Here is a 115,343-nt window from a genome sequence, read left to right as displayed (position 1 = left end):
TTTTACATGAAAGAATAACTTAAATCAACCTAGGTCAATGACTCGGGTTGGTCAAATTGCAAGAATTTTTCTTATCTTTAAAAAATAATTTCAATACGATAAGAGGAAGTATAACTGAATCCACAAGTATAAGAACTATTTATTAAATATTTTAATATATTTTAAAGGCAAAATATTAAAAATATAAAAAATTTTCTGTATTGACTGATAAAACAATCGAAGGATATACTTGGATTATTAAATGAATCGGGTCAATGACTTGGTTCGGAAAAATCATCTTGATCAGCGGCATTGGCTTTTATCTAGTAATCTTTCGAGAAAAAGGAAAGGAGAAATGTATGGGAAAGACAGTTGTTGAAAAAATTTTATCAAATAATCTTAGAAGATCAGTCAATGCAGGTGATGAAGCCCTATTTTCACCTGATATCATCACCGCCTATGATTATCCAGGATACATCGACAAATATGAAGAACAATTAAGAGAATTAGGGATTAATAGGGTTACCAACAAAGAAAAATATATTTTTTTCATTGATCATTTTGTTCCAGCCTCTACAGCAAAAGAACAGGAATTACATCAAGGAACAAGGCGGTTTGCAAGAGAAAATGGAATCAGACTTGTTGAAGGTAGAGGAATTGGTCATCAAGTTATTATGGAAATGGGGTATGCCCGCCCAAATCAGTTCGTGGTTCATTTTGATGGCCATATCAGCACCGTTGGGGCTCTAGGTTGTCTTGGGATTGGCATTAGAAATAGTATGATTGAAGCAATAGCTACCGAACAAGTATCTTTAGTTGTACCGGGTACAGTCCGTATTGAACTGGAAGGAAGTCTGCAGCCTGGAGTTACTGCTAGAGATGTCTTTCATACAATTGTTCAACGGATCGGACCGGCGGGTGCAAGAGCCTGTATGATTGAATATGGTGGTAAGGGTTTAAGGTCTCTTGATATGGATGAACGAATGACTCTATGTAATCAAGCGATGTTTCTAGGCGGAATTTCCTCCATTATGGAAACGGATGAAAGGGTTTACAATTACTTTCATGAACGAGGTTTACCTGGATACCAAGAAGTAGTTCCAGATCGAGATGCCCAATATGAAAAAATAGTCCAAATTAATTTAACAGACATAGAACCTGTAATTGTAGTTCCACCATCTTCTGCAAATACTGTTCCTATCACCGATGTATTGGGTATTCCAATCCACTCAGGTTATATTGGTTCATGTGCAAGCGGAAGAGTCAAAGATTTCGAACAAGCTGTTTCCATTCTAAAAGGAAGGAAAGTAGTGGACGGTTTTCGTTTAAATGCTGTACCTACTTCAACGGAAATACAGGCGGAGATTTCGAAGATGGGAATAACTGCACATTTAATTGAGGCGGGAGCTCTAGTTAGTTTTCCAAGCTGTGATTTTTGTGTGGGGCGATTAGGTGCTTTAGCAGACGGAGAAAATGCGCTATCAACGGGTACCTTAAATATTCCTGGCAGAATGGGGAGTACGAAAGCAAATATTTATACTGCAAGCCCCTATACCATTGCAGCGTCAGCAATCTATGGAAAAATTACTGACCCAAGGGAATTTTTCTAAAAACATGGAAGGAGGAACATTATGCTTCCGGTCATAAAAGGTAGAGCAGCATGGATATTCACCGAACCTAATTTTGATATCGATTTAATTGTAGGTGTATCTAATATTAAAATAAAAGATATAGAAATCTTAAAATCTGTTTGTATGAAAGATTATGATTCTGAATTTGCAAATAAAGTGAAACCAGGTGATCTCATTATAGGCGGTGAAAATTTTGGTTATGGTCACCCTCACTATCCTGCATTTATAGCCTTGAGAGCTTTGGGAATTAGTGGAGTCATTGCAGAATCATTTGCACCTGGTTTCTATCGTGGGGAGACTACCAACGGGTTTCCTTTGATTGAATGTCCTTCAATCTTAAGGAATGTGTCAAGATGGGATACACTCACTTTGGATTGGGATCATGAAGTAATCAAAAATGAAAATAGTGGAGTATCCATAAAATGCTTGCCCATTCCTCAAAAGACTAAGGAAATGGTTAAGCATGGAGGAATTATCAAATACTTACGCTCCAATAGGTTATCCTCAAATGTCATCAAAAATGGTTAATTTGTAAACATCCTTTCATTAATAATAGGGGGTAATACCATGATAAGAAAATCAACAAAGTATTTATTTTATATCTGCTTTTTGTTCATCTTTTTAGTTGGCTGTGCAGATAGAAATACGGGCAGTTCTTCCACATCAGCGACATCAAGTAAGGAGTCAGGGTCAGATAAAAAACCTATCGTCATTGGGGCTTCTCTTCCTTTATCAGGTACATTGGGGTACATGGGGAAAGATGTAGCAGATGGGATACAAGCTGTTGTCAACAACGCAAATGATGAAGGTGGAATAAATGGTCGGCCAATTAAGTTTATTCCAATGGATGATGCGTATGATCCAGCCAAACATCTAGCTAATACAAGGTATTTGGTTGATAACGAAAAGGCTGTTGCTATTGTAGGTAGTTTAGGGACGGAAGGATTAAAATCCGCCGCAAAATATCTGAATCCTAAGAATTTTCCGGTTATTGGTGCATTAAGCATCTCTGATGCGATCTCCAACCCTCCGCAAAAATCATTATTTGCTTTACCTGCACCACAATCTGTGGAAGGACCAACATTGGTAGAATATGCAGTGAAAAAGCTCAAGGCCAAAAGAATTGCGTTCGTTTATCAAAACGACAGCTGGGGTGAGCCTGCGTTTAAATTTTCTCAAGAAAAGATGAAGTCATTAGGATTAGAGTTTGTTGCTGTCGAAACATTTGAACCAAAAGCGAGTGAGATGTCTACACAGCTTCACAGAATCAAAGAAGCAAAACCGGATGCCGTTATCTTATATGCATTAGGAAGCCAGGCGGCATCATTTGTGAATTCAGCTGCGGATGAGAATTTCAAACCTGCACTCTTAGGTCCATCTGGGTTAAATAGTCCAGAGTGGATTAAGTTAGTGGGTAAAAACGGAGAGGGTATTATCAGCTGCAGCAGTTATTATCCTATTACTGCTGATAACATGAAATGGGTACGTGACTTACATGAAAAATATAAATTATCGAATCCATCTAGCAATTCGTTAATGGGTACTTCCGCAGCCTTAGTGTTCATCGAAGCTGCTAAAAAGGTTGGTAATGACTTTACACCAGAAGCCCTTCTTAAGGCGACAGAGAAAATCAAGAGTTTTGATCAGAAAATAGGAGATCCCATTTCGTTTGGAAAATTAGATGAAGGTGAAAAAGCACGACGTGGGCAAACGACCGAATCTATTATTATTCTAAAAAATGGTTTATTCGAGCCAGAAGAAAATTAAAAAAAAGAAGGAGAGTTAAAATGGCAGCTACGGGACAGGAATTAAGAAGGAGACTAAGCGAAAGTTCAATTTTTACAACCATTGGGGCTGGGGATGCTCTAATGGCGAAAATTGCTGATCAAACGGAGCAAATTGATGGCATTTTAACAAGTGGATTTGCCATCTCTGCTCATCAATTAGGTCTGCCTGATGTGGAGCTTTATACTAGATCAGATAATGTATATGTGGTGCACAATGCTTGTGCCGTAGTAAACAAACCGGTCATTGCCGACATCGATACAGGCTACGGTAATGCGGTAAGCATTATTAGATCGGTACAAGAATTTGAGCGGGCTGGTGCTGCTGGTGTTATTATTGAAGACCAGATCAGTCCGAAAAGATGCCCAATCTGTGTAGATGATACTAACAGTATCTTACCAATTGAAGAAGCGGTAGGAAAGATAAGAGCAGCTGCTGAAGGCAGGTTGAATCAAGATACGGTAATCATCGCAAGAACAGATGCAACAAATCCTGAGGAAGCAATTAGAAGGGCTAAATTGTATCGTGAGGCTGGAGCCGATCTTGTCCAGCCCATTTCAAAAGCCTTTAAGACAAAAGAACAATTAAGGGAATTTGTAAAAAGTGTTGATTGTCCAGTATCACTTGTAATTGTAGGATGGTTGGAGCAATTGACATTTGAAGAAATCGAATTTATCGGTCCAAAGATTGCTCATTTTGCTTTAGCAACAGTGAATGCAGCACATGCAGCAGCAACTAGAGCAGTGAAACATATTGCAGAAACCAAAACCATGAGAAACATGCCAGTAGAACAAACGCATCATACAAGCTTAGTTCAATTCCTTGGAATGCCAATCATTAGCGAGTTGGAGGCCAAGTACCTTCCTGATGAAAAGAAAGTGTTTGGACGCTAGTGGAAATAGCCCCAGTTGGTAAAACATCTGGGGCTAACATATATATAAGGAGGTATGATAAACAAATGTTACAGCTAATTATAGATGGTCTTATATACGGTTCCATTTATGCCTTGATTGGTTTTGCGATTAGCACATTATTTATGACAACTGGTGTAGTTAATTTTGCAATTGGGGAGACAATCACTTTTTCCATGTACGTCGGGATCATTACAATGGAATGGTTTCACACCTCTTACTTGCTTACCGCGATTGAAATTATTTTGCTTACAGTACTATTCACCGTTCTTATCACGAGAATCTTAGTATTACCGTTATTAAAACATGGTTCCATTATCTCTACGATTGGAACGGCTTCTATGTATATCATTTTTCCTATATTAACAGTAGGTTTAAGTACACAAGACCATCCATTTCCAAAAGCTCCAATTCCACAAATGAATTTAGGAATCATAAGTTCCTGGGATGCAGTAATCTTTGTAATTACAGCATTCGTTGCCATTTTGCTGCATCTTTTTGTCATGAAGTCCTCTTGGGGAGTCGGGATACGGGCCATTAAAAGTAATCAATCCCATGCTTTATCAATCGGAATCTCGGTTGGCAAGATTGTAATGATTACAGCTATTTTGTCTGGATTTATTGGGGGTATCACTGGTTTAATTGCGGCTCCCAAATTGCTTTTAACCCATAACTTAATGGGCACCCCGTTTATGGTTGCACTAATTGGTGCCGTACTTGGGGGACTTAATAATCCAAAAGGGATCTATTTCGGATGTTTATTATTGGGAGTTGTACAAAGCATTACGGGTGGCTTGTTCGGGAGCATATCACGAGAAATAATTCCAATCTTAATCGTTATTATTGTGCTTGTGATTAAACCAGAAGGATTATTCTCATCCATTCGTGAAAAACGGGTTTAAAGGAGGAACTTAATTTTTATGTCAATTAAGATGCAAGTAATTACATGGGGTAGTTTACTGGTTTTGGGAATCCTTGCTTCATTTTTTCTCCCTCCTTATTTCTGTTATTTACTGGGGTTAATGGCTGTCTATTCTCTGGCCTCGATTGGAATGAATTTTCTAACAGGATATACGGAGCAGATATCATTAGGAAATGCCGCCTTTTTCGGTATTGGAGCCTATGTCTTTGGAATATTGCAAAGTTTGGAAGTTAATAGTGTTTTATCCATTATTGCTGGTGCCGCCCTATCTGGAATCATTGCCTTTATAGTTGGTTTTTTAACCATCAGGGTCAAAGATATTTATTTAGCAGTTGGCACCCTAGCCTTACCCCTATTATTACTTCAAGTTACAAAAGGTATGGAGATTACAGGGGGTACAGGAGGATTGTCCGTATTACCTTTAGTGGAGCAAGAAAATGCCAGCAGTGTTGAGGTTGCAATTATTATCGTTATCGCATCTATCATTGGTTTTGTTTCCACTTTAATTGCAAATTCCTTTATAGGGCGGGCTTTTCACGCAACTAGATTGTCTGAACATGGAGCAGTAGCACGGGGGATTAATGTTGTAAAATATAAAGTTCTTGCGTTTGTACTTAGTGCCATTTTAACTTCCATATCTGGCAGCCTGTATGGTGTAGTGGTTGGATATATCACACCTGAACTATTTCAAGTAATGGTTAGTGTGAATTTTCTAATCATGGCAATTGTAGGTGGCAGAGGAAGCATTGCAGGTTCTCTTTTAGGGGCGGCTTTCTTAGTGCTAGTTCCAGCATTATTTAATGTATTTGGACTTGCTCAATGGCAGCAACTTGGATTAGGGATTGGTATGGGTGTAACGTTATTACTGTTTCCTTCAGGTCTTATTGGGCTTATTTCAATAGTAATGAAAAGGAGGAGGGTACCAGTAAATGAAAGCAAACCAGTTGCAAGTTAACAAAATCCACTTAAATATTGGTGGAGTCTCAATCTTAAATGATATCTCATTTTCATTATCTGAGGGAGAGCGAATAGGATTAGTCGGACCAAATGGGGCAGGGAAAACTTCTGTCATTAATTGCATTACTCAGTTTGAGAAACGGTATAAAGGAGAAATTACCTTTGCAAATAAGTTATTGAATAAAGAAAATCCACAGGATTTACCTAAATACAAAATTATCAGGACATTTCAGAATCTGGGATTATTTAACGAATTAACGGTTTTGGATAACTTTTATATTGCGGCTCATCAGTCATTTGAAACCAATTTGAAAAACCTATTCACATTAGAAAAGAACATAAAAAAAGAAGCACAAAAACTACTTGAAAATGAAACAATAGATTTAAACGACATGATTAGTGATTTGTCTTATGGACAACAGAAAATTGTCGAATTTTTATGTGCACTAATACAACGGCCAAGTGTGTTAATTTTGGATGAACCGGCAGCTGGATTAAACGATTTTGAGAAAAGTAGAATGATAGAAATGATTCTCATGAAACAACAGGAATTAAATTTTAGTTTATTAGTTGTTGAGCATGATGTGAATTTTGTATCCACTCTTTGTCAGAATGTAGTTGTTTTACAAAGTGGGGAGCTTTTGTGTACCGGTTGTCCTGAAGAGGTTTTTCAAAAAAAGGAAGTAATCCAAGCATGGATAGGTGAAAGCAATGTATAAAACTCAAACCATAGAAAAAGTTGATCATTTACTGGAAGTTAGCGAACTATCTGTTTTTTATGGAAAACTTCAAGCTGTAAATAATGTGTCCTTTCAGATTCCTAAAGGTAAAGTGTTTGCCATCGTTGGAGCAAATGGCGCTGGAAAGACTTCCTTATTAAGAGGAATCTATGGGACTTCACAATATACAGGATCACTAAAATTCAACAACGTAGCATTTACTGCAAAGACAAACAGATTTAAATCCGGAATCGCACATGTTCCTCAAGGAAGGGCTATTTTTGGGGATTTAACCGTTAAAGAAAACCTAAGTATCGGGGTTCTTGGCATTAAGAAAAAAACGAATGAGTTAGAATATTTATTAAACCTATTTCCAATTCTTGAAACGAGAATGAATAAGCAAGCAGGAATGCTCAGCGGGGGGGAACAACAAATGCTGGCCATAGCTAGAGCCATGATGAGCAGACCCTCATTATTGCTATTGGACGAACCGGGGATGGGCTTATCTCCTAAATTACGAATGGAAGTTTACGAAAGCATTAGGAGATTATTAGATCAAGCTGATCATGATATGGGAATTTTACTTTGTGATCAAGAGATTGGATATGCTTTAAGAATTGCTGATCAAATGAGTGTCATGCAAAAAGGCCAATTTATTTGGACTGGAGAAGCTAATTCAGTTTCCGTTGATGAGTTAAGCACGAAGTATATGGGATTAAAAGCTTAAAATCCTTTTATTTTTTGCTGGGGGTGGAAAATAAAGTTTCATATTGGAACAAAAATTTAGCAGAAGAATTTCAAGTTGTTAGAGATAAAAATCAAATTCCAGTTTTTAAAAATCGATCAACTAGTGTTGCCGAAATGTTTTGGAAAACGGTTAAAAAGTTCCCCAACCGATTGGCTTTAGTATATGAGGAAAGTCGTCTCACATATGGTGAACTGGGAGATAGAGTCAATCGAGTTGCGTTTAATTTGGCAAATCGCTATGGAATTAAAGCTGGTGATAGAGTTGCATTATTACTGAGTAATGGACTTGGGTTCCCTATTTGCTTTTTTGCCATTGCACAAATCGGTGCAATTTCAGTTCCATTAAACACTAGATTAACGGGCTACGAAATTATCCATGAAGTGGATAATTCGAAGTCAAAGCTTTTAATAATGGATGATGAATTCTGGCCGCAAATGAACGAAATTAAGGATCACATACCATCCATCCAATCTATTTTTGTTTTAGGTGAGGCTCCTAGTAGCCCGGGGGTATTAAGTTTCGATACTCTTCTCAAACAATACGATGCTGAACTGGTAAATCTTTCTGTGGCCGAAACCCAGGCCTGTTCGATTTTATACACATCGGGTACAACCGGAACCCCAAAAGGTGCCATTTTGACACATCGTGGTTTAATTAGTACAGGGATGAATTTTGCATGCACCTTTCAACTCCAAGAAGATGATAGCACATTATTAGCCGTCCCGATTTTCCACATTACTGGTATGCTGCAATTTTTAGGTTCTATTTATCGGGGAATTCCGGTATTCATAATGAAAACTTTTAAAACAGCTAAAGCGATTGATTTGATAAAACAACATAAACCAACTGTATTGGTCGGGGTACCAACCATGTATTGGTTTATTCTAACTTCTCCTGAATTTGCCCCAGATGATTTTAAGCAAGTTCGGGCCTTACTTTATGGAGGTGCACCAGCCCCTGTATCATTAATCAAGTTACTTAGAGAAAAAATCCCGCAAGCGAAAATTCACAATGGGTATGGACTAACAGAAGGTCATGGATTAGATACTTTGCTTCCTGATGAGGACGCCTTAAGAAAACCAGAATCGATTGGTCTGCCGGTACCATTAGTAGACTGTAAAATCATTGATGAAAATGGAAATCCAAAAGGACCAAATCAAATCGGTGAACTTGCAGTAAGAGGACCAAAAGTGATGATGGGATATTGGGAAAACCAGAAGGCAACAACTGAGGCCATTGTCGATGGATGGCTAAGGACCGGGGATTTAGCAAAAATGGATGACGAAGGTTACGTCTATATTCTTGATCGGAAAAAGGACATGATCAATCGCGGGGGAGAAAAAATTTACAGTATTGAAGTGGAAAATGTGTTGTATTCATTCCCCAAAGTACTAGAAGCAACCGTATTTGGTGTAGAAGATGAGAAATACGGGGAACAGGTAATGGCTGCCATTGTATTGAAGCCAGGCGAATCAGCAACTGAGGGTGAGATAAAAGAATTTTGCAGTGCAAAACTTGCAAAATTTAAAATTCCTAAATATATCGAGTTTCTGGAACAGTTGCCTCGGAATGCAGGGGGAAAAGTCCTAAAACAAGCACTAAGAATCTCGCACCATATTATTAAACAATAATAATACAACTTTTGGGGAGTAGGAAAAAATGAAACTAGTATCATTTGCTAATAATGGCCGGAAAAGTATTGGGGCAATAGATGGGGAAGTTGTCATTGATCTTCAAACCGCTTATAAAGCCAAAATAGAAAATGAAGGGAAGCTTTTTAGCAACCAATTAGCAGAGGTATGTCTCCCCGATAATATGGTTGAATTCCTTCAAGGTGGGAAGGAGAGTATGGATGCTGCAAAAGAGGCGGTTCAATTTGCTCTTAAAAATAATCCACATGATATCCCGTTAACCCTAAATAAATCGGATATAAAAATTTGTGCCCCAATCCTAAACCCTGGGAAAATAATAGGTGTTGGTCATAATTATCGCGATCACATAGTTGAAATGGGCCGTGATTTACCAACATACCCAGTTTTATTTGCTAAATTTGCAAATACGGTGATAGGACCTGAAGAGGATATTCCTTTTTATCCAATTTCTGAACAACTTGATTATGAAGCGGAATTGGCATTTGTCATCGGAAAACGGGCCAGAAATGTTCCTCAAGAAACTGCGCTAGATTACGTAGCAGGTTATACCATCTGTAATGATGTTACATACCGCGATATTCAACGCCGTACAACTCAATTCTTTCAAGGAAAATCGATAGACGGGACAGCTCCAATGGGTCCCTGGATTGTAACATCGGACGAAATTAAAGATCCTTCTAGATTAGAAATTTCCTTATCAGTAAATGGTGAAGAAAGACAAAGGTCCAACACTTCCAATCTTATTTTTACTGTTCAAAGTCTAATAGAGTACTTGTCTGAATTGATGACCCTAGATCCAGGAGATGTGATTTTAACAGGTACTCCTGGAGGCGTTGGAGTAGCAAGAAATCCTCAAGCATTTTTGAAAGATGGCGACGTTGTTCGAATTGAGATAGAAAAAATTGGAGTTTTGCAAAATAAAGTAAAAAAGGTGGCCACCATTTAATCCTAATAAAGGAATTTCGTAGTCACCAATTGAGAGGCTGAAAGTAATTAAACTTGCTGGTAATTTGAAAGACATAATACTGCAGTACATCTGTATGCCCCTTAGTAACCTCTTCTGATGAGATATGGCTCTGTAATATTATTAATCAGAAGCAATTATATTAGCTATTCAATTAAAAGCGAAGGCGATTAAACCAATCCGCCTTCGCTTTTTTTCACTATACAGTTTGTACTCATTCTTTGTGTGTTCGATTTTTTTAATTCATTTATGAACTCAACCCGTTCACAAATTTCCTTTACAATTTCACTTTTCTTCCCGCTTAAAGTCATTCCATTCTTCCAAATAAATAAATAAATAAATCCCATATGTCATCAGTCGAAAAACTTTGTTTATGGATGTTCCAAAAATATAAATTGTTACCATCCTCATTCTTAGGACTGTATGACTAGAGTGATTCCCAGAATGAGATAAATTCATCGAAACTGGCAGCATCTTGAATTTTTAAAATGGGGTACATAATATCACCTTATTTCGCTTTTATTAGATAGCCATATTTATCAAGTACCGGCAGGGGATTTAACGGCTTTACAGCGCCTCTTAATTATTTATTGATGATAAATGTCTTTCGTGTGCTCTTTAGTATGTTTACTCATGTGTAAGGGGACTGTTAGATTGACAATCCCTTTTTTGCTATTTGTCTTTATAAAGAGTAATGAAGGGATTTGGAAATTTATGCAGAAAAACTAGTAATATAGTAATGATGGGAATTAGGGAGGAATACAGGTTGTAAGAACCAAAAGGAGATATTGTGATGTTGAAATTTATTGAGGAACTAATGTCATATTATTCAGATCAAGGAGTATTTAATCCATGGAAAGATTATTCCACACAATTAGACATTGGACCTGATGCACCTAAGTTAAGGATAAATAATCTTCAACGCTTTTTAGAACCAAGGATATCAAACGCTCGCTATATTTTTGTTGCTGAAGCATTAGGTTTTCAAGGTGGACACTTTTCAGGAATCCCAATGACTTCAGAAATAATGATCACAGGAAACCATTCAGAAGTAGATTATCATCATGTTTTTCATGGTAGAGTTGGAAGAAGGACTAGCAATCCTAATTCAAAGTACCCAGGATTTAAGATTACTTGGAAAAAAAGGGGTGCAAGTGAACCGACTGCAACAATTGTTTGGAAAACTATCCTAGAGAATAATGTTGATCCCTTTGAAATTATTTTATGGAATATCTTTCCCTTCCATCCTTATGATCCGGCAGTAGGATTATTAAGTAATCGTACCCCAGAACCTAATGAGCTAAAATTAGGGGTTTATTATTTAAAAAGACTTTTAAATCTATGTCCCCAAAATATTAAAGTAATAGCTATCGGAAACCATTCTACAAATACCCTAAATCAACATGAAATTGAAAATATTCCTATTAGGCATCCCGCAAACGGTGGTGCCCCAGCGTTTAAAGAAGGATGTAAAAGAATTTTTACAGTTAATGATGTTAATAATTTTCTTAACTAAATAAACTTAAGTATGAACTCTGTTCCTGAAGGTGTGCCAAAAATGGTACACCTTTTTCAGCATTATTGAAGTATTGAGGGAAGAGAAAGTTAATAAAACGTATGTTCTTGGCGTAGAGTTATCATAACATTCTGATATAATTATAGTAAATTAAGCGAACATATCCAAAAATTGATGTTACGAGGCGTTTTTCAACAAAAAAATGGATGAAAGAGATGAGAAATTTTTGGCAGGTTTTAATTTAAAAATAATTGAATAAAGAATAAGGTGAAATAAGTAATAACAGGTGGTTTATATATGAAAATATTAATAGCGGAACGGGATGAGCTTGAAAGAAAAGGATTGAAGTGGCTGCTTTTAACCAATCAAGTGCCAATTGATGAATTAAAAGAAGCCAGCAATGAAGAGGAATGCATGGCATTGCTGATGGAATGGAAACCAGATATATTTGTAATGGAACTCGAGATGTTTCAGCCAAATCAGCGGGAACATTTATTCCGAATGGTCAGGAATTTGAGGATTCAAACGGTCATGCACACAAGCCATAAAACGTTTCAAGCAGCTGAACAAGCGGTAAAAATGAAAGCAGAAGCATTATTTGTGAAACCATATGTTGCGGAAGAATGGCTGAAGGCATTGAAACAAATGATCCGAAACCATAGAAATATTCCGAAAAAGGAAGGAGAAACCTCTTTATATCACGGTTGGGCTTATGATCTTCTATTTGGAAGAGTCATCAATGAAGCATTTATGAACGAACAGGTTCAAAATTGGGGATACGATCAAGTGCCCAGCATAGTGGCAGTATTGGCTTTGGACCAACAAAATAAAAAGGAATTTGAACCAATTACATTGATTCATTTGATTCATGATGAACTGCAGGAGTATCGGCCCTTTGTATTGTCAGTCGATGAACAGATCATCCTTCTGGTTAGTGAGGAATATCTTCCAAAAGGGAACCATCCCATCCATTCCCTGTGGCAGATTTTGAAGGTATTTTGTGAACGGATGAAACAAAGAAATAATCTTTCCATTTCGGCCGGAATTGGAAATCAATATGATACTCCAAAACTTCTTTATAAATCCTATTTTGAAGCAAGACAAGCCTTGCTGCGCCGCTTTTATTTTGGCGGAAACCAGGTGTTCCCCCCCATGACAAAAAATTTGAATGAACAATATGATCCTTTTTTGACGCCAACGGAGAATGATGAATTACTAAATTACTTAATAGAAAAAAACAGGGATGGGATCAAAACATGGTTTTATAAGCTTTTTGGCGGTTTTCCCGATGAAAATGGCAGCTATCCACATTCCGATTTAGTCCGGACCAAATTGACGAACGCTGTTGCCCCTATCCGCAGATTTATGAGAGAAAAACCATATTTGTTAAGGAATGACCAGGAATATCAGGAAATCTTTCAGGAAATTTTATACGGCGAGGTTTTATTCGATATTATCCAAAAGATGATTCGTCTTTGCTCTTTACTATTTGACCAAGTTGAAAAAGAGGAATCCCTATACAGCTCCCAAATAATGGCTAAAGCAATTCAATACATCGAACAAAACTACCATAAACCCCTTTCATTAGAAGAGGTATCTGGATGGGCAGGCAGAAGCGGTCAATATTTCAGTTCTTTATTTAAACAACAAATGGGCTGTACTTTTACGGAATATCTTCAAGCAAAAAGGATTGAAAAGGCAAAAGCATATTTAAAATCAACGGCCATGACTGTTTCTGAAGTGGCGGAATCTGTCGGTTATGTGGATCCCAATTATTTTAGCCGTGTTTTTAAAACGGTTACCGGGGCCTCTCCGAGGACATGGAAAACGGAAAATTGTGCAGATGTCTTAAAATAATCCAGTTTTTACGAAAAAGGGATACGAAACATTTTAAGAAAACAATAAATATCACTAAAATTCGGAATATTCTCTATGGATATTCCTTTCTTTTTTCATTACCATAAAAACTAATAAAATAATTAAATTTAATAACGATTTAGGGGGTGATTACCTCATCAGCAGCACTAACAGAAATTCACAAGCAGTACCTAATTATGGAAAAATGCTTTTCCTTGAGTGTCGTTGCAATAATTAACAAACTCAGTTGCTGAGAAAAAAACATTTGGGAGGAATTCACTTGCATTATTCACCAAAGAAAGGTCAGCATCATGGCTTACCATATGACCCCTTTAAAAGTAGTACGATACCACGCCCTATCGGATGGCTTTCAACCAGGTCTAAAGATGGAGTAGATAACCTTGCGCCTTACAGCCAATATCAAAATCTTACCTGGGATCCACCTATGGTAATGTTTGCAGCAAATCAATCAGTATTAGGAGGAAGAAAGGATACGGTTCGAAACGCTGAGGAAACTGGTTGGTTTGTATGGAACATGGCTACTTGGGATTTGCGCGAAGCAGTAAATATTTCCGCAAAGGCGTCTACGGCAGACGTTGATGAATTTGTGGCTGCGGGTGTAACGAAGAAAAGCTGCATTGAGGCTCCTGTATCACGTGTTGCTGAGTCACCGGTTCAATTCGAATGTGAGTATATTCAGACAATTAGAATACCAACTGGTAATGAGGTTTCAACAGTTGATATTGTTATCGGACGAGTAGCTCATGTGCATATCGCTGATGACATCATTCTTCCTAGTGGGAAACTTGATATATTGAAAATAAAACCCATTGCCCGCCTTGGATATTATGATTATACAGTTATCAACAATATATTTGAAATGAAGGCACCAGCTGCTACAAAAGAAGAGTTGGCTGGCCTTGAGGGACGAAATGTTTAATGACACAAAGGAAGCTATTTGAAGATTAAATAACAAGTTAGTCATAGAATACTCTTGAAAGGTTGCAAATGAATGATGAGGCTAATTTTGGCACTCGGATTAAATCGGACATTTCCTAGTCTTTTCTCTCTATGTTCACCTTTTGTCAAGTAGCATATAGGTTTCGATTTATTTTTAAACACTATTTATGCTTAATGGAGGAGATTATACTATTATGCCGAATCCACAATCTACTAATGTAGAAACAAGTTCTGAAATTCAGAGACAAAAAGTGTACAGTTTTTCAAATGTTTTGAAGTTCTTATTTTTTAGTTCAATTGGTATTTTTGTATTTTTTATTCCAATTACGTTAAATGGCACGTCCTCTATCCCGCTTGATCATATTGTTACATGGCTAAATACTACTTTCCCTTCCGTTACACCTATCTACGCGTTGCTTGTCATTTTAGGGGGAGCAATCTATCCATTTGTAACAAAAACATGGAACATAAACACTTTTAATATTGTATTCTCAATTCTTAAAGTTTTAGGATTTGTCGTTGGATTAATCATCTACTTAAAAGTAGGTCCAAGCTGGCTGATGAATCCAAATATTGGCCCTTTTCTCTTTGACTTGCTAGTTGTTCCAGTTGGGATAATGGTTCCTTTAGGCGGGGTATTTTTGGCTTTATTAGTAGGGTATGGTCTTCTCGATTTTATGGGAGTAATATGTCAAAAAATTATGAGACCAATTTGGAAAACTCCAGGTCGTTCCGCCGTCGACGCATTGGCATCATTCGTTGCCAGTTTTGCAGTAGGATTATTAATTACGAATCGAGAATTCAAAAAAGGAAATTACACCATAAAAGAGGCTGCAATTATTGCTACAGGATTTTCTACTGTCACTGTATCGTTTATGATTGTGGTTGCTAAGACACTGGGGCTTATGGGGATGTGGAATTTTTATTTTTGGGTAACATTGCTGGTTACATTTGCTATTACTGCAATATCTGTAAGAATAAGACCAATCAGTAAGATGAGTGATGATTATTATAATGGCCAAAAGGGCAATCCAGAAGAGACTGTAAAGGGAAACTATATACAAAAAGCTTGGGAAAATGCAATGAATGCAGCAGAAAATGCACCGAGTTTTGGGAAAAATATTTGGGATAACTTACGTGATGGAATGGATTATCTAGTCATATTAATCAAGATATAGTCAAAAATAACAGTATTAAAAAAATGGAAGCATAATGGACATCACATATATCATTTCGTTTTTGTGTTCAGCGAAATCAAATAAGACTGTTTGTTTGTAAAATTTATGGCTCTCTTATTATTCATTGTTGATTTTCAGTTTGGTATGAGAATTCATAAGCGAAGAATTTCCGGCTAATGTACGTAGAGGAAGCTTAAGACGCAGATATAAGCGTAAATATTCGATTAACTGCACTAAATAAGACAAAATCCAAAGATTTTGATCATATAAACGGAAAAACTTCCTTTATTTTTAAGGAAATATGGGTATTTCCCAATTTAAGCGGAATTTTTCCGGTTATTTTTCAAACACAGTGAAACCAACATTCAGTGATAACAGCCTAATTTATAAAAAATTGGAATGGGAGGGGAAAAAGTGGGCAGGGAGGCTTGGAAAAAGGTTTTGGGTTCCATCCCGGATGGAGAATTAGTTGATTTAATTGATATTTGGAAGATCCAAGTAAAGGGTTTCCGGCAAATAACTAAAGATAACATTCAAACAGTCAGGTCTATGGCCATTTTAGAAGCTTTAAAACCGAAAAACCTAAACATGATCAAACATTTTTATGATACATTCCATCATAAAGAAAATCCTGATGGCAAAGATATTAACCTTCGAGAGGAATCGGTAGAAAGTCTTAAACAGCTCTACGAGGAGTGTTCTGTAGACCTCCATATTATTTTGGGTGTCCTTTATTCTAGTGAAGAAAAGCTACACCATCTGAAAGCAAGGAAATTAGAGGATAGTTTACTCGAAGAGCATGAAGCAAAATCAATTTCTGAGCTAACTATGACCAATAAAAAGGCATCTAGTGAGCAGGTCCAGCTTACCTTAGAACCCGACGAGGAATTGGAGTGGGAAAAGAAAAAGAGAAAGTCAGAGGAGAAAAATGAAAAGCTTCAAAAAACCATCGATAAATGGGAGAAACAGTATACGGAATTAAAAAACAAGTATAAAGAAGAGAAACAGCAATGGGCGAAGGAAAGAGCACAGCTCCAACAAGATTTGGGCAGGGAAAAATCGAATGTATCGGGTGCAAATGAAAAACTTGCATTAGCCGAGGCAGAAACAGGGCGTTTAAAAGAAACAATACAGACATTAAAAGCAGAGATATCTCATTTAAATGCGTTATTACTTAGCTCTAATACAAAGATGGATGAGGAGCAAGCAAAAGATCAAGGTGGGAAAAATCCATCTCATATTGCCTTAGTAGGCGACCCTAGAAATAAATTAACGGAAGAATCTGAGGACCCTATTTTTCATGTATTCGGACCAAAAGACATAAATGAGGCATTAGAGAAGAACGTCTTTCAAGATTTTGATGAAGTTTGGATTATGTGTTACCTAGTCCCGCCGCAGATGAAAAAGAAAATAAAAAAAATACATAACCAAAAAATTGTTGAATTTATGGATTTTCCATCGATGAAAAGTTACATCAAAAAGGGGAGATAAACATGAGTACAAAAATCTGGGACAGTGATTTAGTTGGAGTTTTAGATGAGCCAGATCAGTTTGACTTACCTTATAGAGATACCATATTTATCAATAAAAACAATAGTCTTCAATTTACAGTCCGGATTATTTCGCAACCGGCAGAAAGCTTTCCTAACGTGAAAACGGTAACTTGTTTTTACTCAGATCTTGAAAGATGGGGGTTTGAAGACGATTTTCTGGAAACCGAAGAAATCAGAAAAAATAGACTGCGTGAATGGTTAAGGGATCGTTTATTTGTTTTTAAAGTAGAGAGGCGGATCAGATATAACCATGAAGAGGTATATAATGCGTTGGATGTCCGTGTCATGCCAAAGCTGCCAAGCTTCCATGAAGGATTACGGTTAATCCCTGCACCGATATTTAGTAAAGAAGTCCATGGTATGAAAAATATAGATGAATTTGTACTCCGCCTCTCTAATAAAAAATTTGTTGGAAGGATCGATAACATCTCCCATGAGAGTGATGATACACCATCCTTTGTGGTTTGGCGGGAGTTGGACGAAGAGGAAGAAGAACAATTTTCTATCTTTGGAGAATTTTTAAGGCACCAGTACGCGCATGGTGGTTTCAGTTTCGATGTGAGTGACGATCTTAAAATGATCTCCTTTCAGGATAAATGGTTGGAGGAGTGTTATTTCAGCGATGCGATCGGGAATCTCGTTTTTATACCGATTGAAACGTATCAAGAAATTACCAATGCTATTGAAAACGTAACGCCTATTCCACCCGTTACAGAAAGCGAATTGGAAATAAAATCACCTGCTCCATCAGCAGTACATACAACACCTAATGTATTAACGGCTAAAGAGGAACCGAAAGTAGCCCAAACACAGAAACCAGATTTGGAATCGGATATGTCTGAAGGAGGTAACGCTACCGTTACTGTCCCAATGACTGATCAAAAAGAATTAGATTTTTTAAAGTTGCTATATACCAATACACAGGATGCGGGCTTGGTGTATCAGAGAGAGGATCTCATTAACTTTCATACATCGATGAAATCTTCATCATTAGTGATCCTTTCCGGTATGAGCGGAACGGGGAAAACGAAACTGGTGGAAGTTTACAGTCACTCACTTGGACTTAAGGGGGAACAATTTACCGTTATTCCTGTCAGCCCCTCATGGACATCCGATTCCGACCTGATCGGTTACGCAGATACCATGCACATGGTTTACCGGCCAGGAGATTCAGGACTTATTAACGCATTACGAAAAGCAGAGGACGAACCAAATAAAATATTTGTTATTTGCTTCGATGAGATGAACTTGGCACGAGTGGAACATTACTTCTCGCAATTTTTATCGATTCTCGAGATGGACCCGGGGAAAAGAGTGTTAAGGCTTTATAACGATGACTTAGAAAGCCGGCTCTATAATTCCGCCCAATATCCGCCGACAATCGTGATCAGAGATAACGTGTTTTTCGTAGGGACAGTGAATATGGATGAATCAACTTATCATTTCTCAGATAAGGTACTCGATAGAGCCAATGTGATCACGTTAACGGTGATGCCTTTTGAAAACATGAAAGAAATGCCTGAAAAGAAAAAAGGAGTAACAGCACGCAGTGAGGAGCTAGATTTTGAAACGTATAAATCATTTATCCGTGAAAATCGAACGGTTTCGCTTTCAGAGCAGGAGTTAGCACTCCTTTGGGACGTTCATAATGTGATGCAGGAAGCAAATAGACAAGTGGGAGTAGGGCCGCGGATCGTCAAACAAATCGACGTGTTCCTTGAGAATCTTCCGTCACAGGAATATGTGAATCGTGAAATAGCATTTGATTTTCAGTTTGTCCAGCGTGTTTTAACCAAGGTCAGGGGATCAGAGGATCAATTGAATGATTTAATTGGAAAATATGAAAGGGATTCTGGAGAAGCTGTCACTGGCAAGTTCATGGATATCTTTAACGAATACCCAATGGTCTCCGATTTCAGAATGAGCAGAGAGGTAATCAAACAAAAAGCGAAAGAGCTGAGGTTTAATGGTTACACCATGTAGGACGGATGATTTTACGGTTTCATTTATTCATGTTTATGGAAATGGTTCACAAGAAGAAAAAACCTTATCCTGCTTTGTTGAAAACCTTGAAGACTGGGATGAAAAGGTACATGGCTACCTGGAAATACGGGAATTTGTTGAATTAGAATTGATGTTTCAGTGTGAACATGATGATGCGAGATTGTATATGGATGGATTAGAGGTCCTAACTGGGGAAGCCCTGCCCAGAGATGAAATCACTGGGGAACCTTACATCGAGGCTGGCCAAAGGGTTACTTTATATAAGAGTCCCGGTTATTATCCTTATATCCCAGGTATTTATTGTATCAAGGTAGTCTTTTCGAATAAAACCTATCTTTCACTTGTCAAGGTGATTACGAACCGTTTAACAGATGAGCAGCTCAATGTCATGCGCTTAGAAGTGGAAGGCTTCCTAAAAGGGCTTGCACATGACGTCGTCCGCAAACAGAAGGCCTTTTATCATTTGGATGATGATATACTTGATCCCACATTGCTTCAACAATTCAAAGTATTGGACCATCATTTTGCGGAAATATCAGCCATTCTGGCGGATTTATCCCAAAGGGTAAGATTCTCTCTTATTAAGGAATATACTCTTCAGCCTGTTGACCGCCCGGCTCAGGTAGATGATATATCCATTAGATATAGATTAAGGCATCCTGAATCAACCAATTACGTGAAATCACCAAAGAAAAGGGTGAACTATAATCTGCCAGAAAACCGTATCCTTAAAACCATTATTGAAAAATGGCTGCGGTTGCTAAGGAATTTCATTGAAGCAGTAGACCGTAATCTTGAACGTTTAACGAGGGGGAACACAAAAGCGTTTTCCTCCTATATTCCATATGAAAAGAGACTTCAATATGTGGAAGAATTAAGAGGTTATCGGAACCGAGCCGCACAAATGAAAGGCGCCTTCACCATTTTAAAGACAAGCAGATGGTATCAGGAACTTTCCGGCGGAAGGGTGCAAATGATCCCAACCATGATGTATGTGGATGTGCGTTATCGGTTTATCTGGCAAATGGACAGGATTTTGTTTTCGGAAGAAACGGACATCACTCTGCATCCAGACTGGAGGTATCATTGGAAAAGAACGGACCATCTATATGAAATTTGGAGTTATCTTAAAGTGCTGCAAACATTAGAGTCAAGCCGTTATGGTTTTACATACTCTTCTGGTTGGCTTTTTGACCATAAAGATTTAGCGGGAGCCGACTATTTTGTGATTCCTACCATTCCTAAAGGGACAACCGTCGAGCTGCAAAAGGATGATTTGAGGTTATCTGTCATATACGATGCGATTATCCCATCGAACCAAGCCGATACAAATCAGCTGGATAGGCCCATTTACACAACGGCAGAAAATAATAACCCCGACATTCGGATTGATGTTTACATCCAAAATATCTTTATCGGGACGATATTATTGGAATCAAAATACAGGAGCAAAAACGCCATTTTAGGAAGCGAAGTGATGCGGCAATTAACTAGCTATGCCGATAATATTCGCTCACCCTATATTTTTAATAAAAAAAGACGTTGGGAAAAATTCCGGCCCGTTCATCAGGTTCTCGTCCTCTTCCCGGAAAAATGGGGCGACACAGATGTGGAAGCGAAAGAGGGGAGGAGTATCAGTCTAATCCCTCTAACACCTGCAACGGACTTAGATGTTTTTAACCAAACCATTGAGCACCTCATAGAAGATTTGATTTTGGAAGCTGAAGATGAAGGGATTGTTACTGAAACAGTGTTGTTAAAGCAGTAGGTGTGGGTACGATATTATAATTGAGGCTAACAAAAATCGAGTAACTAAAGTAGGAAAGTAAAAATAGGTTTACCATTTTTGGTAGGCCTAATTTTTTTGGCAATGTTATACTTTAAATTGAAAATAAAACTTTTACAGCTTTGTTAATAAAGGGATATACTAACAAATTATTAGTCAAAAGGATGGGTTTTAATGAAACTGGAATTAGACTTACAAAAATTTAATTTACAGGCGTTTCTTGAGGAAGCAGAGAAAAACGGTGAAGGAATCATGACTCCCACCGTTCAAGTAATTGAAAATTTGGATGACTGTTGGTCTGATGATATTGACGTTTATGAATTTGAATATTACTTAGAAAATCTCGTAAATGAACAAAATTATTTGTATGTAAATTTCTCTGAACCCGGTTTGGAAAGAGAGATTCAATGTATAAATGGTGAGACCTATTATCTTATCGATAGTGACGATTATGAAGTAGAAAAGGAAGAGGGAGATAGTGAAATTCCGGAGGATGTAGTGCCTGTAAAAAATCTGTATCTAAATGAAACTTGTTCTCTTGGATATTTATTGAAATATAAGAACGGCACTCTTACCATACAATCAGCTATTTATTATATTCATGGGAAACATTTTATTGGTCCTGGTGGATTCGGTTCCACCACAGAGATTGAAGTTGAAGAAGATGTTGAAATATTTGAACAGCCAATGATTGAATATATAAAGCAGTATAAGAAGGAATAAATTTTTGAAAAAAGTCAGTTATAAAAATAAAGTGGACAACTGACTTTTTTAGAATTCAAGGGTCAGTCCCTCGGTGAGTTAAAACTTTAGTGGGCTGGGGGACTGATTATTCATACGATCGGTACCTCCATTGAGTTCATTAATGATACAGAAATATTAGAAGTACCAATGAGAACTTATCTGCACCCATTTATTCACTCAAAAAATGATTAATAGCACCAGGAGGATTAGAAATGGAAGCGAAAATCCAAGCTTATTTTGAAAAAGTGAACATGCCGACTCATAAGAATCTGGAAGATTTTGACTCTTGTTTATACGAGAATCATCCTAAAAGAACGGTTGATCGCATCCTAAAAATGATGGAAAATCGAATGGATGAAGGGGGCAATATTTACGCAAATATTTATCGTAGAAAAAATGAATATCTTAGATTGAGTTTAGATGTATCCAGTTATTCTGCGGATCAGTATCAAAAGTTTTTTGAATGGATGATGACGTTTCAGGAATTGAATCCAAAGCGTATACTTGATATTGGCTGTGACAATGGGTTTGCATCCTGTTTTTATGCAACATTATTTCCGGATTCAGAAGTTGTTGCGATCGATGTAAATGATAAAGCACTGGACTGCGCGAAAGAGTTAGCGACACAGTTGGAGCTGCAAAATATTGAGTTTCGACAGTTGGATTTTGTCGAAGCAGCAAATCATTTTTCCGCAAAAACGTTTGACCTGATTGTATCTCTTTCATCCATACATGAAATTGCCAAACCGTCCTTATTGCCGCGGTCTTGGAGTTTAGAAGATGGTGTAAAACTGGCAACAGAAAGCGGCAAAGAGGAAGAAACCTTTACACAGCTGGAATCACTGTTAGTTGATAATGGGATGATTTTATCGATGGAACGGCTGCCGAATGTAGATTATATTGCGGCAAGAGCGGTCGATCTTGAACGGTCCGGCCTATTTGTTAACTGGGAAAAGTCGAAAAAAATAACCTACGATGAGTCAGGAGAACCACAGTCAATGCCTGCTTTCTATATTTCTAAACAACGTACAGATAGGGAAATAGTAGAAGGGGCTTTGAATCTGTACCTAAACAGGGCTTTGCTATCAACCTCCTTCGGAACCCATCTGATAGATGTAGAGGCTGAGGTACAGTTTGATGAGATAGACAATAAGGAATTCGTAACCGGAATGCAAATTATGTTTTTAAACGGATCAGGAACCCTAAGACTAGAGGTTTGGAAGTTAGGAGCAAGGTTGCTTGCTTACCGTTATAGTAATGTGGGATACAGGGACTTGAAGATTGTCCCTAAAGGGTCGCTTTCAACTATTAAGAAAGAATTCAAAAAGATGGCGGAAGAGTATGAAGCATTTGCAGGAGTTGCGTTTTATAAAAACATTGAGGAACGGAATCAGTTGGAAGTTATTTAACTGAACAGGTTTACTGATAAATTTCTAATTTAAAGGAAAAGAGAGTAATTCTCAGATTTTTGGCTAGAAGTAAATAGAGTAAAGCATAGAATTTATTGATCATTTACTATGAGACACTAAGCGTATACAAAGCAATAAAACCCACATATAGATTGGGTTTTATTGCTTTAATATTCTTAAAGGTATTCCGTTGTTCCTATTCGATTGGATCGAACCCCATTCCATCAAATAAGTCGTATCCCTCTGCACGAATCTCCGACAATGTCTTGTTTTTTTCTTTTACAACCGCATAATCATATCCATTGACCTTACCGCTTGGTGCAAATTGTTTCGCCCAGGCATTTAAAGAAATGATTTTTCCATTAAATTCGACATTATTACCGCTTTGGATCTTTCCGAGGGACTCGCTCTCCTTGTTTTTGAAGAAAATCTCATCGCCTTCCGACACAAGCCCCACTTCCAGCATGTGGTTGAGTTTTGGGAAACTTTTTCGTGTCCAGCTGGATTGTCTTCGGGCTGTAGGCCGCTTGTTTTCGTTCGTCAATATTTCAGAGAAATAATCGTCATCGGATCCAAGCGGAAGCAACTTCTTGATTTCAAGGAGGTACGCATCACCATTTTCCCCTTCAATCAATTGAGGTGCAATTTCAAAGCAAGAAATATCGAGTCCTTTTGTTAATAACCAGGCGGAGGCGGATAAGACACTTGGGTCAAAACTCGAGGCGACTAATATGATACGTTGATCGGCATTAAAGTTATCAAATGCCTCGTGATCATTTAAAAACCCAACAATGTTCTCAATGCCAACTTCAACAGCTTCTTCTTCCTTGACTTTTTCATGATGGACCAAATAATCGGCATACACTTTTTCCACAATTTCTTGGACGCTAGTGATTTTGGCAAAAGAGGCGGCATAGCGAATGGCTTGGGATTCGAAGTTATCTCTTCGAGTCCTCATATCATCTTCATCCCGTTTGATTTCAATCACGACCACGTTTCCATTACTGTCGATTCCGACCAAGTCCGTCCGCTTATTCGCATTGTTTCGAACCTGTTTACCGATAATCTTGAGTTCGTAATCTTCTTCTTGGGTTAATACGTCAATATTTTCCTGAAGAAACTCCTCTAAGGCACTTTCAACAAGTCCCAGACTCTTATATGTAATTTTTGATATCTCGTGAGTGTTTTTCTTCAGTTTCTTTTTGTTGGGCGTACTTCCGTCAATTTGAACCTTGACCAACATCATAACTCCTCCAATTTCCGTTCATCTTTTTAATTATACCTCTTTTTAATTTACAAAAGTCATCCGCGGGGAACCGAATCTTGAGATAGGGTTCTATGGGATTCAAACTGACCCTTTCAGTTTGACAGTTTACTATAAACTTTACTCAATAAGAATGTAATGATGCCGATTGAACATTTGTTTTTGTTTACGGAACCTTAAGAAAACATGAAAGAAATATTTGCTTGTGCTGGGGGAATGACCCCATTTTCAGGCTATTGATAGGATATATAATGAGCCGTGTTTGTCTTAACATGACCCCTACATGAACCAAGTCTGCATCATGGGTGGAACCATCCCGAACCAAGCAATACCAGAGATTAACACATAGATTACTTCAGAGAATACAACAGAGAAAAATATATATTTGTCCCGCAAATACGAATTCGCAAATAAAACCCGCTTATCCGCAAGTAAAAATATCCTATCCACAAATAAAAATAAAACTCACAAAAAAATTATTAATCTACCCTGTCCTTTTTAAGTCTTAATCGCTATATAGAAGGTGAAGCGTATGAGCCGATGCATCGGTCAGCCCTTCAAGCATGACGAACCAGTCCATTGGCGATTAAAAAAGAGGAGGGGAATAAGGTGAGTAAATTATTGATCAACGAAAACCCGGTGATGATCATCCCATCACTGGCAGTCAAAATTGGCTTGAACGAAGCCGTCATCCTGCAGCAAATCCATTATTGGGTTCATGGCAGCAAACATGTCATTGAAGGCAGGAAGTGGATATTCAACACGTATAAGGATTGGCAGGAACAGCTTCCGTTCTGGTCTGAAAGCACGATCAAACGGACCATTCACTCGCTTGAAAAACAAGGATTGCTGCTATCCGGCAACTGGAACAGGTCGAAAATGGATAAGACCAAGTGGTATACCATCGACTATCAACAACTGGAGGAACTGACTGAAGCCCAGCCAATGACTCCTTCAGAGGAACGTCAACCGGCCGATCATGAGACTACCGCAACAGAAACCGATCCAAACCACATGCAAGTCGACTTATATGAATTGTTGGATGACAACGGTGACGAATCCATGCCACTGCAAGCAACACCAACACCTGCAGCAGTGAAAATACCGGTTACCGATGTCATCCACTATCTGAATGAAAAAACAAATGCAGCCTATAAGCCAAGAAGTCCGAAAACAAAGGAACTGATTCGGGCGAGGGCAAGAGAAGGCTTCACGCTGGAAGATTTCAAAGCAGTGATTGATTTAAAAGCTGCGGAATGGCTGGAGGACCCGGTCATGTGCAAATATCTCCGGCCGGAAACGTTATTTGGCTCGAAATTTGAGGCCTATCGCAACCAAAAGTCTTGGAAAAAAGAGCTAACTGAGGAGGATTTTGATTTAGATGAATAAGCGGGAAACGTTCGCCCTATTGAAAATGATTTCGGTGTTTTATGAACAGTTTAGTTTTGACCAAGAGAAAGTGAACCTTTGGCACGATGCGCTGAAAGACCTTCCGTTTGTTGACGTGGAGGAGAATCTATTAAAACACGTGCGTCAATCGCCGTTTCCGCCTAAAGTGTCCGAGCTTTACATAAAGTCCAGTGTTCCAGGGATTATTCCAGATCCCGATGAAACAAAGGTCATCCTTTCCCGTCATTATGTGCCGGCAAATAGCGAAGTAGTGCAAAAGGAACTGGCCAATATCAGAAAGCTATTGGGCATTGAAAGGGAGTAGCAGGATGAGACCATTTGAACCTTATAATCAAGAAGCAGAAGAAGCATTTGTCGGGTCCTTTTTCCTCGACAGTGAGTTAGTAAAAGAGTGTGCTATTCTCCCGGAACAGCTATACTTTCCAGAGCTTCGACTACTCTATACAGGCATTCGCAGCCTAGTTGAAAAAGGAATGCCAGTAGATTTGGTGACGATACTGAATGAACTCGGGATCGAGGGGATTAAAAATGCTGGTGGAATGAGCTACATCGCCCAATTGATAGGTAGTGTGCCAAGTATTGCTAATTTTCATACCTATGAAAAACTGGTCAAGGAGTACGACAAAAAACGAAAGCTGATCGCAGCAGGCGAAAAAATAATGGTCCAAGCTACCAGTGAGGATAGTGACACAACAGTAAGGGAAGGAATCGATGAACTGATTAGTATTGAAGAAGATCAGACGGACGATGACACGGGCGAGATCACCTCATCATTGGTGGAGTTATTTGTAGAGTGCGAGCAGGATCAGGGCGAAATGGTAGGAATCCCTTCCGGTTTTCATGACTTGGACAGGCTGACAGGCGGATTTCAAGCCTCGGATTTGGTGATTATCGGGGCACGGCCAAGTATGGGGAAGACGGCATTCGCACTAAGTTTGGCTCTTCAAGGGGCAGAAGAGGATGTAAGCCTGATTTTCTCACTGGAAATGTCCAAGAAACAGCTGATCAAGCGAATGACCGGATGCACAGGGCGAATCGACAGCCTCAAATTGCGGAATCCCCAACAGTCGTTCCAAGACGAGGATTGGGAACAATTCGCCAATGGAATCGGAAGGCTGTCACAACTAAAGCTGCATATCTTTGACCGGGCTGGAATGGATGTGGCCTAAATCAGGTCAAAGGTCCGCAAAGCGCGCAGGGCCTGTGGTGAGCAAAGGCGGATGCTCGTAGTGATTGACTATTTGCAGCTCCTTGAGGGCAATCGAAAAAACTATCAAAACCGCCAGGCAGAAATCAGCGAAATCAGCCGGGCACTCAAGACTATGGCGAGGGAACTGAATGTCACCGTCATTGCCCTTTCGCAGCTAAGCCGGGGAGTCGAAACCAGACATGACAAACACCCGATTCTCTCGGATCTTCGCGAAAGCGGGCAAATTGAGCAGGATGCCGACCTGATCACGTTTCTGTACCGAGACGATTACTATAATAGCGATTCACCGAAGAAAAACAGGATGGAAATTATCCTGGCAAAACACCGCAATGGACCGACCGGGACCATTGAGCTTGGGTTTAACAAGCAATATGGGGCGTTCGTTAACCTCTAATCATAAGTTGGAGCGAGCCAAAGCGGCCGGAAGGTTTTTAAAAAATAATGAAAAGGGAAGTGTTAAAGATGGGAAATCGTAGAGGAATCAATGTTGAAATTTGGGATCATCCCATTATTAAAAAGATGAGTGTAGAAGAGAGGACTTTTTATATCTACCTGCTAACAAATAGTCATACTACTAGTATCGGAATCTATCCAATTTCAAAAATACTAATCGCTCTTGAACTGGGTGTTTCGATTGAGAGTGCACAAGCATTACTAGACCGATTCAGCTTGGAGTACGAGTTGATTCGATACAATCGTGAAACAAGAGAGGTCGCCATAAAGGACTGGGGCAAATTCGTGCTGCTAAATGGTGGAAAACGGGTTATGCTTTCTGAGTTAAAAGAAGTAGGGGACCACTCGTTGATTCCATTTGTTTCAGAATCCATTGCTAAACCGAAAATTCGCAGCTTATATGATTTATTTTGTACACAAGAGCAAGGAACCTCATGCCGAGATGGGAAGGATGATATGTAATAGAATACGAGGGTGTGGAATCAGGGGGGCCAGATTATGCGAAAGCAACTAGCCGGCACGGCCCTCCTGACAGCAGCTGCCATGTTCATGGTAAACCTTCCAGAGACGGAACAGAATAATCCGAGTGTCAACCATCAGCAGAAGAAAGGGGACAGTCAATCAGAAGTGGGATTGTTGCCAGATGGCCAAGTCCCCGTTAACTTAGTGGAAACAATCGATGGCGATACCATCAAAGTAAGAGTAATGGAAAAAATTGAAACGGTCCGCTATTTGTTAATCGACACACCAGAATCGAAAAAGCCGGGCATGTGTGTCCAGCCCTATGCCAAGGAAGCATTCTTACGGAATAATGAGCTGGTCAAGAACGGCTCACTCACATTGGAACTGGAGCAGGGAAATACGAGAGATGGCTACGGGCGGTTGCTGGCCTATGTCTTTGTCGACGGGAAATCGATACAGGAAACAATGTTACAAGAAGGCCTCGCACGTGTGGGATATATCATGAATCCTCCCTATAAATATCTGAAGCTATATAAAGACGATGAAAGTCAGGAAAAAAGAAACAAGGAAAACATCTGGAGCCGCCCTGGGTTTGTAACGAAGTGGGGATTTAATGGCTGCTCGCCCTGAAACGAGTAGTCGGGGTTAAGTTCTACTTTTTTGAAATCACATGTAGCAAATACCCCTATATTAGGCACCTGTCATTTCTTTGCCTAAACTGTGCCCGTTGAAAAACTAGTTCACCATGCATCTGAATAATTTTGTGCTAGCCCATGTTATTATGTAAGGGACTTCATATCTTTGAAGTCCCGCAATTTCAGCCGAATCAGATGGCCAAATCAGATTCAATTTCGGGGCTTAAATTAAATGCTATTTTACCATTTGCAATATGATCCAAATGCCACCACCATTCAATTAGTGGTTCTTCTGATAAAGAAAAATCATATACTTCTCCAATATGTTCTGACATTCTATTGGCATTTCTAATTAATTGCATATCGAAGCTAAGCAATTTAATTCTTTCATCATTTGTAAGTTCATGAATCACCCGCTCTATTCTGCTTCGTCTGTGCAGCATATCAACAGATTCAAAGGGACTTACCTCAAAATCATCTACACATTTTCCATAAATCTCAATACTTTTACTGTGCATTGTCATTATCTAAGCACCTCCTTAATTTTACCTAAATATTCATATCCCTTTTTATTTGAAAGATACTCAAAATAATCACCATCAATTGGGAAGGAAGTCTCCATTATTGCATCCTCTCCAATAATAACAACCCATTTACCATCACCAAAAACAAAATAATCCTTTTTGAATCCTTTAAGATAGTAAAGGAACACTTCACTTTCTTTACCACTAACTATTTCCATTATAACATTTTCGTAATCTTTCATAGAAAATGGAAGGTGCCTGGCACTAGTTTTCGATACAATCAGCTATTTATTATATTCACGGAAAACATTTTGTTGGTCCCGGCGGATTCGGTTCGACCACGGAAATTGAGGTTAAAGAAGATGTAGAGATATTTGAACAGCCGATGATTGAATATATAAAGAAGTATATGAAGGAATAACTTTGCAAAAAAGTAAGTTATTACAGAAAAACGAGATTACCATTTTGGGTAGCTCGTTTTTTGTTTACAAATAAGTTGATGGTACCTGAATAATAATGTCTAGGATCAAGAAACCTGATTCATAGTCCCATTCAAATCAAAAAAGAACAAATTATAAGGTGGCTATGTTGTTTTTTATAATTAATAGCTGCTAATTCTAATTTGCAAATATAATTTAAAATAGTTCTAACGGCATAATTATGAACAGAAGGAAAAAAATTATAGCATGAAAATAGGTCAATATTTACAGATATAAAACATTTATTTACACTTTTATATTAGAATAGAAGATATTATAAGTTTAGAATGGGTGATTAACTTTGTTTTCAATATTTGAAAAAACGTTTGCTCGAGCGAATGAAATAGGAGTTAACAAGTTTACTAGTTATTTTTTATTATTTCAATTACTTCTTTTTTTAGTGTTAATAACAATTCAAGCTATTAGGATCTATAAAGAAATTCTTACAATGAAAAAGGTTCAATCTGAACTTATACAAATTCAAAAAACTCCATCAACGGAAGCATCGGAAATTGACCGTCAGATTAACGATTTATTTTCTAAAATAAAGAGATCAAGATATAAGATGCTTTGGGAACGTTATTATAACAGGGTTTCTGAAAAGAAAGAGGATGAACGAATTAACGTTGAACCTTTTTTTGGTTTTGATATTATGCATTACCATATGGGATATCGCTCCTTAATGGATGTTGGGGCTGGAATTAGCGTCAGTATGGGAGTTTTAGGAACTTTTATTGGATTATCAATGGGTTTATCGGATTTACATGTTGATAATACCGAAGCTTTGAGAACGGGTATTGGCGGATTATTAGATGGTATGAAAGTTGCATTCTATACATCTGTATGGGGCGTTACTTTATCACTAATATGGACTTTAATTGACCGGTCGATTAGCGGCCATTTAGACCGTAATATTGATTGGCATTCGGAAAAAATGGACTACTTGTTAAGTACGGATGACGAAGAATTGTTCTTAAACCGTTTGGAGAAAATCACAAGAAGTCAATCAGATCACCTTAAGACTTTGCTAACGGATGCACTAGAAAGGGCCATGCAGCCAATCGTTATGAGTATAAAAGAGTCAAATGGAAATGTAAGTAATGCATTTTCACAATTAAATGACCAGTTTACGAAGTTACAAACAGGTGTAGAAAATCAATCAAAATTATTAGAGAACCAGCTTGAGATAACCAAGAATAATAGTCATGATATATCAGATAGGTTAGTAGAACAGATTACTGGAGGTACCCAAGAATCAATCTCCGGATTCAGTTCCCTTATTAAGGATTCTCAACTGTTACAAACCCAAATGGTTCAGACAATCAATCAGGTTGTTGAGAACTTTGCTTCCACGCAAACGAGCCAGTCGACAACTCTTGAGAGAACGGAACGGCTTTTCGAAACGTTTGAACAAATGACGATGGAAATGAATCAAATGAGAAGCAGTTATGCCGAAGCCTCAAATTTTATGGGGGATTTATCTGCGTCATTCCAAAATATTCAACAATTAACACAACAACAGCTACCAGTCCAGCAGCAAGTTATGCAAAGCAATCAGTCACTTGCTGAAAAATATGATGGTTTAACAGAGAGATTGAAAGAATTCAACACAAATATTGAAAGAAAATATGAAGGTTTATTGGAAGAAGTATTAACAGTTTCAAAAGGACTAACCAATACATTCCAACAAATGACAACGAGATTTTCAGAATCACTTCATATCCAGTCAAATATGATGAAGGAGTCTGATGTATTACTTCAAAACGTAAAAAGTGTGGTGGAGCATATTACACCAATTGCTCCTGATTTAAGAGAGGTAGTTGGTAATATTACTAGTCTTAAAGAGCAACTTGTTACAATGCAGCGTCTACAAAGTGAATTACTGCCTGAACTCGTTCAGATGAAAGAACAAACCAATGAGGTTGTCGAGGATGCTTTAAAAACGACAAAAGGTTATTTGAGTGATATGAAAGACCAACTAGAGGTAATGAAATCGAACTGGGCAACTACTAGAGAACAATTTGAACAAACAAGAGATACCCTCCAGGTTTCAGTGAAGGATTTCTCTGAAAATATTGATAATGGTCTTTCAAAAACTTATCAGCATTTTGATGAAACGTTAACAAATGCCGTGAAACAAGTAAGTCAACTCGTTTACCAATTTAGTGATTTACAAAAGGAATTTGTTGATACGTTGGAAGATATAACTGAGGAAATGAACAGAAAGAAAGCAGTGAATGCTAAATGAGGACTAGAAAAAGAGAAGAAGTAAACTACTGGATGTCTTATGCCGATTTAATGAGTGCGATGCTTATGGTATTCGCACTCCTTTTAACGTTAGTTATTCTCGATTATAAAGAGCTGCTTGATAAAAAGGAAAAAGAAATCAAACAAGTTGTATCAGTGAAAACAGAAATTATCAAAGCTCTAACGGAACAGTTTAAGGAATCAAATTTAGCTATCGAAATCGACCAACAGACTGGTGCCATTCGTTTTCCAGGAAGCGTCCTTTTTTCCACAAATTCATCCGAAATTTCACCAGAAGGGAAACAGTTCTTAAACGAGTTTGTTCCTAAATATCTGGACATTTTGCTCCAAGAAAGGTTCAGAAATGAAATATCATCTATTATTATAGAAGGTCATACAGATAACCAAGGAACCTATAATTATAATATGAAGTTATCTCAAGATAGAGCCTTTTCTGTATTGAGCTATATTTATAGTGATGAATTCCCGACTTTTACGGTGAAGGAATTATCTCAAAGTTATATTACCGCTAACGGCCGGGGCTTTAACCAACCTTTGAAAAAAGCAAATGGTGAGTATGACCCAGATAGTTCCCGCCGGGTGGAATTTTTATTCCGCTTAAAGGATGATGAAGCAATAAAAGCGATTCAAGAGTTGGTGGAGGAATGAAATACGAATATCAACCTACAATGTTAAAAACATGGCTCCGCGACAATAAGGATATGAAAATAAACTTGTCCATTGAAGATATAAATGTTGAGTATAAAGGTGAATTGGAACAGTTAAAGGAGAATTTTAAAGTTGTCAAACACTTTCCAATTGAGAGCTTTTCCAATTGGGCAAACAATCTATCACGCCGCCAAAGATTACTTTTGCCCAACCTTTACAGTCCAGAATTAAAACCAGAAATAAAAGGTAAACTGCTTGAAGTCGTTCGTGAAAATGCCAAAAGTGAAAAGAGGCTGTTTAGGGTTTTAGTGGACTCACTCTATCAAACTTGTGACCTTAATGAATTGTGGAAAATAGTGAAGCTCTCATTTGAACTTCATCAAGAAAGGCTAAACAAGAGATTTACTGAGGACCAGGCAATGAAATGGAAAGAATTTTTACACAGTGCCAATCCTGTTCATCATTTGGCAGTTCAATCCTATAAAAGCGAGAAAAACTTTCTGGAAGAGTTAGAAAGTTATTATTTAACGGATAATTTTCCCCTTTATAAGCTTGTTTTAATGGATGTGTTCACGTTTGCAGATGAAAACTTTTTTATCCAGGAAAAGGGTTTATATAAGAAGTATTTCAAGTCAGCCACAAATGAAGAGCAGCAGAAGATGGCAGAAGGATTAATTAAGAATTGCAAACTTCACAATGTCAAAGATTTAGGGAAAATGATCTACGAACGGTTAAAAACGTATCGGCGGAAGCCGATGTTATGGAATAAAGTGGGGGAAGATGAGAAAAAGCGTTTTGCAAATTGGATCTTAAAAATGGAGATCAAAGATTTCTTTGGCAATGTAAATACGAACCATGAACGCTATCAATATTGGAAGAAGTTTATCGTAAATTTGGAAGATGTAATTGTTACAGATAATCGCTCCACACTGATTATGTATTTTAGCGATGTTGTGGTGATGGAAGTCTTGGGTACTGGTGCTGTTTACGTATATACCTCTTCAGACTTTAATCGTTATTTCCAAAAAAAGATCGATAACATGTTGGCTGATAGAGAAAAGTATCAGAATTCCTATTATGTTCCTAAAGAGGTTCGGCGTCCTGAACTCATGGATAAATATCTAACTGTTCCTGGAGGATGGCTAACCCATACCGGAGGCTGGCAGGATAAGTTTGATTATTGGCTCTATTCGCATCTAGGCTGGGAGGTAGATGAAAGTGCTCTTCTTCAAAAAGAAGCAGAAAGAGATAAAGATTTCTTTGACTCCTAGTGAACAGGGAGTTGAAATTAATTTGCATTTACTTGAAGGGAAAGTAACATCACCACTTTCCCTTCCTTTAAATAAGTCACAAATTGAAGAATTGTATAAAGTACCGGGTTTTCCTTATTATGTTGCTTGGGAGGAACTCTATGAAAGCGGATTAATGGAGGATGGAGTGCTAAAATACGAAGATTATTATAAGATCCTCGAAGACGAAAGCGGAGAAGATATCCTTCGCCAACTGGGCCTGCCTGTTGAATATATGAATGTCAATGGTGAGCTCATGCTGAAATCCATGCCGCAAGAAGGCGAGCTGAAATTAGAGTTACGAACGCCAGATGGAAAATTATTGGACCGTATCGGCAATCAACAAGGTGCACTATTTCAATGGAATAATGAGTGGTTATTACTTCCGAAGTCAATCTTTTCACTCAAACAAGCATTACATACCGAGTATGAAAATGGTTACCAAAAAGTCGGGGTAACCCAGAAGTTGGCAAAAGAAGCTGGCATTCAACTGGAAAATTTCCTTGAAAATGAATCGTTTCATGTACTGGATCAGTATGATCTTGATATAAAAGTCCATAGCCATGATCATATTGAATTGTTAGCCAAAGGGAAAGATCCGGCTGAAACTGACCAGTTAAATCAACTTTCGACGGTAAATAGTTTAAAAAACGGATTGAAAAGAGAACGGTATATAAAAACAAATGATGTTTTGGAGGATTTACAAAATTTATTTTCCAAACGGCATATTACCGGTGAAGAAGTCCCTATTTTCCTTGAAAACCCTTCGGCCGTCCTTCCGGAACATGATTATATGATAGATCTTGATGCCTTTTCAGAAAGAGTAAGAGGACTTATTCCTATTGAGAAGGTTCGTCCTTCTTTTGGAGATGGAACAGGCATTACCTGGTTTTCAGATGATGCCAGTCCTTACGGTGGGTATAATCGAGAGTTTTTAAGAGGACTAATGGAGAAATATCCAAATAAACAATATGTGGAGCATGATGGGAAATGGATATATCTTGATCCAACGCTCAGGAAGAAATTATTAGATTTACCTGTTGATGAGGAAAATAAGATTAAGCAGCATTTTGCGCTTGATATTAAAGATAATGAAGATGAATTAGATTATGTGATTGATAGTAATAAAGAAAAGAATATTAACGTATACCCGATTCCTGCAACCTTACAAGCCGAATTATTTGATCATCAAGTAGAAGGGTTCCAATGGTTATGTCATTTAGAGGAACAAGGCATAGGTGGATTGTTAGCTGATGACATGGGGCTAGGTAAAACCATTCAGGTCATCACATTCCTATTACATCAAAAGCAAAAACAAAAACTGAAACCTAGTCTAGTCGTATTACCGATAGCACTCATTGAAAACTGGGAAGAAGAAATTCATAAGTTTGCACCGGATTTAGCAGGAAGTTTATACATTCATAAAGGAGGAGGCAGGTTAAAATCATCCGACCTGATTTCACAATATGACCTTGTCTTTACAAGTTATGACACTTTAAAAATTGATCAGCTATTGTTAGGAAAAATTAAATTCCAGTCCATTATTTGTGATGAAGCCCAAAATGCTAAATCACACAGCAGTCAGCGTTCGCGGGCGCTACGAGCCATGCAATCAGAGTTTCGCTTAGCGATGACAGGAACACCAGTTGAAAATAGTTTAGAAGAATTATGGTCCATCATGGATTTCGTGCAGCCGGGAGAACTTGGATCATTAAGAGAATTCAGAAGAACCTATATTCAGACAAATGATTTTGATGCCTTGTTGGAAAAAATTCATCCGTTCTATTTAAGAAGAACGAAAAAAGAGGTCTTAGACGACCGTTTGCCTGTAAAACATGCTGATCAAATAGTAAAGGTGGAAGTGTCACCGACTCAAAGGTCCATTGCTGCTTCTATGCTGCAGACAAAGGAGACCGGACAAATAGCCATCCTAAACATGTTAATGAGATTAAGACAGCTATACGGTCACCCAGGTGTCATCATTCCACAATATGAAACGCTGCCAGCAAGCGAAGTACCAAAGCTTGAAAAGCTAATTGAGATTATCGATGAAGTGAAACGTAAGAATGAGAAGATCCTGATCTTTACTGAATTTAGAAAACTGCATTCGATTCTAAAACGCATTTTTATGCAAAGATATGGAATTCCTGTTCCGGTTATTGATGGTGAAACCAATAACCGCCAATCGGTAGTGAAAATGTTCAATCATACATCAGGCTTTGGCATCATGATTCTATCTCAAAAAGCAGCTGGAGTAGGACTAACGATTACAAGTGCAAACCATGTGGTTCATTATACTAGATGGTGGAATCCTGCGGTAGAAAATCAAGCCACTGACCGGGCCTATCGGATTGGGCAGGAAAAAGGCGTCCATGTATACCAAATTATCACGACGGATCAAACAAATTTTCCGCAAGGTACGGTAGAGGAACTGATGCATGAGTTACTGGAACAAAAAAGAGCGCTAGCCGAAAACGTAGTTGTACCTTTTAATATGAGTGAATTGCAGAAAGAACTTGTGGAAAGATTATCAGCACAGAATATTGTCCATTAATGTTATCAAAAAATGAATTTGGGCCTTATATTGAAAAGAAATAAACATTATCCATTAAGACATCTATCATTAAGGTTACCCATGGCATGATTACCGTTGGAAAAGCAAGATTGTAATCATCCGGCGTGAAAATAGTTCATAGTTTCTGTTTGATTTTTAAAAATTGTACCTTAGGCCCGGATGATGAAAAAGAAGCTTACTTTCAAATATTACGACTCTCAAACCGCACAAACGATTTAATCTTACATTTATTAATGCTAAAGGTCTTTTGATGTTTGTCCATACTGCTAAAGAAATCTTATCTATTATTCATTTTACTTCGCTATGGAAGATGGATATGAATGAGACCTGGATGAATATCTCATTTATTTTAGTTTATTTATCTTTTAAACTAGATGCTATCTGTTATGGGTATGTTTGGATTATTACAAGAGAAAATAGGAATATTAAAAGAATAGATACAAATTGTAGATTTGAGATTGCACCATATACATCAAAAGGAGAGAATGGTGTACTCCAGGTTGTCCGTGAAATAGCAGAGGATCTTACAGCTTTGTTATTATTGAAACAAAATGGTTTACAAGAATTGGAGTAGAACTGCATTTTGCTGTGCAGTTCTTGTTGCTCTAAAATATAATGTTAACAGCTTTTTGGGTATCAGAATTAGCTAATAAAGTAAGAGAAGATTTTAATGATGTGTTTATTGATTTTGTAATGGAAAAACATCTTTTGTCATACCCAAAATGAAATTTACCAAATATAATTAGGTGGAGACGTAATATTGATGTTAAAGGCTGATAAATATAGGTACTAAAAAACTGGTAAATAAAGAATATTTTAGAACGATGGTGGTTGGGACAAACTGCCCGGACTGTGTCGAAATGATTTTTATTTTATGGGAACTTGTCAAAGGGCAAAAATCCCTAGGGGTGGGTTGTCTGATTTGATAACAGTAGGTTGGGTGAGTGATTTGTTGACAAAATTATAGGAGGATACTTCATGGATAATGAAAAAAATACAGAGCTAAGTCAGAATGTAAATAACGACGAGCTTCAAGAGCATATGAATGATACCATTGGTATTGAATTTTTCGTTAATGAGTTGTTGCCTGCAGATTTAGAAAGTCAAGGATATAGAAAAATACCCCTAGACGAGGTTAAGAATGTGGAGCCATTACTTCAACTCGCACCACAACTTTTAGTAGATAAAATATATAAAGGTGCAGTTGAGAAGGCCTTTAAAGCAGCGACAGAAAACTCTTATAAATGCCTTTTAGATCCATCAATGCATCTGGCGACAATAAAAGGGACAACAGATGTGTTTATTGGAACTGGCCTCGATAATGCTACAAACAAGGTGAAAGGACAAGCACGATGGTTAAAAAATGATGCGTTTTTAAATATCTCTAATACAGCGCAGGCTGTCTCTAATGCATTTAATGCTTTATCAACTGTGACTGGACAGTATTTTATGGCACAGGTCAATGCGAATCTTTTAGATATCAAAGGTGGAATCGATGACATAAAACAGTATATTGATGCTGTTAATCAAAGTGAACTAGAGACAGCACTTCAAGAGTTATATGAGATTATTGTGCATATACGCTTCATAATGGATGACTCAGAAAGAGTCCGTACAACACTTATTCAAATAAATGGTATACGAACCGTTGCTAAAAATAACATCAATTTATACAAAAACCAGATTGAAAGAATAATAGAGCGAAAATCAGAATCTTTTAAATCTGACAAGGAAAAAGTGATAACAGATAACATAGAAAAACTGAGAAAAAATATGGTTCAATATTGTTACGCTGTTTACCTATATAATTTAGCCCAGATTCTAAAAATATACTTAACCAATATTATAGATATTGAAGAATTGAGCCTTTACCGTAACGAGATTAGCGATATAGTAAATCAGTATAAAAGCGTATATAATAATGTAACTATATGGGCTAAGAATTATATTGATGAAACAAACTTACTTAACAAGGTCAGTAAGAAACAGATATCTCTTAAATACGTATTTGGATTTGCTGGTGATGTTCTTGGCCGTAAAATGGGTAATTACGAATTAGGTGGACAGACAGAAGCACTGGCAAATAAATGGTTCGATAATAAAAGGAAGAAGAAAAAAGAAGCCTATATTCTTAGTAATAATGAGTTTCAAAATCAAATGAATGGTATGGAATTGATTGATTCATCAATTTCCGTAATGGATAGATATATTGATATGACTCGTAAAAAGGCAGAAATTGTTTCTATTGAGGGTGAATACTATATCAAATATTTTGAAAAGGAATAAAGCTGTACATATAGAAAATTTGGGAAGCCGTTATTCGGCGTTAATATGCTACTAATAAATCTGACAGGAGACCATGTATCTGCGATCACCACTCATCTCATGTCTAGCTGCTTTTAGAAAAGGGCTTTGAAAGCCTGGAGGAACAGGTTGTTTTCCAATCATTGAGTATCTTCGAAGTAGGGGATAAAACCAATACAACAATTGTATTAAATATAAGGGGATTCAGTCGTTATACTGAATCCTTTTGTGATTTGTAATGGCTTATTTTTTAGACTTTTTAAATGCTGATACTACGGCTAAATTTGTAATTGGTTTATCGGATACAATAAATGCCTTTTTATAAGCAGGGTATTTATTTACTATATCTTCATAAGTCCCCGTATCTTTAATGAACTCTGGTTTGTATATAAAACATTTTACATGCTGTATTTGCGTAAACATGGTGTCAGTGTGAACCAAATCCTTTCTTTTGAAAGGCTTTTTACAGACTTCACAATGTGGTTGCATTTTTTCAGTGACCATAATTCACCCCCTTCCCTTATAGAATATACACTCCGGAAGAATGAAAAAGTTGATAAATTCGAAACATTCATTAATCGTTCACATATGAATTCTGACTGCAGTGGAAATGTATGTTGTGAAATTTTTCACTTAGACTAACGGGGCAGTTTAATGGAATAAGGAATTTTACCATAACTAGGGATTTAAATTTAATTAATTTATTCGTTTTTTGAAGTATTTTAGCAGTATATTAGTATTGGTATTTCTAAAAAAGGGGACAATTTATGAAGAAATTAACCTACTTATTTATGGCATTTTTATTAGTTTTCCTTGCAGCTTGTTCATCAAATGAAATAAATAGCCAAGAGGAAAAAAACAAAACAAATAAAACTCAAGAAGTAAGCAAAACAAACGCAGCCACTGATGATAGCAAAAACAGTACAACTGACGATTTAACTGAAAAAACGACTAGCGAAAGCGGTGATAGTCCAAGCGTTCCTGCCACTAGTACACCGACGATAACAAGTGTTAATGGTGACTTTGACTACAGTAAATATACGCTAATCGAAGTAGATGGCGGAGATATGTCAGGATATAGGAAGCCGAATGTCAGAGTAGATATCGGTTTTGGCGACAGGGAATACTGGGCTTTTACAAATGAATATGGACAGCTAATTCGTGTCGAAGCAAAAAGTGTAACACTCCAAAATCCGAATACTGAACATGTTTCATCGTCTGGGAGATACTATTCTGATGAAGCAAAGGTTCCCGGAACAGAGAATCCAACACTAGACGAAGGTCATGTGATTGCTGATTCACTAGGGGGAGTATCCAACGCATATAATATTACACCTCAAGACAGCACTCTCAATAGGCACGGCGATCAAGCATATATGGAAAAAGTGATTCGAGATGCAGGAGGCTGTACAGATTTCGTCGCAGTAATTTCATACCCAAATACTGACACGCAAATTCCTAACCATTATAAATACACATACAAAATTCAAGGCAGGACCATTACTGATGAGTTTGACAATTTGAACCCGGATGAAGTGAACAAAGACTTAGGGATAACGACAGGTGCGAGCAATACGCCACCGAAAACAAACACTGTACCGGCAAACGAGACGGTAAGCAGTAATGAAGATGTAAGTAAGGTAGATACCAATCATAATGGACAAGTTACGATCGCTGAAGCCAAAGCTGCCGGATTTAAAATGCCAATTACGCGCGATTCATGGCTCTATAAATATATGGACGATCGAGATGGTGATGGACTTGTAGGTGAGTAAACAAATCGGATATTTAGACACATATAACACAAAAATGAAACAAAGTAGGCAAAAATCGATATCTCGGTGTCTTAAACCTTGATTTAATAATTGAGTTTCTACCATAACATGAAAAAAGGCATATTGGACTGGAAGTTAAACAAAACAGAAAGGGTCAATTCCTATCTGTTTTGTTTTCACTTTCCCCTAATTTTTATCATTTTATTTAGTAACAGAATTCTTTTTGCATTTTAACTCTTTTACTGTTGTATGTTTTTAATAGTCATACCTCTTTTTTCTTCATTGCCAAGTGCAGTTTGGTTAGTCGCTTGTTCCAACATATGATCATCGTTAATTGCATCTCTTTCATCTCTTCTTAAATACATAAATTCTATATTAAAAATAGGTTTATATTTTGCTATCAGTAGTACCTCTAACACATCACGTGCTGCAAAACCTTCGTTGTTGTTTTCAAATAACCAAACAGTAACCGACTCAATAAATACTGTATTTTCATAATTATTTCTAGTTGCCTCTTCTCTATATACTTCACTATTAATGTATACTGTGAACCCATCATCTTCAGCATTCTTACGTAGGGTTGATTTTGAAGTATCAGTATCACTATATTGTTGTTCAATTCGTTTGCCTAAGAATATATTTCTTTTATCAGTTTTTCCAATATATAAGACTTCATTAGGCTCACCATTAACAGAACCTTCAAATAAATAGACTCCTGGTTGGGATATATTAAAAATTTCTTCCTCATTACCCTCAATTTTACTAAACGGTTTCTTTACAGGTTTAATATCCTCCAAGTCTGCTTCATTCAACAAATAAGTGATTATCTCACTGAAATTTACTTCTTCGCTCATAAATTTTCACCCTCTATTAATATTCTATTCAGCACTATAATTCGACAAGTTTTATCATTTGACCTTCAAAAAAATACAATATAATTAAATGATCGGTTTTATATGTAATACGGTGCCAATGCAAAGAGCTGGCTATCTTACAACCAGCTCCATTTCCTTTTAAATTAACTTTGCTCTTTAGCTTTTGCGTATATTGTGGGTCTGGGAACACCGGTCATTTTCACAATATCATTGACGCTAAGACCGTTGGATTCTCTTTCGACATACAACTTCAAAGCCTTCTTAACATCTTTCTCAGCCTTCCCAATACGCCCCATATGCTTCCCCTGGGCCTTTGCCCTCTCACGCCCCTCTGTTGTTCTATCGGCTATTAGGTCACGTTCAAATTCAGCTATTGCTCCCAGCATGGTAAACATGAGCTTACCAGCCGAAGAGGAAAAATCAATCTGTTCTTTGATGAACACCAAGGATATTCCCCGGCTTTGCAGATCCTTCGCAATCTTATGTAAATCGAATGTACTCCTAGCCAATCTGTCGAGCCTGTAAACAACTAGCTTGTCGCCTTCTCTTAAATAGTCGAGAGCCTTTGCAAGTTCCTCCCGGTCGCTTTTAGCCCACTTTGCTTTTCCATAAAAATTCTTTCGCAGACAAATTCGTTTAGTTTGTCGATTTGAAGTTCTAAATCCTGGTCTTTAGTTGATACCCTTGCATATCCAATGGTGGCCATTTTCATTTTCCTCTCTTGGTGTCTAAAAGTATAATATCTTTTGTACTTTTTATTTAGACTAACTTCTAGACAATAACAATTGCAAAAATAGCAACAACATCATGTATTTTTTTCCGTGTCCAAAACTTATAACTTTTAGACTTATGTTACGAAAAGAAACTTAACAGTTATTCTGGAGGAATTCGTCAAGCATCGATTAAATCCTATTATTAGAGGATGGGGGAGATACTTTGGCATTGGGTTTTCAAAGAACCTCTTTCAAAAGTTGGACTCATGGATTCGAAGAAGGCTAAGAATGATTCAGTTAAGAAGCTGGAGAAAAATAAGAAAGCTCCACAGGGAGCTTCGGAAAAGGAATTGGAAGGGCGAACTTCCGCATCTTTCAATGACTAGATTGAGGAATACTAAAACCGGACACGTACATTTTGCGATTCCTAATGAAAGGTTTCGAGAAATTAAACTTGTTTTTCTTTTAGACATTTACAATGAACTACATCCCCAGCGGGGATAAAGTGGAGGAGCCGTATGCGATGACCCGCACGTACGGATCTGTGAGAGGCGCATGAAATTCTTCATGCGCCTACTCTATTGTCTATGTACTCTTTCCTTTAACCCTTTACTATAGCCTGAAAAAGACTATAGGACGATTTAGTTATAAAGTGCATTTTGGAAAGCGATGCCCTCGGATGTTGCTTGCCTGTTTGATAATATAGGTTTTCTTATTGGGTATGCTTAAATACATTTTCTCTGTGCCATGTAATATACTTCTGCTGACTAGGATGAAGTTCTATTTTTATATCTTCATTAAGATTAAGTAATTCTTTATTTTGATTATCAATTAAATGAGATAAAATTATTTTCCCGTCATTATTAAAGGTAATATACCCTTTATCAAACGCAGCGTCATGTGAGGGACAAAGTAAAAAACCATTATAGGAAACTATTCTTTCATGATTATCTGAGTCTTTCCAAGGCTTAATATGACTTGCTACTAATAACTCTGTGATGTTCATTCCGCATATCTTACAAACAGGAGATATCCGTAATAAATTTTCTCGGAATTTTCCTTGGGTAGTTCTTACTTTTGCAAGATACTCTTTTTCGCTAGGTAATATTAAATCCGGTGTAGTGTCTATTGTTTTCTTGTTTTTTTCATTTAAAGGTATTATTTTTGCTGGTCCATTTTGAACAAAATTAATCCATTCTTTTGGAGCATGTTTTAGGGGGTTACCATTAATATTTTTTAACTGAGCTAACCAATCTCTACTGACGCCTTCCGGTTCAATATTAATCATAGTAAGGTGAGCTATGTAGTTTTGAAATTGATTTCCTGTTTCACCAAATGTTTTAAGTTCCAATGATTGGTTTAGTGTTTTTCCTTTTACGCCAGGGACTGCAACACCTAAAAATTCTACATTCAACCCATTCCCGGTAGTTTCAAAGACAAACATAGGTGGGACAGTTTTTCTGGCTTCATATGTTCCGTAAGCTTTTTCAAAGATTTCCTTTAACCAGGCATTCCCCTTTTGCTTGGTGTTTAAATAGTCATTTCCGGGTTCCCTATTATCCCCATAATAAATGAAAGTGCCTGTAGATTTATCATACGTATCAGGCCATTCTTTTATTTTTCCGGTTGAATAAATAACCCCATAAGCTATTTGTTTAGTGGGTTTTCCATTCACTTCTTTTGAAGATTTTCTAAAACCGCCCCTATTTCCTACACTTTTTGTATATCCATCAACCTTAAACAATTTGGTTAAAGGGTCATCAGCTGCAGGGTTGCCTTTAGAACCACTTTCGTAAATAGAGTTAACCAATAGTGGAGCAGAACTAAGTTGTTCATACTTAAATCTCAATGTAGATACCTCCTTGCAAAACATTTCTTTGTGTGCTTCACGATTTATGCATATTGCAGTAATATAGTAAAATTCTATCATAAGATTTAGCAAAAGATTTGTTTAAATTGTTACGAAAATTTTGGTTTATCAGTTTTAAGGACAGCAGAACAGCAGGGATTTGGAGTTTATGTCACCAGCAGAACGGAAGGACTTCCTATTCTTTTAAAAATAGGTATATTTATCAAGGAAAGGAAATGATTTTATTGAAAAAATAAATAACTGTTAAAATCAAAGGAGGTGGAAGTTCAACCAATGGCAAATGCAATAGATGCATATTGCGCCAACTGTAGAAGATACACACTCTTTGTTTTTGATGGTGAAAATCTAGAAGTGTATTTCGTGCGGATCGTATAATACAACACTGATAATTGAGAAAATCCATATGATAATGATTGGGATTAGAGGGTGTTACTAAGTATAAAAAATGTCGGAGCATGGGTTTAGTTGTCCAAGCTTCAATTTCCGAACAGAATCATTATTATGCCACTTGATGAACGGAAGAACGTTTATCTGCAGCTGCAGGTGGTTCCAGAGGACTATAGTTTTTTTTGAACTAATTAAATGCATGGTGAAGTTTAGGAACTTAACAAAAGCCGGGTTGCTCCGGATTCCGTCATTTGAGGAATGAAGTAATAATAGAAGCGAAAAAATTATAGGTGAAATCACTTTGGTTTCATCCTTTGAGAGTTTTTTTATAATTAGATTCATTTTTTTATTAAAAATGTGTAAAGGGGTATAAAAATGTCAGAAATTATAGATTCATATGAGAAATTTATAGACACATTTAAAATAGATAAAGAAGAGCTGTATTCTTTTGGAATAAGAGAAACAATATTACCACCAATTAAAAACGTTGAACTGAATTGGGAGGAGCTTAAGAAAAGAATATTTAGTAACGAAAGAGTAACTATTAGAGGTTACGGACGAGATGCTAAAGGCACTAGTATGTATACAGGGTTGTATAAACACTTATTTAATAATGAGAATGTACAAAAAGATCCAACAAACAATGCTGTCCCACAAAAAATAATATCACAGATGACTGGATATAAGCGTAATATTAATATATTTAATTATCAAGTATCGCATATATTTGGAAAGACCAAGAATCTCTTTTTGTTTGAGGCTCCATGGAACATTGCACTTGTTCCTAAGGTTATTGACCCTTTCACAGGGCACGAAACAAAAGGTTTATGGCCGAAGGAATATCAAGAGCGTTTTTCCGCTTATGCAAAAAATCGATATGCTAATTTTATTGATGAGTATAATCATTTAATTAGTAAATCTGAAATAATGGAGGGTATTTTAGAATATATTAATGATTTAAAAAAGATTAATGGCATTACAAAGGAGATTTTACAGTTTGAAAAAGATGTATTAATTGAACTATCTCCAATAGGAAGCTAAAAAAATAAAATTGAACTGTTTGCCGTTACTGAGCTTTCTAAATGGCAAACAGGCTGTTCTAAATGTAAATTTTGTACGGGAAAACAAAATAATTTACAAATATCTAGGGTTTAAGAATTCCTAGGCATTTTTCTTTACTATAAGTTTCTTTAAAATACTACAGAAACATATGTTCTTTTATAATTAAAAGAGAGGTTATTTCATGTCTTATCATATAATGCTGGCCAGGAAAATTACAGATTTAAAAGGTCTATTACAGACCCAGGTTCAAGTCATTGTCCAGCGGCTGGGCAAAGCATAAATTTCACTCTGGATGAGCTTGAAAAGGATGAGTTGCCGGAAGAATTAAAGGAATACATAAGGTGCATTTTGCCGGATATTGAGAACGGCAGATGGCTTTATACCGGGAACTACCATAAATAAAAAAGTGGATTCAGTCGATGTTACTGAATCCTTTTTCTTTGTTATCTATAATTTTTAGAAATTTTTAATGCAGATACAACAACTAAATTTGTTATTGGTTTTTCGGAAACGATAAAATTCCTTTTGTAGTTAGGGTATTTATTTACTATCTGTTCATAATTCCCGGTATCCTTAATAAACTCCGGTTTGTATATAAAACATTTTACATGCTGTATTTGTGTAAACATGGTGTCGGTATGAACCATATCATTTCTTTTAAAAGGTTTACTACAAACTACACAATGTGGTTGTACTTTTTCCTTGACCATAATCCACCCCCTTTCCATCTAAAATATACACCCTGGAAGAATGTAATAGTTAATAAATTCAAAACATTCATTAACCGTTCACATATCAATTCCGCCGGCAAATGGAAGGTAGATTCTGAAAAGCATGTTGTTTTCGAAGTGATTCATTATATTGGGGAGCCTGTTACCCGGTTTCCACCTCATGGAGAGAAAGCAGCTGCTAGAAGAAATTAACACCACGATTTAAGTTTGGTAGCGAAGGTAAAATATATAAGAAGGGTATGAGTTCACTCTTCTTTGATTTAGCCCGAGGGCAAGGATTAGAAGGCATAGTCCTAAAGCGGAAGGATTCCCGATACAAGGTCGGAAAACGCAGCCATGCATGTTTTAAGGTGATTAATTATCAATATGATGATGTGATGATTACGGGCTTAGAAAGGGCGATTTCGGAGTTTTGCTGAACTTTCTGGACTGCAAGCCGGCAGGATAATGGAATATATGTCTTCAGACGAACGGAAGGACCTATAAGTCATATCGGAACCCTGCTAACTCGAATGAGCGAGTTTTTTGTTGATTAGTGAAAAAAATCAACAAATTTTGTTGACTGTATTAACAAAATCGTTTATTCTAAGTTTAGAATTAATTTAATATTAGAAAGGAGGAACAACCATGTTGACTCTATTTGGAAAATTTTGTAGAAAACTCAGAATAGATAACGGCGAGCTGTTAAAGGATATGGCTGCTAAATTAGGGGTTACTTCTTCATATTTATCTGCTGTAGAAAATGGTAAAAGAAATGTTCCTCAGGCATGGGTTGAAACAATATCCAATAGTTATTCTTTAAGCACAGATGAACGCTACGAATTAAGACAAGCTGTTCAGGATTCACAAAAAGTCGTTAAAATTGATTTTGAAGGACTAAGCAGCGAAGATAAAAACGCTATTTTGGCTTTAGCTAGAGAGTTTAAGGGGTTGGATGAAAGTGATAAAAAGAAAATTAAAAACATCCTCCTCAATAATAAAAAAAGGAGGGATTAAATGAGCCTGTACGTTGCTAATCCTACTTCTAGGAATAGCATAAGAGAACTTACAAATATCATTAGGAACCTGGCGGGAATGAATGAGGTAAAATTTTTCCCTGTTGTCGAATTTTTAGAGTGGGTTTTACCTCAGATTGATCCATTATTTTCGTTGGAAATTGTTACTCCTAATGAATTAAAAAACCAATATGCTGTTACCTACCCGGAAAAGCATTTGATTCGGATTCAAGAAGACGTATATGAAAGGGCATTTTCGGGGAGTGGAAGAGATAGGTTTACAATTGCACATGAGATAGGACATTATATAATGCATAAACCCGGAACAATTGCACTTGCTAGGAGTCAAAATTACGAAAGAGTGCCCAAATATAAGGATCCGGAGTGGCAAGCAAATACATTTGCAGGAGAGCTGCTCGCACCACCACAGATAATAAAGGGATTTAGTGAAAAGGAAGTAGCCATGTGCTGCGGAGTTTCACTTGAGGTTGCAAGAATACAATTAAAAAACATTTGAGTAAGGAGTGAACGTATGAAAAGCAATAAAAAAAGCCCTTGTAGGGGGCCGACAGTTGTGTAGCAGTCGTTAGATAATGAACAGTCGCTACGTTTAAATTCAATTTTGGCGAATTGATGATTTAAATGTATCATTATCTTTGCCTCCCTGCAAGGGTTTTAAACCTAAAAGCAGAGGAGAAGTGATAAATATGAAAATTTGTAGACCATGGATTACAGTGAAAGGCGTAAGAATTTACGCTAAAGACAGAGGGTTAAAAGCTTTCTGTTGGGAGGTTTCCGAAGAAGAACATAAGGAATACCTGGAGAAACGGAAAAAGAAAAAGTCAAATTAATAATACAAGACGGACTTTTGCGACGGAGTCCGTTAAATACATCTTACAGCGAAACCAAGAAAAAAACGAGGTAAACATATGTCGATAAACTATGCAGAGATAATTTTAAATGGGATTTTAGAAGGAGTAATTCCATTGCTGAAAGTATTTTTGGCTCCGATAATCCTTTGGGTGTTAATACCTGGAATAGTTACTCAAGTGATTTTTAAAAGCAGACAAGCCTATCCGATTGGTGCATTTGTTGGCTTAATTGCTTTATTTACATTCGGTCCATTTGGTTCAAATTAAATAAATTAGCCCTTCTCAATAGAGAGGGGCTTTAAATTATTTTTTAAAATTTACAGTGCCCAAAGGACTGCAAGTTTCAGAATGGTATAGGGGGAAAGAGTATGAGGAGTCTATTTATCATTGGGAACGGGTTCGATTTGGACCATAAATTACCGACGAGCTACGAACATTTTCATAAATATCTTCGAAAAACTTATCCAGGTGCTAAGGACATGTCTCCATCTTATAATATATCAAGTACACTGATGCCCGATGGAGAAGAAGTATATGATGAAAATGAAGTGGCCTCGTTTTTAATCGATATTATTTCGAAAGCGGAAGGATATGGTGACTGGAAGGATTTTGAGGCTAGTCTCGGTAAGCTGGATTTGGAGGAGTATCTTGGTGATATGGCGTATTGGATGGATGATGAGAATGACGATGATGATTTATGGAAAAGCGCTTATCGAAACGAAGACGCATCGAAACATTTTTACTGGGTCACGATTAAAATCAAAGACATTTTCCCGAAATGGATAGATTCTATTAGCCTCCGCGGAGTAAAACCGAAAAAATCATTCAAGAATCTCATCGACAGGGAGAATGATATTTTCCTAACCTTCAATTATACCAGGGTACTAGAGGATATTTACGGAGCAGAGAACGTCATCCATATCCATGGGGAGCAGGGCGGCTCAATCGTCATTGGGCATGCAGAACATAGGGATCAAGAATTTCACTATCGCTACATAGGTTCCGAAGAATACTTAGAAATGATACATAGTGCCTTAAGAAAAAATTCAGAATCAATTATCTTAGAATACAGTGATTTTTTTGAAGGATTGAAGGACATTGATACCATCTTTTCTTATGGGTTTTCATTTTCAGATGTCGATCTTCCCTACATAATGGAAATCATAAGAAGGATACAAACTGATAATGTAACGTGGTACCTGAATAGCTACGACCCCGAAGAAAAAAGGGAAGAGTATAAAGATAAAATTAAATCATGTGGATTTAAAGGGAAGTTTGCAATATTCACCGTAAACCAATAAAGATACAAAATGGAAAGTTACGACCAAAAATACAGAAACACACCAAAATTCCTGCCAGCAGCTTATGCCAATGTAATGACTGATTCCGGCTGCCCTAGTAATCCAGGACCTGTTGTTGAGGAAAATTAAGAGAAGTAAAAAAGAGCTTGGAATTATTCCAAGCTCTTTTCGTGTGATTCCTCAACTTCCTGAACACGCTTAAAACACCAACGTCTCTTAATATCCTTCTCAATCTTCCAAGGATGCTGATGTTTATTTGTGGCTTTTCTCAATCACCCATCTTTTACGGTAGCAATATCAATCATCGACAAATTTAGATATTAAAAGTATAATATTATTATTTATTGTAATTTTTTAATCTGCTATTATTGATATTCTAGGCCCATTTAATACAAAGAAAATTAATTTATTGCTGCTTTCTTTAATAACAAGGAGAGAAAATAATAATGTATGATCAATTCTTCCAAAAACCCATCCTTAATTCTCCTTATGAATATCCGTCACGTCATTGGGAGCTTGATGAACAAGGTCAACCAACGCATCGAATAATTGAAAAGCGTCGTAGTGCAGAGTTTATAACGCCCATACCTAAGCCCCGAAAACGAAAGGATATTGTTGAACAAGCTCAATTGATTTTCGATGAAGGTTTGGGGCTTTCAACATTAGAACAACAGTATGATCCAACTTCTATGATAAATGCTGTTAGGCGTCATGTTGATGAATGGAGAAAAAGACCTAATCCAAATACTTGGCAAGTAACACCAGAGACTGCTCGACTGCTTCAACATTGGAGAAATCACAAGTTTAGCGGAATGCGACCATTCTTCTGTCAAGTTGAAGCAGCTGAAACGGCCATCTGGTTAACTGAAGTAGCTCCTAAAACAGGAAAGATAGGTAAACAATTTCTAGAACATTTAGTAAATGTCAACCAAGAAGCAAATCCGGATTTAATGCGTTTAGCTTTAAAACTAGCAACTGGTGCAGGTAAGACAACTGTAATGGCTATGCTGATTGCTTGGCAGACTATCAATGCTGTACGTCGACCAACGAGCAAAAAATATACCCGAGGGTTCTTAATTGTGGCACCAGGATTGACTATTCGTGATCGGCTTAGAGTGCTTCAACCTAATGACCCTGACAGTTACTACCGAAGCCGCGAACTTGTGCCAAACGACATGCTTAGCACTATTGAGCGTGCTAAGATTGTTATCACTAATTATCATTCCTTTAAACTTCGAGAAAAGGTACAGATACCTAAGGCAACTCGGTCCCTACTTGAAGGTCGTAATGAAGAAATTAACACATTAGAAACTGAGGGACAAATGCTTCAGCGTGTCATGCCTGAACTAATGGGCATGAAGAATATTTTTGTAATAAACGATGAAGCACACCATTGCTATAGGGAAAAGGTCCAGCAGGAAGTAGAAGAATTAAAGGGTGATGACAAAGAGGAGGCAGAAAAGAACAACGAAGCTGCGCGTCTTTGGATATCTGGCCTTGAGGCTGTCAATCGTAAAATAGGTATAACGAATGTTATTGACCTATCAGCAACACCATTTTTTCTTCGAGGATCAGGGTATGCAGAAGGTACACTCTTTCCTTGGACTATGAGTGACTTCTCATTAATGGATGCCATCGAGTGCGGTATTGTAAAGTTGCCTCGCGTTCCAGTTGCCGACAACATCCCTGGCGGGGAAATGCCTAAATTTCGAAATCTCTGGGAACATATACGTACCCGTATGCCTAAAAAAGGACGTGGCAAGGCAAATACTCTTGACCCTTTAAGTCTGCCTGTAGAGTTATTAACAGCTTTAGAAGCTCTTTATGGACACTATGAAAAGACATATGAATTGTGGAAAGAAAATGGAATAAAAGTTCCTCCGTGTTTCATTGTTGTTTGTAATAATACATCCACTTCTAAGTTGGTTTATGACTATATTTCAGGTTTTCAACGGCAAAATGATGATGGTTCTACTATGCTTGAAAATGGACGGTTAAAGTTGTTTCGGAATTTTGATGATCAGGGCAATCCAATTGCACGTCCACGTACGTTGCTTATTGACAGTGAACAACTGGAATCGGGAGATGCTCTTGATAATAATTTCCGTGAAATGGCTGCCGATGCTATTCAACGTTTTCGTAACGAAATAATAGAGCGGACTGGGGACTTCCGACAAGCGGACAAGCTTACTGATCAGGATTTACTTCGGGAAGTAATGAACACAGTTGGTAAAGAAGATCGTCTTGGAGAATCTATACGGTGTGTAGTATCTGTATCAATGCTTACAGAGGGATGGGATGCCAATACTGTAACTCATGTGTTGGGAGTTCGTGCTTTTGGTACCCAGTTACTATGTGAGCAAGTAATTGGACGGGCACTGCGCCGCCAATCTTATGATTTAAATGAAGAGGGTCTTTTTAATATCGAATACGCGGATGTATTAGGAATTCCATTTGACTTTACAGCAAAGCCTGTTATTGCACCACCTCAACCTCCTAGAAAGACTGTTCACGTGAAGGCTGTTCGACCTGAAAGGGATAGTCTTGAAATAATATTTCCACGTGTAGAGGGATATCGTGTTGAACTTCCACAAGAACGTCTATCAGCTGTTTTTGATGCCGACTCTATACTGGAACTGACCCCGGAAATTGTGGGCCCCTCAATTACAAAAAATGCGGGAATTATCGGAGAAGATGTGGACCTTAGCCTAAGACATTTGGAAAAAGTACGTCAATCAACACTCATTTATCATCTCACTAAACGTTTGTTATACACTAAGTGGCGTGATCAGGGAGAAGCTCCAAAACTCCACCTGTTTGGTCAGTTGAAAAGCATTACAAAACAGTGGCTTGATGATTGTCTTGTTTGTAAAGCTGATACTTTTCCTGCACAATTGATGTTTCAGGAATTGGCAGATATTGCGTGTAATCGTATTACATCAGGAATAAATCGAGCTTTGGTGGGTGAGAGGCCTATTAATGCAATTCTTGACCCATACAACCCAAGTGGTTCAACCAAAAATGTAAATTTTAATACCTCAAAAATAAATCGTTGGGAGACAGATCCACGCCGGTGTCATATCAATTGGGTCATTCTTGACAGTGACTGGGAAGCTGAGTTTTGTAGAGTTGCTGAGTCTCATCCATTGGTAAAATCATATGTTAAAAATCATAATCTTGGATTTGAAGTACCATACCGCTACGGTTCTCAGCAAAAGAAATACATTCCTGACTTCATCGTCCTAGTTGACGATGGACATGGAGAAGATGATCTGCTACGTATTATTGTTGAAATTAAGGGGTATCGGGGGGAAGATGCTAAAGAAAAGAAAACAACTATGGACCTTTACTGGATACCAGGAGTAAACAATCTCGGTCAATATGGTCGATGGGCGTTTGCGGAATTTACACAGGTTTACGAGATTGAGGCAGACTTTGAAGCTAAGGTGCGTTCCGAGTTTAATAAGATGATTACCTCAGTTATGGCTCAAACAAAATAATGGAAGGAGAAGTTAAACTTGGAGAGAAAGTCGGTAGAAACTCTTAAACACGAAAAAGCAAGTCGTAAAAATATCCCTACAGCTGAATATCAATCTGTAATGGCTAAGGACCAACAGAGCCCTATTCGTGTTGTATATGAACGGAGAAATCAGGATTTAGACCCACAGTTAGTATGGAGAGGGAAAGATGATAAAGATTGGTCGGATCTAGTTGTCCAAGCACCCCCACTATATATTCAGGAGAAAATCCATCCTAAGGTTTTAATTGATGATTTACAGCGTCGTACAGAGAACCAAGAAAAAGCCGAAAACGAACAGATTGACTTATTTTCCGATTTCAATGGGCTTCCTGATGAAAATGCCAAAACAGAATTCTATCAGCACGATGCAAATTGGAGTAATCGAATGATTCTTGGAGACAGCGTGCAAGTAATGGCTTCACTTGCTGAACGGGAAGGGCTTCGTGGAAAGGTACAGTGTATTTATATTGATCCTCCCTATGGTATAAGGTTCAATTCAAACTTCCAATGGTCGACAACGAGTAGAGATGTTCAAGACCATGTAAATCACATTACCAGGGAGCCAGAGCAGGTAAAAGCCTTTCGTGATACTTGGCGGGATGGAATTCATTCCTATTTAACCTATTTAAGGGATAGACTAACTGTTGCAAGAGATTTATTGAGTGATACTGGTTGTGTTGTCCTACAGATGGGAGATGAAAACGTTCATCGAGCAAGGATATTACTTGATGAAGTTTTCGGTGAGGATAATTTTGTCTGTCTTATTACAGTGAAAAAGACAAATCACCAACAATCAAACTACGTACCTTCAGTATCTGACTACTTAGTTGTTTACGCTAAATCAAAAGACCAACTAAAGTATCGTCCTATCCGCCCTACAAAGTCTCTAGAGGGAATAGATTTTTCAAAGTACAATAAAACGCTTGATTCTGAACTACGTGTTCACCCTATACCAAAAGAGTGGAAAGAAAATCCTGAACTTATTCCGGATGATCATTTAATAATTAGGACAGATATAACTCTTACACAAGATGGTGATTCTGGAAACTCCCAAGTTCCTTGGAATATCTTTTCGAATGAGTACTACCCTGGTAAAGGACGTCATTGGAGAACACATGAAAAAGGAAGATTACGTCTATCCTATGCTGGCCGCGTTGCAAAAGGGAAAACTAGACCATTCTATATTGAGCCTTGGAATGATAAGCCTGCAGCACCCAATAATAACATATGGACCAAAAACCTTGCGGGTGCGCAACATAAAATTTATGTAGTTCAGACAAATGTAAGGATTGTGGAACAGGTATTATTAACATTTAGTGACCCAGGAGACCTTGTACTTGATCCGACATGTGGTTCTGGAACTACAGCTTTTGTTGCGGAACAATGGGGGAGACGATGGATAACCATTGATACATCCCGGGTGGCCCTTGCCCTAGCTCGTTCAAGAATAATGGGTGCAATATATCCTTTCTACCTATTAGCAGACAGTAGGGAAGGTCAAATAAAAGAAAGTGAAATTACGCGGACTCCACCTTCTGATGCACCAACTAGAAATGATATTCGTTACGGATTTGTTTACGAGAGATTACCAAACATCAAACTAAAGTCAATCGCTAACAATTCTGAAATTGAAGTAATCTGGGAAAAATATCAAGAAGAACTGGAACCGTTACGTCAAAAGATTAACAAAGCATTGGGACAAAACTGGGAAGAATGGCAAATTCCTCGTGAAGTTTATGATGATTGGAATGATAAAGTAAAGAAACTGCACGAAAAATGGTGGGAGATACGTATTGCTAGGCAGAAGGAGATTGATGCATCTATAGCTGCCAAAGCAGATTTCGAGTATCTATATGATAAACCATATGTAGACAAGAAGAAGGTTCGTGTTGCGGGACCGTTTACTGTTGAGAGTCTTTCGCCACATCGCATGTTGGTAGTAAATGAGAATGATGATTTAGTTGATGGTGCCTCTGAGAAAAACACGAGTAACGGAGATGAAACGGACTTCGTTCAAATGGTATTGGAAAACTTAAAAACTGCAGGAGTACAACAGGCACATAAGGATGATAAGATACATTTTACTTCGATTACTCCTTGGCCTGGAAATATGGTTTGTGCTGTAGGTCGTTATATTGAAGGCGACGAAGAGTCAGGCATCGAAAAACGTGCAGCAATCTTCATTGGCCCTGAGTTTGGCACTGTTTCCCGTTTTGATTTAGTTGCAGCCACTCGCGAGGCTGGTGATGCTGACTTCGATGTTTTGATTTCCTGTGCGTTTAATTATGATGCTCATTCTTCTGAATTTAACAAGCTCGGTCGTATTCCTGTTCTTAAGGCACGAATGAACGCCGATCTGCATATGGCAGAAGATTTAAAAAATAACGGAAAAGGTAACCTTTTTGTAATATTTGGGGAACCGGATATTGACGTTCTTGAAGTAGAGGAAGGTAAATTAAAGCTTAAGGTTAATGGAGTAGATGTTTTTGATCCAAACACTGGGGAGGTACGAAGTGACGATAATGATGGAATTGCTTGTTGGTTCATTGACACTGACTACAATGAAGAAAGTTTCTTTGTACGACATTCCTATTTCCTAGGTGCGAATGATCCTTATAATTCTCTTAAGAAGACACTTAAGGCGGAGATAAATGCTGAGTCATGGAAAACGTTGTACAGTTCTACTTCACGCGAGTTTAAAAGGCCGAGGAGTGGCAGAATTGCGGTTAAGGTCATTAACCATCTTGGGGATGAGGTTATGAAAGTCTTCAGAGTTTAAGGGCTTCAGTAATATGCCATTTGAATATTATTAGGAATAAATTGTTAATTAATAATAGCCGTCTCGGGGTAACTGAGGCGGTCTTTCTTTTTTGAAAGTTTCGGCCCAATCCACACAATGCTGCAGCTTTTATATTTCTTTGTATTATCCGAACGGTGATTAAATTCGCTAAATTAATCTCCTCCATTTAGCATTAAATTTGGCGATCGCTTTTTTCTTCCCCTTTACAGTTTAGTGAAATTAATTAGAGTGGAAAAATTGGTAAATAAAGTAGAAAAAGAGAGAATGTTTCAATTATAATGTGAAAGGAGTAGTAAATAATTTTCATGTGATTGTTATTGGACTTTTCCTAATGTCTGCGAAGATACTGAGACTACTAATTGCAATAATCCATTGGAAAATAAGAAATGCTCATAACTTTAGTGTTTAGCTGATTTATAAAAAAGGGGATCTATATGAGATTATCAACACAAAAACTAGAAGTAAGAGAAGATTTAATAACCGCAAAAAAATATCGTATTAATGGTGATTATGTAGAGAGTAGGGCTGAAAAACATCGAGTGATCATCTTTAATAAATTAAAGGACAGGGAACCCAATGAAGATAGACAATCTATTTTACTAGCTGGCGGTGCTGGAGCAGGTAAAAGTACAATAGTTGAACAATACTTTTTGCCTGAAACGATGGAAGACTCGGTTTCTGATTTCATACTTATTGATAGTGACAAAATTAAAGAAGAATTAGATGAATATAAGGAATACAAAGAGAGTGAAGATACTGTATATTTTGCGGCATTTTATGTTCATGAAGAGAGTGGACATATCGTTAAATTACTACTACAAGAGTGCATAAATAGAGGCTTATCGTTTATTTATGATGGTACAATGTCGTGGAAACCGCTTTATGATGATTTAATAACAAAACTCAATCAAAACGCGTATTCTATAACAGGGGTATATGTAGATGTTGAGTTAGAAGTTGCTCAAGCTCGAGCAATAAAGCGTGGGGAAGAGGAGAAGAGATATGTTGATCCAGCGTTTGTTGAATTGGCTAATCGTAATTCAGCAATTACGTTCAGAAAATTAAAACAACATTTCGACGAAGTGCTAATGTTTAACAATACTGAAGACCGAATTGATAAAAACCAGATAGTCGAGCCGTTCTACATAAGGGGAACTCCCTTTACCCAAGAATTTGAGGATGGTGAAATCAAAAATCCATTTCAACTAAGCCTTTTTAAGAATAAGTCTGAGTTACCGTATATTGGAGAATAAAAATAAATATGGATAAAACTATATGTAAACGGGTATAATTAAGAAAAGGATGGAGGGATTACTTATGGCTAGTTTAGTAAAACGACTTGCAGCACGTATGATGGACCCTCAATTTAACGAAAACTTCTATAAGCGGGTAAATAGTCCAAACATTATTACAGATAAGGATAAAAGTAATTATGCTTTGGCTCATGAAGCTTTTCAAAAGTATAAAAATGAAAAAAAGGAATAATGCACATGCGCTCATATTTTTTGAGCGCTTTTTTATTTACTTCAATGCTATTTATGTAATGTGATATTTATTTAAATGAGGAAATCGCATCGACCCTTATCTGACAGGGATTTCGAATGGTGGCAAGTTGGTGGCAGACTGGTGGCAAAACGAATCATATTGCCACCAATTACATCTGTTTAAATCAAATTATCATAAAATAAAAGCCTAAAATACCAACGATTTCAAACTAAATCTGTTATAATCTGATTCACTTTACAACCTTGACAGGGTTGTGTTCATTCATTGATATAAAATTACGAAATCCATCAAACAAGCAGTACCTTGGATGATATATCTCGCTAGTTATTAAAAAGCAGAAAAATCTTCTTTGAAATAAAAAAATAATCGCTTTCGCAAATTAAATTAAGAAGGGGCCATAAATGGCCTTTTTTATATTGGGATAAATTTAACCATCAATTCCGGTTATTCTCCATTTTCATACAAACCATTAATATCTAAATACCCCTATTTTACTACTCCAGTAGCTCCACTGTAATATTCCCTTTCCTATTACTTTGGTCATTTTTATGAAGCATGATATCTAGATATAGTTCACAACAAATTCACAGAAAGTTCTTGTGGTATAATATGGAATAATATATTAGGGTTTCAAGAGCTTTTGAGAGGGGAAATAATGATGCTAATTCCTGACAATATTACAAGGGAACATATAATTCAGGCAATCTTAGGAAATATAAATCAGATAATCCTTTTGCAAAAGTGAAAGAAAGGAAAGTAAGACTTTATAGTATGCCGTTAGCTGAAGTACAATCGCTCTCAAAACTATTTGAAGAGAATCATGAGGATACCATTCAATACATTAATCACCTGTTTGAATCTCAGAAACGTTCTCCATACCTTATACATAACCATGTTCGGTTGGAACGAGCAATATTTGATAATAAGTTAGGAGAGACATATTAATGAACGGCTTTGAGAGCGAGAATATGGCAGAGGAAGAGGCTGATATAAAATATTTTTGGTTAACGGCGAATCCTGCCATCTGGGATGTAAGCAGAATAAAGAAGGGAGAGACTGTTTTTTATACTGCATACAATGAAAAAGGAAATAAAAGAAGAATCTTTAATGCTTTTTTATGGCAAAGCCTAAAGATAAAATTATTTTTTATGAATCGACACCTCGAAAAGAAGTTGTTGTCCTAGGAGAGGTAGTGGAAGGATTTCATGCAGAACCACATGAAGGATTCGATGAACCGGTTGAAGGAGTTTCCTTTCGGTATATCAGAGATATAGAGCCAATCTCGTGGCGCAAATCTTGGAGGTGGAAGAATTAGAAGACTCTTCACCTGTTAAAAATGGTGCACAAGGCAGCTTGTTTGAATTAACTAAAGAGGAATTTGAAGCAATATTAGCTTTAGAGGATACGGTAATCCAAGAAGATGGATTCGAGTTGCCAAAAATAGATTTCACTGCATCCATTACAATTGAAGGTTTGCATTTTGAAAATCAGGAAATCATTATTAAACAAGCGCAAACTGCTCTTAGGAAAGGTAAGAATATTATTTTAACCGGACCTCCAGGAACTGGTAAATCCAAATTGGCCAAGGAGATTTGCCGCAGCTTCGGTGTCAATTATCAAATGACCACAGCCACTTCTGATTGGTCAACCTTCGAAACCATTGGCGGGAATCGCCCGGAAGCTGACGGAACCTTGACATTTGGGCCTAGTATATTTTTATCGTGTTTTAATTATCAAAAAACCTATGAACACAAAAATGAGTGGTTGATTATTGATGAGATGAATCGGGCTGATATCGATAAGGCCTTTGGGTCTCTTTTTTCAGCATTAACGGGTGATCCTATTACCCTGCCATTTACGGCTGAAAGCGGAAATCAAGTGGTGATTCGCCCGCAGGAGGATGAGGTTTTAAATCAAAAGAATGATTATGAATATATCATTCCTAATGATTGGGGTTTATCGGGACGATGAATGCTTTTGATAAAGCCTCTCTCTATGAAATGAGTTATGCGTTCATGAGACGTTTTGCCTTTATCCCGGTTGGTGTTCCGAAAAATATTACAGAAGTACTGGTAGAAACCTATCTAATTCAGTGGGAATTGAGGAATATGGTTACTTAGGAACCTTGGCCCAATCCTGGGTACTGATCAACGAATACAAACAAGTAGGTCCTGCCATCATAGAAGATTTGGCTAAGTTTACGATAGAGGATGGAGACTTTACTTCTGCCATCATCTTATATGTCATGCCTCAATTTGAAGGATTAATGGATTATCAAATCTTGGAGTTTGTTCAAAAAATTGGGGAACTAGAAGAAGTGGATAAAGAACAGTTATTGAATTTCACCTATGACTTTTTCCAAATAAAGGAGTAAGGGATGAAACGAGAAGAAATAATTGAAGAAGTTAGTGATTTTCTCATTGTCTATCTAAAAGCTGGAAAAGTTGGTTTAAAATCATTTAATAAAAAGGCGGAATTAAACATCTCTCAGCTCGAGCATTTGTTAATAATTCACTTTTTGCTCCGAGAGGATGTAAAGCAGTTTGTTCGGGAACTTCCTAACTTAATTCGCCGTTTTAAAACTTCCACGAAAATTGAAAATGAAATTTACATTGGAGAGGTTCATGGTCAGATTCATTGGGCTAATACATTAAAAGAACGGTTAAAAACTAATCACAAGGATCGCACCATTTTTTCCTGCAGTCAATCGATACGGAATTATGATATAACCGAAAATCTTGTCTTGAAAGAGCTGCTTCATACTCTTTATAGGGTGCTATTTATAAAGATTGATATAACTCGCCTTGAGAACTACGACTATTTTCAGGAGTGGAAAGATCTAAAGGGTATCGTTAGTGACATGATACGAAAAAATGTGTATCTTTCCAAGGTGCAGTCTGATAATAACAAGGTGACAAATCGGATGATTCAAAAAACGCTTTATCATCGAAATCCTTTGTACCGTCACGCTGCAGAACTGCTGCTGGAGTACCGTGAGATTATGAAAGGTAACTATGATAAAGACTTGTTACAACAACTTTTATCGGAAACGTTTATTTTTCCCGAAAAAGAAGAAGTGTTATTTGAATTGTTTTGGACGATAAATCTCATTAAGAATATTACGAAAAATGCACAGATGCAGCTTATCGATGGAAGAAGCAATCTGGTCGCTTGCTGGGAGACGGCCGAACATTTTTACTCTATTTATCACGATTTGGCCGGATCAAAAAATATTTCTTTTTATATATCTTCCAAAGAAGTGTCGAGGTTTGATCATCCATTCATTTTGAGAAAATTATCGTCTATGCACAATGCTTTACATATTGCCCAAAACCAGCTTTCAGAGAAACTTTGATTCCACAACTTTTTGGAGCGGCAGGCCGGATATCATTATCGAGATTTACACCAAAGAAACTGGTAAGTTGGAAAAACTTTTCATTGGAGAAGAGAAAGATACAAAGAGGATTAGTTATGCCATTACTGGACTTCGAGAACTAATAGACTATATGGAATTGGTGCAGGACAAAAATGGAGTTTACTTAAAGGAAAAAAACGATGTATTGGTTGAAGGCAGGCTCTTTATTGGCGAAATGGAAGTGCAAAATCCTATTCAAGATAATGTTAAGATACACTCTATGTCCAATCGAATGGCCGATAAGTTGAATGTAACACTTGCTAAAAAAACTTTGGATGAAGTATATACTGGTAAAACCTTCATTACATAAGGAAAATAAAATTTGGTTCCCACCGAGAAAGTAATTTTCAAATATAGTAATCGTTAAGAAAACGAGTCAAGGGAGTGTTTATTCTGGCTGGGCATGTTTTTTCAAAAAAACAACTTGAAACTATTTTTAATCATGTTGTCGGAAAAAAATTAGGGGAAGTCGATAGAAAAAAAGTCTTTAACAGGGCCCAAATAAATCCGAAAATTACCGGTATCGCAGGTGACGTAATTGAACAGTCTGTGCTGGGTTACCCACCGGATTCGAAACAAAGACCGGACTTATTTGTTGATGGGAAAGATGTAGAATTAAAAACAACAGGAATAAGAAAATCCAAAAAGAATTCCGAACATCAATATGATGCCAAAGAGCCCATGTCCATAACGGCCGTTTCTCCTGAGAAAATAACAAAAGAAAATTTCGAGACCTCTAATTACTGGCACAAACTTGAAAATATGTTATTGGTTTATTATCTCTATGATTCTGATGTAACCGTAAAAGCAATCGATTATGCTAATTTTCCTATTAAGGGTTATCAATTTCACGAGTTTTCCGAGGAAGATAAGGAAATTTTGAAAAATGACTGGAAAATCGTTAGGGATTTTATTCGGAAATTACAAGAGGAATATGACCATCCAGAAAATGAGTACCCTCGGATTTCTTCGGAATTAAGAAAAGACTTAATGATGATTGATCTTGCTCCTAAATGGCCGAATCGACCAAGATTTCGATTGAAAAGGGCAACCGTTTCAAATATTGTCCAAAAATACTTTGGTGAAAAGTTTGAAGAATTAAATAGGAACTACTCTACATTTAAAGAATTGGATGAAAAATTACATTCATTAACAGAATTGTATCGCGAAAAAACCATTAAACAGCTCATGCTGGAACTAAATATTCCTATAACTTTAAATAATAAAGGCGATGTTTCTAAGTCTATTTCTGAGCAGATTGTTTTGAAAATGTTCGGGGCAAAAGCCAAAAAAATAAGTAAAATTGAATTATTCAATAAGATTGGGATCGTACCCAAAACAATAACTCAAACAAAAGAGGGAACCAGGACCGAGGATACGAAATTATTTACTATCGATTTTTCAGAATGGACCGATGAAAGTATCGAGTTTGAAGATTCTTCAGTTTTTAATTATTTCATTAATCATTTTTTGTATATTATTTTCGAAGAGCCATCGTCTACGGCAAAACTGCTTGAGAATAAATTTTTAGGATTTAAACGTTTGGTCTTTCCCAACGATTTAATAGAACAGGATGTAAGAAAAGTTTGGAGTGAGGTAAGGGAGTTAATTAATCATAATCAATTAAAGGAAACTATAGAATACGATAAAGACGGCAAGCCTCGCATTAACAAAAAAACAGGGAAACCGATGACTTCCATTAATTTTCCTAAGTCAAAAGATAATATCTTCTTTATTAGAGGAACAGGTGCGGATTCTGATAAAAAACCATTGGTTATAAATGGGATACATATGTATCATCAAAATTTATGGGTCAAAGGAAAAACTTTAGTGACCATGCTAAATGAATTGGATTTTATTTAAATCTCCTATGTCAATTTTAATAAATCAGTTGAGGGTAGTGCTATATTTTATTGGCACTACCCCTTTCTATTAAGAAAGTCTATAAGGTATCCATTTTGGGAATCCCTTTAAAAAGAAATTTAGTTAATTAGGGTATAGCAAGGTAAAGTGGGGAATCGAAATTGGGTAGAATTCAGCAAATTATTGAGAAGTACAAAAGGATTGTTTTAGACCGAATTATGGCTGAGTATAGAGGCCTGTTCGATGAGCAGTATAAAAAACCGTCTAAAGGCATAAAGACTTCTACCAGCGAGTGAATGACAAAAATTGGGACGAGGCTTGGTGAGTGTACTATGAGAAAACCTCATCATCGGAGGAAAAATGTAGTTGAGGATATCAATCCAAACGGAGCAGCTTTATTTTATATAATGATGGAAAGTGGACTTCTAAAATAAGATGGGAATTAGGACAGTTGAAGAAGCGATAGATTAGATAAAAAGGGATATTGAATTTTTGTCTTAGTAGAAAAGAAACGAATGCTGATCGATGAACTTTGGTCAGCATTATTTTTTAAGTAAAGCCATCTTTTCTTACAACTTGCTGAGTATGACTTAAACAAGCAAAAAGATAAGATAGTAACTTAAAGTTTTAAAGTTCTTTCATAATTTTCAACCTTCAATAACAAAGTAATATGTTTTCTATTTTCGAGTGAAACCAACATGCGATGAAATTGTGGTTTGTTTATCGCCGAAAAATCCAAGTTTTCTAATAGTAATATCTACTATTCTGCAAAATTTGTAAAATAATGTCCATTTTTGGATGATATATTTGTATAATAGGTATAAAGTCACTTTTTTGGAGGGGAAGTCATTGTTTATTGAAGGAATGGTCGAATACAGACCCGGAATAGAAGCAGAGAAACATGTTTGGAATTATGTTAAAACGGTATTCTCGAATCGTAACAGCTTCGGATTTCTCCATTACCCAATGTTTAAGAAAAATCACTCTGGTAAACGTGAAATAGACATATTACTCGTCGATCGTGAACTAGGCCTTAATGTTATAGAAGTTAAGGGATTAAATATAAACAATATTGTAGCTGTTCAAGGACATATTTGGCACTATACAAATTTTTATGGTGATGAGGGCCAGCCTTATAATCAGGCAGAGCAGCAGCTGAACATGCTTTGTGATGATATCGAGAAAAAAGCAATTCTTTACAGGACCTTTAGTAAGCGTGCAGTGGTCGCTTTGCCTTATATTACGAGCAAGCAATGGGCGGAACGCGGCTTTAGTCAGTTGCTTAACAGCCCACCAATCTTGTTCCAGGATGATTTCGAGCAGGGTATATGGGTGCAAAAGCTTGGAAGGATGGGTCTTTACCGGGCCAGAACGCCGATGAATGATCATAAGTGGCTGGCACTAAAAAAGCATTTTTATATAAAAGAGCAGCAACAAGAAGTAAGTATTAAAAAGAAAAATCATTTCTCCCGTCTTTACGTTTTTACAAAAAGCGACCAATTCAAAAAGTATCAAGAAAACATTGAAACGGCGCTAAAGGATGGCATAAAGATTTATCTGTTCTGTACATTTCCCATTTCCGGAAGCTGGTTGAATGCATTAAAGGATTTTCGTGATGAGTTTCAGTTTCAGGTTTTCCAGGCTAAACATTCCAATATGTTACCGGAATATCAAGTCATAACCGATGGTAAGGGAGAACCTTCTTTTTTAAAGGATGTACTCGGGGAACATTTCCCCGAATTCAATTACGGGCAATTTATCGCAACTCATACACCACCTGCCAAAAACTTGATGATAACAGCGGGTGCGGGGACAGGAAAGACATATGTGATGATTGATCGCATCCTTTTCTTGCTGGAGAAGGCCGACATAACATTAAAAGATATCGTAATGGTGACCTTCACCAATGCATCCACAGATGAAATGAAGGAACGGTTGCAAAGGAAGCTGCTTAAGATGTTTAAGCTGACAGGAAAGACCAAATATCTTTATTTCTCTGAAGAAGTAAAGAATATGCAAATTAGCACCATTCACTCTTTCTCCAAGACTATCCTTACCCAATTGGCGCATGAAATCGGCTTTGGACGCAATGTAAAGGTTAGGAGCTTTATCAAAATTAAGCAGGACATCATCGAAAGGCTTGCCGATGAATTCTTCCAAAACCACTCCGTAAAAGAACTTGTCCGAATAAAACAAACGTATTACGGTGTGGTTGACATGATGATGAATTTCTGGGATGAGATGGAGAAGAAGGGGCTAACTAGACAAGAAATCGAAGAGTTGGAATGGGGCCAAGTAGCAGATGAAAATTATAAGGTCCTGCATGATCTCTTCAAATTTGTGTTTAAACGCTGTGAAAAGTCACTTGAGGAGGAAAAGAAAAAGCTTAATGCGATAGATACGGGTGACATGATCCGAAAGCTCAAGCTTTTTACCCAAAACGGGAATCATATGACACAACTAAATAGGGATAAATTCGTTTTTGTTGACGAGTTCCAGGATAGTGATAATACCCAGATTGAGTTAGTCGCAAGCCTGAGAAATCAATTGAACTATCAATTGTTTGTTGTCGGTGATATTAAACAGTCCATATACCGCTTTCGTGGAGCAGATTATACATCTTTTGAGAGATTGGAAGAACGCGTGGAATCAAAAGACACACCTAAATTTGAGCCGATTGCCTTAAATCAGAATTATCGGACGACCAGTAGCCTTTTGAAAAAACTAGATAAGGTTTTCTCTTTCTGGGGTCAAGACCGTTGGGGAAAAGACGGTAAGCATAGCCTTCTCCCGTATACGGAAAACGATCGCTTAAGAGGAATGGAAATCACGGAGCCGAATACGGATGAACTCCAGTATCCAAGTACAAGTAAAAAGGTTTTGGAAGTCAATACCATCGAGCAAATACGCACGACATTTGAGGTGGCCGAGCGATTGCCCGACGATGAAAACAGGAAAATAGCATTGATCGTCAGAACGAACAGACATGCCCAGGAAGTTCGTAACTGGTGCGAAAAAGCCAAGATTGGCACAGTGTCGAAATTGGATGGCACCTTCTTCAAGTCCGATGCCGTCCTGCATTTCAAATCGTTGTTGGATGCCTTGTTGTATCCTCATGAGCCAATGTTTGTCATAACCCTGTTGCAATCACCGTATTTTGGCTATCAGTTTCCTAGTAAGCTTCTGGTTCCCTTTAAAGGGGATCATGATAAGATTTTAGATTATATCAAGTCTCATATGAAGGATGATTTCACACGATATCTTGAAGATTTAAGGCTATTGCCAGTCATGGCCGTGATTCAGAAGGTCATTTCCGAAAAAGGGCTATTTGAAAATATTAACCGTCATTATCAGGCGAAATATGAAGGTAATGTTTTAACGATTGAAACTGCCGTGAAACAATATGAGAAAAACATGTTTCATTTGATGAACCTGATCCAACAGCAGTTCGATTCGATGAATGGGACCCTTTGGAGCATTCATGAATGGTTAACTCTTCAGATTCGTGTCAATCGGAATGAAGATGAACCTGTGATTGAATCCCAAAAAGGGGTTGTTGAAATTACGACTGTGCATCGTTCAAAAGGCCTGGAGTATCATACTGTCATTATGCCAAAGCTCAATTCTCCATTTGGTCATAACCGGACGACCTTCTACGTTCAAGATGAAAAAGAAATGGAAGGAAATGTCCGCACGGTGGGTTGGACTAATGAACAAATACATAATGACCATTTTGCCTCTTTGCAGAACTATGAAAAGTTTGAACAAGAGAGGGAAGAAACGCGTTTATTGTATGTAGCGATGACACGTGCGAAAAAGAGGCTGATCCTCATGATGCCTGAAAAAATAATGGAAAACTCATGGGCCAGTTTACTACAACCAGCACTTACCGAGGTGAAACATGAAGATTGATGTGTATACCTATGATGATCCAAAACGTTGGAAACATCATTCACAGTTCGAACATATAAAAAATGCGATTCATATATGTGCAACCAAAAACATGAAGGATGGAATTGTCGAGGCTTATCAGGACGATGAAGCGGATGAATTCCGTAATGTTTTTACGTTCCGTGAACTCATGGATGAATTATTATCCGAGTGGAACTCGCCTGAGGATCAGTTAAAACAGTACCTGACATTATCGCGGATTATCCATCGGTATGCGACTGAAAAAAAGGAATTGAAAGATGCCTTCCGTAATAATCGTTCAGAGATTCTGGAAACCATCCGTTTCTTGACGTTTACTGGTGTTAAACCGGCTGATTTCTTGCGGATTGACCCAGCCGGGGAATACCTGACCGAGAAAGAAAAGCTCTTTCATCAAATCTGGTTTGAAGTTGAAGAACAAGATCCCACCTACATAGGAATAAGGAAGCAATTGATTAAAGGCTGGTCAATGCTCGAAGTGAAAAGTAAATTGAATAAAATACTGCAAAAAGAGCATAAATCTTTTGACTATACGATTAATAAAATTGTTTTACATGGATTCTACTTCGTTACACCTGAACAGCAGATCATCCTGCAGTCGTTGATGAAATCCGGATTTGAAATGACGTTCTTCAATTTTTATGATCAACGTTTTTCCGATACCTTTGACTTTACAAGAGCTTTCATTTCCGAACAGTTTCAATGGACAGATTACTGGGTCATTGAGAGTAACCGGAAGCTGGAGAAAGAAACACTGGGAACTGCATTCTTATCTGCCTTTGAAGGGGAAGAAGCGGTAAAAGAATCAACGGATCAAGAGGTTATCTGTTATGATTCTTTTCATGAGTTCTTGAATCAGGTCATCATTCCCTATTATCCTATCGGCAAGCCCAAGCTTCACCGGAAAGATGTACAACTTATCGCGACCAATGCGGATATGCTGAATGATATTCTCGTTCAATACTATCCCGACAAATTTGCAGAAAGCAGGAATTTCTTACATTATCCCATTGGCCAGTTCATTAGTAAGATTCACCAAATGATTGAAGGTTCCTCCTTAGTGCTGAATGAGGATATCCTAATCTCCACTTTTTCCTCGGGATGGCTGTATAATCCAATATCCAAAAAGAATGCCAGGGATTATACGTATGTATTAAAACAACTATTGCCATTCTTCGGCAATTGTCGGAATGTACATGACTGGGATGAAAGATTCAGCGATTTACTGAGGTATTATGATGAGGTGATAGCAGCTTTTGAAGAACCAGGTGACAATCGAATCGTAACGAGTGTCCGGAGTCCTTTTTCGAAAATCTCCCATTTCGCACTTACGAAAAAGCAAGTAGAGGACGTACAATACTTTTATGAGCAATTGATTTTTATTGCTCAGGAATTATTCGACCTGAAGCAAGAGGAAGCTTCCATCAGCGACCACTTTCAAAAGCTGTTAACCATCTTGGAAGAACGTAATCCTATCAGGCATTCCAATTTACTATTAGATGAAGTCGATATCATTGTGAAGTTGAATGAAAAACTGAAGAATATCAAGGATGATAATTTCTTCCTTTATGATGATATTGGGGAAGCCATTAATGTTTACTTGAGCGGGAAGCTTTCCAAGTCTGAAGATCCCTTCATTAAACCGTTTATCGAAGTGGACGGGGAAGCCTTTAAGAAGAATAAGACTATACATCTAACCGGCTTGGATGAACGGGGTTTACCACTGGATGAGTTCAGTACTCCATGGCCTTTACAGGAGGATACATTTGAAAAACTATCCATTCTCCATGAGGTACTGGAGTTGAATACGCTGCGAAATAAATCGGTTAAGCAAATTTCTAGATATTTGTTGTTCATTGCGCTGGAGTTCTTGGGAACCATAGAGCTATCCTGGATGAGGAATTATCTAGATCGGACGAATCTAAAACCTGCCGTTTATATCTATCAATTAGGTTTGAAAATTAAAGATTCAAGGGAAAAAGAGAATCAGCCTAAAATTGAACCACGTCCCAATACTTGCGAGTTTACGGAATTAGAGGCGCAATCGTCTTTGGAGGAAGGATTATCAGATCTGAAATTTGCAGATTACTTGATTGAATATAACCAATGTCCTAGACGCTTTTACTATAGTTATATTTTAAATCCTTCACCTGTCTTTATCGATGATTTCAATCATCAGTTCATGTTTACTGAGCTTATCAGACTCGTGAGACGGAGTACCGGACTAACAAACCAACAGGTCATCCAAACAGTATCGGATCTTTTTCCGCAATGGACGGATTATAAAAAACAGACAATCGCCCAGACATATATCAATATTACGGGAAGAGGAGAGACTCTGGAGGAAGTAAGCGGGAATACTTCTGTAAGTAAAGCAAGGAAGAACATTCAGTTACCTGGTTTATCAAATGCTATTAGGAATAGATTAGTTGATAATACCATCGAAAACAAAGCCAAACTGGAAAATGGTATGGTTGAAACTATTATGGGGAACACGGCGACCTTACTTTCAAAACCTGGTTTTCATTGTCGTTTTTGCCCTCATTTGGATACATGCATCGAAGGAGAGTTTCCAATAGATTAGGGGTGAATGCTATGGAGAGCATTTGGAAGCAGGTTGCTGCCAAATGGAGAATGATAGATGAACATCATCCATCTGATGTCACAATTGAGGATCTGACGGATGAGATTACCGATGTAATCATCGATGAGGGGTTGATTTTGGACCCTTATGAATTTATGGATTCGGATGAAGAGATGGATGATGACGACGACTGGCCGTAAACAGATAAGCGAGGTGCAGGAATAAAAAGGGGGGGGTTCCTCCTTTTTACTACTATGGAAAATATATTAAATGATACAGAACTTACTTTAACCAAGGAACAACAGGACATTGTCGATTCAAAGGGTAGCGAGATATTAATCCGGGGTATTGCCGGCAGCGGGAAAACCTTGGTCCTTTTGAAAAAAGCGAAAGATACGGCAATGAAATATCCAAATGAAAAAGTGGCTATTTTCACGTTTGCGGGTGCTCTCTCCAATGCAACGAAACTTTTAATAGAAAAGTATGAACTGTCGAATCTGGAAGTAAGGACTTTTCATTCATGGGCAATGAGCAGTTATTTTAAAGTCATGAGAAAGAAATTTTATCTTACAAAGGATAATCAGCAGGATTCTTTTCTAAAGGATGCCATTCAAAGTCTTTCGACCTTATCCCATCGATTTGTCTCGAACCAGGATTACTTTGAATTCCTCAAGGATGAAATCCAGTGGATTAAAGGCAAGGGCATTATAACCTTGAATGAATACCTTGAGGTAAATCGAAGGGGGCGGGGAACAAATATACGTGTAACCATTAGCGATCGCGAAGTCATTTATAAAATTTTTGAACGCTATAACAAAGAGAAAGACTACCTGCTCGATTTTGATGATTTAGCACTGATTCTCATGCAGCATAGGAACAAATTTCCTGACTTTATTAAATACGATCATGTTTTTATCGATGAAGCTCAGGATTTACAGCAGGTCCAACTGCAGGTCCTAAAACATATTGCTAGAAAATCCTTTATCGTTGCCGCGGACAAGGGGCAGAAAATCTATAAAACATCGTTTACCTGGAAGGAAATAGGCTTAAACGTGACAGGGAATCGGACGAAAATTCTAAAGGATTCGTATCGTTCCACGAAACAAATCATCCAGTTGGCGGCGAGCCTCCAGCAAAACGATTCCGTCATTTATGATGATGAATACGTGATTCCTAATCTTCCTAAAAAGGAAGGACCGACTCCATTCCTAGTAAAGTGCAAGAATGCAGAAACACAAGATAAGGAAATCATCAAATCAGTCAAAAAAATTCTCGAAAAGACACCTAAGTGTACCATCGGGATTCTTTATCGAGAAGGCAAGAGTATGAATTCCGCAAAGAAAAGGATTCAGCGCGCATTGGTTTATGCAGGACTGAAACCGGAGGATATTAAGGAAGGCGGAAATCCTCATACACCAGGTGTTAAATTATGTACCTTCCATTCAGCCAAGGGCTTAGAATTCGACTTTGTCTTTATCATTGATCTCATTGAACCAACCAAGATTCCTGATGAAGAAAAGGAAGAGAACTTTTGGGAAATCGAACGGCGCTTGCTTTATGTTTCCATTACACGTGCACGGGCTCATGTCCAGCTATTCACCTATGGGGATTCTTTAAGGTTACTTAAAGAGCTAGATTCTAATTACTATAAGAGCCTTTCTTTATAAAAAGATTGTTTAACATTAAAAAACATAATTAGAAGCATATCCAAATGATAAAGTTGCTATTTTTATTCATGATTTAGTGATGGCTATGGATTTGGTGGAACCAAAGCTTGGTGAGGATGTGGATGAGGAACAATTCTGGGAATTGGAGCGCATGCTGCTTTATGTATCCATGACCAGGGCTTGTACGTATTTGCAGCTCTATTCCCACGGGGAACCTTCCCGGTTGTTGAAGGAAATGGATGATAAGTATTATGAGAAGGTAAGTGTTTAGTAGAAATCAGCTTCCAAATAATAGGGGAAATTTATGGATAAAACCCTTGAAACTCGTCTTTTGACGAGTTTTTTTCTTACCTTATTCCTACAAGACTAGTCGGATTTTGATTCCAAATCCTAGAAATAGGAAATAAAGTATACTATAATAGTAATATACTTAATATTTTTGCAATGGGAATGGGGAAAACGATTCATGATGAATCAACCAATTGAATATTCATATGTTTTGTATGCTGATTCCAATGTAGTAGAACGGGAATCAGACTTCTTATTCAGCTTATTGAAAAAAGGTATTAAAGTCCTTTTATTTACGAATAAAAAAACTCTTTTGAATCGGACGGAAGAAGAACTCTCGCCTTTTCAAAAGGCAAAGCTGTTCAACATGATGACGGAAGACATAGCCATCAATCAAACGATCACCATTATTGATGGTCAATGGAATAAAGAGATTACGAGTATTGTTGACAATTTTCCAAGGTTTAACGTTGAACAATATAAGATTGAACATGCACCGTATCATGAAAATATCATGGTCAAGGCGGGCGCGGGTACCGGTAAAACAACTGTCATGGTGGACCGTGCCCTTTATCTGTTATTGAAGGAAAAAATCAAGCCGGCCGAAATTGTGATGATTACCTTTACGAGGGACGCGGCCCAAAACATGTACAAAAAATTAAGGGAGCAGCTTTTCCTGCGTTCAAAGGCAACCGGTTCCATGCAGTTATTGGCGCTGCTCGAGCAATTGAACGAAATGAGCATTAAAACAATCCACTCCTTTTCAAAGGCGTTGTTGAAGGAGCTTGGTTCATTAAGGGGATTCGGCTTGAACCTTCAGCTGCGCAGCTTCAGAACGGAGAAAAAGCGCTGGATTGAAGAAGAGCTCAACCGTTATTTTGAAGCGGAACTTGCCAACAAAGAGCTGACCATCGAAGATATGCTGTCTCCGTTAAGATTTTATGAGCTGGTCGATACACTCTACGATTTTTGGGAGAAGTTCGAGCAGAAGGGCTTTTCTTCTCATGAAATTATCGAAAAGGTCGATTTTGGCGATGCACCCACCGGCAATGAACGGCTGAACGATCTGATACAGAAGGTAATTCGCAAGGTCGAAGAACGGTTTATTTCGGAGAAGGAAATACTCAACGCTGTGATGATGAACGATTTGACAAGACAAATTGATTTGATTCGGGAAACGCATGGGGCCAAGGCCTTCCAGACATTATCCACGAAAATTTCCTACTTGTTCGTCGATGAATTCCAGGATAGTGACGATGTTCAAATCCGCCTGATTGCCACTCTGCAGGAAGCGTTCGGTTCCACCTTGTTTGTAGTAGGAGATACGAAGCAGTCGATTTACCGCTTTAGGGGTGCCAATCATACGGCGTTTCAAATCCTTAAACAATCTTTGCAGGAGCGGCAGATTTCCATCAATGATGAAGATTATTATTTGAATAAGAACTATCGGACCACGGAAGAACTGTTGACGGAAATGGATCAGTTTTTCACTTGGTGGGGCGAGAAGGATTATCTCCAATATGACGGAGATAATGACCGGCTGAAAGGAATGAGGCAAGGGGATGAGGAAATGCCCCTTGTCATTCTAAAAAAACGGGAAGACTCGAAGGAAAATATGCGTGCCAACATCATGCCGTTTATCAAGCAGAATTTTAAAAAAATCCAAGAATTGAATGAAGCCAAAAATCCGGATGAAGAACCTGATAAACTTGCAGTGTTGACGAGGACCATTGAAGAGGCGAGGCTGATCAATAGCTGGTGCAAGGAAGAAACGCTCCCGATTAAACTCAAAGTAGGGGGAGGATTTTTCCTGTCGCCGGCAGTCAGAAACTTTCATTCTCTTATTTTAGCGCTACTGTTTCCCGATAACGGTAAATATTTGGCGAATCTTTTGGAGGGTCCTTACGGTCAGGTCCAGAAGAATCTTATTCCGGACCTGCTGGAAGCCGGAAGGTATACGACGGGAACAGTGGAGATACTTAAAGGGGCAACATCCTTTTCTTTTGAAAAGTATCATAAACTGCTATCTTATCAGCCTGTTCTTTCTGTGCTGCGGACGATTATCAATGTTCGGAAGCCGTATAACTGGATTTTTTCTCGTAAATTGGATGAACTTCGGGAAGCTTACGGTACGGAGTATCCCGAGGAACGGCTAGTAAAAGAGGCAACGGATGAAACCCGGAAATATGAACTGACCGTTGGCAAACTGTTTGAATTGCTCCATCAACGGTTTTCAGAGGACTTTGTCTCATTGAATCAAATCGCGGACTGGCTTCAAGTCCAGATTGCGACGAACCGTGATGAAGAGGAGGTTTCTTTCGAACCGACGGGCGGCGGCTTGGACCATGTCCATATCCTGACTGCCCACAGGGCAAAAGGACTCGAGTATCATACGGTCATCATTCCGTTTACGGAACGGCCGTTTACCTCTTCATTCAGTAAAATCATTTTTGATGATAAAAAAGAGAAGGCAGGCTGGTCCATTCAAAAACCAGGCTATGAAGTCCGTTCTAACAACCATTTTGCGGAGCTTTCCTCCCATGATGATACGGAATCCATCAAAGAGGAGACGAGGCTCCTGTACGTAGCGATGACGCGGGCAAAAAATCAGCTGATTTTGATCCGGAACATGAAAAACGATGCCTTCCAATGGACCTGGTCCAGATTACTAACTCAATTTAGATAGGATGATAGATATGAGTGGGAATGTCACAGTTTTAACCTACGAAAATCCATATACTTTCCACGAAAAACTGGAGTTCCAGCCGTATTTTCATTGTCCACATATTTGTGCGACTCGGGCATTGGCGGAAGGAGTGGAGCAAAGGTTCGAGCTTCCATATGTTAAATCCACGGGTGGCATTGTCGACTTGTTTTACCCTGGCTGGAATCTTCCGGAAAACCGGTTCATCCAGTATAGCCAGCTGTCGGATCTTTTGCGAAACTGGGACCAACCAGGGGATGCGAAAGTGCTCCGCTCCTTTAAGCGAAATAAATTGAATCTGCTGATTACGATGAGGAACTTTACGGAAATCGGCTTAACACCGCAGGATTTACATCCCCATGTAACGAAGGTGGAAGAGCAGTTATTTTGCGACCTTTGGGAAGCGATGCTGCCAAACTTTCAGGATTATATGGATGATGCGGCTAAAAAGATAGAGAGTCTGGGGGAAGTCAGGAAAGTTTTCAGGGAAGAAGCGAAGATTCCGCTGACGAACGACACGGTCGTCCTGCATGGCTTCTACTATATTTCTCCTGTGCAGCATTATATTTTTACTAAATGGAAGGAACTGGGGGTTAATATTGTCTTTCTAAATCTGTACAATGCTGATTTCCCTTCGGTGTTCTCGTTTTTGAATGAAAACTTCTCGGGCAGATATGGCTGGGCAAAGGCTGAGGATTGGCAGATTACGACAGACGATTCGGCGTTGAATGCACTTCTGTTTGCATCCCGTTTTGAGGGTAAGGATGTCCATGGGGAACAACTGCAAAATGTAACCGAGAAGCCTTATGATTATATGGTTGAATTTGTGAACGACATCAAGGATGGGATCCGTTATGTGTCGCCTAACAGTGACGAACTGAAGGAGAGATTGAAGGAATTCCGACCTGAAGCCTTCTTGAAGGACCGTCATTTCCTTTCGTATCCGATTGGCCAGTATCTGTTCCACCTCCATTCGATTTGGAATGAGGAAAAGCAGGATTATTACCTGACCGATAAGATTCTGATGGAATCCTTTGCTTCCGGCTGGCTTCAAAACGAAGGGGAGAATGCCCGCCAATACACGGCGCAGTTGAAGGCAGTACTGCCTTATTTCGCGAACTGCCAGACCGCTGATGACTGGGTAACACAGTTCCAGTTGCTGATTGAAGCCAAACGGTCATCCGCCCAGATTTTTAAAAATTATCATCTGCAGAAGGACGATTACCTTGAAGCGGTCAGGGTCAGCCCTGTCCTGCGCTTTTCCTATTTTTCCGTTCCGCTGCGGGAGCTGAACAAGCTGCAAGGGTTTGTGGAGAAATTGGTGAAGGATACCAAATGGCTCGTTAACATAAAAGAAGAACGAATTACTATTAAGACTCATTTTCAACGCATCCAGCAGCTTCTGGATGATTCGAACTTGAAGTCTTCCTTGACGGACCCGATTGAAGGGAAATTGGTGGAACAGCTGGAAGAGATGCTGTCGAAGCCTATTCACGATGACCATTTTTATCATGTCGGGGATCTTGCCGATGCCATTGTCGTCTTTTTGAAAAATGGTCTTGAGGATCCTGACAATGCACTCAGCTCGTCTGACTCAATAGCTGGTGACACGGACGAAGAGACCGGTGTGCAGTCGATTGAATTAGGGAAGATGGCGGACTTGGATGGCTTGATTCTCATGGATGATTTCGAGGAGCTCCATTTATGCGGGATGGATGAGAAGCATTTTCCGGAAACCTCCTCGCCGTCGCCATGGCCATTGTCGTTTGATTGTATTTCCAAGTTGAATAACCATGCGGCCGACATGTATATTTTCCGAAAAGAGAATTCCTTAGCGTTTTCAAGATACCTTTTCTTTGTCGCCTTGAGCTTTAATCGGAAAATCTGCTTATCTTGGGTGAAGAACTGGAATGAATATGAGGATTTGGATAAATCCATCTACATCCAATTGCTGGACCATTCAGCGGATGGGGACACTGACGAGGGAAGCTACGATTATCTACCTCCTGCCTACATTCCGGAGGGGCTGAATCCGGAGCTTGTTTATCAAAAAATCGACCAGCTTCCGCAAGAGGAATTTGCTGAAATGAGCTTGTGCAAAAGACGCTTCTTTTACAGTTCGATTGTCGATGGGTTTGCCACCTATCGTTCATCGTTTCATCAGGGATTTCTGATTGGCAATCTCGTGAAAATCTATGCTTCAATAGGGAAAAACAAAACTGAGATTATCGACATGATGCAGCGGATGTTCCCATTCATCACGGAAATCACGTTAAGGACCATCGTTGATCAAAATATGAATCAGGATTATGTGGCCGGGATGCGGAAATATGGACTAGGCAAAAGACGGAAGTTTGCCGATATCGATTACCCTGAGAGCATGTTGTATTTTCAATTTTTGACGCACCGCGGGGCCTTCCAAAATGAAATCTGGCAATCGGCATTTACACCGGTTTCCGGAATTCGCAGGCAAAAGGCGGAGATGATCCAAAGGATGGCTAATCAAACGGGGGTCTTAGCGGATGCGAGTCCGTCCGTGTTCTGCAAGCTATGTCCGCATGCGGAATATTGTGAAGACGCTTATTATGCCGTAGATATTTCTAAAAAGGGATTTGATGAAAATGACATTGACGCAGCAGGAAATTGATCATAACAGAGAAAAGCTGGATTATGCGTTTTCCGTCCTGTCAGACGCCCTTACCACCGTCCCAAGCATTGAAAATGACATTTCAGAGAGGACGGCTCAATTCCTGCAGAATATTGAATTGAGTGATGAGCAACAGAAAGTGGCCAAGATGAATTCCACACATTTGCTGGTCAAAGGGATTGCGGGCAGCGGGAAAAGCATCACCCTGTTGACCAGAATGATGCAGAAGATGTCCGAGGATTTCGGTAAGCGTTTTTTGTTCGTATCCTTCAACCAAGAGCTGATTAAGGATGCCGAGAACCGCTTTAAGAAGTCAGAGTATTACGAGCAACTGAAGGAGCATCACCATACAGTCCATTTCTATACCTTTCATGAACTTGCCCACCATTTATTAAAATCGATGGGAATAAAGGTGCGGTTTTTCCAAACCAGCCATTACAACCTGAGCCGAAATGAGGATAACGTCAGGGGCACCATGCTGCGGCTGATGGATCTACTGGAAACGGAAGAGTTTAAGAATCTGCCGTCCATTCATACGATTAAGAAAAAGAAGAATACGACCTTCCTTTTTGATGAATTTTCCTGGATGAAGGGCAATGGTTTCATCACGCTGGAAGACTACTTGAATTGTGAGAGGGTTGGCCGCGGGAAACTGCCGAATGTTTCGGTGAAACAGCGCCGGACAATTTTTCGGCTGTTTGAATACTATCTGAAAGACCAGCAGAAGGATTTCTATAACCGTATCGACAAGGAAGACTACGCGCTTCTTGTTATGGAGAACCTGCATCGGCTGTTGCATAAGGAAAAATATGACCATATCTTTATCGATGAAGTCCAGGATTTGCAGCCCATGCAGTTGAGGGTATTGGTGAACATCAATACAGGAACCCTGACGCTAAGCGGCGATGAGCGGCAACGCATTTACAAGAGCAGTCCATTTTCCTATCGTGCGTTAGGGATTAACGTTCAAAGCGGGCATAATGTTGTGTTGAAGACGAACTGGCGATCTACCTACCAAATCATGAAACTGGCCAATTCCCTGCAGTTTACCCGTTCGCAGGAGGATTCCAGGTATGATGATGAGAAGTATTTTCCGCGGCAAGGTGAGAAGCCAGCCATTCAAGCGTTTACTGGTCATCAAAGGATGTTGACGGCCGTTGGCAGCAAAATCATTGAACTGCATAGAAACAATCCAAAAGCTACGTTTGCAATCATTCATCGACAGCATGATCTGCAAAAAGAACGAGAGATTAAAACGTATCTTGGGAGGTTTTTCACTTTTAATACGTATATCCAGAGAGCGGAAGGGGCTCATAAAACAGTGGAAACAGGCCGGCCAGAAATTTATTTTCTTGAGGCGAAAACCACAAAGGGCTTGGAGTTCGATTATGTATTCATTTTGGATTTTAGCAAGTTTTATTATCCACACAAGGACGAAATTGAAAATCTAAATAAGAAAAAATCAGTCAAATCAAAGGACTTTTTGGATGATAAAAAGGAAATTGAGGACAAGGAAAAACGTATCCTTTATGTTTCCCTTACAAGAACAAAACAGGCTGTATTTCTTTATTATGTGGCATCGGAGAATCCAGAGGAGAAAATTTCTCCATTTGCAAAGGATTTCACACCCTCAGATTATGAGGCAAAAGGTTTTAGGAAAACCCTAATATAAACAATAAAGGAGCTTAATTTCATGTTAAGCTCCTATTATTATTGTTATCCTATGAATTTGTAAGAAAAATAGTGAACTTAACCATTATGTCATGTCCTTTGCGAGAACTATAAGAAACATTCTTTATAATATGATTACAACAAAAAGCAGCCTTTTAGGCTACTTTCTTTTTAAAATTGCATGGCAGGTGATTTTTTCAATCTAATTGTTTTACAACTTCAGCAATATAGGTGTTGTTTAACCAGTAGCATTGCTTTGTTATTCTTTGTCCATTAGGCAGGGTAACTTTATCGGATCCATCAGCACCTTTAGGGCGGACATGTGTAACTCCGTTGAACCCTATTTTTGGGAGATTATTTGTCTCTACTAATTTTTTTCCATGTTTCTTAAATTCAATATTTACTCCTGCTTTAACTACTTTATTTATTTCTTCCCAAAGCTGTCGGATCTCGCTTTCAATCGTATTGTAGGGCATATTCCACAATTTAATCCCTTTTAGATAAAGATCCCGGTCCGGATTTTCCTTTTTTGTTTCTTTGAATTCGAATACAACAAATAAAAATTTTGTTTCTTGAAAACGTTGGCGAATGTAGCTTTCATCCCAGGATTCGTTGACCCATTGGTCGAAATTAATGTTTTCAAAAGACATATGCTGTTCCGGCTTTCCATTTGGTTCTAATCTGATTGTTTTAAATTGAATATTAGCTTTTGCAAATTCTTCAATATCATCAAGTCTTGTTCCTCTTATTCCCAGCAAAGCACTGACCAATGAAGGGACAAAACTCTTAAATTTACTGTTATGTTCAATGTTTAATTCACTTGCGATGGCTTTATCCGTTTTTCCAATGTAAGGAGAAAATTTTTCAGCTAGAATTTGTTTTAATGATTTAGTTTTTAATTCGTCAGCGTTAGCAAAGCTAACTAGGTCCTCATTTTTAATAAGTTTTCTGACCAATGCTGTCATATAGGATTGTTTTAAGGCAAATGCCCGTTGCATGGCAAGAACGTCAGAAAAGGGTTGTTTCCTTAATGAATTCCTATTAGCCCCTTTTGGGCAGGCACCTAAATAGTTGGTATCGCTCTCAGATAATTCATGTGCTTTGCCCTCCTTAATTTTTGAAACAATCGTTTCCCAATCTTGTTTGATGATTTCCAGGTCTGCCTCGGGATAAGTGAAGAGCACACTTTTATAAATCCGATGGTCCTCGCGTTTAATTTCGGGCAGCCATTCATAAAACATTAGTAAAAGCTTTTCATTTTTCTTCCAAAAACTAGAAGTATAAAAATGAGTATTAACTTCCTCCATATAGTTAATGATGTTTAACACTAACCGCTCTTTTGCGGAAATCGTTCCATTTTTGTTATGCTTGAACGGAGTGACTTTCAACTCGATGCCTAAATGTTCAAAGTCTGGCCGGGCTTCAGAATTAACAGTGTAACCAAAGAAGCTTTCCTCGATTACTTGTCCAAGTCCTCCTTTTGCATTGATATTATCAAGCCTGTTCGTTGTATCGATTTCTCCAAATGTCTTACCTTCGGCTTCATGAGCCTTCACCATCAGCTCATCCATTGTTAAATATTCCATATGTATTCTCCCAAAAGGTTTATTATTTTGACAAAAACAATAGAACAAATGTTCCTGTTTGTGCTATAATGGTTCTTATAAAGATTCTCTTTAAAGCCATCCTTATTATGGAACTGAAATATTAATGAATTTATGGTAAGATTATTTAATCGATTCTTTAGAAATAGTATCGCAATGAATATTTAATGACGTTATTTTAGTTGTTGATCTTTTTGTCTATTTTTATTATAATATTTCTTAGGTATATGCAATACCGAAAGGATGTTCGTGAATGTTAAAAGTTATAGAGTTATTTGCTGGAGTAGGAGGATTCCGTCTTGGACTTGAGGCAACTAAAGGCTTTGAGGTCGTTTGGGGAAACCAATGGGAACCCTCCAAAAAGGCTCAAGATGCCTTTAATTGTTATGCTAGAAACTTTGATGGGAAAGGCATTCATTCAAATCAAGATATAGCTTCTGTTAATGAAAAGGATTTAGTGGCATTAAATGCTGATATCATAGTTGGCGGTTTCCCGTGCCAGGATTATTCCGTCGCCCGCAGCCTTTCTGGGGAGAAGGGTATTCAAGGAAAAAAAGGTGTACTATTTTGGGAGATTGTTAGGCTAGCAACCGAAATAAAACCAAAATATATCTTACTCGAAAATGTTGACCGGCTGTTGAAGTCTCCTTCAAAGCAACGGGGGAGAGATTTTTCCATTATGCTTGCAAGTTTTCGTGATTTAGGATATACGGTTGAATGGCGTGTGATTAACGCTGCTGAATATGGACAAGCCCAACGCCGGCGGAGGATTTTCATCTTTGCGGTGCGGAATGATGTTCAGTTTGTTAAAAACAGGGAGAATGTACAACCTGCATCTATGCTTCATACGGAGGGCTTTTTTGCAAAAGCTTTTCCTGTATTGAATGAGAAAGGCAAAAGAAATCTAGACATTGAATTTAAGGATCATATACTAGATGTTTCCGATAATTTTTCAAAAACTTATTATAATGCGGGTATCATGAGGGATGGTAAGATTTATTCCGAGGAGTTGATACCACAATTTGAAGAACCTATTCCATTATCGAAAATCCTTCAATCAGGTGTGGACGAAAAATATTATTTAAACGAAAGTGCCATTGAAAAATTCGAATATCTAAAGGGACCAAAAAAGATTGAACGGACAGCCGCCAACGGGCATAAATATGTGTTTTCAGAGGGTGGAATGTCATTTCCCGAACCTCTTGATAAACCAGGCCGGACAATGCTGACAAGCGAAGGAACGGTTAACCGCAGCAGTCATGTTGTGTCAGATCCGGAAACAAACCGTATTCGAATTTTAACTCCAGTGGAATGTGAACGGCTAAATGGTTTTCCTGATAACTGGACCGAAGGAATGACCGACAGAATGAGATATTTCTGCATGGGGAATGCACTGGTGGTTGGATTAATTGAGCGAATGGGTAAAAGAATATTGGAAGTTGAAAATGAGGATATTGATGCACTTAAAGAACAGCCATTACAGATGAGCTTGTTTTAAGTTAATGTTAATCTCGAGATTCATTTATTATTGTCAGTACAAAATATTATTCTAAACCAAAACCTCCATAATTTTCTGCCCGCTTACATGCACCTGGAACGGTTGTTATTTTTAAAAGTAATATAGGAATTGATGGGAAATACAAACCGATTAAAAAGAAATAGTTAATTTTGGAAGGCAGAAACAATGATGGTGTTGTTTCTGCCTTCCTTTTTGTTTGGAAGTTCGTCAGAATTCGAAATTTTTAAGTGATAGTGTACTTTTTAAGCTTCTTTATTGATTTCCGGTTATATCGAGCTACTTTAATCAGTGGGTATGAAACTGTTAGTCTCTATTCACTACAGGTTAGAAGGTTAGAGCAGACCCCTTATATATGACAGTATTTGAGTCATTAATGTTTGCGATTGGATTTGCTGGCTTAATCGTAAGCATTCTGTCATTTAACCGAAAAAAATAACCCACCCTTGAGTTCATGACGGCTCGGGTGGATTATCCTACCAATATGCCGATCCCCTGCTGTGGGATCCGTCTATTGCTGGACCGGACATGTTAACGCATTCTCGGTCTTTTTTAATTTATACTGTACTTGTTTATATTATAACTGAAGTTTAATAAAATGAAACAATTTAATATTATTTCTGCAACCCAAATGATAGGAAGTAGGTGTTATCATAGTTAGCTATGCTGCAACCGAAATCGCTTAGGATCTAACAGAAAACCGATTGGATCGTTTCCAATTGCCTTTGAAATTTTTTGTAATTGCTCCGCATTTTGCAATTTATTGTTAAAGGATGATACCTTACCGGGGACCGTTAGTATACGGTCATTTCGTAGTATCACATGGGTATTAAAATAATAGCCGTTGGTTCTGACGATATGATTTGGATTAAACCACATGGCATCCTCGTTTTTGGCTGATTTGGTCGCAAAGATGCAAATGTTATGAATCGGATCCACCTGGATAGGGCACATCGGGATATTCCCTAGGATCTCTTTGGCGTTGGCAATCGCGCTGTTTAAGTCAAAACCAATACATCTGATGGTATCTGCTAATATTTCTAATGGAGAACGGTCCACAACCAGTTTCCTGTGTAATTCTTCAACAAGAGTGCAGCGCTTGCCATTTCGATCATGATAACCTGACATGTGAATAAAATCTGGTTTGATAATATAGTATTTTTCAATATCCAAAGAATTTTCGCCCCTTAAAGGTTTTTTGATTGATTAATCTTTGAAAAAAGGTATACTATCAATAAGTTAGTTTGCCGCTAACTTATTAGACCAAGAGTACCGTCTGTCCAGGACATTTGCTCTTGGTTTATTTTTTTGCTACTCACATTAACCTCACCTCCCAGCAATAACACTTTTGCAAAACAAAATAAAAAGTATCTAGAGGAATCACTATAACTATACGACTATTACAAAAGCATTTAGATATTGTTGTTTAACGTGGTGAATAAAGAGCGGAACTCAGTATGTTCACTTAAATCAATTATTTAATACATTTTTTTACAGATAGCTGAAACATTGGATGAAAATTTATTGTTATTTTCAAAAAATATTTACAAATAAAAAATAACACAAAAAATTACACAATTGGGATTATTTTAATGCCTAATTCGTAATTTTTTGTGTCAAAAACAGTCGATTTATGTCGTGTTTGGTTGTTTGTGAGAATTTTAAAAAAGTTCCATCATCTTACTTGCTTTTCAGGTTTATGATTTCATCTTAAACCGTTAAAATTAGTTTCTTCCTTTTCAGAAATGGGATAAAATTCTGCGGCTTCTTTAACTTCCTTTACTAGTTCTTCGGGCTCCATCTGTTAACCTTTCCCAAGTTTGAAGACAGTAAATAGTGATGGACCTTTTTTATTTGTCTCCAAATCACTCATATATGACCGATCTAGGTTGCTGTCATGAGCAAGCTCCTCTTGTGTCAACCCTTTTTCAGAACGAATCCTTTTAATCACTTCTCCTATGTAAATGGCCTTATCTTTTCTCAAGAGAATTCTCATTTTTAAGACCATTACATAATTAGAATGTAAAATGCTCCACGGGCTATAGCCGACAGAAACGTGGTATTGCTAATTTTTGTACCAAAGTTATGCTAAAAATAAACGATTAAAGTTTGTCTTCATAATAAGCCAAAAACATACTATGGATCCAAGAATTATTAACCATAGACCCCGGTACAACACCATATTCTGCGTCAAGTTCATCATAAAATCGGCGCATGAATTTATTCTGCAAAACGCCATAAAAGTAGGCGATTGGATTTCTGACAGCTTTAGTGGATTTTAATTTGCGAATCAGCTGTTTAAAGGCTTCAATAGCCATCTCAAGCATCTGATCTGTTTCGTATTCGCTGTTATATTTATAGGCAGCAATTTGCGTCATATGCCAGAATTCCTCAATTGTCTTTGCGTCAGAATAAAAATACTTTACCAGCTGGACAAATTCTTGTGGAACACGATTGCTAACATAGCTATGATCTAATTCCAACGGTTCTTCTTTACGTTTATTATTCTTTTGATCTTTTTCAGTTTTTAAAAGATTACTAGTTTCTATTGGCTGGTTCATTTTTTCCGGTTTAGGTGGTTCATTTGCGGGAAAACGATTAAAAACATAAAGGTTGCTTGTTTGTGAGCCGTTTTTTCGCTCTGTTTCGTATACGGTGATGATTCCGAATTCCTTAGCTTTTAAGACCATCCGTTTAAAGGTTGAGCGGGAAATGCCATTGTCGTGGAATTCCGCGTGAATGGCCTTCAGAAGGGTTCCGATTTTTGCATTGCAGACACCAGGGATTTTTGCGGCAAATCTGACGAGACGCTTTAAGCCAATTAGTTCCCCTTTGGAGAAGTCGGCTTTATGCTCTAGCAGCCACTGTTCGATATGGTGGTTAAATTCAGTGAGACTAGTAAATTGAGAAAACTCGTTAAAGTGTTCAATACTGGCTGATTTTAAACTCATATGTATGCGCCACCCTTATGATCGTTTGTATATGGCATTCATCTTTTCTATGATTCTGGCACCTTTACGATATCGGGTTTGGCAGAATGAGTCGAATTCACTCATTTCCAATTTGGAGCGAATTTGGGTAGGAAAATGCGATTTTCGGCTCCAAATTGGAAATGAGAAGGCCAATTTCGTGATTTTCGTACCGATTTGATAGTTTTTATGTTTGCTTGGAAAATGGGAGAAGTGAGGGGGAAATTGTGTAGAAGAAGCGGATAAAGAGAAACGTGGGAGAGAGAAAAGGTATTATTCTCTCTCCGTATTTTGTATTTTAAAGATTATCATGTCGAATAAACCCTTCACACCTTCATCCGCTCAGGTAAACTCTGTATCGACTGGACCACTAAATCTAGCTTCGATTCAATACGATAAAGAAGATAAAGTGTCACTACAATGGGAAATCCTACCTCGTTGATGAATGAAATGATTTGATCCACAACAATTGTCCTCCTTTCCAATTTTTAAAAAGAGGCCGGTTTCAGTCTGAACTGCCCCGGCCTCTCTCTTAAACACTATCGAATTTGACTAAATTACTTTAAGCTTAGACGATTTCATACTCAACCACATTGCGGTCGATGACTCTCGCGCCTTTTGAGGAAACATATCTTCCACTGGCAGATGTAAACACATCCGCTGCAATAATCTGTTCCATTGACTGTTTAACAGCAGCCTCATCAATCGGTTCCTTTGGGTTTTCCAACGCAATACGAGCGGTTTTACCGAATTCCGTGCCAAACATTAATTCCAATGTTTTTGTCATTCTCGTTCACCTCCTTTCTTTGAGTCATGGGGAAGGTTCTTTTGCCTCAATCTCTACTCTTTACCTGCTTGTTAGATTGGGAGCTTCGTTGATTTAGATCAGAAGAACCGTTCCACTGAATCACTAATTACTTTTCGATTACACAGTTAATTCAGTGCTGTCGCTGCGCTCGGTTTTGTTTAGCGGGTAGTTGCATAGTGCAGAAATTGCTTGTGCAACCTGGAATAACTGGTCTGCAGTTGACTCCTTTTTGATGTTGCTAAACGTTTTGGTTTTTACGATTGGGTTTCCTTGCTCATCAAGGTCAACCTGAAACGCCAACCGAAGCTTTGAACCTTCTAACAATGCTTGTGCCATTGTCCTTCACCTCCTTTCACCTTTTATTTAGCTTTTTGGAGGCAAAAAGGACAGGGTTAGAAAAATTATTTTGGTTTTTACATGGAGAAGGTTCCTTTCCATCAGTAAGCCTACTAATTTTTGAAATTTAAATTTATTAAACTAATGATTATGGTAAAATAATCCTATATTAAGTAAATGAAATAGGGTATATAAAAGAGGATTAATGGGGTGAAAAAATGCCATTGTACAATAAACTGGTCCGCGATAAAATCCCAGATATAATTGGTAGCACGGGAAAAAAATGTTCTTTTAAAGTATTAAATGATGATGAATATATAAAGGCACTTCAAGAGAAATGCTACGAGGAACTCGATGAGTATGTATCTAGCTCAGCAAACACTGAGGCAATGGAAGAGTTAGCTGATTTGCTGGAGATTTTTCATTCCCTTGCTGATTATCATGGAATTTCGATTGAACAAATCGAGGAAATTCGGAAAAGAAAGCTGGAACAGCGCGGTGGCTTTCAGGACAGGATATTTTTAATTGAAGTTGAAGATAAATAAAGTTAAGGAAAAAGGGTACTGCAGGTGACAATACAATGAGTCATAAATTACAAGTGGGCGAAATGAAAGCTTCTTATTTAACAGATAAAGAAATTTGGGGCCATTTTAACTACATATTTTCATCGAAATCCAAGAATTCAACTACATATAAATTTGTCTTAATCAAATCTTTGTTAGAAAACTTATACAATGTCAATGATAAGCTGGAATTAAATTACTCAAGCTTGTTTTCGAGTTTTGCAAAAATCTATTGGAATCTGGTTATTCATCATAATCTTAATCAGATAAACATGACGGATAAAAGAGCTGAAGTTCAAAACATCCTGCTTAATATCCAGTCCAAATACCAAATCCCTGAGACGGTTGTTTTCGATAGACTTTCAGCCGAAATTCAGGTGGAAATTATCAATAAAGTGAAGAAAAAATGTAAGATCAATGTTATGGGCGCGATATATGGCGATACAGGCTGCACCATCTATGATTTTGATAATCAGAAGGAACAGCTGCGAATGAATAGTACATTTTACTCCTTTATGCAACGGTTCCAGCGAGTCCTGAATTATTTAACGAATTATCATCTTGCCTTATTTTTGGAAAAATTCAATGAAAGAGGGGATACCACCAACCTGTTATTAAAGGTTGAAAATGTATCAAAGAGATCATCCCTTGATCAATTTTATCAAGTGCTATCCTCCTTTTATAACGGGAAGTGTTTTTACTGCGGAAGAGCTATCAGGAAGGAAAATGCTCACGTGGATCATTTTATCCCATGGAGTTTTGTTCAGGCTGACCAGCTTTGGAATTTAGTTATCGCCTGTAGTGCTTGTAATTTATCTAAAAGTGATAAATTGGCTAACAAAATATTTTTAGAAACGGTAATGGATAGAAATGAAACCTTGATTGCTATACCCGAACTTAGAACAAGAGAGGATATGAAGGTTTATTCTAGCAATAAACTAAAAGATTTATACCACTATTCGGTAGAAAATGGGTTTACTGATATTTGGACTCCGAAGAAATTGATTTTATAAGGAAGAGAGAGAAAGATTGAACGATTCCCACTAATAGAAAATTCTCTTTGAAGCTTGGATTGATGGATTTAAGGAAAATTACTCATTTGCATTTGCGAATAAAGGTTATGAAATTTTCAAAGAAAATATACTTGGCGGTTACAAATGAAATTAAATAAACAGCCAATAAAACAGCATTAAAGTTTGTTTGATGGTTGAAATTTCTTTATTCATGAACTTCCACAGTGAAGGTTCTTATGGCAAAAACCATAAGAACCTTCACTGTGAAATCTGGAATCCTTTTTTTATCTCCCAATCACAAAACAGACGGTGGTTGTTGTGCTGCCACCGATGTTTAAGGTGGCGACATTTTTTGCATCTTTTACTTGGTAGCTTCCTGCAGTACCAGTGACTTGCTTATATGCATCAAGAACCATTCGAATTCCGGTTGCACCGACTGGGTGGCCTAAGCCAATCAATCCGCCGCTTGGATTGATGGGGATTCGACCACTAAAGGCAATATCACCTGATTCAATTGCTTTCCAGTTTTCGCCGGGTTCCGTTATCCCGAAATGGTCGATGGCCATATATTCGGTGATGGAAAAGCAATCGTGTGTCTCAATCGCATCAATATCATCCACGCCGCGAAGTCCTGCTCGGTCAAACATGTCCTCGATGGCTTTACGGACATGTGGAAACACGTAGCGTTGCTCCGCACTTTCCTTTATCTTATCTTCAAGCAGCATGGGGGCTGTTTTATGCCCCCAGCCTTTGATGACAGGGATGTTTTCAAACGGTATTTGGAAACGATCGGCATAAGCCTTTGCATATTTTTCGGATGAGAGAAAGATTGTTGCTCCGCCGTCTGTTACTTGCCCGCAATCTTGACGGCGAACACGGCCTTCAATCACATGATTATGCTCATCATTTTCCAGAAAGCTATATTCATTGAATTGCCACTTTCTTGTTTGAGCGTTTGGGTTTCGCTTCGCATTATCAAGATTAATTTTCGCGATTTCAGCTAAGTGTTCGTAGCGAATTCCGTAGCGATCGTCATAAACATCGATTAATCGATTAAATAAATAGGGCCAAGGATAGGTGGCGTCTTGTGCTTCCCGACCTGTCCAACAGGCGACACCAAGATTATCTGCCGCTTGTTCTCCTGATACATTTCGCAGTAATTCTACTCCCGTAACACAAGCTAGATCATAACGGCCAGACTCTATATCGGCTGCCGCTGCCAGGATGGCAATACTGCCTGAAGCGCATGCTGCTTCATGGCGGCTTGCCGGAACGCCGGAGAAGGAGGGATGAATCGAAGCGAATAATCCGCCAAGCTGTCCTTGCTTACTCCCCAGCTCTCCAACAAAATTCCCGATATGACAAACTTCCACTTCACTCGGATCAATTTTTGTTGATTCCAGTGCGCCCTCGACACTGGATTTTAATAGATCAAAAATGTCTTTTCCTTCTCGCGCCCAATTTTTTGAAAAATCGGTTTGGTATCCGCCAAGCACATAAACCTTTGACGTATTCATGATTCACTGCCTCCTCATAAAAGAATTGATAAAATCGACTTACTGTTTTATTTAGGATGCAATTTTCATGCCAAAGGCTATTTCAACCGCTGTAGCTTCTTTACGAGTGAGGATTGACTGATTCCAAGTACTTCTGCTGTTTTACGAGTTGTTTTAAATTCCCTTAATTTTTCCAAAATGATTTTCTTCTCTAAATCTTGAAGCGTTTTTTTCAAGGTCCGTTGATGAGGGTTCTCCGGAGAATGAAGGAACGGGAGATCTGACCATTGAATATCATCATGATCAATGGTCACCACTAACCGCTCAATTAAATTCTCCATCTCGCGGATATTTCCCGGCCACTTATAATCCTCGAATAATTGGATAGTATCATCTCCAAATCTCTTGGTTAACCCATATTTTTTATTTGTTTTTTGAAGGAAATGATAGGCAAGTGGAGCAATGTCTTCAACTCTTTCACGTAAGGGCGGAATCGTAATCGGAATGATATTCAAACGATAAAATAAATCTTGTCTGAAACGCCCTTCATTTACGAGTTGTTCAAGGTTTTTATTCGTTGCCGAGACAACTCGTACATTGACTCTGATGCTTTTCCTGCCGCCAATTCTAGTAATCTCAAATTCTTGCAGTACCCTTAACAGCTTGACCTGCAAATCAAGCGGCATGTCTCCAATTTCATCTAAAAAGATGGTTCCACCGTTTGCCTGTTCAAATAACCCTGGCTTTCCGCGGCTGTCTGCCCCTGTAAAGGCTCCCTTTTCATAGCCGAAAAGCTCTGACTCGAGAAGATTTGGAGGGATAGCGGCACAATTCACCTTAATTAATGGTTCATTTGCGCGTTTGCTTAGCCGATGGATAAAATTTAACAGCACTTCTTTCCCTGTCCCTGATTCACCATGAATAAGGATCGTCGTATCCACTTGGGCAATTTTTGCACATATAGCAAGGATTTTTCGAAATTCTGGGCTTTTGGCAATAATATCAGAATAAACCGGGATCTCTTCATGAATTTTCATGTTGTCTTTGTGATGATGTTTCATTTTAAGAGCAAGCGATAGTATTTGATCAATTTTAAGTTTGTTCAATTCAGCGATATCGCGAATAATTAACACAACATGTGTAACTTGGCCTTTTTCATTTTTTATTGGGCTCCCCGTAATTAACACATCCGACCCTCTAATATGCATGACTTTTGTAACGGGTTTTTTATGTTTTATGACTGCTAGAGTAATAGAATCGTTTATTATCCCTTTTTTCAATGCATCTTTTATATTTCCTCCTACAAATTCTGCTTCTGGATACGAAGTAATTCTGCATGCAGCCTTATTGATGGCGATTCCATATCCATCAGCATCTCTAATAGCTACGCCGTCATAGGATGATTCAAATACCTGCTTGTATAATTCGAGCAAATGAAAACTCTCCCTTCATCAAAGTATCTCTGATAAAAAATTCATCATCTGATTCTATTATTCATCAATAACATGTAAAATCCTTCTCTATTTTTGATAATATTCATAATATTCATTATTTTTGGTGCGTTTTCACTGTTGGCACAGTACTTGCATTGTTATTTTATGACCATGTCGTTCCCGGAAGTCACCATGGTTAGAAAAGGAGAGATTACCGCAAAAATGTAAACGGAATCAATGAGTTGCTATTTTTATAATGTAAGAGTTTGGAGGAGGTCGCATGGGTGTAGAAATGTTTAAACAAACATTAGGGACTGAAGAAGAGTCTGTTATTAAAAAACTTGAAAAATGGGCAAAGGAAACAGGGGATAAGACGTTTGTCTATTATGGTGAAACACAACGATCGATTACCTATAAGGTGTTCAATGAAATGGTTAACAGTTTCGCGAACAGCTTAATCGAAAAAGGGATTCAAAAAGGGGATCGTATTTCACTATTTTTATATAACCCTTTTATCACAACGATTGCGATGTTTGGCATTTGGAAAGCGGGGGCTGTTTACTGTCCGATAAACTTTAATTATAAAGGCAGTCTGCTTTCATACCAAATTAATGATACTAAGCCAAAAATGCTTATAACAGAAAGACAAAAGGTATCAATCATCAATGACATAAAAGATCAGTTAACGTCTTTACCTGTCATAATCCATGACCCAAAAGAAGATGATCATGATTATCAGGATGAGAATGTCCAACTTGATAGTAAGTTTCCCAGTCTTTCGTTTGAAGATTTTATGGCAGGCAATCGTGACAATCCGTCTATTGACCTTCATTTTTTTGATACAGCAAATATTATGTACACATCTGGTACCACAGGTCCTTCCAAAGGGGTTGTACAATCTCATCGTTGTCTTCACAGTTATACGTATCTCGTACGAGCTTTTAATAATCAAGAAGACGTCCTTTACAGTGATATGCCCATGTATCATGTCGGTGCAGCATTTGCGAATGTTGTCACTGCCGCTTTTGTCGGCTGCACGGTTGCGATGTGGGATAAATTCAGCCCAGGTAATTTTTGGAGGCGTATCCAAATAAGCGGAGCGACAAATGCTTTCCTTTTAGATGTGATGATTCCGTGGTTAATGAAAGAAGAACCGACTGAAGACGATCGTAACAATACATTGAAAAAAGTGATATTGCAGCCGCTGCCTGAATATCACCATGATTTTGCTAAACGATTTGGGATTCATTTTGTACAAACAGGCTATGGGCAGACTGAAGCTGCGGGTGGTTGTAATGTCATTATTGATGAGCTTGGAGAGGAACAAGGCACTCCAACCGAACTGTATAAAGGATATACAAGAGAAGAAATAGCTGAAATAGCCAAACGTTTAAATCTTTCTTTTCCAAAAGGCAATATAAAGTTTCCAAAAGGTTACTTGGGAGGTCCGACACCATTTATGGAAGTTGCCATCCTAAATGAACATGATGAGGAATGTGACATTGGGGCGTCGGGACAATTTGCTTATCGACCTCTTTTTCCTCATATCATGATGAAAGAATACTTTAACAAGCCTGCCGCGACTGCAGAAGTCTTCCAGAATCTTTGGTTTCATTCAGGGGATGTAGGCTATAAAGACGAAAACGGATTCTATTATTTCGTTGACCGGATGAAGAATTTGATTAGGCATAAAGGGGAGAATATTTCATCCTATCAAATTGAAGATCTAATCAATCAGCATGACCTAGTAGATCTTTGTGCCGCTTTTCCGATTCCAGCTGAAGAGGGGGACGAGGATGATATTGTTGTCTATGTTGTCCCAAGAACAGATGAATTAAATGAAGCAGCACTAAAGGAATGGACGAAAAGGGAAATGCCCAAGTATATGTGGCCTAAGTACATTCGAATCGTTCCGGACTTGCCGAAAACACCGACGAATAAAATTGAGAAATATAAATTAAGGGCTTTAATTCTAGAAGAACTTCAAAAAGTTAAAATCTAAGGATTATGTATGAAAGAGGTGGGATGATTGTTGTCTACAGAAGAAACATACGAAACGATTGTTTTTGAAAACAATAATGGGATCGCGAAAATTACCTTAAACCGTCCTGAGCAGCTGAATGCCCTAAATTATGCAATGTTACTAGATTTAGATAAGGCTGTTTCCAGAATTAAAGAAGATGACACCATTCGGGTATTAATTATAACGGGGTCTGGGAGTGCGTTTAGTGCAGGTGGCGATGTTAAGGGATTTGAGAACGCAACCATTCGCCATATGAATCACCAAATGGAAATTGGCAATCGAGTGATTACGAATATTGTCAATTTAAAAATACCGGTTATTTCAGCGATTAATGGTCATGCCGTTGGTCTTGGTTTTAACTTTGCTCTAGCTGGAGATATTATCATCGCATCAGAAAAGGCTAAATTCTCGGAAATCTTCATTAAAATTGGCGTCATTCCTGACGGCGGAGGTACCTTTTTTCTGCCGCGGCTAATTGGGTTAGCGAAAGCGAAGGAGCTGATGTTTACAGGAAGAATGCTAGATGCGAAAGAAGCCTGTGATATGGGGATCGTGAGTAAGGTAGTAAATAGTGAAAATTTTGAACAAGAAATCGAAAACCTGGCTCAGCAGTTTAGCCAAGCCCCAACAAAAGCCATCGGGATTATGAAACAGTTGCTGAACAAAAGTTATGATCATGATCTGCAGACAGCTTTAAGCTATGAACAACTAGGACAAAACCTTGTCCTTGACTCGGATGATTATCATGAAGGCGTTCAGGCTTTTATCAATAAAAGAGCGCCTAAATTCTTAGGAAAATAAGAGAGGAGAATCACTATGAACGTAACGAACGGAGCGAAGGTAACAAAGGTACCATATGTGGCAATTGCAGTAAGGGACCGTGACAAAGCAGCTGATTTTTTTACAAAGACGTTTGGTGGAGAAGTGATTACTAGTTATTCAGGACCTGACAACGACTTTTTAGGCTATAAGGATGCTTTGATTCGAATCGGGGATTTTCATCTTTATTTAATGGAACCAATCGAAGAAAACAGTGTTGTGGGCAAATTTATAAAAAAGCGCGGAGAAGGGCTTCATCATATCGCATTTTCTTTCCCAAATTTACAAGAAGCCGTAGAAGATTTAAGAGAAAGATCACTAAGGGTTTTTGATTTAGGTCAAGCTACTGATGAACTTGCTTTCCTTCATCCAAAAGATGCACATGGGGTATTAATCGAGTTGACCCCTGAGAATATAAAATACAGGAATGATTAATAGAATCTATTTAATTTGGAAAAAATTCTAGGGGGTAAAAATATGGTGAAAAAAGAGAAAAAGCATGTTTCGTTGTTTGCTAGTTTCATAATGTTAAGTTTAATCGTTATTTTGGCAGCTTGCTCAAGTGATAAAACTTCTGGGGATTCTGGTAAATCTAATGGCAACGATAAAAAGAAAGTTTATACATTTAACCTAAATTCTGTATACCCAGACACCACATTAGCAGGGCTTAATTTTATAGGACCTGAATTTATCAAGGAAGTTGAAAAGAGAAGTAATGGACAGATTGTGATTAAACCGTTCTATTCAAATGAGCTTGTCCCTCAATCAGAAATATTAAGTGCACTGTCCAGTAATACCATTGATCTAGGTCTCACCAGTCCTGTTTACTTTGGCGATAGCGTTCCTACTGCTTCGACACAGAGTCTTCCTTATTGGTCTAAATCACTTGAACATTCTTATAAACTCTATCGTGAAACAGGTGTAGGTGAAATATTTGAAAAAGAACTGGAAGAACATGGAGTCAAAGTCCTTGCCTATGCTGTTGGCGGCAGTGGTTATGGATTTGCCTTAAATAAACCGATAAAGAAGTATGAAGATCTCAGTAAACTGCTGTTACGTTCATCCGGGTGGGCTACTGATACATGGTATAAAAATATCGGAATCTCAGGTGCCAGCATTCCTTTAGCAGAAACGTATGATGCACTGCAAAGAGGAGTCGTTGATGGAACACCATGGTCTTTTACAGAACTAGAATCTTCGAAATATGGTGAAGTTGTTAAGTATATCGTTCAACCAGCATTCATAAATGGAGGGTTAAGTGGTCTATTTATCAACAAGGATGCCTGGAATAAACTACCCGAGGATTTACAGAAGGTTATGACGGAAGTTGCTCAAGAAATGGAGCTTAAGGCTCTTGAAACGAATAAAGAAAAGGAAAAAACCATTCAGGCACAAGTGGACAAATATAATATTGAAGTGATCAATCTTCCTGAAGACTTCCAGAAGAAACTTTATGATAGCGCCCAAGTCGTTTGGGATGAATATGCCAAATTGAATAAGAACACAGCAAAAACCGTGGAAATACTACGTAAGGAAAATGGGGGAAGTCAATAGCTAAAAGTTCCGGGAAGTGTCTTCATTCCAGTCATGATGTCCACCCATTAGCTTGGACATCATGACTGGTGTTCTTCTATCTAGGATTAGGTAACGTCAGATAAGATTCGACACAATGCAACATCAGTTTTTTATGAAGGGTGGGTTAAGGATGAAAGTTGAGAGTGAAATAATCCAAGCAAAAGAAAACAGGACATTGATGGAGGTTGTCAACAAATCAATCAGAAAAACAATCAGATCAATCAATTATATAAATGAAAAAATGTATATTGTGATTGGCGTGATTATTGTTTTTCTATCATTCATGATTTTCTACGATGTACTTGCCCGCTACTTCTTTCATAAACCTACTAGTTTCGGGTTTGACACATCGATTTGGCTGACGGTGGTGATGGCGTTTGTTGGCGGAGGGTATTCGCAATTAAAAAATGAACACGTTCGAGTTGATATTTTCTATGAAAAGTTTTCCGACAAAGGAAAAAGTATCGTGGACCTATTCACTCATCTTTTCATATTTCTTACGGTTATTCCCCTTGTCTGGTGGGGGGGGAGTCATGTCCTTAAATTATTTGAACAAGGAACGGTTGCTACATCAGGATTAAATATATCATTATGGATTAAGTTTCTTATTGTCCCATTCGGAGGAATCCTGCTTGGCCTGCAGGCATTGGTAACCTTTTATAAGGATATTTATTTAATTATTACTGGCAGAAAATATGAGGAGGACAAATAAGTGGATGGTTATGTTATAGCACTTATCATGTTTGGAGCGCTGATGATCGGAATCATGATGGGTATTCCCATTGCCTTTACGATGTCCGGCATTTCCATTATCGTTGGCTTCTTCATATGGGGCGGAACTACTAGTCTGACTGGGTTTGTATTGTCTGCCTATAGTGATGTAGGCCAATTTGTATTTACTGCTGTACCATTATATATCTTCATGGCCGGAATTTTAAGATACAGCGACTTGGTAGAAGGGATGTATGAAGCGTTTTACCGTTGGTTTGGGGGGCTCAGGGGAGGACTAGCGGTTGGGACAACAATCATTGCCACCTTATTTTCTGCTATGGTTGGGACTACAATGGTTTCTACAGCCGCTCTGGGAGCTATTGCACGTCCTTCAATGATTCGCCGCGGTTATAATGATGTTTTAACACAAGGCGTAATCTTGGCAGGGAGCGGGTTAGGAATTCTCATTCCCCCAAGTATTGTCATGATCATTTATGCTGTCATTGCGGATGTATCTCCTGGACAGTTGTTTATGGCTGGTATTCTTCCTGGAATCATGATGGCTGTCCTTATCATCATATACAGCTTAGTCGTTTGTTGGGTGCGACCTGACTTCGGCCCTGCTATCCCAAAGGCAGAAAGGTTTACGTGGAAAGAGAAATTTGTAGCCCTTAAAGGTGTTATTTTACCATTGGCAGTCATTGCCACTGTTTTGGTCACCATTTTCATGGGAGTAGCTACACCGACAGAAGCTGCTGCAGTTGGAGTTGTAGGTTCCTTAATTTGTGCGGGAATCAAGCGAAAATTATCATGGAGCAACATCAAAAATATGTTTGAAATGACAATTGGATTATGTGCCATGTTGTTTTGGCTTGTTATTGGCGCCTCAGCCTATGCAAAAATTGTCAGCCTTACTAGAGTAGGTGAATATCTGTCAGGCTTAATAGAAGGTTGGAATTTATCTCCTATGATGTTTCTGATTGTTGTTCTCATTGTCTATTTTATCCTAGGTATACCTCTTGATGCTGTACCGATTTTGTTCATGACGGCACCTATTATCATGCCTATCTTTGAAAGCATGGGGATTGACTTAGTATGGTTTGGCGTTATTTTTATCATCAGTGCTATAACAGCGAATTTATCTCCGCCTTTTGGAATACAGATGTTTATTTTAAAAGGAGTGGCTCCGGACATAAAGATTTCCGACACGTTTAAAGCGTGTTGGCCAATGGTTGGATTATTTACATTAGGTACGATTATATTATTTATTTTCCCTGAGATTGTAACCTGGCTTCCGAATCAAATGTATAAATAACAACTATATAAACATACATGAAAGGTGGAGTTGAGCTTGTCAAGTGCATATGAGTTCCAGACAATTACTTTGGATGTGGAAGACGGGATTGCTAGGTTAACTTTAAATAGACCGAACCGTCTAAATGCATTAAATTTTGCTTTAATCAAAGAGTTGGATCAGGCTGCATCCATTATTCAGGATATTAACGACATTAGAGTTTTAGTCATCACTGGGGCAGGAAGAGCTTTTTGCGCGGGTGGAGACGTGAAAGAAATGGAGACCACAACGCAGGAGCAAAATCAGGAAGCGCTAAGACTCGCTAGTCGCGCTCTCTACAACATCGCCAATATAGAGGTTCCTGTTATTACTGCTGTCAATGGCTACGCCTTTGGCGCCGGATTCAGTCTAGCTTTGGCGGGGGATATTATTATTGCGTCTGATCAGGCAAAATTTTCAGCAGCTTTTGTAAAAGTTGGTTTGGCACCGGAAATGGGTGGGACCCATTTTCTCCCACGTCTAATTGGATTAGCGAAAGCAAAAGAATTAGTATTCTCTGGTCGAACGATTGATGCCCATGCGGCTTATAACTTAGGCCTTATTTCCAGTGTTGTGGGTTTTGAAGAATTTAATCAGGTGGTGGAAAAGGAAGTTAAAAAGTTGTCGCAAGCCCCTACGAAAGCACTTGGAATTGCTAAGAAACTCCTTAACCACAGTTTAGAAAGAGATCTCAAGACATCCTTAATCTATGAGCAAGTATACTGTCCAAGGGCAGCACAAACAAAGGACCATGAAGAAGCGGTTCGTGCGTTTAAAGAAAAAAGAGAGCCCGTTTTTACCGGAAATTAATGAGAGGAGGAAAATAGAATGAACACTAAAGTGTCGAAAGTTCCTTACGTAGCGATTGCCGTTAAAGATATGCATAAAGCAGCCGATTTTTTTGCCAATACATTCGGAGGGGAAATAGTAAGTAAAGGGACGGTTGAGGAAGAGTTATATTTGGATTGTATGGTCAAAATTGGGGACTTCTGTCTTTACTTAATGGAGCCTATGTCAGAAGACAGTGTAATTGGACGATACATTTCAAAACATGGAGAAGGCCTTCATCATCTCTGTTTCACTTTTCAAGACCCTAAACTGGCTCTAGCGGAGTTAAGAGAAAAAGGGCTCCGCGTAAATAGTATCTATTTTGAAGCAGACGACATAGAATTAGCTTTTATGCATCCCAAAGACGCTTATGGAGTACTTCTTGAATTAACTCCAGAGACAGTACCCTTACGTACAAATCTTTCATAGCGAATTTTTCCTTACGTAGAAGTTTTCTCAGGGAAAACATGTAAGCGAATTCAAAAAGTTGGCATGGACATTCTACAAGATGGAGGAGCAGTAATGGGAGTGGAATTGTTTAAACAAACATTAGGGACTGATGAAGAGTCCGTTATCAAAAATCTTGAAAAATGGGCAAGAGAAAAAGAGGATAAAACGTTTATCTATTACGGGGAAGATCATCGATCCATTACCTATAAGGTATTCAATGAAATGGTAAACAGTTTTGCCCATCATTTAATGGACAAAGGTATTCAAAAAGGGGACCGTATTTCGCTATTTTTAAAAAATCCCTACATCACCACGATTGCGATGTTTGGTATTTGGAAAGCTGGGGCTGTTTACTGTCCGATAAACTTTAATTATAAAGGCAGCCTGCTATCATACCAGATTAATAGTACCCAGCCGAAAATGCTTATTACTGAAAGACAAATGGCAGGAATTATCAATGACATAAAGGATAATCTAGCGGCTTTACCTGTCATGATTCATGACCCAAAAAAGGAAGAGCATGACTATCAAGATGAAAATATCGAACTAGACCGTAAGTTTCCAAGTTTATCATTTCAGGATTTCCTAACAGGAAATTGTGAAAATCCAAATATCGACCTTCATTTTTATGATACAGCAAACATTATTTACACGTCTGGTACAACTGGACCTGCCAAAGGGGTTGTTCAATCCCATCGCTGTCTTCACAGTTATACGTATGTCTTACGCTCGTTTAATAATCAAGAAGATGTCCTTTACAGTGATATGCCGATGTATCATATTGGTGCAGCATTTGGGAATGTTGTTAATGCCGCTTTTGTCGGATGCACGGTTGCAATGTGGGATAAATTCAGCCCGAGTGATTTTTGGAGGCGTATTGAGGTTAGCGGAGCGACAAATGCCATCCTTGCCGATGTCATGATACCGTGGTTAATGAAACAAGAGCCGACTGACAACGACCGTCATAATACTTTGAAAAAAGTACAAATGCAGCCGCTTCCTAAATTTCACCATGAATTTGCGAAACGATTTGGTATTCATTTTGTCCAGACGGGATATGGGCAGACGGAAGCAGGAGGCGGGTGTAATGTCGTTATTGATGAACTTGGAGAGGAACAAGGCACTCCTCCAGAACTTTATAAGGGATATTCAAGAGAAGAAATTGCTGAAATAGCCAAAAGTTTAAACCTTTCTTTTCCAAAAGGCAATCAGGAATTTGCGAAAGGCTTCATGGGGACTCCGACTCCCTTTATAGAAGTGGCCATCCTCAATGAACATGATGAGGAATGTGACAGTGGGGAGAAAGGACAAATTGCCTATCGTCCACTGTTTCCGCATATCATGGTGAAAGAATACTTTAATAATCCAGCAGCGACGGCCGAGGTTTTCCAAAATTTATGGTTCCACACCGGGGATTTAGGCTATAAAGACGCAAATGGATTCTATTATTTTGTCGACAGGATGAAAGATGTGATTAGGCATAAAGGCGAAAATATATCAACTTTCCAGGTTGAAGATCTCATCAATCATCATGACCAAGTCGATCTTTGTGCCGCCTTCCCGATTCCAGCTGAAGAAGGGGACGAGGATGATATTGTCGTATACGTTGTCCCAAAAACACATGAATTAAGCGAAACAGAGCTAAAAGAATGGACGAAAAAGGAAATGCCGAAGTTTATGTGGCCCAAGCACATTCGTATCGTTCCGGACTTGCCAAAAACGCCGACAAATAAAATTGAGAAATACAAATTAAGGGCTTTGATACTAGAAGAGCTTCAAAAAGTTAGGCTGTTTTCGTAAACTTTGTTGTTATGCAAGAAAAGCAGTGGTTTATTCAATTAGGAACGGGTTCCCCTCTGCGAAAAAGCTTGATTATGGGTCGACACCCTTGGAAGAGTAATAAATAAGCGGAAGTTTTTCCGTTATTTGCAAAATGGAGCTTATTTAGTAAAAAATAAGCGAAGGTTTTTCCGTTATTCAATAAAAAGCTCCCGATTTTAGCGGTTTAAAATCAAATAAGGGAAATTCCTCCTTCTATTTCAGCTAATTTACATCCATTTTCCTAAATAAGGGGAATTTCTCCCTCTATTTTTTAGAATGAGCCTTAAGAAGGTAGCAGAAAGCAACAATGTTTTAGAAAAGAGCCAAAAGTTAAAATCTAATGATTTTGCATAAGAAAAAGGTTCAGGCAGGGTACAAACTCTGTCTGAACCATTTTTCATACATTAAAGACCTCTGATAAAAAATTCATCAATTGATTCAGAAATTCATCAAAAAAGAGTGATTGATAAAATATTCATCATCCATCGTGTGTTTAAACTATTGGCACGGTACTTGCATTAATAAATAGTGTAGGTTGTAGTTTAATGCCAGTGGCTGCAAAGTATGAATGAAAAGGAGTGATTGACCATGAGTCGAAGATTACCAAAATGGATGACCGAAAACACGGTATTGCCGATTATTTCTGCCCCGATGTTTTTAGTATCGGGACCGGAGCTTGTCTTAAGCTGCTGCAAAAATGGGGTCATTGGTTCTTTCCCTGCCCCAAATGCCCGGACCATCGACATTCTTGAGGAATGGATGACGCGATTGACAACGGAGTTAAAGGAGTACAAAGAAAGAAATCTAGACAAAAAAGTGGCTCCCTGGGCAGCAAATATTCTCGCGCATCGAAGCTATAAACGCCTCGAGCAGGAGCTTGCCTTACTGAAAAAATTTAAACCGCCGATTGTCATTACCGCACTTGGGAGTCCGATCCCTGTTATTGAAACTGTTCATTCCTACGGAGGGCTTGTGTTTGCGGATGTGAATTCAGTCAAATATGCCAAAAAAGCAGCTGAAGCTGGTGTGGATGGTTTAGTTCTAGTCAGCGCCGGGGCTGGAGGACATACTGGATCTATTACTGGCTTTGCCTTTGTTGATGCTGTTCGCGAATTTTGGGATGGAGTCATTGTACTTGCCGGAGGAATTTCTACGGGAAAAAGCATTTTGGCAGCCCAAACATTAGGGGCAGACCTCGTGTATTTAGGAACCAAATTTATCGCAGCCAGTGAGAGCATGGCCAATGATCAATACAAGGAAATGCTCATCGAAGCCACACACGAGGATATTATTTTGACAAATGCATTTTCTGGTGTGCATGCTAATATGCTCCGGCAAAGCATTGAAAAAGCAGGCTATGATGTTAATAATCTATCAACTAAAAAAGCAATAAACTTTGACAATCCACATGGAGAAACAAAAGCATGGCGGGACATCTGGTCGGCTGGGCACGGCGTGGATACGATTACAAAAACTCAACCGGCAAAAGAAATCATTGAGGAGCTTGAACAGCAATACAGGAAGGCCTATTCAGATTTTCAGCAGCCAAATGAGTGGATTCCAGCGGAACAAAAGGAAAAGGAGGAATTTATACGATGATTGACACAAAAACCTATGAAAATCCCTATTTCCACGATGGTCTATACGCTCCGATTAAGGATGAAATGTATGTAGATGAATTAACGGTCCTTGAGGGGAAGGTTCCAACCGATTTTTACGGAGCCTATGTGCGAAACGGCCCTAATCCAAAACATGAACCTAAGGGCCGCTATCATTGGTTCGATGGGGATGGAATGCTTCATGCCGTTTATTTCGAAAATGGAAAAGTCAGCTATCGTAACCGCTATATCCATACAAAGGCCTTCCAGCATGAAGCGATCGAAGGAAAAGCCATATGGGCAGGATTAATGGAAGATAAAAAGCAAAATCCGTTTTTTGAAAAAGAAAAAAATACATCCAATACGGATGTCGTCTTTCATAACAATAATTTGCTGACACTTTGGTATCGGTCCGGCCAGCCCTACAAAGTCGATGCCAGAACATTGGAGACAATCGGAGTAGAGGATTTTGGCGGCCGTCTGACGTGCAATATTTCGGCCCATTCGAAAGTGGATGAGGCTACGGGTGAGTTTATTTTTTTCGATTATGGTAATGTGTATCCGTATATGATGTATGGCGTTGCTTCGGCAACAGGTGAGCTGATGCATGTTGCACCGGTTGAGCTTCCGGGTCCGCGACTGCCGCATGATATGGCAATTACGAAAAATTACTCGATCCTGATGGATTTGCCGTTATTTAACGACCCTGAATCAGCGAAATTAGGAAGATACAGTGTCAAGTTTTTCCGCGAATTGCCGAGCCGTTTTGGCATTATTCCGCGTTATGGTGGAGCCGAGTCCATTCGCTGGTTTGAAGCAAGCCCTTGCTATATTTACCATGTGATTAATGCCTGGGAAGAAGGAGACGAAATCGTTTTAACGGGATGCCGGGTAAAAGAACCTGTTCCTTCAAGTACAAAAAGGGGCGGTCCAATTGAAAGAATGCTGGCTTTTCTCCGTATAGATGCCCAGCTTCATTACTGGCGCTTTAATTTGAAAACAGGGCAAGTAAAAGAGGGCGAGCTATGTGACATGAACACAGAGTTTCCGGTAATTAACCTTGATTATATGGGGCAGAAATCGCGTTATTCCTATAATGTTCATATTGGTCCTGGGGAAACGGTACAATTTGACGGATTGGTCAAATATGATACATGGACAGGGCAATCGAAGAAGTACATGTTCGGAGAAGGCCGTTATGGTACGGAGGGGGCCTATGCACCGAAAATAAATGCCAAAGCTGAGGATGATGGTTATTTGGTGACATATGTTCATGATCAGCGGGAGAATCGATCGGAACTGATTATTATGGATGCAAAGGAATTTGAGATTGGCCCGATTGCCAGACTTCTTGTCCCGCAGCATATCCCAATGGGTTTCCATGCGACGTGGATTAACGGTGAAAAGCTTTTCACGTAACAGGCTCAAGTTGGGAGGTAAAGTTTGACCTGTTTTTTTAGAAAGGGCTTACTTTTCCTAATGAAATGAAAAGTAAGCCTTCCAAAATTTGCACCTGATAGCAGGGGGACGGTAGAAATATGATTCTTTCATCAGATGAACGAATAAAAGAGTATGTAGAAAAAGGCTGGTGGGGAACTGCCACCATAGAGGAGTATTTTCTTCAGCATGTTGAACAATGGCCGGACAAGGAAGCCATTGTCGATCCGATTAACCGGGGGGCGTTATGTGGAGGTCTGATGCAAAGGCTAACCTATAAAGAATTGGATCACAGGGTGAGTCGGTTAGCGGACATTCTCCTTGAACACGGCATTGTGAAGGATGATATTGTGGCGATACATTTGCCTAATATCGTGGAACTTGTTATTACTTATTTGGCGGTTTTGCGAGTGGGGGCGATTTCCAGTCCATTTCCGGTTCAATATCGTGAATTTGAATGTTCCCAACAGTTGAAGATGTTAGGTGCAAAAGCAGTGATTACGATAGAGAAAATGAATCTACGTGAATATGCAGCCATGCATGTCAAAATTAAAGAGCAAGTCCCATCGGTTCAACATGTTTTTGTATTTGGGAATGATGTTCCCGAAGGGGCGATTCCGATTCATACAGACGGGATGGATTCAGAGTTTACGAGATTGAAAGCCTATCGTGATACGATTGAAATAACAGCAGATGATATATTCTCTATTTGCTGGACATCTGGAACAGAGGGGAAACCAAAAGGTGTCCCAAGAAGCCATAATGAATGGTTTATCAGTGCTTATGGAACAGTAGATGCCGCTCAACTAACAGGAGATGACCGCATTTTAAATACCTTTCCGATGGTGAATATGGCGGGTATCGGTGGGATGCTGATTCCGTGGTTATTGTCAGGGGGGAAATTGGTGCTGCATCATCCCTTCGATTTACCCTCATTTCTTCAGCAGGTTGAACAGGAAACGATTACGTACACACTAATTCCACCTGCCTTACTAAATATGATGCTAAAAAATCAAGCCATGCTAAATGGTAAGGATATTACCTCACTAAGGGCTGTGGGAACAGGCTCTGCTCCTTTGACCGCATGGATGATTGCGGGCTGGAAGGAAAAGTATGGCGTGGACATTATCAATTTCTTTGGCTCTAACGAAGGGGCAGCATTTTTAAGCAGTCCCAATGATATCCCCGGTCCAGAAATGCGAGCGAAATATTTTCCGAGATTTGGAGTCAAAGGGTTCAACTGGGACAACCGAATTTCTGAAAGGATTGAAAGTAAGATTGTAGATTTAGAGACAGGGGAGGATATTACAGAATCACTTCACCCTGGTGAGCTGCGGATTAGAGGGGCCAGTCTGTTTTCTGGATATTGGAATTCAGAAGAAATGAATCAAACGTCATTTGATCAAGACGGATACTTTTGTACAGGGGATTTATTTGAGATTGCCAATGATCAAAATCAATATTATCGAGTGGTTGGACGAGTCAAGGATGTAATCAACCGCGGGGGACTAAAGATATCACCTGAGGAGCTGGAAGGATTGCTTCAAGGCCATCCAATGGTGGAAGATGTGGCTGTCGTCTCTTATCCGGACCCGATTATGGGTGAAAATGTATGCGTTTGCATCGTTCCGAGAGAGTCTGTAGAAATCAAGCTGGAAGAACTTGTTGCATTTTTACGGGAGAAACAGATTGCATCCTATAAATTGCCAGAGCGCTTGGTTCTATTGGAGCAGTTGCCACGAAATCCGGTAGGGAAAATCTTGAAGAATCAGCTCCGGGAGATGGTGAAGAGTGAACGAGTTAATTAGGAGCTTTATGTTTAAGAAAGGAGGGTGTGCAAGATGGAAGCTTATATTTATGATACGATCCGTACACCGCGCGGGGCAGCAAAGAAAAATGGTTCATTGCTTGAAGTGAATCCCATTCATTACGTTTCACAACTGTTTCATGCGCTTGAATCCAGGAACGAACTGCGCTTATCAGAAGTGAGTGATATTGTTTTAGGCTGTGTTACACAGGTTCGCGACCAAGGGTCCAATATTGCTAAGGTGGCAGCTCTGTTTGCTGGTTTGCCCAATACCATTCCCGGCATGACGGTCAATCGCTATTGTGCGTCAGGTTTAGATGCCGTTCTGATTGCTGCTGCAAAAGTGAAGGGAGAAATGGATGAGCTTGTCATAGCAGGGGGCGTGGAGTCTTCCTCGAGAGTTCCCATGTTTTCTGATGAAGGATCGTGGTTTTCTGCTCCCGAAGTGATGGATAAAACAAATTATGTCCATATGGGGGTATCCGCTGATATTATGGCATCGTTATCAGGATTTACTCGCGAAGAGCTTGACCAATATGCTTATGAATCGCATGAACGCGCCGAGAATGCGTATCAGCAGGGCTATTTCAACCGTTCTTTACTCCCTATCTATGATCAACAACATCAAGAATTTTTGGAAAAGGACGAACTTGTTCGTCCTGATATTTCAATGGAAAAATTAACGGCTTTAAAGCCATCGTTTTCCGAAAAACATATAAGTGGAATGGAAAGCCGAATTAAACTGCAATTCCCTCAATTGAAGGAAATTTCCCATGTCCATCATGCCGGGAATTCTCCTTCCTTAGCCGACGGAGCTTCTTTGATTCTCATTGGTTCGGAAGAAAAAGGGAAAAAGCTGGGCTTAACACCGCGAGCCAGAATTGTGGCTTCCGCTAGCGTTGCGGATGACCCTTTCTTATTAGGCGGCGGGCAAAAGGCAGCTGAAGTGGTTCTGAAGAAATCGGGATTAACAATCGGGGATATTGATTTGTTTGAGTTTAATGAAGCTTTTGCTGCGACGGTACTAAAGTTTCAACGTGATTTTGGTCTTGACCGGGATCAGCTGAACCCGAACGGCGGTGTGATTGCAATGGGACATGCGCTTGGGGCAACGGGAGGTATGCTCATTTGTACGCTGTTGGACGAATTGGAAAGACGCAATCAGAAGCGCGGACTTGTTGCCATAAGCGGAGGAGCAGGAGTAGGCACGGCGCTGATCATAGAAAGAGTATAATTTTAAAAAATTGAAGTGAAGCAAAGGAGGCGTTTATCTTGTTATCTTTAATCAAAGCTGCTGTTATTCAAAAGGATCTCTCTATGGATGAGTTATGGGAGAAATGGGAGGCTGAAGCGAAACTTTGTCTTAAAGCAGTTGAGCGAAAGAAAATCGTCGGGGCCTATAAGATATCTGGACAAAGAAAAGTCGTGCTTATTTATGATGCTTCCTCTCATGATGAACTGGATCGAACCTTTATGGCTGGGCTCCCATTATCAGAGTATGTTGAAATTGAGGAAATGCTTCCTATTCGTCCCTATGAGGATTTTGCAATAGATATCGGCAACCGTTGGAAATAGGAATACCATTGGCTTTCAATGATAATATCTTTAGGTTTACTTTTGACATCGCAAAGGAAGATGAAGAAATTTTTTATTTGTGAATACCAGCTTCATTATCATTTTGAACGTAAGGGAAAAAATCCTCAGATCCAATCCAATAGTGATTTGAGGATTTTTTTTTAATTAATTTTTGTTATGTTATCCTCTTTTTTCAAAACGGAAGTAATTTTGGACAAATTGTCCCCTTTTATTTATCCAAAAGTAGTTCAATATCACCCATTTTGTGGAACATAAATGGATATCAATAATGGATAAGATGATTCTCTCTATACGATTTTTTATTATGGCATTTCCATGCAGCTCAGTTTCTGATTAAACCCTTCAATCTCCTACGCGCTCCTTCCCGCCATTGCTTTACAGCCGATACCGTAACACTTTCCCGTTCGGCCATTTCCCTGACGGATAGGTCATTAATGAGAGTGTACTGAAGCCATTTCCCTTGATTCGGAGTTAACATTTCCAAACAGGATAACAAGATTTCTCTTTCTAAAGAGGAGTCTTTCCGGCAGTCAGCTGCCATCTCCCAAAATTCCTCCTCTGGACAAAAATCTCTTTCCTTGCTTTTTGCCATTTTATTGAGTTCCATAAGCAGCTTGCCTCTAATATATGAATATGCATAGTTTGTAAAATTCCCTTTTTCCGGATTGAATCGTTGGCTGGCCTCCCATAAGGAAATGAGGCCAAGCTGGTAAAATTCCTCCAGGTCTGTATAAAGATGAAGAGAGTGAATGATCTTGTGGATCATCGGCTGATATTGTTCTGCTAACTGTTCAAAGCTTTCCAACGCTAGGTCCTTTCAGGAAAGCGCGCTTATGCCATTGTATTCCCGGGTATCTCTACCATAGCGGGATTCTTTAATTTGAGCGAATCCACTCATTTCTAATTTGGTGCCAAATTAACCCCGGAAAATGGCAAAATCTACTGTCTTATTTCTAATTTGGAGCAGATTTTAAGAAGTTTCGACCAAAACTATATAAATTGATTTAGGGAAGGTTCTTAAAAGGTAATTTTTGTTACAGAATCCAATCTTGCTAGAGAAGCTATTACAATGAGCTAGTTCAATCGACATGAATACAAAAATTGTTGAGTTCCCTCCATTGTAAACGGAGAGAATTAAATTAAAAATTTTAAACCTTGAAAATGCAGAAGAGGTTTTTAGGCATTTCACGGATATAAATGTAACGAAGTATATGGATATAGAACCTTGTAAGGATATAAAGGAAGCAGGAGAAATAATTTCGTATCATTTAAGGGAATCAGGTTGCCGATGGGGGATGTTACATAAAAGCAGCGAAAAGTTTAGGGTATAAGTGGTACTTATACCCCATATTAAATATTGTTAATTCTAAATCAACGTATATCTCAATTATAATTCAAATAGACAGAATAATAGAGAAATAGACAAAATCACATTTTATATTATTTATTTCAGATGGAAAGAGAATGAAACCGTGCTGACAAAGGTAAAAAAGAAAAAGTGTCATACACAAACCCCATTTTTCAACACGATGGTAGAAGAAGAAATTATGATTAGAAAATAATTTATTATGAGGGAGGAATATGTAACGATGACAAAAATAAAGCAAAGTGGTTTTGATCTTTCTGAGGCGGACATAAATGAAGATTTACTAAGAGAATTATCAGAATTCCCACTTCTTGAAGCACTTTTTGGACGGCGTTCCCGCCGATTTTTTCTTGGAGCAGAAATACCTGACGGACCGCTTGCATATAAATCAAGACACGAACCAGTACCGCTAAATAATTTAGAAAAACTACTAATATTATTGGGGGTCAGTGGTGTAACGGGTTGGCATCATTCAGTTACTAGACATGATCGTTATAAACCGTATCTATCCAATTATTCTGGATCAGCGTCGGGCAGAACCCATCCATCTGCAGCAGGCTTTCATACTTCGGAAGTATTTTTTACGGATGACACAGGGACCTACATTTTCCGTACCCGTGATTTTGCACCAGAAGTGGGACGCTCAGACAATGGAAAACTTTCTACAAAAGAATTACTGCAATCACATCAAAAAAGAATTGAGAAATTATCCGATGATCGCCTGTATATTCCTAATTATGAGCCCTATATGGAGGGGCATAATTCTTGGGTGGCCAATAAACCTGGTACTTTCTTAGTGTTCCCAGTAGGGGATTTAGCTCAGCATACACTGTTAAATTTATGCTTCTACGTTCAGAATGGGCTAGTGATCTATGACGATATTAATAAACGGAAAATCCCAGGTTTAGAGAAATACAGACATATTGTGGATGTCGATAATCCGGTTCCCCTTAGCTTCCTTGATCAATATTCGCTTGCTGAACTATCTGCAGAATTGGCTACAGCAACATACTCAGGAATGTTATTGCAGCAAGCAATCGGGCTCGGCGGTTGGATGTTTGATGGAATTGATCGCTTAACCGTTTTAGGAGCCAGTGGTGATCCGGATGTTCCCGGTCTTGGTTTCCGCTATGATACAGATGAACGTTGGGCAATACCTAACCCAACAGGACTTGAAGGAGTATTTACTTCGTATACACCTCCACATTATCCGACCATGAGAGATGCAGTTGAAGCATTAGTGGAACGCAAATTTGGGAAGGACGGTCCATTTCATCCTGAAACAAAGGGAATTTGGAAGAATCCGTCGTTCGTGCGCAGCAACGCACAAGTTCATGATGAAGAATTTAAAGAAATTATTGCCCTGCAGGCTCAATACATGTATGATACATTCGGGAAATTTCCGGCAACCGTGCCTTCTGTCTATTCATTAATGTACTTACAGTCGCATCATCTAGATTTGGAGTATTATGACAAACTATTTGACCCGCATTCTTACTTATCCACCCATGCTGAGCATTTGAAAAAGTGGCATGGCATAAAGCTGTAACCATTAAACAAGTATTGTTACTTTCGATAAAAAAAGCTATGCAATTAGATGCCTGATGACACTATAGCTTAAGCAAAATCATTCTATTTTTATTTTAACAAAAAGGAATTAATCGTGAGATAGGCACCACCCAATTATTGGATGGTGCCTAAGATAATAATAAATGGTAGATTGAAGTAGTTATGTAGGAAGTAATAATAAAATAAAGTAGAGAACCATCCCCCTGGTCACCCTCGGTTACTTGTCGTATCGATAAAATGTGCCCGAGGTCGTGCACAATAACTCGCCTTCTTCATTGCGGACGTCCGCTTCCATGAATGAAATTTTATAGCCATCCTTCTTATAACGAGACGTTGCAATCAATTTTCCGGATTTCGTTGCTTTAAAAAAAGAGGTCTTCAATTCTAGCGATACATAAGGTACGTCCTTCAGCCGAAAGTTTAAATGACCCATCGCTGTGTCAGCGAGAAAGGTAAAGATGCCGCCGTGCACGATCCCAGCCGGGTTATACATAATGTCAGTAACCGGACACGTAATGGTACATGTTTTTGCCTCATCATCATAATCAAACTCAAACTGCAACATATTGAACATAAATATACTTTCCGGTTTGATGGCGCTTGTATCATAAGCCTGCTCCATATGTGCCATAAATTTTTGCTTGTTCACCGATAATTCCCCCATTGTTAAAATTTCTCCCTATTAATAATATCATATTTTTCGGAATTCTTAGACTGCATTACCGAATTAAGCTAAATTCGGTAATTCGTTTATGATTGTAAAAGTAAATATATTTACTAGTTCACACGTTGCACTAGAATAAAAGGCCGGCGGGTCAGCCTCTCAGCATACAAAAGTTTTAACGTGCTACAGGTCTGACCCTAAATTGTGTCTACTTGGTAGAGCTTCTCCTTCAGTTACACCAAATTTGGTATATGTAATTTTCCTAATTCTGCTAGAATATAAATAAATCTTAATTATTTCTAATGCGCTCTTTTAAAGCGCCTCGACACCTGTCATAAAGGCCGGAACAAGTTTAAGATTACTATCAATGAATTATTTTAAGCGGGTGAAACTAATAATGCTAAACCTTACATACTTTCAATCACTATTTAACGAGGATAACACAGAAATTCGCTGCCGAAAGGTGCTGGACGAAATTTCACCAGTTGTGAAAGCAATTTTTCAACAATTTGTTGAAAGAATCGGGATACAGCTCGGGAATGAATACATAATCAGAAGCTATGATACGACACTTACTACTACCTATCATGATGCCCGTAATCCAACGTATGCCGAGAAGAAAAAGGAATCTGATATTGGCCGGAAACACTATATTAAACTGAATCGGAAAGTGGATGACAAGGAGTATAATTTCCTCACCCTTGAACTTGATGGGATCAGTAGAATGTTGATGATTCATTCTGAACTGAATTTCATCCCGTTTTGGGCGTGGGTTCGGAACGATAAAATTCATGGTGTCCTGGAGGCGATTCCGTCCGATTATTCTATTTTTACGGGCTGGAAGGAAAAGTCGGTGATTCCAAAAGAGGAGTTTGTTCCTTTTGTAAAAAGCTGCATTAAACCACGGAAACGACCTAACTTTGAAATTGGAACAAGCCTGCCGTTGGAAGGGAACTTGGAAGAGGAATCCCTGATTGCCCAGCTTGTGTCGGCTTGGGAAAAGCTTGGCCCATTCCGGAGTTTTTATAACGAAGAAATTGATGTTTCAAACAGAGCATATGATGCCCTAATGCTCTTGGCTGCAACCCGAAACATTAAGGAAACCAGTTTGCTGGGCCGTCCTTATACTGTCGATATCGGGCCATTGGAGGAGCAAAAACAGGGAAAACGCCAGGCTTTTTATATTTATGATGGCGAGCAAATGCTAACAAAGGGGTATATCAGCTATCTTGACTATCATGATAAGAACTCGCCACTTCAGACGATTATCGTCCAGCTGGAGGGCCATAATCATATTTTCACAAGTGCCAGAGAAATAATTGGGGACGGCACAAAAGAATGGTGGATTACCAAGGTATTCGCGTCACAGAGCCAGGAGAACACGAAAGTGATGGCCAATGCAATGCGATTGTTAGGTGAACATCATATAGAGGTTAAAGGAAGTTCCTATTATGTGGGAAGCTTCAATAATGAAACGCAGTCATTTGTGGAAGGGACCGAAAAGGTCAAGAAAACGTTTATCGATGCTGCCCTAATCTTTCATCATGCTAAAGAAAAACTGGAATTGCCGTCTGATACCGATACTGGAGGGAATGGAGAAGAGGACGACCCCGATACGGAACCAGGTTTGGAACCGAACTTTACGTTCAGCGAAATCATCAACATGATTACCAACAGTCAATTTACGTTTTCCAATGACATTATTCGTGACTTACATTTGAATCTGACCGCTTTGGATGATAAGCATTTTGTTCTGTTAAGCGGGATTTCCGGAACAGGGAAAACCCAGCTTTGCCGCTTATATGCTAATGCCGTTTATGGTCTGGAATATGAGAGTGAGAATCCGTATTTTACGATTATTCCGGTACGTCCGGACTGGACTGATGCGACTGCTCTGTTCGGTTATTATAGTTCCTTTGAAAAACGCTATGTCAAAACGGAGTTTCTGCAGGTTCTTCTGCATGCGTTAAAAGAGAGGGATAAGCCTCATTTTATTTTATTAGATGAAATGAACTTGGCTCGTGTGGAATATTATCTGAGTGATTACCTAAGTGCGGTTGAATCCAGAAAAGAAATTCCGCTGCATCAGGATGATCAGATTACCGATATTCCGAAGAAAATGGTGATTCCGCCGAATGTCTATGTGTTGGGAACCATTAATGTCGACGAAACCACCCATTCCATCTCAGATAAAGTCTTGGACCGAGCCTTTGTCATGACACTTTCCGATGTTGATTTTGATTCGTATTGGGAACGGGTCGACCAGGATCTGAAAGTTGCGCTTGCGAACGAGTTTACGATTTTACGGGAATTGCATCGCACGTTATCCTTTTATGAGCTGCATTTTGGCTATCGTTCGATGGGGGAAATGCTGCAAAAGCTATATGCCAATCGTCAGCTTCCTGAAGAGTATCAATTGGATGCAATGGAAGCATTGGATCGGGTGATTTCTGAAAAAGTTTTAACAAAGGTCCGAGGGGATGAGCGGATTTCTGATATGCTGGTGAATTTGGAGGTATGGCTGACCATGAATCTAGGTGCTGCTTCTATCTCACTTCAGCACGTGAAACGGATGAAAGAGGAGTTAGAGTATTATGGTGCAACCCAATTCTGGCGCTAATCTTCTTGAGCTTTTTGATAAACAGCAAGGCTGGATTCCGTTTTTCGGTGCGTATCTTAGAGAAGCGACAGAATATAAGCTGCGTTTTCATAGTACGCAAGTCGATGTGAGGTTTCAGGGTATTCCAGTTCCATTTTTTCAAAAAGAGGGGAAAGGCTTTGCCACATTTATAACGCCATTTCAATCTGGTTCCGTTCATGTTTGTCTAAACGGTCAGGAATTTGAGACCTTTGTTTATCCAGACGCTCGGAAACTGACGGAAGATCAGTTCAACCTGATGCTGGAAGAAATCCTGTCGGAGGCGAATAGCTGCTTCCAGCTCAGCGGGTTGGCGACTCATGTCAATACATCAGGCCGAAACCGTGATATCACTTGGACACAATGGAGTTATCTGAATCAATCCTTTCATCAGTTGAAGCACATTTTTTCAAAAATTGAAAAGCAGCCGCTTCGCCGTTTGGACAAGTATACGATGATGATGAAACGGGAAAAGGTCCAGCATTCAGAGCAGGTTACTTTAAGGTGGTTGGATCTGCAGGGGCAAGGTAATGAAATTCCGGGTACTGTCCAGAACGTAAAGACGTTAGAAACGCGAAATCTATACGAAAATCAAGTGCTAAAGCAGCAGTTGCAGGATTTGTATCGGCTCCTCCGTAAGTATGAAATGGTTGAACATGAAGAGATTGCGGGCAAAGCGTTGAAGTATAAAGGGATTGTCCAGCGCTGGCTGAACAGTTCTTTTATGAATGAAGTCACAGCAAACAAAGGTCCTTATACGATTACGCAAAAATTTCGTAAGCATCCCGTTTACCGTTTGTGGTATCAATGGTTTGATCAGCTTTATAAGCATAACCGTGAGGGCATTGGCTTTGATTACCCGATTTCATTAAAAGACACGTTTCAATTGTATGAAATGTGGTGCTTTATGAAGGTTGTCAGGATTCTGAGGGAAGGGGATTTTGTGCGTGATACGGGTGGATTGTACCAGATGACGAAGGATGGCATTTTTCTGAATCTGGCCGAGAATAAGGAAAGCAAAATTCAGTTGCAGGGCGGTGTGAGCCTGTACTACCAACGGGCCTATCAATTCAACTCACCAACTTTTCATACATTTACTCAAAAAATGATTCCAGATATTGTTCTGGAAGGGGAAAACGGCATGATCGTGTTTGACCCGAAATATCGGGTTCCGGATAATCTGGGTACGGCACTGGGTGAAATGCATAAATATCGCGATGGTATTCTCAAGCGGGACTCAGGTGAACGGGCCGTTCAGGAGGTTTATATTCTTACACCGACAACGGATGAAGTGGCCGAGGAGATGAGGTATTTTCAATTGGAATTCCAAGAGCAATTTGGCATGGGAGCGATTAGGGTGGTGCCAGGGGCTGAAGATGAATATTTTCATTCGAAGATTGTCGGGAGTGTTAGGCAGTTGTCTAGATTGGAAATTAAATAGGGAACTTTGAAAAATATTAGTGGAATCCGAAGTGAACATATGTTCCTATCGGTGTGTGGTAATGGTATAATTTAGATACAATAGAATAGGTTTTTTCAAGGGTGGTCGGCACACTCCCAAACAGAAAGGGGGGTGGTGCTGGATGACAGTTTATGAATCATTCATGTTTGCGATTGGTTTTGCAGGTTTAATCGTAACCATTCTGTCATTTAACCGAAAAAAATAATCCACCCTTGAGTTAGGCGCTCAGGTGGATTATCCCGCCAATAAGCCGACCCCCGCAAAGGGAACCGTCTATTGCTGGACCGGACATGTTACTGCATGTTCGGTCTTTTTTAAATTATTCCATATTTAATCATATTATAACTGATATTTTTAAAAATAAAAATAAATTACTACAAACAACTCTCTTAATAAACTCGTTAAACTTACACTAGACATCGTCCCTTAAAGAAGCCAACTATCCTAATAACAGGGTAGTTGGCTTTATTGAAGATGACGGAAACAAGCTTCATACCATCATCCGTTTAGGTCAGGACCATGGAGATCGTTTCGGTGACTTTTTTTACCATTAGAATGGGCCCCTTGGCTTTTCGCAGCTTTTTTCTTGTGGAATTTGATGGTGGTCAATTTCTTTTTATACGTTAAAAGATATACTCATTTTGACAAATACTCATGTTGGGGGTGAGTGTATGGATACAATTATCATTTATACAAGTATGGCAGGGACAACGGAATTAATGGCGGAGATGATTGGGGGAAAACTCACTGAGGCAGGGGAGAGAGTAGTAATTAAAGATGCCCTTGAAGCTTACGCACATGACCTGCAATCGTACGACAGAGTTTTAATTGGCAGTTATACATGGGGAGATGGTGACCTGCCTGATGAAATGGTCGATTTTTATGAAGAGTTATCTAAGCTTGATTTAAATGGTAAACAGGCGGCAGTTTTTGGCCCGGGTGATTCCACCTATCCTCACTTTGCCAGAGCAGTCGATATTTGGGAAGAAGCGATACAAGCGCAAGGTGGGGAAATAGTAGTTGAAGGTTTGAAAATTGACCGCTGGTATACCGAAGAACTAGAGGCTGCGTGTGCAATATTTTCTGAAAAGCTCATTCAAAGTCATTGACTCAAGGCTCTGAGTTTGTTCGCAAATATAAAACCAAACTTGTCCCTAATCAATTTTTTTCTTTAAAACTTAAGTAAAATAAAGGCATAACCAATTCGAGGAGGAAAAGAAAATGAAAAAGGCGGTATTCCAATTAGAACCATTAACTTGTCCATCATGTATTAAAAAAATCGAAACCACACTTCAGAAAACGCCCGGTGTCAGAATGGCCAAGGTTATATTTAATATGAGCAAGGTAAAAGCAGAATTTAATGAATCCGAGGTAAATGCAAACCAATTGGAGGAAAAGTTTCATAAATTGGGATACGAAGTAATTTCAACCAAAGTCTCTTAATCTCTTAAAGGTCAGGAAGGAGGCGTGAAAATGGTTACGCTTATAAACAAAAATAAAAACAAAATTACCGCATGTTCATTCGTTTTAATTGTTGTTGGATTTTTGACAGGATTGCCTGGAGATATTGAGTTTAGAAAAATTGCATTTTTACTCGCAACCGTTATCGCAAGTATCCCAATTTTTCTTAAAGCCTTGCAGAGTTTGCGGATGAAAGTGTTTAGCATTGAATTATTGGTAAGTCTCGCAGTTTTGGGCGCTCTTTACCTGAAAGAATATACAGAATCTGCAGTCGTTACCTTTCTATTCCTGTTTGGCGCTTATTTGGAGGCACGAACATTAGAAAAAACGCGGTCATCATTAAAAGAATTGATCGACATGGCTCCACAGGAGGCTACGGTAATTCGAGGCGGAGATACGAATATCGTCCCGATCGAAGAGGTCGTCACGGGCGATCGGGTGATCATTCGTTCTGGAGGAAGGATACCAGTGGATG

Annotated in this window: 98 protein-coding genes and 3 pseudogenes (1 of these 101 cut by a window edge); 81 read left to right on the top strand and 20 right to left on the bottom strand. The window is 38.5% G+C overall.

Features of this window, described 5'->3' with window-relative positions:
- Positions 1 to 338: 338 nt before the first annotated feature.
- The 19 genes and pseudogenes from ACFPA1_RS08995 (at position 339) to ACFPA1_RS08905 (ending at position 23,275) form a co-directional block, all read left to right on the top strand.
- Positions 339 to 1,589, top strand: coding sequence for a 3-isopropylmalate dehydratase large subunit (locus tag ACFPA1_RS08995; RefSeq protein ID WP_378582155.1), 1,251 nt, complete (start codon positions 339 to 341; stop codon positions 1,587 to 1,589).
- A gap of 21 nt (positions 1,590 to 1,610) precedes the next feature.
- Positions 1,611 to 2,138: a 3-isopropylmalate dehydratase gene (locus ACFPA1_RS08990; RefSeq protein WP_378582153.1), complete on the top strand. Its 528-nt coding sequence runs from the start codon at positions 1,611 to 1,613 to the stop codon at positions 2,136 to 2,138.
- Positions 2,139 to 2,177: 39 nt separating this feature from the next.
- A complete protein-coding gene (locus ACFPA1_RS08985) occupies positions 2,178 to 3,377 on the top strand; it encodes an ABC transporter substrate-binding protein (RefSeq protein ID WP_378582151.1) in 1,200 nt (399 codons plus the stop codon).
- A gap of 20 nt (positions 3,378 to 3,397) precedes the next feature.
- Positions 3,398 to 4,288 (top strand): isocitrate lyase/PEP mutase family protein, encoded by an 891-nt coding sequence (locus ACFPA1_RS08980; RefSeq protein ID WP_378582149.1) that lies wholly within the window; start codon positions 3,398 to 3,400, stop codon positions 4,286 to 4,288.
- A gap of 65 nt (positions 4,289 to 4,353) precedes the next feature.
- Entirely contained in the window at positions 4,354 to 5,208 is an 855-nt protein-coding gene (locus ACFPA1_RS08975; protein ID WP_378582148.1) for a branched-chain amino acid ABC transporter permease, read from the top strand.
- Between the two features lie 18 nt (positions 5,209 to 5,226).
- Positions 5,227 to 6,183 carry a branched-chain amino acid ABC transporter permease gene (locus tag ACFPA1_RS08970; protein ID WP_378582147.1) on the top strand — a complete coding sequence of 319 codons (957 nt, stop codon included), beginning with the start codon at positions 5,227 to 5,229 and terminating at the stop codon, positions 6,181 to 6,183.
- Positions 6,158 to 6,904, top strand: a complete 747-nt coding sequence (locus ACFPA1_RS08965) for an ABC transporter ATP-binding protein (protein ID WP_378582145.1) — start codon at positions 6,158 to 6,160, stop codon at positions 6,902 to 6,904. The genes ACFPA1_RS08970 and ACFPA1_RS08965 overlap by 26 nt, the downstream gene beginning before the upstream one ends.
- The gene (locus tag ACFPA1_RS08960; protein WP_378582143.1) at positions 6,897 to 7,631 is read left to right on the top strand and encodes an ABC transporter ATP-binding protein; all 735 of its coding nucleotides are present in this window, start codon (positions 6,897 to 6,899) and stop codon (positions 7,629 to 7,631) included. The genes ACFPA1_RS08965 and ACFPA1_RS08960 overlap by 8 nt, the downstream gene beginning before the upstream one ends.
- Positions 7,632 to 7,654: 23 nt before the next feature.
- Positions 7,655 to 9,283, top strand: a complete 1,629-nt coding sequence (locus tag ACFPA1_RS08955) for a class I adenylate-forming enzyme family protein (protein ID WP_378582141.1) — start codon at positions 7,655 to 7,657, stop codon at positions 9,281 to 9,283.
- A gap of 28 nt (positions 9,284 to 9,311) precedes the next feature.
- Positions 9,312 to 10,250 (top strand): fumarylacetoacetate hydrolase family protein, encoded by a 939-nt coding sequence (locus tag ACFPA1_RS08950; protein ID WP_378582140.1) that lies wholly within the window; start codon positions 9,312 to 9,314, stop codon positions 10,248 to 10,250.
- An 811-nt stretch (positions 10,251 to 11,061) separates the two neighbouring features.
- Complete coding sequence (locus ACFPA1_RS08945) at positions 11,062 to 11,784, top strand: uracil-DNA glycosylase (protein WP_378582138.1); 723 nt, start codon at positions 11,062 to 11,064, stop codon at positions 11,782 to 11,784.
- Positions 11,785 to 12,081: 297 nt separating this feature from the next.
- Entirely contained in the window at positions 12,082 to 13,641 is a 1,560-nt protein-coding gene (locus ACFPA1_RS08940) for a helix-turn-helix domain-containing protein (RefSeq protein WP_378582137.1), read from the top strand.
- Between the two features lie 280 nt (positions 13,642 to 13,921).
- Entirely contained in the window at positions 13,922 to 14,581 is a 660-nt protein-coding gene (locus ACFPA1_RS08935) for a flavin reductase family protein (protein ID WP_378582135.1), read from the top strand.
- 214 nt (positions 14,582 to 14,795) lie between these two features.
- Positions 14,796 to 15,746 (top strand): annotated as a pseudogene (locus tag ACFPA1_RS08930) (YjiH family protein); the annotation flags it as partial.
- Positions 15,747 to 16,193: 447 nt separating this feature from the next.
- Entirely contained in the window at positions 16,194 to 17,270 is a 1,077-nt protein-coding gene (locus ACFPA1_RS08925; protein ID WP_378582133.1) for a hypothetical protein, read from the top strand.
- A gap of 2 nt (positions 17,271 to 17,272) precedes the next feature.
- Positions 17,273 to 19,315, top strand: a complete 2,043-nt coding sequence (locus ACFPA1_RS08920) for an McrB family protein (protein ID WP_378582132.1) — start codon at positions 17,273 to 17,275, stop codon at positions 19,313 to 19,315.
- Positions 19,299 to 21,104: a DUF2357 domain-containing protein gene (locus ACFPA1_RS08915; RefSeq protein ID WP_378582130.1), complete on the top strand. Its 1,806-nt coding sequence runs from the start codon at positions 19,299 to 19,301 to the stop codon at positions 21,102 to 21,104. The genes ACFPA1_RS08920 and ACFPA1_RS08915 overlap by 17 nt, the downstream gene beginning before the upstream one ends.
- A gap of 192 nt (positions 21,105 to 21,296) precedes the next feature.
- Positions 21,297 to 21,845, top strand: coding sequence for a hypothetical protein (locus ACFPA1_RS08910; protein WP_378582128.1), 549 nt, complete (start codon positions 21,297 to 21,299; stop codon positions 21,843 to 21,845).
- A gap of 233 nt (positions 21,846 to 22,078) precedes the next feature.
- Entirely contained in the window at positions 22,079 to 23,275 is a 1,197-nt protein-coding gene (locus ACFPA1_RS08905; RefSeq protein WP_378582126.1) for a methyltransferase domain-containing protein, read from the top strand.
- Positions 23,276 to 23,471: 196 nt separating this feature from the next.
- Here ACFPA1_RS08905 and ACFPA1_RS08900 read toward each other — a convergent pair whose 3' ends face one another.
- Positions 23,472 to 24,521, bottom strand: coding sequence for a hypothetical protein (locus ACFPA1_RS08900; protein ID WP_378582125.1), 1,050 nt, complete (start codon positions 24,519 to 24,521; stop codon positions 23,472 to 23,474).
- A gap of 627 nt (positions 24,522 to 25,148) precedes the next feature.
- On the opposite strand from ACFPA1_RS08900, the gene ACFPA1_RS08895 reads away from it, so the two are divergent.
- From ACFPA1_RS08895 to ACFPA1_RS08875, 5 genes and pseudogenes are all read left to right on the top strand, one after another.
- Positions 25,149 to 25,928, top strand: coding sequence for a conserved phage C-terminal domain-containing protein (locus ACFPA1_RS08895; protein WP_378582123.1), 780 nt, complete (start codon positions 25,149 to 25,151; stop codon positions 25,926 to 25,928).
- The gene (locus ACFPA1_RS08890; RefSeq protein ID WP_378582121.1) at positions 25,921 to 26,253 is read left to right on the top strand and encodes a hypothetical protein; all 333 of its coding nucleotides are present in this window, start codon (positions 25,921 to 25,923) and stop codon (positions 26,251 to 26,253) included. Before ACFPA1_RS08895 ends, ACFPA1_RS08890 begins: the two co-directional genes overlap by 8 nt.
- A gap of 4 nt (positions 26,254 to 26,257) precedes the next feature.
- Positions 26,258 to 27,553 (top strand): annotated as a pseudogene (gene dnaB, locus ACFPA1_RS08885) (replicative DNA helicase).
- 68 nt (positions 27,554 to 27,621) lie between these two features.
- A complete protein-coding gene (locus ACFPA1_RS08880) occupies positions 27,622 to 28,074 on the top strand; it encodes a hypothetical protein (protein ID WP_378582119.1) in 453 nt (150 codons plus the stop codon).
- Between the two features lie 36 nt (positions 28,075 to 28,110).
- Positions 28,111 to 28,704, top strand: a complete 594-nt coding sequence (locus ACFPA1_RS08875; RefSeq protein ID WP_378582118.1) for a thermonuclease family protein — start codon at positions 28,111 to 28,113, stop codon at positions 28,702 to 28,704.
- A 196-nt stretch (positions 28,705 to 28,900) separates the two neighbouring features.
- Here the strand turns inward: ACFPA1_RS08875 and ACFPA1_RS08870 are convergent, their stop codons facing one another.
- Positions 28,901 to 29,233, bottom strand: a complete 333-nt coding sequence (locus ACFPA1_RS08870) for a hypothetical protein (protein ID WP_378582117.1) — start codon at positions 29,231 to 29,233, stop codon at positions 28,901 to 28,903.
- Complete coding sequence (locus tag ACFPA1_RS08865) at positions 29,233 to 29,475, bottom strand: hypothetical protein (RefSeq protein ID WP_378582115.1); 243 nt, start codon at positions 29,473 to 29,475, stop codon at positions 29,233 to 29,235. The genes ACFPA1_RS08870 and ACFPA1_RS08865 overlap by 1 nt, the downstream gene beginning before the upstream one ends.
- A gap of 538 nt (positions 29,476 to 30,013) precedes the next feature.
- On the opposite strand from ACFPA1_RS08865, the gene ACFPA1_RS08860 reads away from it, so the two are divergent.
- The 6 genes from ACFPA1_RS08860 to ACFPA1_RS08835 all read left to right on the top strand — a co-directional run bounded on the left by ACFPA1_RS08860 (position 30,014) and on the right by ACFPA1_RS08835 (position 38,778).
- The gene (locus tag ACFPA1_RS08860; protein ID WP_378582114.1) at positions 30,014 to 31,960 is read left to right on the top strand and encodes a hypothetical protein; all 1,947 of its coding nucleotides are present in this window, start codon (positions 30,014 to 30,016) and stop codon (positions 31,958 to 31,960) included.
- Entirely contained in the window at positions 31,957 to 32,628 is a 672-nt protein-coding gene (locus ACFPA1_RS08855) for an OmpA family protein (protein WP_378582113.1), read from the top strand. The genes ACFPA1_RS08860 and ACFPA1_RS08855 overlap by 4 nt, the downstream gene beginning before the upstream one ends.
- Positions 32,625 to 33,899: a hypothetical protein gene (locus ACFPA1_RS08850; protein ID WP_378582111.1), complete on the top strand. Its 1,275-nt coding sequence runs from the start codon at positions 32,625 to 32,627 to the stop codon at positions 33,897 to 33,899. The genes ACFPA1_RS08855 and ACFPA1_RS08850 overlap by 4 nt, the downstream gene beginning before the upstream one ends.
- Positions 33,841 to 36,471 (top strand): DEAD/DEAH box helicase, encoded by a 2,631-nt coding sequence (locus ACFPA1_RS08845; RefSeq protein WP_378582109.1) that lies wholly within the window; start codon positions 33,841 to 33,843, stop codon positions 36,469 to 36,471. Before ACFPA1_RS08850 ends, ACFPA1_RS08845 begins: the two co-directional genes overlap by 59 nt.
- Before the next feature lie 337 nt (positions 36,472 to 36,808).
- Entirely contained in the window at positions 36,809 to 37,066 is a 258-nt protein-coding gene (locus ACFPA1_RS08840; RefSeq protein ID WP_378582107.1) for a hypothetical protein, read from the top strand.
- A 404-nt stretch (positions 37,067 to 37,470) separates the two neighbouring features.
- Positions 37,471 to 38,778, top strand: a complete 1,308-nt coding sequence (locus ACFPA1_RS08835) for a hypothetical protein (RefSeq protein WP_378582105.1) — start codon at positions 37,471 to 37,473, stop codon at positions 38,776 to 38,778.
- Positions 38,779 to 39,039: 261 nt separating this feature from the next.
- Here the strand turns inward: ACFPA1_RS08835 and ACFPA1_RS08830 are convergent, their stop codons facing one another.
- A complete protein-coding gene (locus ACFPA1_RS08830; RefSeq protein ID WP_378582104.1) occupies positions 39,040 to 39,300 on the bottom strand; it encodes a hypothetical protein in 261 nt (86 codons plus the stop codon).
- Positions 39,301 to 39,563: 263 nt separating this feature from the next.
- On the opposite strand from ACFPA1_RS08830, the gene ACFPA1_RS08825 reads away from it, so the two are divergent.
- Positions 39,564 to 40,571, top strand: a complete 1,008-nt coding sequence (locus tag ACFPA1_RS08825) for a DNA/RNA non-specific endonuclease (protein WP_378582103.1) — start codon at positions 39,564 to 39,566, stop codon at positions 40,569 to 40,571.
- Positions 40,572 to 40,810: 239 nt separating this feature from the next.
- Here ACFPA1_RS08825 and ACFPA1_RS08820 read toward each other — a convergent pair whose 3' ends face one another.
- Complete coding sequence (locus tag ACFPA1_RS08820; RefSeq protein WP_378582102.1) at positions 40,811 to 41,425, bottom strand: hypothetical protein; 615 nt, start codon at positions 41,423 to 41,425, stop codon at positions 40,811 to 40,813.
- A 164-nt stretch (positions 41,426 to 41,589) separates the two neighbouring features.
- Positions 41,590 to 42,152: pseudogene (locus tag ACFPA1_RS08815) on the bottom strand (recombinase family protein).
- A gap of 169 nt (positions 42,153 to 42,321) precedes the next feature.
- Between ACFPA1_RS08815 and ACFPA1_RS08810 the strand changes: the two are divergent.
- The gene (locus ACFPA1_RS08810) at positions 42,322 to 42,663 is read left to right on the top strand and encodes a group II intron maturase-specific domain-containing protein (protein ID WP_378582496.1); all 342 of its coding nucleotides are present in this window, start codon (positions 42,322 to 42,324) and stop codon (positions 42,661 to 42,663) included.
- Between the two features lie 208 nt (positions 42,664 to 42,871).
- Here the strand turns inward: ACFPA1_RS08810 and ACFPA1_RS08805 are convergent, their stop codons facing one another.
- Entirely contained in the window at positions 42,872 to 44,008 is a 1,137-nt protein-coding gene (locus tag ACFPA1_RS08805; RefSeq protein WP_378582101.1) for an HNH endonuclease, read from the bottom strand.
- A 783-nt stretch (positions 44,009 to 44,791) separates the two neighbouring features.
- On the opposite strand from ACFPA1_RS08805, the gene ACFPA1_RS08800 reads away from it, so the two are divergent.
- A complete protein-coding gene (locus ACFPA1_RS08800; RefSeq protein WP_378582100.1) occupies positions 44,792 to 45,457 on the top strand; it encodes a hypothetical protein in 666 nt (221 codons plus the stop codon).
- 464 nt (positions 45,458 to 45,921) lie between these two features.
- Here ACFPA1_RS08800 and ACFPA1_RS08795 read toward each other — a convergent pair whose 3' ends face one another.
- Positions 45,922 to 46,188, bottom strand: coding sequence for a hypothetical protein (locus ACFPA1_RS08795; RefSeq protein ID WP_378582099.1), 267 nt, complete (start codon positions 46,186 to 46,188; stop codon positions 45,922 to 45,924).
- Positions 46,189 to 46,836: 648 nt separating this feature from the next.
- Here ACFPA1_RS08795 and ACFPA1_RS08790 point away from each other — a divergent pair.
- The 25 genes from ACFPA1_RS08790 (at position 46,837) to ACFPA1_RS08670 (ending at position 77,973) form a co-directional block, all read left to right on the top strand.
- Positions 46,837 to 47,205 (top strand): helix-turn-helix domain-containing protein, encoded by a 369-nt coding sequence (locus ACFPA1_RS08790; RefSeq protein WP_378582098.1) that lies wholly within the window; start codon positions 46,837 to 46,839, stop codon positions 47,203 to 47,205.
- Positions 47,206 to 47,721 (top strand): ImmA/IrrE family metallo-endopeptidase, encoded by a 516-nt coding sequence (locus ACFPA1_RS08785; RefSeq protein WP_378582097.1) that lies wholly within the window; start codon positions 47,206 to 47,208, stop codon positions 47,719 to 47,721.
- A 190-nt stretch (positions 47,722 to 47,911) separates the two neighbouring features.
- The gene (locus ACFPA1_RS08780) at positions 47,912 to 48,055 is read left to right on the top strand and encodes a hypothetical protein (RefSeq protein WP_378582096.1); all 144 of its coding nucleotides are present in this window, start codon (positions 47,912 to 47,914) and stop codon (positions 48,053 to 48,055) included.
- Between the two features lie 78 nt (positions 48,056 to 48,133).
- Positions 48,134 to 48,343, top strand: coding sequence for a hypothetical protein (locus tag ACFPA1_RS08775; RefSeq protein WP_378582095.1), 210 nt, complete (start codon positions 48,134 to 48,136; stop codon positions 48,341 to 48,343).
- Between the two features lie 101 nt (positions 48,344 to 48,444).
- Entirely contained in the window at positions 48,445 to 49,377 is a 933-nt protein-coding gene (locus ACFPA1_RS08770) for a bacteriophage abortive infection AbiH family protein (RefSeq protein WP_378582094.1), read from the top strand.
- Between the two features lie 446 nt (positions 49,378 to 49,823).
- A complete protein-coding gene (locus tag ACFPA1_RS08765; RefSeq protein ID WP_378582093.1) occupies positions 49,824 to 52,877 on the top strand; it encodes a BPTD_3080 family restriction endonuclease in 3,054 nt (1,017 codons plus the stop codon).
- A gap of 18 nt (positions 52,878 to 52,895) precedes the next feature.
- Complete coding sequence (locus ACFPA1_RS08760) at positions 52,896 to 55,676, top strand: site-specific DNA-methyltransferase (protein ID WP_378582092.1); 2,781 nt, start codon at positions 52,896 to 52,898, stop codon at positions 55,674 to 55,676.
- Positions 55,677 to 56,131: 455 nt separating this feature from the next.
- Positions 56,132 to 56,950: a zeta toxin family protein gene (locus ACFPA1_RS08755; protein ID WP_378582091.1), complete on the top strand. Its 819-nt coding sequence runs from the start codon at positions 56,132 to 56,134 to the stop codon at positions 56,948 to 56,950.
- Positions 56,951 to 57,014: 64 nt separating this feature from the next.
- The gene (locus ACFPA1_RS08750) at positions 57,015 to 57,182 is read left to right on the top strand and encodes a hypothetical protein (protein WP_378582090.1); all 168 of its coding nucleotides are present in this window, start codon (positions 57,015 to 57,017) and stop codon (positions 57,180 to 57,182) included.
- 965 nt (positions 57,183 to 58,147) lie between these two features.
- Positions 58,148 to 58,387, top strand: coding sequence for a hypothetical protein (locus ACFPA1_RS08745; protein WP_378582089.1), 240 nt, complete (start codon positions 58,148 to 58,150; stop codon positions 58,385 to 58,387).
- Between the two features lie 100 nt (positions 58,388 to 58,487).
- Positions 58,488 to 59,174 carry an AAA family ATPase gene (locus ACFPA1_RS08740; RefSeq protein WP_378582088.1) on the top strand — a complete coding sequence of 229 codons (687 nt, stop codon included), beginning with the start codon at positions 58,488 to 58,490 and terminating at the stop codon, positions 59,172 to 59,174.
- Positions 59,171 to 59,323 carry a hypothetical protein gene (locus ACFPA1_RS08735; protein ID WP_378582087.1) on the top strand — a complete coding sequence of 51 codons (153 nt, stop codon included), beginning with the start codon at positions 59,171 to 59,173 and terminating at the stop codon, positions 59,321 to 59,323. Before ACFPA1_RS08740 ends, ACFPA1_RS08735 begins: the two co-directional genes overlap by 4 nt.
- Before the next feature lie 5 nt (positions 59,324 to 59,328).
- Positions 59,329 to 59,577, top strand: a complete 249-nt coding sequence (locus ACFPA1_RS08730; RefSeq protein WP_378582086.1) for a hypothetical protein — start codon at positions 59,329 to 59,331, stop codon at positions 59,575 to 59,577.
- A 3-nt stretch (positions 59,578 to 59,580) separates the two neighbouring features.
- The gene (locus tag ACFPA1_RS08725; RefSeq protein WP_378582085.1) at positions 59,581 to 60,558 is read left to right on the top strand and encodes a hypothetical protein; all 978 of its coding nucleotides are present in this window, start codon (positions 59,581 to 59,583) and stop codon (positions 60,556 to 60,558) included.
- A 67-nt stretch (positions 60,559 to 60,625) separates the two neighbouring features.
- Positions 60,626 to 60,928, top strand: a complete 303-nt coding sequence (locus ACFPA1_RS08720; RefSeq protein WP_378582084.1) for a hypothetical protein — start codon at positions 60,626 to 60,628, stop codon at positions 60,926 to 60,928.
- A gap of 74 nt (positions 60,929 to 61,002) precedes the next feature.
- Entirely contained in the window at positions 61,003 to 62,481 is a 1,479-nt protein-coding gene (locus ACFPA1_RS08715; RefSeq protein ID WP_378582083.1) for a MutH/Sau3AI family endonuclease, read from the top strand.
- Positions 62,482 to 62,642: 161 nt separating this feature from the next.
- A complete protein-coding gene (locus ACFPA1_RS08710; RefSeq protein WP_378582082.1) occupies positions 62,643 to 62,777 on the top strand; it encodes a hypothetical protein in 135 nt (44 codons plus the stop codon).
- A 553-nt stretch (positions 62,778 to 63,330) separates the two neighbouring features.
- Positions 63,331 to 66,393, top strand: a complete 3,063-nt coding sequence (locus tag ACFPA1_RS08705; protein ID WP_378582081.1) for a UvrD-helicase domain-containing protein — start codon at positions 63,331 to 63,333, stop codon at positions 66,391 to 66,393.
- Positions 66,383 to 68,995 (top strand): hypothetical protein, encoded by a 2,613-nt coding sequence (locus ACFPA1_RS08700; protein ID WP_378582080.1) that lies wholly within the window; start codon positions 66,383 to 66,385, stop codon positions 68,993 to 68,995. Before ACFPA1_RS08705 ends, ACFPA1_RS08700 begins: the two co-directional genes overlap by 11 nt.
- Before the next feature lie 11 nt (positions 68,996 to 69,006).
- Positions 69,007 to 69,195 carry a hypothetical protein gene (locus ACFPA1_RS08695; protein WP_378582079.1) on the top strand — a complete coding sequence of 63 codons (189 nt, stop codon included), beginning with the start codon at positions 69,007 to 69,009 and terminating at the stop codon, positions 69,193 to 69,195.
- Between the two features lie 54 nt (positions 69,196 to 69,249).
- Positions 69,250 to 70,662 carry a UvrD-helicase domain-containing protein gene (locus ACFPA1_RS08690; protein WP_378582078.1) on the top strand — a complete coding sequence of 471 codons (1,413 nt, stop codon included), beginning with the start codon at positions 69,250 to 69,252 and terminating at the stop codon, positions 70,660 to 70,662.
- A 91-nt stretch (positions 70,663 to 70,753) separates the two neighbouring features.
- Positions 70,754 to 70,933, top strand: a complete 180-nt coding sequence (locus ACFPA1_RS08685) for a hypothetical protein (protein WP_378582077.1) — start codon at positions 70,754 to 70,756, stop codon at positions 70,931 to 70,933.
- 195 nt (positions 70,934 to 71,128) lie between these two features.
- The gene (locus ACFPA1_RS08680) at positions 71,129 to 73,636 is read left to right on the top strand and encodes a UvrD-helicase domain-containing protein (RefSeq protein WP_378582076.1); all 2,508 of its coding nucleotides are present in this window, start codon (positions 71,129 to 71,131) and stop codon (positions 73,634 to 73,636) included.
- Positions 73,637 to 73,646: 10 nt separating this feature from the next.
- Entirely contained in the window at positions 73,647 to 76,301 is a 2,655-nt protein-coding gene (locus ACFPA1_RS08675) for a hypothetical protein (RefSeq protein ID WP_378582075.1), read from the top strand.
- A complete protein-coding gene (locus tag ACFPA1_RS08670; protein ID WP_378582074.1) occupies positions 76,270 to 77,973 on the top strand; it encodes a UvrD-helicase domain-containing protein in 1,704 nt (567 codons plus the stop codon). The genes ACFPA1_RS08675 and ACFPA1_RS08670 overlap by 32 nt, the downstream gene beginning before the upstream one ends.
- A 196-nt stretch (positions 77,974 to 78,169) precedes the next feature.
- Here ACFPA1_RS08670 and ACFPA1_RS08665 read toward each other — a convergent pair whose 3' ends face one another.
- On the bottom strand, positions 78,170 to 79,558 hold the full coding sequence (locus ACFPA1_RS08665; RefSeq protein ID WP_378582073.1) for a Sau3AI family type II restriction endonuclease: 1,389 nt from the start codon (positions 79,556 to 79,558) through the stop codon (positions 78,170 to 78,172).
- A 271-nt stretch (positions 79,559 to 79,829) separates the two neighbouring features.
- Between ACFPA1_RS08665 and dcm the strand changes: the two genes are divergently transcribed.
- Positions 79,830 to 81,074, top strand: a complete 1,245-nt coding sequence (gene dcm / locus ACFPA1_RS08660) for a DNA (cytosine-5-)-methyltransferase (protein ID WP_378582072.1) — start codon at positions 79,830 to 79,832, stop codon at positions 81,072 to 81,074.
- Between the two features lie 675 nt (positions 81,075 to 81,749).
- On the opposite strand, the gene ACFPA1_RS08655 is transcribed toward dcm, so the two are convergent.
- The 6 genes from ACFPA1_RS08655 to ACFPA1_RS08630 form a co-directional block, all read right to left on the bottom strand.
- On the bottom strand, positions 81,750 to 82,265 hold the full coding sequence (locus ACFPA1_RS08655) for a competence protein ComK (RefSeq protein ID WP_378582071.1): 516 nt from the start codon (positions 82,263 to 82,265) through the stop codon (positions 81,750 to 81,752).
- 631 nt (positions 82,266 to 82,896) lie between these two features.
- Positions 82,897 to 83,076: a helix-turn-helix domain-containing protein gene (locus tag ACFPA1_RS08650; RefSeq protein ID WP_378582070.1), complete on the bottom strand. Its 180-nt coding sequence runs from the start codon at positions 83,074 to 83,076 to the stop codon at positions 82,897 to 82,899.
- Between the two features lie 118 nt (positions 83,077 to 83,194).
- Positions 83,195 to 84,043, bottom strand: coding sequence for a hypothetical protein (locus ACFPA1_RS08645; RefSeq protein ID WP_378582069.1), 849 nt, complete (start codon positions 84,041 to 84,043; stop codon positions 83,195 to 83,197).
- 344 nt (positions 84,044 to 84,387) lie between these two features.
- Complete coding sequence (locus ACFPA1_RS08640) at positions 84,388 to 84,525, bottom strand: YvrJ family protein (RefSeq protein WP_213119625.1); 138 nt, start codon at positions 84,523 to 84,525, stop codon at positions 84,388 to 84,390.
- 104 nt (positions 84,526 to 84,629) lie between these two features.
- Entirely contained in the window at positions 84,630 to 84,848 is a 219-nt protein-coding gene (locus ACFPA1_RS08635; protein ID WP_378582068.1) for a DUF2922 domain-containing protein, read from the bottom strand.
- Between the two features lie 138 nt (positions 84,849 to 84,986).
- Positions 84,987 to 85,205 (bottom strand): DUF1659 domain-containing protein, encoded by a 219-nt coding sequence (locus tag ACFPA1_RS08630; RefSeq protein WP_378582067.1) that lies wholly within the window; start codon positions 85,203 to 85,205, stop codon positions 84,987 to 84,989.
- A 218-nt stretch (positions 85,206 to 85,423) separates the two neighbouring features.
- Here ACFPA1_RS08630 and ACFPA1_RS08625 point away from each other — a divergent pair, with 218 nt between their 5' ends.
- A complete protein-coding gene (locus ACFPA1_RS08625) occupies positions 85,424 to 85,750 on the top strand; it encodes a phosphoribosyl-ATP pyrophosphohydrolase (protein ID WP_378582066.1) in 327 nt (108 codons plus the stop codon).
- A gap of 35 nt (positions 85,751 to 85,785) precedes the next feature.
- Entirely contained in the window at positions 85,786 to 86,781 is a 996-nt protein-coding gene (locus ACFPA1_RS08620; protein WP_378582065.1) for an HNH endonuclease, read from the top strand.
- Between the two features lie 284 nt (positions 86,782 to 87,065).
- Here the strand turns inward: ACFPA1_RS08620 and ACFPA1_RS08615 are convergent, their stop codons facing one another.
- Together ACFPA1_RS08615 and ACFPA1_RS08610 are read right to left on the bottom strand one after the other, a co-directional pair.
- The gene (locus ACFPA1_RS08615) at positions 87,066 to 88,298 is read right to left on the bottom strand and encodes an acetyl-CoA acetyltransferase (protein WP_378582064.1); all 1,233 of its coding nucleotides are present in this window, start codon (positions 88,296 to 88,298) and stop codon (positions 87,066 to 87,068) included.
- 77 nt (positions 88,299 to 88,375) lie between these two features.
- Entirely contained in the window at positions 88,376 to 89,710 is a 1,335-nt protein-coding gene (locus ACFPA1_RS08610) for a sigma-54 interaction domain-containing protein (protein ID WP_378582063.1), read from the bottom strand.
- Positions 89,711 to 89,990: 280 nt separating this feature from the next.
- Here ACFPA1_RS08610 and ACFPA1_RS08605 point away from each other — a divergent pair, with 280 nt between their 5' ends.
- The 9 genes from ACFPA1_RS08605 to ACFPA1_RS08565 all read left to right on the top strand — a co-directional run bounded on the left by ACFPA1_RS08605 (position 89,991) and on the right by ACFPA1_RS08565 (position 99,249).
- Positions 89,991 to 91,712 (top strand): AMP-binding protein, encoded by a 1,722-nt coding sequence (locus ACFPA1_RS08605; RefSeq protein WP_378582062.1) that lies wholly within the window; start codon positions 89,991 to 89,993, stop codon positions 91,710 to 91,712.
- A 30-nt stretch (positions 91,713 to 91,742) separates the two neighbouring features.
- Positions 91,743 to 92,534, top strand: coding sequence for an enoyl-CoA hydratase/isomerase family protein (locus tag ACFPA1_RS08600; protein WP_378582061.1), 792 nt, complete (start codon positions 91,743 to 91,745; stop codon positions 92,532 to 92,534).
- Between the two features lie 15 nt (positions 92,535 to 92,549).
- Complete coding sequence (locus ACFPA1_RS08595) at positions 92,550 to 92,987, top strand: VOC family protein (protein WP_378582060.1); 438 nt, start codon at positions 92,550 to 92,552, stop codon at positions 92,985 to 92,987.
- Positions 92,988 to 93,029: 42 nt separating this feature from the next.
- A complete protein-coding gene (locus ACFPA1_RS08590) occupies positions 93,030 to 94,106 on the top strand; it encodes a TRAP transporter substrate-binding protein (RefSeq protein ID WP_378582059.1) in 1,077 nt (358 codons plus the stop codon).
- Between the two features lie 151 nt (positions 94,107 to 94,257).
- Positions 94,258 to 94,839: a TRAP transporter small permease subunit gene (locus ACFPA1_RS08585; protein WP_378582058.1), complete on the top strand. Its 582-nt coding sequence runs from the start codon at positions 94,258 to 94,260 to the stop codon at positions 94,837 to 94,839.
- Complete coding sequence (locus ACFPA1_RS08580) at positions 94,840 to 96,153, top strand: TRAP transporter large permease (protein WP_213145823.1); 1,314 nt, start codon at positions 94,840 to 94,842, stop codon at positions 96,151 to 96,153. It begins immediately after the preceding gene.
- Positions 96,154 to 96,189: 36 nt separating this feature from the next.
- Positions 96,190 to 96,981 carry an enoyl-CoA hydratase/isomerase family protein gene (locus tag ACFPA1_RS08575; protein ID WP_378582057.1) on the top strand — a complete coding sequence of 264 codons (792 nt, stop codon included), beginning with the start codon at positions 96,190 to 96,192 and terminating at the stop codon, positions 96,979 to 96,981.
- 18 nt (positions 96,982 to 96,999) lie between these two features.
- The gene (locus ACFPA1_RS08570) at positions 97,000 to 97,428 is read left to right on the top strand and encodes a VOC family protein (RefSeq protein ID WP_213145825.1); all 429 of its coding nucleotides are present in this window, start codon (positions 97,000 to 97,002) and stop codon (positions 97,426 to 97,428) included.
- Between the two features lie 93 nt (positions 97,429 to 97,521).
- Positions 97,522 to 99,249 (top strand): AMP-binding protein, encoded by a 1,728-nt coding sequence (locus tag ACFPA1_RS08565; protein WP_378582056.1) that lies wholly within the window; start codon positions 97,522 to 97,524, stop codon positions 99,247 to 99,249.
- Positions 99,250 to 99,497: 248 nt separating this feature from the next.
- On the opposite strand, the gene ACFPA1_RS08560 is transcribed toward ACFPA1_RS08565, so the two are convergent.
- Entirely contained in the window at positions 99,498 to 99,671 is a 174-nt protein-coding gene (locus ACFPA1_RS08560) for a hypothetical protein (RefSeq protein WP_378582055.1), read from the bottom strand.
- A 187-nt stretch (positions 99,672 to 99,858) separates the two neighbouring features.
- Between ACFPA1_RS08560 and ACFPA1_RS08555 the strand changes: the two genes are divergently transcribed.
- The 5 genes from ACFPA1_RS08555 to ACFPA1_RS08535 all read left to right on the top strand — a co-directional run bounded on the left by ACFPA1_RS08555 (position 99,859) and on the right by ACFPA1_RS08535 (position 105,687).
- Positions 99,859 to 100,869 carry an NAD(P)H-dependent flavin oxidoreductase gene (locus ACFPA1_RS08555; protein ID WP_378582054.1) on the top strand — a complete coding sequence of 337 codons (1,011 nt, stop codon included), beginning with the start codon at positions 99,859 to 99,861 and terminating at the stop codon, positions 100,867 to 100,869.
- Positions 100,866 to 102,287 (top strand): carotenoid oxygenase family protein, encoded by a 1,422-nt coding sequence (locus ACFPA1_RS08550; RefSeq protein ID WP_378582053.1) that lies wholly within the window; start codon positions 100,866 to 100,868, stop codon positions 102,285 to 102,287. Before ACFPA1_RS08555 ends, ACFPA1_RS08550 begins: the two co-directional genes overlap by 4 nt.
- 119 nt (positions 102,288 to 102,406) lie before the next feature.
- A complete protein-coding gene (locus ACFPA1_RS08545) occupies positions 102,407 to 104,113 on the top strand; it encodes a class I adenylate-forming enzyme family protein (protein WP_378582052.1) in 1,707 nt (568 codons plus the stop codon).
- A 33-nt stretch (positions 104,114 to 104,146) separates the two neighbouring features.
- Complete coding sequence (locus ACFPA1_RS08540) at positions 104,147 to 105,346, top strand: acetyl-CoA C-acyltransferase (protein ID WP_378582051.1); 1,200 nt, start codon at positions 104,147 to 104,149, stop codon at positions 105,344 to 105,346.
- Positions 105,347 to 105,384: 38 nt separating this feature from the next.
- Positions 105,385 to 105,687 (top strand): muconolactone Delta-isomerase family protein, encoded by a 303-nt coding sequence (locus tag ACFPA1_RS08535; RefSeq protein ID WP_378582050.1) that lies wholly within the window; start codon positions 105,385 to 105,387, stop codon positions 105,685 to 105,687.
- A gap of 343 nt (positions 105,688 to 106,030) precedes the next feature.
- Here the strand turns inward: ACFPA1_RS08535 and ACFPA1_RS08530 are convergent, their stop codons facing one another.
- Entirely contained in the window at positions 106,031 to 106,513 is a 483-nt protein-coding gene (locus ACFPA1_RS08530; RefSeq protein ID WP_378582049.1) for a sigma-70 family RNA polymerase sigma factor, read from the bottom strand.
- A gap of 784 nt (positions 106,514 to 107,297) precedes the next feature.
- On the opposite strand from ACFPA1_RS08530, the gene ACFPA1_RS08525 reads away from it, so the two are divergent.
- The gene (locus tag ACFPA1_RS08525; RefSeq protein WP_213145834.1) at positions 107,298 to 108,623 is read left to right on the top strand and encodes a hypothetical protein; all 1,326 of its coding nucleotides are present in this window, start codon (positions 107,298 to 107,300) and stop codon (positions 108,621 to 108,623) included.
- A 237-nt stretch (positions 108,624 to 108,860) separates the two neighbouring features.
- On the opposite strand, the gene ACFPA1_RS08520 is transcribed toward ACFPA1_RS08525, so the two are convergent.
- Positions 108,861 to 109,292 (bottom strand): PaaI family thioesterase, encoded by a 432-nt coding sequence (locus ACFPA1_RS08520; protein WP_378582048.1) that lies wholly within the window; start codon positions 109,290 to 109,292, stop codon positions 108,861 to 108,863.
- A gap of 412 nt (positions 109,293 to 109,704) precedes the next feature.
- On the opposite strand from ACFPA1_RS08520, the gene ACFPA1_RS08515 reads away from it, so the two are divergent.
- The 5 genes from ACFPA1_RS08515 to ACFPA1_RS08495 all read left to right on the top strand — a co-directional run.
- Complete coding sequence (locus ACFPA1_RS08515; RefSeq protein ID WP_378582047.1) at positions 109,705 to 111,927, top strand: McrB family protein; 2,223 nt, start codon at positions 109,705 to 109,707, stop codon at positions 111,925 to 111,927.
- Positions 111,902 to 113,386 (top strand): DUF2357 domain-containing protein, encoded by a 1,485-nt coding sequence (locus tag ACFPA1_RS08510; RefSeq protein ID WP_378582046.1) that lies wholly within the window; start codon positions 111,902 to 111,904, stop codon positions 113,384 to 113,386. The genes ACFPA1_RS08515 and ACFPA1_RS08510 overlap by 26 nt, the downstream gene beginning before the upstream one ends.
- Before the next feature lie 692 nt (positions 113,387 to 114,078).
- A complete protein-coding gene (locus ACFPA1_RS08505; RefSeq protein ID WP_213145838.1) occupies positions 114,079 to 114,516 on the top strand; it encodes a flavodoxin in 438 nt (145 codons plus the stop codon).
- Positions 114,517 to 114,628: 112 nt separating this feature from the next.
- A complete protein-coding gene (locus tag ACFPA1_RS08500) occupies positions 114,629 to 114,850 on the top strand; it encodes a heavy-metal-associated domain-containing protein (protein ID WP_213145839.1) in 222 nt (73 codons plus the stop codon).
- A 30-nt stretch (positions 114,851 to 114,880) separates the two neighbouring features.
- On the top strand, positions 114,881 to 115,343 hold the start of the coding sequence (locus ACFPA1_RS08495; RefSeq protein WP_378582045.1) for a heavy metal translocating P-type ATPase. It continues 1,442 nt past the right edge of the window; the window shows 463 of its 1,905 coding nt (coding positions 1-463); its start codon is at positions 114,881 to 114,883; its stop codon lies beyond the right edge, outside the window.

Origin of the sequence: Neobacillus sp. GCM10023253, from assembly GCF_042653105.1 — a bacterium.
GTDB classification, from domain to species: Bacteria; Bacillota; Bacilli; order Bacillales; family Cytobacillaceae; genus Neobacillus; species Neobacillus citreus.
Note: the sequence above shows the minus strand (reverse complement) of the source record. Positions and strands in the feature narration are given on the sequence as shown.

Coding starts and splice junctions, on each gene's coding strand:
- ACFPA1_RS08845 (WP_378582109.1), top strand. CDS start 33,841: ATGAAAGTGCTCTTCTTCAAAAAGAAGCAGAAAGAGATAAAGATTTCT.
- ACFPA1_RS08855 (WP_378582113.1), top strand. CDS start 31,957: ATGAGGACTAGAAAAAGAGAAGAAGTAAACTACTGGATGTCTTATGCC.
- ACFPA1_RS08585 (WP_378582058.1), top strand. CDS start 94,258: ATGAAAGTTGAGAGTGAAATAATCCAAGCAAAAGAAAACAGGACATTG.
- ACFPA1_RS08985 (WP_378582151.1), top strand. CDS start 2,178: ATGATAAGAAAATCAACAAAGTATTTATTTTATATCTGCTTTTTGTTC.
- ACFPA1_RS08770 (WP_378582094.1), top strand. CDS start 48,445: ATGAGGAGTCTATTTATCATTGGGAACGGGTTCGATTTGGACCATAAA.
- ACFPA1_RS08675 (WP_378582075.1), top strand. CDS start 73,647: ATGAGTGGGAATGTCACAGTTTTAACCTACGAAAATCCATATACTTTC.
- ACFPA1_RS08605 (WP_378582062.1), top strand. CDS start 89,991: ATGGGTGTAGAAATGTTTAAACAAACATTAGGGACTGAAGAAGAGTCT.
- ACFPA1_RS08890 (WP_378582121.1), top strand. CDS start 25,921: ATGAATAAGCGGGAAACGTTCGCCCTATTGAAAATGATTTCGGTGTTT.
- ACFPA1_RS08700 (WP_378582080.1), top strand. CDS start 66,383: ATGAAGATTGATGTGTATACCTATGATGATCCAAAACGTTGGAAACAT.
- ACFPA1_RS08910 (WP_378582128.1), top strand. CDS start 21,297: ATGAAACTGGAATTAGACTTACAAAAATTTAATTTACAGGCGTTTCTT.
- ACFPA1_RS08670 (WP_378582074.1), top strand. CDS start 76,270: ATGAAAATGACATTGACGCAGCAGGAAATTGATCATAACAGAGAAAAG.
- ACFPA1_RS08635 (WP_378582068.1), bottom strand. CDS start 84,848: ATGACAAAAACATTGGAATTAATGTTTGGCACGGAATTCGGTAAAACC.
- ACFPA1_RS08975 (WP_378582148.1), top strand. CDS start 4,354: ATGTTACAGCTAATTATAGATGGTCTTATATACGGTTCCATTTATGCC.
- ACFPA1_RS08665 (WP_378582073.1), bottom strand. CDS start 79,558: ATGGAATATTTAACAATGGATGAGCTGATGGTGAAGGCTCATGAAGCC.
- ACFPA1_RS08800 (WP_378582100.1), top strand. CDS start 44,792: ATGTCAGAAATTATAGATTCATATGAGAAATTTATAGACACATTTAAA.
- ACFPA1_RS08645 (WP_378582069.1), bottom strand. CDS start 84,043: ATGAGTTTAAAATCAGCCAGTATTGAACACTTTAACGAGTTTTCTCAA.
- ACFPA1_RS08540 (WP_378582051.1), top strand. CDS start 104,147: ATGGAAGCTTATATTTATGATACGATCCGTACACCGCGCGGGGCAGCA.
- ACFPA1_RS08615 (WP_378582064.1), bottom strand. CDS start 88,298: ATGAATACGTCAAAGGTTTATGTGCTTGGCGGATACCAAACCGATTTT.
- ACFPA1_RS08545 (WP_378582052.1), top strand. CDS start 102,407: ATGATTCTTTCATCAGATGAACGAATAAAAGAGTATGTAGAAAAAGGC.
- ACFPA1_RS08745 (WP_378582089.1), top strand. CDS start 58,148: ATGAACGGCTTTGAGAGCGAGAATATGGCAGAGGAAGAGGCTGATATA.
- ACFPA1_RS08875 (WP_378582118.1), top strand. CDS start 28,111: ATGCGAAAGCAACTAGCCGGCACGGCCCTCCTGACAGCAGCTGCCATG.
- ACFPA1_RS08555 (WP_378582054.1), top strand. CDS start 99,859: ATGAGTCGAAGATTACCAAAATGGATGACCGAAAACACGGTATTGCCG.
- ACFPA1_RS08820 (WP_378582102.1), bottom strand. CDS start 41,425: ATGAGCGAAGAAGTAAATTTCAGTGAGATAATCACTTATTTGTTGAAT.
- ACFPA1_RS08505 (WP_213145838.1), top strand. CDS start 114,079: ATGGATACAATTATCATTTATACAAGTATGGCAGGGACAACGGAATTA.
- ACFPA1_RS08525 (WP_213145834.1), top strand. CDS start 107,298: ATGACAAAAATAAAGCAAAGTGGTTTTGATCTTTCTGAGGCGGACATA.
- ACFPA1_RS08690 (WP_378582078.1), top strand. CDS start 69,250: ATGGAAAATATATTAAATGATACAGAACTTACTTTAACCAAGGAACAA.
- ACFPA1_RS08920 (WP_378582132.1), top strand. CDS start 17,273: ATGAGTACAAAAATCTGGGACAGTGATTTAGTTGGAGTTTTAGATGAG.
- ACFPA1_RS08840 (WP_378582107.1), top strand. CDS start 36,809: ATGAATGAGACCTGGATGAATATCTCATTTATTTTAGTTTATTTATCT.
- ACFPA1_RS08990 (WP_378582153.1), top strand. CDS start 1,611: ATGCTTCCGGTCATAAAAGGTAGAGCAGCATGGATATTCACCGAACCT.
- ACFPA1_RS08550 (WP_378582053.1), top strand. CDS start 100,866: ATGATTGACACAAAAACCTATGAAAATCCCTATTTCCACGATGGTCTA.
- ACFPA1_RS08880 (WP_378582119.1), top strand. CDS start 27,622: ATGGGAAATCGTAGAGGAATCAATGTTGAAATTTGGGATCATCCCATT.
- ACFPA1_RS08565 (WP_378582056.1), top strand. CDS start 97,522: ATGGGAGTGGAATTGTTTAAACAAACATTAGGGACTGATGAAGAGTCC.
- ACFPA1_RS08570 (WP_213145825.1), top strand. CDS start 97,000: ATGAACACTAAAGTGTCGAAAGTTCCTTACGTAGCGATTGCCGTTAAA.
- ACFPA1_RS08630 (WP_378582067.1), bottom strand. CDS start 85,205: ATGGCACAAGCATTGTTAGAAGGTTCAAAGCTTCGGTTGGCGTTTCAG.
- ACFPA1_RS08960 (WP_378582143.1), top strand. CDS start 6,897: ATGTATAAAACTCAAACCATAGAAAAAGTTGATCATTTACTGGAAGTT.
- ACFPA1_RS08825 (WP_378582103.1), top strand. CDS start 39,564: ATGAAGAAATTAACCTACTTATTTATGGCATTTTTATTAGTTTTCCTT.
- ACFPA1_RS08795 (WP_378582099.1), bottom strand. CDS start 46,188: ATGGTCAAGGAAAAAGTACAACCACATTGTGTAGTTTGTAGTAAACCT.
- ACFPA1_RS08780 (WP_378582096.1), top strand. CDS start 47,912: ATGAAAATTTGTAGACCATGGATTACAGTGAAAGGCGTAAGAATTTAC.
- ACFPA1_RS08785 (WP_378582097.1), top strand. CDS start 47,206: ATGAGCCTGTACGTTGCTAATCCTACTTCTAGGAATAGCATAAGAGAA.
- ACFPA1_RS08515 (WP_378582047.1), top strand. CDS start 109,705: ATGCTAAACCTTACATACTTTCAATCACTATTTAACGAGGATAACACA.
- ACFPA1_RS08980 (WP_378582149.1), top strand. CDS start 3,398: ATGGCAGCTACGGGACAGGAATTAAGAAGGAGACTAAGCGAAAGTTCA.
- ACFPA1_RS08510 (WP_378582046.1), top strand. CDS start 111,902: ATGGTGCAACCCAATTCTGGCGCTAATCTTCTTGAGCTTTTTGATAAA.
- ACFPA1_RS08500 (WP_213145839.1), top strand. CDS start 114,629: ATGAAAAAGGCGGTATTCCAATTAGAACCATTAACTTGTCCATCATGT.
- ACFPA1_RS08835 (WP_378582105.1), top strand. CDS start 37,471: ATGGATAATGAAAAAAATACAGAGCTAAGTCAGAATGTAAATAACGAC.
- ACFPA1_RS08680 (WP_378582076.1), top strand. CDS start 71,129: ATGATGAATCAACCAATTGAATATTCATATGTTTTGTATGCTGATTCC.
- ACFPA1_RS08620 (WP_378582065.1), top strand. CDS start 85,786: ATGAGTCATAAATTACAAGTGGGCGAAATGAAAGCTTCTTATTTAACA.
- ACFPA1_RS08625 (WP_378582066.1), top strand. CDS start 85,424: ATGCCATTGTACAATAAACTGGTCCGCGATAAAATCCCAGATATAATT.
- ACFPA1_RS08765 (WP_378582093.1), top strand. CDS start 49,824: ATGTATGATCAATTCTTCCAAAAACCCATCCTTAATTCTCCTTATGAA.
- ACFPA1_RS08850 (WP_378582111.1), top strand. CDS start 32,625: ATGAAATACGAATATCAACCTACAATGTTAAAAACATGGCTCCGCGAC.
- dcm (WP_378582072.1), top strand. CDS start 79,830: ATGTTAAAAGTTATAGAGTTATTTGCTGGAGTAGGAGGATTCCGTCTT.
- ACFPA1_RS08735 (WP_378582087.1), top strand. CDS start 59,171: ATGAATGCTTTTGATAAAGCCTCTCTCTATGAAATGAGTTATGCGTTC.
- ACFPA1_RS08870 (WP_378582117.1), bottom strand. CDS start 29,233: ATGACAATGCACAGTAAAAGTATTGAGATTTATGGAAAATGTGTAGAT.
- ACFPA1_RS08560 (WP_378582055.1), bottom strand. CDS start 99,671: ATGAAAAATGGTTCAGACAGAGTTTGTACCCTGCCTGAACCTTTTTCT.
- ACFPA1_RS08905 (WP_378582126.1), top strand. CDS start 22,079: ATGGAAGCGAAAATCCAAGCTTATTTTGAAAAAGTGAACATGCCGACT.
- ACFPA1_RS08940 (WP_378582137.1), top strand. CDS start 12,082: ATGAAAATATTAATAGCGGAACGGGATGAGCTTGAAAGAAAAGGATTG.
- ACFPA1_RS08945 (WP_378582138.1), top strand. CDS start 11,062: ATGTTGAAATTTATTGAGGAACTAATGTCATATTATTCAGATCAAGGA.
- ACFPA1_RS08750 (WP_378582090.1), top strand. CDS start 57,015: ATGGCTAGTTTAGTAAAACGACTTGCAGCACGTATGATGGACCCTCAA.
- ACFPA1_RS08590 (WP_378582059.1), top strand. CDS start 93,030: ATGGTGAAAAAAGAGAAAAAGCATGTTTCGTTGTTTGCTAGTTTCATA.
- ACFPA1_RS08915 (WP_378582130.1), top strand. CDS start 19,299: ATGGTTACACCATGTAGGACGGATGATTTTACGGTTTCATTTATTCAT.
- ACFPA1_RS08995 (WP_378582155.1), top strand. CDS start 339: ATGGGAAAGACAGTTGTTGAAAAAATTTTATCAAATAATCTTAGAAGA.
- ACFPA1_RS08775 (WP_378582095.1), top strand. CDS start 48,134: ATGTCGATAAACTATGCAGAGATAATTTTAAATGGGATTTTAGAAGGA.
- ACFPA1_RS08595 (WP_378582060.1), top strand. CDS start 92,550: ATGAACGTAACGAACGGAGCGAAGGTAACAAAGGTACCATATGTGGCA.
- ACFPA1_RS08950 (WP_378582140.1), top strand. CDS start 9,312: ATGAAACTAGTATCATTTGCTAATAATGGCCGGAAAAGTATTGGGGCA.
- ACFPA1_RS08970 (WP_378582147.1), top strand. CDS start 5,227: ATGTCAATTAAGATGCAAGTAATTACATGGGGTAGTTTACTGGTTTTG.
- ACFPA1_RS08865 (WP_378582115.1), bottom strand. CDS start 29,475: ATGAAAGATTACGAAAATGTTATAATGGAAATAGTTAGTGGTAAAGAA.
- ACFPA1_RS08755 (WP_378582091.1), top strand. CDS start 56,132: ATGAGATTATCAACACAAAAACTAGAAGTAAGAGAAGATTTAATAACC.
- ACFPA1_RS08695 (WP_378582079.1), top strand. CDS start 69,007: ATGGAGAGCATTTGGAAGCAGGTTGCTGCCAAATGGAGAATGATAGAT.
- ACFPA1_RS08725 (WP_378582085.1), top strand. CDS start 59,581: ATGAAACGAGAAGAAATAATTGAAGAAGTTAGTGATTTTCTCATTGTC.
- ACFPA1_RS08900 (WP_378582125.1), bottom strand. CDS start 24,521: ATGATGTTGGTCAAGGTTCAAATTGACGGAAGTACGCCCAACAAAAAG.
- ACFPA1_RS08790 (WP_378582098.1), top strand. CDS start 46,837: ATGTTGACTCTATTTGGAAAATTTTGTAGAAAACTCAGAATAGATAAC.
- ACFPA1_RS08965 (WP_378582145.1), top strand. CDS start 6,158: ATGAAAGCAAACCAGTTGCAAGTTAACAAAATCCACTTAAATATTGGT.
- ACFPA1_RS08830 (WP_378582104.1), bottom strand. CDS start 39,300: ATGGTCACTGAAAAAATGCAACCACATTGTGAAGTCTGTAAAAAGCCT.